Source organism: Citrobacter sp. EC_71, assembly GCF_019584005.1.
Classification (GTDB): domain Bacteria; phylum Pseudomonadota; class Gammaproteobacteria; order Enterobacterales; family Enterobacteriaceae; genus Citrobacter; species Citrobacter werkmanii.
The window spans coordinates 1-115,343 of record NZ_VDAY01000012.1 but is presented as its reverse complement, the minus strand read 5'-3'; the positions used below and the strand labels follow the sequence as shown (position 1 = coordinate 115,343).

General features: G+C 52.9%; 108 protein-coding genes, 1 other RNA gene, 1 pseudogene and 1 other annotated feature (1 of these 111 running past the window's edge). Of the genes and pseudogenes, 41 read left to right on the top strand and 69 right to left on the bottom strand.

Annotation, left to right across the window (positions count from 1 at the left end; genetic code table 11):
- Positions 1-24 carry the end of an acetyl esterase gene (gene aes, locus FHD02_RS14705; protein ID WP_137370918.1) on the top strand. 936 nt of this gene lie to the left of the window's left edge, so only the last 24 of its 960 coding nucleotides appear in the window; its start codon lies beyond the left edge, outside the window; it ends in the stop codon at positions 22-24.
- On the opposite strand, the gene hemH is transcribed toward aes, so the two are convergent.
- The 8 genes from hemH to FHD02_RS14665 all read right to left on the bottom strand — a co-directional run bounded on the left by hemH (position 21) and on the right by FHD02_RS14665 (position 8,188).
- The gene (gene hemH / locus FHD02_RS14700; RefSeq protein ID WP_079225183.1) at positions 21-983 is read right to left on the bottom strand and encodes a ferrochelatase; all 963 of its coding nucleotides are present in this window, start codon (positions 981-983) and stop codon (positions 21-23) included. The two genes, aes and hemH, sit on opposite strands and share 4 nt — an antisense overlap.
- A 181-nt stretch (positions 984-1,164) precedes the next feature.
- Positions 1,165-1,809, bottom strand: a complete 645-nt coding sequence (gene adk / locus FHD02_RS14695; RefSeq protein ID WP_003021773.1) for an adenylate kinase — start codon at positions 1,807-1,809, stop codon at positions 1,165-1,167.
- Between the two features lie 232 nt (positions 1,810-2,041).
- The gene (htpG, locus tag FHD02_RS14690; protein ID WP_137360425.1) at positions 2,042-3,916 is read right to left on the bottom strand and encodes a molecular chaperone HtpG; all 1,875 of its coding nucleotides are present in this window, start codon (positions 3,914-3,916) and stop codon (positions 2,042-2,044) included.
- Between the two features lie 110 nt (positions 3,917-4,026).
- Positions 4,027-4,632 (bottom strand): recombination mediator RecR, encoded by a 606-nt coding sequence (gene recR / locus FHD02_RS14685; protein ID WP_003021767.1) that lies wholly within the window; start codon positions 4,630-4,632, stop codon positions 4,027-4,029.
- Complete coding sequence (locus FHD02_RS14680; RefSeq protein WP_003021764.1) at positions 4,632-4,961, bottom strand: YbaB/EbfC family nucleoid-associated protein; 330 nt, start codon at positions 4,959-4,961, stop codon at positions 4,632-4,634. Before FHD02_RS14680 ends, recR begins: the two co-directional genes overlap by 1 nt.
- Positions 4,962-5,018: 57 nt before the next feature.
- Entirely contained in the window at positions 5,019-6,947 is a 1,929-nt protein-coding gene (gene dnaX / locus FHD02_RS14675) for a DNA polymerase III subunit gamma/tau (RefSeq protein ID WP_137360424.1), read from the bottom strand.
- Positions 5,622-5,686: a sequence feature (DnaX frameshifting element), on the bottom strand. It overlaps the preceding gene by 65 nt.
- Positions 6,948-7,064: 117 nt before the next feature.
- Positions 7,065-7,616: an adenine phosphoribosyltransferase gene (gene apt, locus FHD02_RS14670; RefSeq protein WP_006685676.1), complete on the bottom strand. Its 552-nt coding sequence runs from the start codon at positions 7,614-7,616 to the stop codon at positions 7,065-7,067.
- Positions 7,617-7,810: 194 nt separating this feature from the next.
- Positions 7,811-8,188, bottom strand: coding sequence for a DUF454 family protein (locus FHD02_RS14665; protein ID WP_038638360.1), 378 nt, complete (start codon positions 8,186-8,188; stop codon positions 7,811-7,813).
- A 69-nt stretch (positions 8,189-8,257) separates the two neighbouring features.
- Between FHD02_RS14665 and priC the strand changes: the two genes are divergently transcribed.
- Both priC and rsmS read left to right on the top strand, forming a co-directional pair.
- Positions 8,258-8,785, top strand: coding sequence for a primosomal replication protein N'' (gene priC / locus FHD02_RS14660; protein ID WP_220394022.1), 528 nt, complete (start codon positions 8,258-8,260; stop codon positions 8,783-8,785).
- 14 nt (positions 8,786-8,799) lie between these two features.
- Positions 8,800-8,961 carry a pleiotropic regulatory protein RsmS gene (gene rsmS, locus FHD02_RS14655; protein ID WP_064507026.1) on the top strand — a complete coding sequence of 54 codons (162 nt, stop codon included), beginning with the start codon at positions 8,800-8,802 and terminating at the stop codon, positions 8,959-8,961.
- Between the two features lie 75 nt (positions 8,962-9,036).
- On the opposite strand, the gene mscK is transcribed toward rsmS, so the two are convergent.
- Positions 9,037-12,402, bottom strand: a complete 3,366-nt coding sequence (gene mscK, locus FHD02_RS14650) for a mechanosensitive channel MscK (protein ID WP_137370919.1) — start codon at positions 12,400-12,402, stop codon at positions 9,037-9,039.
- 127 nt (positions 12,403-12,529) lie between these two features.
- Positions 12,530-13,180, bottom strand: a complete 651-nt coding sequence (acrR, locus tag FHD02_RS14645) for a multidrug efflux transporter transcriptional repressor AcrR (RefSeq protein WP_137370920.1) — start codon at positions 13,178-13,180, stop codon at positions 12,530-12,532.
- A gap of 141 nt (positions 13,181-13,321) precedes the next feature.
- Here acrR and acrA point away from each other — a divergent pair, with 141 nt between their 5' ends.
- The 6 genes from acrA to FHD02_RS14615 all read left to right on the top strand — a co-directional run bounded on the left by acrA (position 13,322) and on the right by FHD02_RS14615 (position 20,115).
- Positions 13,322-14,515: a multidrug efflux RND transporter periplasmic adaptor subunit AcrA gene (gene acrA / locus FHD02_RS14640; RefSeq protein WP_038638348.1), complete on the top strand. Its 1,194-nt coding sequence runs from the start codon at positions 13,322-13,324 to the stop codon at positions 14,513-14,515.
- 22 nt (positions 14,516-14,537) lie between these two features.
- Entirely contained in the window at positions 14,538-17,687 is a 3,150-nt protein-coding gene (acrB, locus tag FHD02_RS14635; RefSeq protein WP_038638345.1) for an efflux RND transporter permease AcrB, read from the top strand.
- 487 nt (positions 17,688-18,174) lie between these two features.
- On the top strand, positions 18,175-18,549 hold the full coding sequence (tomB, locus tag FHD02_RS14630; RefSeq protein WP_220394021.1) for an Hha toxicity modulator TomB: 375 nt from the start codon (positions 18,175-18,177) through the stop codon (positions 18,547-18,549).
- 27 nt (positions 18,550-18,576) lie between these two features.
- Entirely contained in the window at positions 18,577-18,795 is a 219-nt protein-coding gene (locus FHD02_RS14625) for an HHA domain-containing protein (protein WP_002892050.1), read from the top strand.
- Between the two features lie 181 nt (positions 18,796-18,976).
- The gene (gene maa, locus FHD02_RS14620; RefSeq protein ID WP_042310052.1) at positions 18,977-19,528 is read left to right on the top strand and encodes a maltose O-acetyltransferase; all 552 of its coding nucleotides are present in this window, start codon (positions 18,977-18,979) and stop codon (positions 19,526-19,528) included.
- A gap of 116 nt (positions 19,529-19,644) precedes the next feature.
- Positions 19,645-20,115, top strand: coding sequence for a YlaC family protein (locus FHD02_RS14615; RefSeq protein WP_042310054.1), 471 nt, complete (start codon positions 19,645-19,647; stop codon positions 20,113-20,115).
- 73 nt (positions 20,116-20,188) lie between these two features.
- Here the strand turns inward: FHD02_RS14615 and ykgO are convergent, their stop codons facing one another.
- Both ykgO and FHD02_RS14605 read right to left on the bottom strand, forming a co-directional pair.
- Positions 20,189-20,329 (bottom strand): type B 50S ribosomal protein L36, encoded by a 141-nt coding sequence (ykgO, locus tag FHD02_RS14610; protein ID WP_005125190.1) that lies wholly within the window; start codon positions 20,327-20,329, stop codon positions 20,189-20,191.
- Between the two features lies 1 nt (position 20,330).
- Entirely contained in the window at positions 20,331-20,591 is a 261-nt protein-coding gene (locus tag FHD02_RS14605; protein ID WP_038638331.1) for a type B 50S ribosomal protein L31, read from the bottom strand.
- A gap of 187 nt (positions 20,592-20,778) precedes the next feature.
- Between FHD02_RS14605 and FHD02_RS14600 the strand changes: the two genes are divergently transcribed.
- The gene (locus FHD02_RS14600) at positions 20,779-22,332 is read left to right on the top strand and encodes an EAL domain-containing protein (RefSeq protein WP_137360421.1); all 1,554 of its coding nucleotides are present in this window, start codon (positions 20,779-20,781) and stop codon (positions 22,330-22,332) included.
- Between the two features lie 51 nt (positions 22,333-22,383).
- Here FHD02_RS14600 and FHD02_RS14595 read toward each other — a convergent pair whose 3' ends face one another.
- Together FHD02_RS14595 and FHD02_RS14590 are read right to left on the bottom strand one after the other, a co-directional pair.
- Complete coding sequence (locus FHD02_RS14595) at positions 22,384-22,737, bottom strand: DUF1428 domain-containing protein (protein WP_042310059.1); 354 nt, start codon at positions 22,735-22,737, stop codon at positions 22,384-22,386.
- A gap of 64 nt (positions 22,738-22,801) precedes the next feature.
- The gene (locus FHD02_RS14590; protein WP_137360420.1) at positions 22,802-23,431 is read right to left on the bottom strand and encodes a YitT family protein; all 630 of its coding nucleotides are present in this window, start codon (positions 23,429-23,431) and stop codon (positions 22,802-22,804) included.
- A gap of 87 nt (positions 23,432-23,518) precedes the next feature.
- Here FHD02_RS14590 and FHD02_RS14585 point away from each other — a divergent pair, with 87 nt between their 5' ends.
- Positions 23,519-24,946, top strand: coding sequence for a PLP-dependent aminotransferase family protein (locus FHD02_RS14585; RefSeq protein WP_137370921.1), 1,428 nt, complete (start codon positions 23,519-23,521; stop codon positions 24,944-24,946).
- Between the two features lie 69 nt (positions 24,947-25,015).
- On the opposite strand, the gene ffs is transcribed toward FHD02_RS14585, so the two are convergent.
- Positions 25,016-25,112: signal recognition particle sRNA small type (gene ffs / locus FHD02_RS14580), an RNA gene on the bottom strand.
- An 84-nt stretch (positions 25,113-25,196) separates the two neighbouring features.
- Between ffs and FHD02_RS14575 the strand changes: the two are divergent.
- Positions 25,197-25,586 (top strand): annotated as a pseudogene (locus FHD02_RS14575) (MGMT family protein).
- Between the two features lie 31 nt (positions 25,587-25,617).
- On the opposite strand, the gene FHD02_RS14570 reads toward FHD02_RS14575, so the two are convergent.
- Positions 25,618-26,187 (bottom strand): YbaY family lipoprotein, encoded by a 570-nt coding sequence (locus FHD02_RS14570; protein WP_042310078.1) that lies wholly within the window; start codon positions 26,185-26,187, stop codon positions 25,618-25,620.
- A gap of 211 nt (positions 26,188-26,398) precedes the next feature.
- Between FHD02_RS14570 and tesB the strand changes: the two genes are divergently transcribed.
- Positions 26,399-27,259 carry an acyl-CoA thioesterase II gene (tesB, locus tag FHD02_RS14565; RefSeq protein WP_042310080.1) on the top strand — a complete coding sequence of 287 codons (861 nt, stop codon included), beginning with the start codon at positions 26,399-26,401 and terminating at the stop codon, positions 27,257-27,259.
- A gap of 72 nt (positions 27,260-27,331) precedes the next feature.
- Here the strand turns inward: tesB and amtB are convergent, their stop codons facing one another.
- The 5 genes from amtB to FHD02_RS14540 all read right to left on the bottom strand — a co-directional run bounded on the left by amtB (position 27,332) and on the right by FHD02_RS14540 (position 33,253).
- Positions 27,332-28,618 carry an ammonium transporter AmtB gene (gene amtB / locus FHD02_RS14560; protein ID WP_042310082.1) on the bottom strand — a complete coding sequence of 429 codons (1,287 nt, stop codon included), beginning with the start codon at positions 28,616-28,618 and terminating at the stop codon, positions 27,332-27,334.
- Between the two features lie 31 nt (positions 28,619-28,649).
- Positions 28,650-28,988 (bottom strand): P-II family nitrogen regulator, encoded by a 339-nt coding sequence (gene glnK, locus FHD02_RS14555; protein ID WP_006685697.1) that lies wholly within the window; start codon positions 28,986-28,988, stop codon positions 28,650-28,652.
- Between the two features lie 218 nt (positions 28,989-29,206).
- Positions 29,207-30,985, bottom strand: coding sequence for a SmdB family multidrug efflux ABC transporter permease/ATP-binding protein (locus tag FHD02_RS14550; protein WP_137360417.1), 1,779 nt, complete (start codon positions 30,983-30,985; stop codon positions 29,207-29,209).
- A complete protein-coding gene (locus tag FHD02_RS14545; RefSeq protein WP_061381564.1) occupies positions 30,978-32,750 on the bottom strand; it encodes a SmdA family multidrug ABC transporter permease/ATP-binding protein in 1,773 nt (590 codons plus the stop codon). The genes FHD02_RS14550 and FHD02_RS14545 overlap by 8 nt, the downstream gene beginning before the upstream one ends.
- A 44-nt stretch (positions 32,751-32,794) precedes the next feature.
- A complete protein-coding gene (locus tag FHD02_RS14540; protein ID WP_170972906.1) occupies positions 32,795-33,253 on the bottom strand; it encodes an Lrp/AsnC family transcriptional regulator in 459 nt (152 codons plus the stop codon).
- 116 nt (positions 33,254-33,369) lie between these two features.
- Between FHD02_RS14540 and FHD02_RS14535 the strand changes: the two genes are divergently transcribed.
- Positions 33,370-34,425 carry a PLP-dependent cysteine synthase family protein gene (locus tag FHD02_RS14535; protein ID WP_220394020.1) on the top strand — a complete coding sequence of 352 codons (1,056 nt, stop codon included), beginning with the start codon at positions 33,370-33,372 and terminating at the stop codon, positions 34,423-34,425.
- A gap of 50 nt (positions 34,426-34,475) precedes the next feature.
- Here FHD02_RS14535 and cof read toward each other — a convergent pair whose 3' ends face one another.
- Positions 34,476-35,294 (bottom strand): HMP-PP phosphatase, encoded by an 819-nt coding sequence (gene cof / locus FHD02_RS14530; RefSeq protein ID WP_137360415.1) that lies wholly within the window; start codon positions 35,292-35,294, stop codon positions 34,476-34,478.
- Positions 35,295-35,394: 100 nt separating this feature from the next.
- Here cof and FHD02_RS14525 point away from each other — a divergent pair, with 100 nt between their 5' ends.
- Positions 35,395-37,095: an SgrR family transcriptional regulator gene (locus FHD02_RS14525; protein ID WP_137370923.1), complete on the top strand. Its 1,701-nt coding sequence runs from the start codon at positions 35,395-35,397 to the stop codon at positions 37,093-37,095.
- A 64-nt stretch (positions 37,096-37,159) separates the two neighbouring features.
- On the top strand, positions 37,160-37,855 hold the full coding sequence (gene queC / locus FHD02_RS14520) for a 7-cyano-7-deazaguanine synthase QueC (protein ID WP_137360413.1): 696 nt from the start codon (positions 37,160-37,162) through the stop codon (positions 37,853-37,855).
- 58 nt (positions 37,856-37,913) lie between these two features.
- On the opposite strand, the gene fadM is transcribed toward queC, so the two are convergent.
- The 9 genes from fadM to bolA all read right to left on the bottom strand — a co-directional run bounded on the left by fadM (position 37,914) and on the right by bolA (position 48,333).
- Positions 37,914-38,312 carry a long-chain acyl-CoA thioesterase FadM gene (gene fadM / locus FHD02_RS14515; protein ID WP_042310094.1) on the bottom strand — a complete coding sequence of 133 codons (399 nt, stop codon included), beginning with the start codon at positions 38,310-38,312 and terminating at the stop codon, positions 37,914-37,916.
- Positions 38,313-38,414: 102 nt separating this feature from the next.
- On the bottom strand, positions 38,415-38,789 hold the full coding sequence (locus FHD02_RS14510) for a helix-hairpin-helix domain-containing protein (RefSeq protein ID WP_042310096.1): 375 nt from the start codon (positions 38,787-38,789) through the stop codon (positions 38,415-38,417).
- Between the two features lie 146 nt (positions 38,790-38,935).
- Positions 38,936-40,810 carry a peptidylprolyl isomerase gene (gene ppiD, locus FHD02_RS14505; protein ID WP_137348996.1) on the bottom strand — a complete coding sequence of 625 codons (1,875 nt, stop codon included), beginning with the start codon at positions 40,808-40,810 and terminating at the stop codon, positions 38,936-38,938.
- A gap of 267 nt (positions 40,811-41,077) precedes the next feature.
- The gene (gene hupB / locus FHD02_RS14500) at positions 41,078-41,350 is read right to left on the bottom strand and encodes a nucleoid-associated protein HU-beta (protein ID WP_003021629.1); all 273 of its coding nucleotides are present in this window, start codon (positions 41,348-41,350) and stop codon (positions 41,078-41,080) included.
- A 209-nt stretch (positions 41,351-41,559) separates the two neighbouring features.
- Entirely contained in the window at positions 41,560-43,914 is a 2,355-nt protein-coding gene (gene lon, locus FHD02_RS14495) for an endopeptidase La (RefSeq protein WP_038638272.1), read from the bottom strand.
- Positions 43,915-44,098: 184 nt separating this feature from the next.
- Positions 44,099-45,373, bottom strand: a complete 1,275-nt coding sequence (clpX, locus tag FHD02_RS14490; protein WP_003831013.1) for an ATP-dependent protease ATP-binding subunit ClpX — start codon at positions 45,371-45,373, stop codon at positions 44,099-44,101.
- A 126-nt stretch (positions 45,374-45,499) separates the two neighbouring features.
- Complete coding sequence (gene clpP / locus FHD02_RS14485) at positions 45,500-46,123, bottom strand: ATP-dependent Clp endopeptidase proteolytic subunit ClpP (protein ID WP_032939995.1); 624 nt, start codon at positions 46,121-46,123, stop codon at positions 45,500-45,502.
- 247 nt (positions 46,124-46,370) lie between these two features.
- Positions 46,371-47,669 carry a trigger factor gene (gene tig, locus FHD02_RS14480; RefSeq protein ID WP_003021622.1) on the bottom strand — a complete coding sequence of 433 codons (1,299 nt, stop codon included), beginning with the start codon at positions 47,667-47,669 and terminating at the stop codon, positions 46,371-46,373.
- Positions 47,670-48,015: 346 nt separating this feature from the next.
- On the bottom strand, positions 48,016-48,333 hold the full coding sequence (bolA, locus tag FHD02_RS14475) for a transcriptional regulator BolA (RefSeq protein ID WP_042310099.1): 318 nt from the start codon (positions 48,331-48,333) through the stop codon (positions 48,016-48,018).
- A gap of 306 nt (positions 48,334-48,639) precedes the next feature.
- Here bolA and FHD02_RS14470 point away from each other — a divergent pair, with 306 nt between their 5' ends.
- The 8 genes from FHD02_RS14470 to FHD02_RS14435 all read left to right on the top strand — a co-directional run bounded on the left by FHD02_RS14470 (position 48,640) and on the right by FHD02_RS14435 (position 57,706).
- Positions 48,640-49,218, top strand: a complete 579-nt coding sequence (locus FHD02_RS14470; protein WP_137360411.1) for a lipoprotein — start codon at positions 48,640-48,642, stop codon at positions 49,216-49,218.
- Positions 49,219-49,262: 44 nt separating this feature from the next.
- Positions 49,263-50,738: a muropeptide MFS transporter AmpG gene (gene ampG / locus FHD02_RS14465; protein WP_220394019.1), complete on the top strand. Its 1,476-nt coding sequence runs from the start codon at positions 49,263-49,265 to the stop codon at positions 50,736-50,738.
- Between the two features lie 652 nt (positions 50,739-51,390).
- Positions 51,391-52,347: a cytochrome o ubiquinol oxidase subunit II gene (gene cyoA, locus FHD02_RS14460; RefSeq protein WP_042310101.1), complete on the top strand. Its 957-nt coding sequence runs from the start codon at positions 51,391-51,393 to the stop codon at positions 52,345-52,347.
- Positions 52,348-52,357: 10 nt separating this feature from the next.
- Entirely contained in the window at positions 52,358-54,349 is a 1,992-nt protein-coding gene (cyoB, locus tag FHD02_RS14455) for a cytochrome o ubiquinol oxidase subunit I (protein ID WP_042310102.1), read from the top strand.
- Positions 54,339-54,953 (top strand): cytochrome o ubiquinol oxidase subunit III, encoded by a 615-nt coding sequence (locus FHD02_RS14450; RefSeq protein WP_003831007.1) that lies wholly within the window; start codon positions 54,339-54,341, stop codon positions 54,951-54,953. Before cyoB ends, FHD02_RS14450 begins: the two co-directional genes overlap by 11 nt.
- Positions 54,953-55,282, top strand: coding sequence for a cytochrome o ubiquinol oxidase subunit IV (locus tag FHD02_RS14445; RefSeq protein WP_003831006.1), 330 nt, complete (start codon positions 54,953-54,955; stop codon positions 55,280-55,282). Before FHD02_RS14450 ends, FHD02_RS14445 begins: the two co-directional genes overlap by 1 nt.
- A gap of 11 nt (positions 55,283-55,293) precedes the next feature.
- A complete protein-coding gene (cyoE, locus tag FHD02_RS14440) occupies positions 55,294-56,184 on the top strand; it encodes a heme o synthase (RefSeq protein WP_003831005.1) in 891 nt (296 codons plus the stop codon).
- A gap of 157 nt (positions 56,185-56,341) precedes the next feature.
- Positions 56,342-57,706, top strand: coding sequence for an MFS transporter (locus tag FHD02_RS14435; RefSeq protein ID WP_220394018.1), 1,365 nt, complete (start codon positions 56,342-56,344; stop codon positions 57,704-57,706).
- A 79-nt stretch (positions 57,707-57,785) separates the two neighbouring features.
- On the opposite strand, the gene FHD02_RS14430 is transcribed toward FHD02_RS14435, so the two are convergent.
- Entirely contained in the window at positions 57,786-58,277 is a 492-nt protein-coding gene (locus FHD02_RS14430) for a YajQ family cyclic di-GMP-binding protein (protein ID WP_220394017.1), read from the bottom strand.
- A gap of 174 nt (positions 58,278-58,451) precedes the next feature.
- Between FHD02_RS14430 and panE the strand changes: the two genes are divergently transcribed.
- Together panE and yajL are read left to right on the top strand one after the other, a co-directional pair.
- Entirely contained in the window at positions 58,452-59,363 is a 912-nt protein-coding gene (gene panE, locus FHD02_RS14425) for a 2-dehydropantoate 2-reductase (RefSeq protein ID WP_038638233.1), read from the top strand.
- Positions 59,326-59,916 carry a protein deglycase YajL gene (gene yajL / locus FHD02_RS14420; protein ID WP_220394016.1) on the top strand — a complete coding sequence of 197 codons (591 nt, stop codon included), beginning with the start codon at positions 59,326-59,328 and terminating at the stop codon, positions 59,914-59,916. Before panE ends, yajL begins: the two co-directional genes overlap by 38 nt.
- A 39-nt stretch (positions 59,917-59,955) precedes the next feature.
- On the opposite strand, the gene FHD02_RS14415 is transcribed toward yajL, so the two are convergent.
- Genes FHD02_RS14415 through FHD02_RS14405 form a run of 3 tightly spaced genes read right to left on the bottom strand, consistent with a single transcriptional unit; the run spans position 59,956 to position 63,639 of the window.
- Complete coding sequence (locus tag FHD02_RS14415) at positions 59,956-60,744, bottom strand: DmsC/YnfH family molybdoenzyme membrane anchor subunit (RefSeq protein ID WP_137360407.1); 789 nt, start codon at positions 60,742-60,744, stop codon at positions 59,956-59,958.
- A 10-nt stretch (positions 60,745-60,754) separates the two neighbouring features.
- A complete protein-coding gene (locus FHD02_RS14410) occupies positions 60,755-61,303 on the bottom strand; it encodes a 4Fe-4S dicluster domain-containing protein (RefSeq protein WP_170972905.1) in 549 nt (182 codons plus the stop codon).
- Positions 61,304-61,305: 2 nt separating this feature from the next.
- On the bottom strand, positions 61,306-63,639 hold the full coding sequence (locus FHD02_RS14405; RefSeq protein ID WP_137360406.1) for a molybdopterin-dependent oxidoreductase: 2,334 nt from the start codon (positions 63,637-63,639) through the stop codon (positions 61,306-61,308).
- A gap of 171 nt (positions 63,640-63,810) precedes the next feature.
- On the opposite strand from FHD02_RS14405, the gene FHD02_RS14400 reads away from it, so the two are divergent.
- Complete coding sequence (locus tag FHD02_RS14400; protein ID WP_137360405.1) at positions 63,811-64,506, top strand: helix-turn-helix domain-containing protein; 696 nt, start codon at positions 63,811-63,813, stop codon at positions 64,504-64,506.
- 36 nt (positions 64,507-64,542) lie between these two features.
- On the opposite strand, the gene thiI is transcribed toward FHD02_RS14400, so the two are convergent.
- Entirely contained in the window at positions 64,543-65,991 is a 1,449-nt protein-coding gene (gene thiI, locus FHD02_RS14395; protein ID WP_137370924.1) for a tRNA uracil 4-sulfurtransferase ThiI, read from the bottom strand.
- A 208-nt stretch (positions 65,992-66,199) separates the two neighbouring features.
- Between thiI and xseB the strand changes: the two genes are divergently transcribed.
- Genes xseB through yajO form a run of 4 tightly spaced genes read left to right on the top strand, consistent with a single transcriptional unit; the run spans position 66,200 to position 70,260 of the window.
- Entirely contained in the window at positions 66,200-66,442 is a 243-nt protein-coding gene (xseB, locus tag FHD02_RS14390) for an exodeoxyribonuclease VII small subunit (RefSeq protein WP_200007735.1), read from the top strand.
- Positions 66,443-67,342 (top strand): (2E,6E)-farnesyl diphosphate synthase, encoded by a 900-nt coding sequence (ispA, locus tag FHD02_RS14385; RefSeq protein ID WP_137349000.1) that lies wholly within the window; start codon positions 66,443-66,445, stop codon positions 67,340-67,342. It begins immediately after the preceding gene.
- A 24-nt stretch (positions 67,343-67,366) separates the two neighbouring features.
- A complete protein-coding gene (dxs, locus tag FHD02_RS14380; RefSeq protein WP_220394015.1) occupies positions 67,367-69,229 on the top strand; it encodes a 1-deoxy-D-xylulose-5-phosphate synthase in 1,863 nt (620 codons plus the stop codon).
- A gap of 56 nt (positions 69,230-69,285) precedes the next feature.
- A complete protein-coding gene (gene yajO, locus FHD02_RS14375) occupies positions 69,286-70,260 on the top strand; it encodes a 1-deoxyxylulose-5-phosphate synthase YajO (protein ID WP_220394014.1) in 975 nt (324 codons plus the stop codon).
- 103 nt (positions 70,261-70,363) lie between these two features.
- Here yajO and pgpA read toward each other — a convergent pair whose 3' ends face one another.
- The 6 genes from pgpA to nrdR form a co-directional block, all read right to left on the bottom strand.
- Positions 70,364-70,882 (bottom strand): phosphatidylglycerophosphatase A, encoded by a 519-nt coding sequence (pgpA, locus tag FHD02_RS14370; protein ID WP_006685732.1) that lies wholly within the window; start codon positions 70,880-70,882, stop codon positions 70,364-70,366.
- The gene (gene thiL, locus FHD02_RS14365; RefSeq protein ID WP_220394013.1) at positions 70,860-71,837 is read right to left on the bottom strand and encodes a thiamine-phosphate kinase; all 978 of its coding nucleotides are present in this window, start codon (positions 71,835-71,837) and stop codon (positions 70,860-70,862) included. Before thiL ends, pgpA begins: the two co-directional genes overlap by 23 nt.
- 75 nt (positions 71,838-71,912) lie before the next feature.
- Positions 71,913-72,332, bottom strand: coding sequence for a transcription antitermination factor NusB (nusB, locus tag FHD02_RS14360; protein WP_000801129.1), 420 nt, complete (start codon positions 72,330-72,332; stop codon positions 71,913-71,915).
- A 19-nt stretch (positions 72,333-72,351) separates the two neighbouring features.
- Positions 72,352-72,822, bottom strand: a complete 471-nt coding sequence (ribE, locus tag FHD02_RS14355; RefSeq protein ID WP_003021575.1) for a 6,7-dimethyl-8-ribityllumazine synthase — start codon at positions 72,820-72,822, stop codon at positions 72,352-72,354.
- A 90-nt stretch (positions 72,823-72,912) separates the two neighbouring features.
- Positions 72,913-74,016 carry a bifunctional diaminohydroxyphosphoribosylaminopyrimidine deaminase/5-amino-6-(5-phosphoribosylamino)uracil reductase RibD gene (gene ribD, locus FHD02_RS14350; protein ID WP_220394012.1) on the bottom strand — a complete coding sequence of 368 codons (1,104 nt, stop codon included), beginning with the start codon at positions 74,014-74,016 and terminating at the stop codon, positions 72,913-72,915.
- A gap of 3 nt (positions 74,017-74,019) precedes the next feature.
- Positions 74,020-74,469, bottom strand: coding sequence for a transcriptional regulator NrdR (nrdR, locus tag FHD02_RS14345; protein ID WP_016152032.1), 450 nt, complete (start codon positions 74,467-74,469; stop codon positions 74,020-74,022).
- A 154-nt stretch (positions 74,470-74,623) separates the two neighbouring features.
- On the opposite strand from nrdR, the gene FHD02_RS14340 reads away from it, so the two are divergent.
- Positions 74,624-75,163 carry a DUF3251 domain-containing protein gene (locus FHD02_RS14340; protein ID WP_042310122.1) on the top strand — a complete coding sequence of 180 codons (540 nt, stop codon included), beginning with the start codon at positions 74,624-74,626 and terminating at the stop codon, positions 75,161-75,163.
- 298 nt (positions 75,164-75,461) lie between these two features.
- Positions 75,462-76,325, top strand: coding sequence for a nucleoside-specific channel-forming protein Tsx (locus FHD02_RS14335; protein ID WP_137360399.1), 864 nt, complete (start codon positions 75,462-75,464; stop codon positions 76,323-76,325).
- A gap of 44 nt (positions 76,326-76,369) precedes the next feature.
- On the opposite strand, the gene FHD02_RS14330 is transcribed toward FHD02_RS14335, so the two are convergent.
- The 7 genes from FHD02_RS14330 to queA all read right to left on the bottom strand — a co-directional run bounded on the left by FHD02_RS14330 (position 76,370) and on the right by queA (position 83,084).
- Positions 76,370-77,062 (bottom strand): YafY family protein, encoded by a 693-nt coding sequence (locus tag FHD02_RS14330; protein ID WP_061381554.1) that lies wholly within the window; start codon positions 77,060-77,062, stop codon positions 76,370-76,372.
- A gap of 23 nt (positions 77,063-77,085) precedes the next feature.
- Positions 77,086-77,451, bottom strand: a complete 366-nt coding sequence (locus FHD02_RS14325; protein ID WP_137360397.1) for a VOC family protein — start codon at positions 77,449-77,451, stop codon at positions 77,086-77,088.
- A 169-nt stretch (positions 77,452-77,620) separates the two neighbouring features.
- Positions 77,621-78,592: a protein translocase subunit SecF gene (gene secF / locus FHD02_RS14320; protein WP_038638190.1), complete on the bottom strand. Its 972-nt coding sequence runs from the start codon at positions 78,590-78,592 to the stop codon at positions 77,621-77,623.
- A 10-nt stretch (positions 78,593-78,602) separates the two neighbouring features.
- A complete protein-coding gene (gene secD / locus FHD02_RS14315; protein WP_137360396.1) occupies positions 78,603-80,450 on the bottom strand; it encodes a protein translocase subunit SecD in 1,848 nt (615 codons plus the stop codon).
- 27 nt (positions 80,451-80,477) lie between these two features.
- The gene (gene yajC / locus FHD02_RS14310; RefSeq protein WP_003021544.1) at positions 80,478-80,810 is read right to left on the bottom strand and encodes a preprotein translocase subunit YajC; all 333 of its coding nucleotides are present in this window, start codon (positions 80,808-80,810) and stop codon (positions 80,478-80,480) included.
- 22 nt (positions 80,811-80,832) lie between these two features.
- The gene (gene tgt, locus FHD02_RS14305) at positions 80,833-81,960 is read right to left on the bottom strand and encodes a tRNA guanosine(34) transglycosylase Tgt (protein ID WP_137360395.1); all 1,128 of its coding nucleotides are present in this window, start codon (positions 81,958-81,960) and stop codon (positions 80,833-80,835) included.
- A 53-nt stretch (positions 81,961-82,013) separates the two neighbouring features.
- On the bottom strand, positions 82,014-83,084 hold the full coding sequence (gene queA, locus FHD02_RS14300; RefSeq protein ID WP_137360394.1) for a tRNA preQ1(34) S-adenosylmethionine ribosyltransferase-isomerase QueA: 1,071 nt from the start codon (positions 83,082-83,084) through the stop codon (positions 82,014-82,016).
- Between the two features lie 90 nt (positions 83,085-83,174).
- Between queA and acpH the strand changes: the two genes are divergently transcribed.
- Together acpH and FHD02_RS14290 are read left to right on the top strand one after the other, a co-directional pair.
- Positions 83,175-83,756: an ACP phosphodiesterase gene (gene acpH / locus FHD02_RS14295; protein ID WP_137360393.1), complete on the top strand. Its 582-nt coding sequence runs from the start codon at positions 83,175-83,177 to the stop codon at positions 83,754-83,756.
- Between the two features lie 168 nt (positions 83,757-83,924).
- A complete protein-coding gene (locus FHD02_RS14290; protein WP_003021524.1) occupies positions 83,925-84,527 on the top strand; it encodes a peroxiredoxin in 603 nt (200 codons plus the stop codon).
- 47 nt (positions 84,528-84,574) lie between these two features.
- Here FHD02_RS14290 and FHD02_RS14285 read toward each other — a convergent pair whose 3' ends face one another.
- From FHD02_RS14285 to FHD02_RS14265, 5 genes are all read right to left on the bottom strand, one after another.
- Positions 84,575-85,972: a DUF3999 domain-containing protein gene (locus tag FHD02_RS14285; protein ID WP_137360392.1), complete on the bottom strand. Its 1,398-nt coding sequence runs from the start codon at positions 85,970-85,972 to the stop codon at positions 84,575-84,577.
- A complete protein-coding gene (locus FHD02_RS14280) occupies positions 85,969-88,626 on the bottom strand; it encodes a DUF2339 domain-containing protein (protein WP_137360391.1) in 2,658 nt (885 codons plus the stop codon). The genes FHD02_RS14285 and FHD02_RS14280 overlap by 4 nt, the downstream gene beginning before the upstream one ends.
- A gap of 136 nt (positions 88,627-88,762) precedes the next feature.
- Positions 88,763-90,631 carry an amidohydrolase gene (locus FHD02_RS14275; RefSeq protein WP_220394011.1) on the bottom strand — a complete coding sequence of 623 codons (1,869 nt, stop codon included), beginning with the start codon at positions 90,629-90,631 and terminating at the stop codon, positions 88,763-88,765.
- A 21-nt stretch (positions 90,632-90,652) separates the two neighbouring features.
- Positions 90,653-91,198 carry an antibiotic biosynthesis monooxygenase gene (locus FHD02_RS14270; RefSeq protein ID WP_079225253.1) on the bottom strand — a complete coding sequence of 182 codons (546 nt, stop codon included), beginning with the start codon at positions 91,196-91,198 and terminating at the stop codon, positions 90,653-90,655.
- Positions 91,199-91,301: 103 nt separating this feature from the next.
- Positions 91,302-91,943 (bottom strand): hydrolase, encoded by a 642-nt coding sequence (locus FHD02_RS14265; protein ID WP_042310138.1) that lies wholly within the window; start codon positions 91,941-91,943, stop codon positions 91,302-91,304.
- A 273-nt stretch (positions 91,944-92,216) separates the two neighbouring features.
- On the opposite strand from FHD02_RS14265, the gene FHD02_RS14260 reads away from it, so the two are divergent.
- The gene (locus FHD02_RS14260) at positions 92,217-93,119 is read left to right on the top strand and encodes a LysR family transcriptional regulator (RefSeq protein ID WP_137370929.1); all 903 of its coding nucleotides are present in this window, start codon (positions 92,217-92,219) and stop codon (positions 93,117-93,119) included.
- On the opposite strand, the gene malZ is transcribed toward FHD02_RS14260, so the two are convergent.
- The 5 genes from malZ to phoB all read right to left on the bottom strand — a co-directional run bounded on the left by malZ (position 93,113) and on the right by phoB (position 100,279).
- Positions 93,113-94,927 (bottom strand): maltodextrin glucosidase, encoded by a 1,815-nt coding sequence (gene malZ / locus FHD02_RS14255; protein WP_137370930.1) that lies wholly within the window; start codon positions 94,925-94,927, stop codon positions 93,113-93,115. The genes FHD02_RS14260 and malZ overlap by 7 nt on opposite strands.
- 139 nt (positions 94,928-95,066) lie before the next feature.
- Positions 95,067-96,440: a proline-specific permease ProY gene (gene proY / locus FHD02_RS14250; RefSeq protein ID WP_137360386.1), complete on the bottom strand. Its 1,374-nt coding sequence runs from the start codon at positions 96,438-96,440 to the stop codon at positions 95,067-95,069.
- 79 nt (positions 96,441-96,519) lie between these two features.
- Positions 96,520-97,839, bottom strand: a complete 1,320-nt coding sequence (gene brnQ / locus FHD02_RS14245) for a branched-chain amino acid transporter carrier protein BrnQ (RefSeq protein WP_038638153.1) — start codon at positions 97,837-97,839, stop codon at positions 96,520-96,522.
- A 404-nt stretch (positions 97,840-98,243) separates the two neighbouring features.
- Positions 98,244-99,539 carry a phosphate regulon sensor histidine kinase PhoR gene (gene phoR, locus FHD02_RS14240; RefSeq protein WP_137360384.1) on the bottom strand — a complete coding sequence of 432 codons (1,296 nt, stop codon included), beginning with the start codon at positions 99,537-99,539 and terminating at the stop codon, positions 98,244-98,246.
- A gap of 50 nt (positions 99,540-99,589) precedes the next feature.
- The gene (gene phoB / locus FHD02_RS14235) at positions 99,590-100,279 is read right to left on the bottom strand and encodes a phosphate response regulator transcription factor PhoB (protein WP_003021496.1); all 690 of its coding nucleotides are present in this window, start codon (positions 100,277-100,279) and stop codon (positions 99,590-99,592) included.
- A gap of 190 nt (positions 100,280-100,469) precedes the next feature.
- Here phoB and sbcD point away from each other — a divergent pair, with 190 nt between their 5' ends.
- The 3 genes from sbcD (at position 100,470) to araJ (ending at position 106,158) form a co-directional block, all read left to right on the top strand.
- Positions 100,470-101,672 carry an exonuclease subunit SbcD gene (sbcD, locus tag FHD02_RS14230; protein ID WP_137398237.1) on the top strand — a complete coding sequence of 401 codons (1,203 nt, stop codon included), beginning with the start codon at positions 100,470-100,472 and terminating at the stop codon, positions 101,670-101,672.
- Positions 101,669-104,815 (top strand): exonuclease subunit SbcC, encoded by a 3,147-nt coding sequence (sbcC, locus tag FHD02_RS14225; protein ID WP_220394010.1) that lies wholly within the window; start codon positions 101,669-101,671, stop codon positions 104,813-104,815. Before sbcD ends, sbcC begins: the two co-directional genes overlap by 4 nt.
- A 173-nt stretch (positions 104,816-104,988) precedes the next feature.
- Complete coding sequence (gene araJ, locus FHD02_RS14220) at positions 104,989-106,158, top strand: MFS transporter AraJ (protein ID WP_220394031.1); 1,170 nt, start codon at positions 104,989-104,991, stop codon at positions 106,156-106,158.
- Positions 106,159-106,164: 6 nt separating this feature from the next.
- On the opposite strand, the gene mak is transcribed toward araJ, so the two are convergent.
- Positions 106,165-107,073: a fructokinase gene (gene mak / locus FHD02_RS14215; RefSeq protein ID WP_220394009.1), complete on the bottom strand. Its 909-nt coding sequence runs from the start codon at positions 107,071-107,073 to the stop codon at positions 106,165-106,167.
- 91 nt (positions 107,074-107,164) lie between these two features.
- On the opposite strand from mak, the gene rdgC reads away from it, so the two are divergent.
- Entirely contained in the window at positions 107,165-108,076 is a 912-nt protein-coding gene (gene rdgC, locus FHD02_RS14210; protein ID WP_003021479.1) for a recombination-associated protein RdgC, read from the top strand.
- A gap of 50 nt (positions 108,077-108,126) precedes the next feature.
- On the opposite strand, the gene ppnP is transcribed toward rdgC, so the two are convergent.
- The 5 genes from ppnP to FHD02_RS14185 form a co-directional block, all read right to left on the bottom strand.
- A complete protein-coding gene (ppnP, locus tag FHD02_RS14205; RefSeq protein ID WP_038638136.1) occupies positions 108,127-108,411 on the bottom strand; it encodes a pyrimidine/purine nucleoside phosphorylase in 285 nt (94 codons plus the stop codon).
- 71 nt (positions 108,412-108,482) lie between these two features.
- A complete protein-coding gene (locus tag FHD02_RS14200; protein ID WP_165408397.1) occupies positions 108,483-109,160 on the bottom strand; it encodes an AroM family protein in 678 nt (225 codons plus the stop codon).
- 247 nt (positions 109,161-109,407) lie between these two features.
- Positions 109,408-109,599 carry a protein YaiA gene (gene yaiA / locus FHD02_RS14195; RefSeq protein WP_042310190.1) on the bottom strand — a complete coding sequence of 64 codons (192 nt, stop codon included), beginning with the start codon at positions 109,597-109,599 and terminating at the stop codon, positions 109,408-109,410.
- Positions 109,600-109,625: 26 nt separating this feature from the next.
- Complete coding sequence (aroL, locus tag FHD02_RS14190) at positions 109,626-110,171, bottom strand: shikimate kinase AroL (RefSeq protein ID WP_220394008.1); 546 nt, start codon at positions 110,169-110,171, stop codon at positions 109,626-109,628.
- Between the two features lie 185 nt (positions 110,172-110,356).
- Positions 110,357-110,812 carry a YaiI/YqxD family protein gene (locus tag FHD02_RS14185; RefSeq protein ID WP_220394007.1) on the bottom strand — a complete coding sequence of 152 codons (456 nt, stop codon included), beginning with the start codon at positions 110,810-110,812 and terminating at the stop codon, positions 110,357-110,359.
- Between the two features lie 148 nt (positions 110,813-110,960).
- Here FHD02_RS14185 and proC point away from each other — a divergent pair, with 148 nt between their 5' ends.
- Complete coding sequence (proC, locus tag FHD02_RS14180) at positions 110,961-111,770, top strand: pyrroline-5-carboxylate reductase (protein WP_038638118.1); 810 nt, start codon at positions 110,961-110,963, stop codon at positions 111,768-111,770.
- A gap of 17 nt (positions 111,771-111,787) precedes the next feature.
- Here the strand turns inward: proC and adrA are convergent, their stop codons facing one another.
- The 4 genes from adrA to FHD02_RS14160 all read right to left on the bottom strand — a co-directional run bounded on the left by adrA (position 111,788) and on the right by FHD02_RS14160 (position 115,174).
- Positions 111,788-112,903 carry a diguanylate cyclase AdrA gene (gene adrA, locus FHD02_RS14175; RefSeq protein ID WP_220394006.1) on the bottom strand — a complete coding sequence of 372 codons (1,116 nt, stop codon included), beginning with the start codon at positions 112,901-112,903 and terminating at the stop codon, positions 111,788-111,790.
- A gap of 91 nt (positions 112,904-112,994) precedes the next feature.
- Positions 112,995-113,315: a phosphate starvation-inducible protein PsiF gene (gene psiF, locus FHD02_RS14170; RefSeq protein WP_038638114.1), complete on the bottom strand. Its 321-nt coding sequence runs from the start codon at positions 113,313-113,315 to the stop codon at positions 112,995-112,997.
- A 98-nt stretch (positions 113,316-113,413) separates the two neighbouring features.
- Positions 113,414-114,829, bottom strand: a complete 1,416-nt coding sequence (gene phoA / locus FHD02_RS14165) for an alkaline phosphatase (RefSeq protein WP_137370931.1) — start codon at positions 114,827-114,829, stop codon at positions 113,414-113,416.
- A gap of 102 nt (positions 114,830-114,931) precedes the next feature.
- The gene (locus FHD02_RS14160; RefSeq protein ID WP_137360376.1) at positions 114,932-115,174 is read right to left on the bottom strand and encodes a sigma-S stabilization anti-adapter protein IraP; all 243 of its coding nucleotides are present in this window, start codon (positions 115,172-115,174) and stop codon (positions 114,932-114,934) included.
- Positions 115,175-115,343: the final 169 nt, after the last annotated feature.

Genomic DNA, 115,343 nt, shown 5'->3' with positions numbered 1-115,343 from the left:
CGTTACTTCAAAGCACAACTTTAACGATAGGCAGCGGTCAGTTTGACCATCATTTCAATATGTTCCGGTGTGGCATTCAGCGCCGGAATATACTCATATTGCTGGCCGCCAGCCTCGAGGAAAATCTCCCGGTTTTGCACCGCGATCTCTTCCAGCGTTTCAAGGCAATCTGCCGCAAAGCCCGGACACATAACCTGGATATGTCGGGTCCCTTTCTCCGCCAGCATTTTTAACGTTTCGTCGGTATACGGCGTCAGCCACGGTTCGCGACCAAAACGCGACTGGAAGGTCATCATCACTTTTTCCGGCGGCAGGCCAAGCGCAGAGACCAGCTCACGTGTCGTATCGCGACAGCGCTGAGGGTAGTCATCGCCTTCGTCGGCGTAACGTTGTGGAATCCCATGGTAGGAGAGCAGCAGTAAATCGGGTTCGCCGTGTTTGGCGAAGGAGTCACGGGCACTTTTTGCCAGCGCGTCAATATAGGCACTGTCATCGGCGTAATCACGAATAAAAGAGACGCCGGGAATACTGCGTTTACGCGCCAGGATACGCGCGAGTTCATCCCACACCGCCGCCACCGTCGAACAGGAATATTGCGGGTACAGCGGTAACACGACAATGTGTTCAACGCCACTTGCCAACAGTTCGTCGACTGCGCACTCAAGCGAAGGCGAGCCGTAGCTCATGCCCAACGCAACAGGCGTATTGGGCAGGCGTTGTGCCAGCGCCTGCTGTTGTGCCTTGCTGTAGACCATCAGCGGCGAACCGTCTTCCATCCAGATTGACTGGTACAGCTTTGCCACGCGTGGCGCACGCAGCGGCAGGATCACCCCACGCAGCAACGGCCACCACAGCAGGCGGGAAGTATCGACTACACGTTGATCGCTTAAAAACTGGCGCAGGTAGCGTTTAACAGCTTCAGGAGTGGGGGCATCGGGAGTGCCGAGGTTTGCCAGCAGGATACCGGTTTTCGTCTGACGCATTACCGCCTCTTATCGATTCAAATTGTTGATAATTGTAGCGGAAAAGTGATGAAGAAGAACTAATTGCTGCGAGAGGTAAGACATGAATTTGCCTGATGGCGCTGCGCTTATCTGGCCTACAAAAAAATCATAGGCCGGATAAGGTGTTTACACCGCCATCCGGCATTGACTGCGCTAAAACTTAACCGAGGATTTTTTCCAGCGCTGCGCGCACGTCAGCCACGGCCTGAGTGCCGTCTACTTTCGCGTATTTGGTGTTACCCGCCTGCGCTTCTTTAGAGTAGTAGCCGATCAGCGGCGCGGTCATCTGATGGTATTCCACCAGGCGCTTACGCACCGTCTCTTCCTGATCGTCTTTACGGGTAGTCAGTTCTTCGCCAGTCACGTCGTCTTTACCTTCAACCTTAGGCGGGTTGAATTTGATGTGGTAAACGCGGCCAGAAGCAGCGTGTACGCGACGGCCCACGATACGGTCAACGATCAGCTCGTCAGGTACGTCAAACTCCAGAACGTAGTCCACGTTGATACCTGCTTCTTTCATGGCGTCAGCCTGCGGAATAGTACGCGGGAAGCCATCCAGCAGGAAACCATTACGGCAGTCTTCCTGAGCAATACGCTCTTTTACCAGCGCGATCACCAGCTCATCAGTCACCAGCTTACCGGCGTCCATGATGTCTTTCGCTTGTTTGCCCAGCTCGGAGCCAGATTTCACGGCGGCACGCAGCATATCACCGGTGGAGATTTGCGGAATACCATACTTCTCCATGATGAACTGAGCCTGAGTTCCTTTACCCGCGCCCGGAGCGCCAAGCAGAATGATACGCATTACGAAAATCCCCTTAAAGGTTGTCGATATTTTTTAAAAAGCGCTAAACGATACCACCATCACGCAATTGGCTCAAGGAAGACGCCCGACGCTGAAACGGTTAATGGAGGGAAAATTGAAAATAAGGAGTGAAATTGCCGGATGGCGGTGTAAACACCTCATCCGGCCTACAATATCTTTTTAATCGTAGGCCGGATAAGCGTTAGCGCCATCCGGCATTAGATGATGACGATCAGGACACCAGCAGCTGGTTCATACGACGGATGAACTGGTTAGGATCTTCCAGCGTGCCGCGTTCGGCGAAGAGAGCCTGATCCAGCAGCAGTTCAACCCACTCTTTAAACTGCGTTTCGTCCTGGGTATCCGCCGTGCGTTTTACCAGCACGTGGTCCGGGTTAAGTTCAAAGATATATTTCACGTCCGGTACGGCCTGACCCGCAGCAGCGAACAGTTTCGCCATCTGGGTGCTCATTTCGTCCGCATCGGTGGTGACGATGGTCGGCGTGTCAGTCAGACGGTGGGTCAGACGCACTTCTTTGACGCGATCGCCCAGCAGGGTTTTCACGCGTTCAACGAACGGTGTCAGCGCTTTTTCCGCTTCTTTCGCGCTCTCGTCCACTTCATCCGCCAGTTTATCGATGGACTCGTCGGCTTTCGCAACGGACTGGAACGGCTTGCCGTCGAACTCGGTCAGGTAGTTCATCATCCACTCATCAATGCGATCAGAAAGCAGCAGGACTTCAATGCCTTTCTTACGCAGCAGTTCCAGGTGCGGGCTGCTCTTCGCCGCCGCGTAGCTGTCTGCAGTGATGTAGTAGATTTTCTCCTGCCCTTCTTTCATGCGGGAGATATAGTCTTCCAGCGACACGGTCTGTGCGGAGGAGTCTGTGTGCGTAGACGCGAAGCGCATCAGCTTAGCGATAGTTTCCTGATTGGCGTGGTCTTCCGCCGGACCTTCTTTCAGCACCAGGCCGAACTGTTTCCAGAAGGTCTGGTATTTTTCGGCGTCATCTTTCGCCAGTTTTTCCAGCATCTGCAACACGCGTTTGGTCAGCGCGCTGCGCAGGTTACGGGTGACGGTGCTGTCCTGCAGGATCTCGCGGGAAACGTTCAGCGGTAAATCGTTGGAATCTATCAGACCGCGCACAAAGCGCAGATAGTTCGGCATAAACTGCTCGGCGTCGTCCATGATGAACACTCGCTGAACGTACAGTTTCAGACCATGCTTGTGATCGCGGTTCCACATATCCCACGGCGCCTGCGACGGAATGTACAGCAGGCTGGTGTACTCCTGCTTACCTTCCACACGGTTGTGGCTCCAGGTCAGCGGGTCAGTAAAGTCGTGGGCGATATGCTTGTAAAATTCGTTGTACTCGTCGTCTTTGATTTCCGACTTGTTACGCGTCCACAGCGCCTGCGCCTTGTTGATCTTTTCCCAGGAAACCACGGTCTCGCCGTCTTTCTCTTCGGATTTTTCGATCTCTACCGGCAGCGCGATATGGTCGGAATATTTGCTGATGATGGAACGTACACGCCAGTCATCCAGGAACTCGTCTTCACCTTCGCGCAGATGCAAAGTGATTTCGGTGCCGCGATCGTCTTTGGTGATATCGGCAACGGTGTACTCGCCTTCGCCCGCAGATTCCCAGAACACGCCGTTCTCAGGCTTGTCGCCCGCCGCGCGGGTACGTACGGTCACTTTATCAGCCACGATAAACGCCGAGTAGAAGCCAACCCCGAACTGACCGATCAACTGGCTGTCTTTCGCCTGATCGGAGCCCATGGATTCGAGGAAAGATTTGGTACCGGATTTCGCAATGGTCCCCAGATGATCGATGACGTCATCACGGTTCATCCCCACGCCGTTATCAGCAATGGTCAACGTACGCTTATCTTTATCGAAGGAAACACGCACGCGCAGTTCACCGTCACCCTCGTACAGATCCGGGTTAGACAGTGCACGGAAACGCAGCTTGTCTGCTGCATCTGAGGCGTTAGAGATAAGCTCACGCAGGAAGATTTCTTTATTGGAATACAGAGAATGGATCATCAGGTGCAGAAGCTGTTTTACTTCTGACTGAAAACCACGAGTTTCTTGTCCTTTCATGTAGATCTACCTCAACAATGCCATTTTCAATGGTAAAAACACGTTGAGGGTGAAATGGGGACAAGCGGGAAAGATTTCAAGCGGAAGCCGCCGTCGCGGCCTCCGTTTGTTCAGAATTTAATCTTGTGACGCCCGGCCAGAGAGTGCGACAGCGTGGTGCCGTCGACCATTTCCAGCTCGCCGCCGACCGGTACGCCATGGGCGATACGGCTGGCTTCAACGCCATACTGCATGCAAAGCTCAGCAATATAGTTGGCGGTCGCCTCTCCTTCGACCGTGGGATTGGTCGCGAGGATCAGTTCGTTGATTTGCTCAGACGCCAGTCGCTGTTCGAGACGATCCAGCCCGATATCATCAGGGCCAATACCGTCCAGCGGTGACAGGTGCCCCATCAGCACGAAGTAACGTCCAGAAAATTGGCCGGTTTGCTCAATGGCATAGATGTCCGCCGGACTCTCCACCACGCAAATCTGACCATTTTCCTGACGACGCGGGTTCGAACAGATGTTACAGACGTCCTGCTCTGTGAAGGTGCGGCAATCGGCACAGTGGCCGATTTCCGACATCGCCTTCGTTAACGCCTGCGCCAGACGCATCCCGCCGCTGCGATCGCGCTGAAGTAGCGTGAACGCCATGCGCTGCGCAGACTTCGGGCCAACGCCCGGCAGACAGCGCAGTGCTTCCATAAGCTGAGTTAACAGCGGGCTGGTTTGCATCAGAACGGCATCTTAAAGCCAGGCGGCAGCTGCATTCCGGAAGAAACAGAAGCCATCTTCTCTTTCTGCGTCTCTTCAATGCGACGCGCCGCGTCGTTGAATGCCGCAGCAACCAGGTCTTCCAGCATCTCTTTGTCGTCTTCCAGCAGGCTTGGATCGATCTCCACGCGACGGCAGTTGTGCGCGCCGTTGATAGTCACTTTTACCAGACCCGCACCAGATTCGCCGGTCACTTCCAGCTTGGCGACTTCTTCCTGCATCTGCTGCATTTTTTCCTGCATCTGCTGGGCCTGTTTCATCAGGTTACCCAGACCGCCTTTACCAAACATAGGCTTCTCTCTCAATCACGTTAAGGGATGACGACCGTCCAACCATCAGGCTGACGATCAAATGGGGCGAATACTCTCTTCGTCCAGGTCTGCATCGAAAAAACGACGCAACGTCTGAATGTTATTATCCGCAATAATCGACTCACGCGCCTGCGCGAGTTTCTCTTCATAAATGGCCTGACGCCACTCCAGCGGCGTGCGCACCGCTGGATTATCATCTTCAACGATGGTCAATTCAACCGTTGACCCCGTTAAGGTACTCAATGCTTCGGCCAGTTTTTGCTGCGCGCCGCTGGAATTAAGGTGCCGTTGTGTGGAACGCAGGTGCAGGCAAACCACGTTGCCATACTCTTCTTTCCAGGCATTCAGCGCCACCTGCTCCACCAGTTTAGGCAGCGAAAGCTGGCTCACCTGAGCAGCCCAGGGATCACGCTCAATGGCTTCTGCCGCCAGTTTTGCCGCCAGTTCCGGCGTTTTTTCATGCTCAAGCGCTTTTTTCAGCGCTTTCGGCGTGGCAACGACTTCTTTGACTTCGGCTACGGGATTGGTCGTTTTCCAGCGATACGCTTCCTTCTTCGCTGGCGCTTTTTCCAGCGCAGAAACTGCAGGGCGCGCCTGAACGCGTTCCGACACCGAAGCCAGTCTTTCCAGCGCAGCATTATTCACCGGCCGCGCGCGGGAAGCGGCTGCCGGTTCACTCTTTTTTGGTTTGGATGCTCCCTGAGCGCGTTGCAGCTGGCTGCGCGCCGCCAGCACCTGGCTGGTGGCATCAGAGAGCGGCACATTCTGTTGCTGCTGCGCTGGCGCAGGCTGCTGTGATATCTGCGTCGGGGTCATCACCGCAGTGGGCGCGACGGGGGCAAACGACTGGCGTGGGACTTCAGGCTCCGGCAGCGGCATGCGCGGATGAAAAGCCAGCGCACGCAGTAGCGTCATTTCGACACCCATTCGTCTGTCCGGCGCATACGGCAGTTCTTTGCGCCCAATTAACAGGGTTTGATAGTAAAGCTGTATATCGGTTGGCGGCACGATTCGCGCCAGTTCGCGCATACGCTGTTCAATGGCGGCCATATCGCTGCCGAGCGCAGCGGGCGAAAGTTGTACCATAGCAATGCGATGCAGCAAAGCCGACATCTCAACCAGCAGCGCTTCCCATTCAATACCCCGTGCGGCGGCATCGTTCACCAACGTCATAACGCGTTCGCCGTCAGCCGCGACAACCGCTTCAACAAGCGAGAGTGCCTGGTCATCGTCCAATGTGCCGAGCATGGTGCTCACTGCGTCGGTCGACACCTGACCATCGCCGCTGGCAATCGCCTGATCGGTCAGACTCAGCGCATCGCGCAGGCTGCCGTCCGCGGCGCGGGCCAGCAGTTGCAAGGCGCGTGGCTCATGGGCGATATGCTCTTCTTTGAGGATATGCTCAAGCTGATGGCGAATCTGTTCAACATCCAACGCTTTAAGATGGAATTGCAGACAGCGCGACAGGATAGTCACCGGCAGCTTCTGCGGATCGGTGGTCGCCAGCAGGAATTTAACGTGCGCAGGTGGCTCTTCGAGCGTTTTCAGTAAGGCGTTAAAGCTGTGGCGCGACAGCATGTGCACTTCGTCGATCAAATAGACCTTGAAGCGACCGCGTGCGGGCGCGTACTGAACGTTATCCAGCAGATCGCGGGTGTCTTCGACTTTGGTGCGTGAGGCGGCATCGATTTCAATCAGATCGACAAAACGCCCCTGCTCGATTTCACGGCAGTTATCGCACACGCCGCACGGCGTGGCGGTGATGCCGGTTTCACAGTTTAGTCCCTTCGCCAGCAAACGGGCGATAGAGGTTTTCCCGACGCCACGGGTGCCGGAAAACAGATAAGCATGATGAATACGCCCTAACGACAAGCCGTTCGCCAGTGCCGTCAGCACATGTTCCTGGCCGACGACGTCAGCAAAGGTTTGGGGGCGCCATTTTCGGGCTAAGACCTGATAACTCATTGGCAGGCTCTGAAAGGCTGGAGGGTGGATTCACAGGAGAATAATGCTAACACAACCTCGCAGCGACGGCGAGGTTGTGTGTCTCGGTATTACTTCAGCCGAGATGAGATAGCCGACTTAGTGGCCCGGGAACGGAACCAGGCTATAACAGGTCAGCCCCTGTTTTTCCAGGCGCTGTTCGCCGCCCAGGTCAAACAGGTTAATGATAAAAGCAGCATCGGTCACTTCGCCACCCAGACGGCGGATCAGTTTCACGGTGGCTTCAATCGTGCCGCCGGTTGCCAGCAGGTCGTCCACAACCAGTACCTTATCGCCCGGTTTGATGGCATCAACGTGGATTTCCAGCTGATCGGTGCCGTATTCCAGCTCATAGCTCTCGGCGATCACTTCACGCGGAAGCTTACGGGGTTTACGTACCGGAACAAAGCCGACGCCCAGACCCAATGCTACCGGCGCGCCAAACAGGAAGCCACGCGCTTCGGTGCCAACCACTTTAGTGATACCCGCATTTTTGTAGCGTTCAACCAGCAATTCAATGCTGAGGGCGTAGGCTTTCGGGTCTTCCAGTAAGCTGGTGACATCGCGAAAAAGAATGCCCGGTTTCGGGTAGTCGTGGATGCTTTTGATGCTATTTTTGAGAAACTCAAGCTGCTGTGCAGTCGCGGTCATAAGTTTGTGCCTGATTAATTCGGTATTACTTCACGGCGCACTATACACTTCATCCTCGACGTGTCTTGAATGATTTTGTGTCTATATTAAGGGCCAGGGTTACATTTGCTTAACCTTTGACCACCTGCGCCTGTGCTCGAAAACGGTCGAATTTACTGGCTGTGAGCGACAATTGCAACAGCGATTATTGCGCTTTATTGCTTTTGTTGTTTTTCATCAATCACCGGGATCCGCCACATAAAAATCAGTAAACAGGCGAGAATAACCAGCAGCAGGCCGCGTACCCACATCATATTGACCAGCCACAGTGAAATACCAAACGTAATCAATATCAGCAAAATAGCGCGCGGCTTTGCTCCCGGCGGCATCGCACGGTGTTTTTGCCAATGGCGCAGATACCCGCCGAACCACGAACGATACAGCAGCCAGTCGTGAAAACGCGGCGATGAGCGGGCAAAACACCAGGCAGCCAGCAGGATAAACGGCGTCGTGGGCAATAGCGGCAATACAACGCCCAGCGTTCCTAATACTACCGCTAGCCAGCCAATGATGATTAGAATAATGCGTTGCATAATATGAGTACTTAACACAGAGAATCGCTACTTTAGCATAACAGTTCTCATTTTCATCGGAGTGTTGTCGTGAAAACCGTCATGCTGCTACAGACGCTCGAAAACCAGCTTAACCGCCTGCGCCAGCGTTGTGCCCCGTTGGCGCATCATACAACGCTGAGCGCCCGCTTTGACAGGCATCTGTTTCACACTCGCAGCACGTTGCTGCAGGCGTGTCTGGATGAAGCAGAAGATAATCTCACGGCCCTACGCCGCGCGGTGGATCAGCAACAACTCCCCCAAATTAGCTGGCTTGCGGAACACCTTGCTTCACAGTTAGAGGCGATTTCACGCGAAACAGCCAGTTGGTCGCTCAGAGAGTGGGACTGCGCCTCTCCCGGTCTGGCGCGTTGGCAGCGCAAGCGGGTTCAACACCAGGAATTTGAACGCCGGCTGGTTGAAATGACGCGTGAACGCAAAGAGCGCCTGGCTCAGGCTACTGGCTTTGAAGAACAGCAAAAGCTGCATCGTGAAGTAGAAGCATTCGAAGCGCGACTCGCGCGCTGTCGTCATGCACTGGCAAGAATAGAAAATGTGCTGGCGCGTTTAACCCGCTAATCCCCGGAGAATTTATGTCATTAGAGAACGCCCCGGACGAGGTCAAACTGGCCGTCGACCTGATTGTTTTACTTGAGGAAAATCAGGTTGCGCCTGAGACCGTGCTGAAGGCGCTAGAGATTATTAAACGGGATTACGAAAGGAAGCAGCTCTCTTCTTCTAAAAAAGCGCTATAGCTGAAATGCCTGATAGCGTTGCACTTATCAGGCCTACGAATGAATGAAAGCTCGCAGGCCTGATGATTTTTTCTATTAACCTACCGAAGGCGTCGGATCGTCACCCTTGATGATGTCACGCTTAACCTCGGTCACAGTGTCCCCTTTCGCATTATGCAGGTGCACTTCGAGCTGGTTAAAGGCGATATCAATGTCATTTTCACGGCACAAACGATCGACCGCACGGTTAAGTTCGTCAACCGTATGGCTACGATCGCGCAGTTCACGCACGTATAAACGCAGCTCATGATCCAAGGTGCTGGCGCCGAAGGCGGTAAAGAACACCGCTGGTTCCGGATCGTGCATTACTTTCGGGTGTTCCATCGCAGCCTGCAACAGCACTTTCTTCACTTTCTCCAGATCCGAACCGTAGGCCACGCCAATGCGGATCACCAGACGCGTAGTGGTATCGGAAAGCGACCAGTTGATCAAACGCTCCGTCACAAAGGCTTTGTTCGGGATGATCACCTCTTTGCGATCAAAGTCGGTAATGGTGGTGGCACGAATACGGATCTTGCTGACCGTTCCCGAGAATGTTCCGATAGTCACGGTATCGCCGATGCGTACCGGGCGCTCAAACAGAATAATCAGACCGGAAACAAAGTTACCGAAAATCTCCTGCAAACCAAAACCAAGACCAACCGACAAAGCTGCGGCCAGCCACTGTAGTTTATCCCACGAGACGCCGAGCGATCCGAAGACCGTCATCGCACCGATGGCGATGATCGCATAGTTAAGAATGGTGGTGATCGCATACGACGCCCCCTGGCGCATCTTCAGTCGCGAGAGCACCAATACTTCCAACAGGCCGGGTAAGTTACGGATCAGCGCCCACGCGACCATTGACGCAATAATCGCAAACAGCAGGCTGCCCATGGTGACGCTTTTCACCACTGCGGCCCCCGCTTCTGTCGCGTTATAATGCCAGAGCGTAATGCTGTCGAGGTAACTGAACACGGTGATCAGATCGGACCAAATTGCCCAGAACAGAACACCAAACAGGGCAACCATCACCAGCATGGTGATACGCAAGGTTTGCTGGTTAACCTGCTCCAGCGCAATGGTCGGTTCTTCTTGCGGTTCCGCGCCTTCCGCCCCTTCTTTCACCAGGTTCTGACGACGCGCTAACGCACGACGCCAGGCGATACGCCGCGCCGCTACGCTCAACCCGCGAAGTACCGTCTGATACAACAGGTTCCAGACAATAACCAGATAAACCGTTTCAATCCAGCGCCCCGACAAGCGCAGCGTGGTATAGAAATACCCTGTCGCCGTCAGCACCATCAATGCGATAGGGATAATAGACAGCACGGTAATGGTGACCAGACGCAGACCATGCGACTCTTTGTCACGCCAGCTTTCACGGCACATTGGCCATACCAGGAAGGCGATCAGCAACAGGTTGAGGAAAATGACGGACTGACCAAGCACATCGTCCATCAGATTGAGCGGTGACAGTTCAGCAACAACCGACCAGAAGTTAAGCGGTAACAACGCCAGGCTAATACGCACAATCTGACGACGCCAGTGGCTGGTTTGCTTTGCAGGCATGCCAAAATGGCGTATCGCCACGCCATCTTTTTCCAGCACCTTCCAGCACAGACCAAACACCAGCCAGAAGACGGTCATCTTCTTACTGAACGCCCACAGCAGGTCGCTGATATTCAGCTGCATGGTAAGCAGAATCAGACCCACGGCGAGGATAATCAGACAGGCCGGCAGCGCTCTGATGAGATCGATCAGTATCGCTTTTGGCGTATTGAGCTGACTGTCATTACGCAGGTTGCCTACCGCAGCGGCTAATTTCGCCTGATATTCTTTCAGCCATTTCAAACGCCAGCGGATTAACCCGGCGATGAGCAGCAGCGGCAACCCTGCGAGGAAGGCAATAAATACCGCTGGCCAGGCTTTTTCCCAGTTCACCGTGATTTTCATCGACTTAAACTGGTCTTTCAGCGTTTGCGGGAAGGCTTTGATCCAGTCCCAGTCCATTGGGCGGTTACTGTTAACCCAAAAAATTTGCTGGGTGAGGATCCCTTTCAGGTTTTTCGACACGCTCATCAACTGCTGCTGGTTGATTTGCAGGTTAATCGCCATCATCAACTGGTTACCCAGTTGCTTATTCAACTGATCCAACAGCTCCCGGCGCATATCCACGACCTGCAGCAGGGCATCATGAACTTCACCGTTGACTTCGCTGCTGTGCCCTTCTTCCAGTTTGGCGACAAACGCATCATTCTGGAACAGGGCGTCACGTTGCTGATTGACCTCGAACTGCTCCAGACGCAAATCGGCGATCCGGTTAGTCATATCGGCAAGCTCATCTGCCGACGGCAGCGTTTGTTGCTGCTGGTACAGAATACGTGACAGCAGCAGACTGCCTTTCAGGACAGCGATCTGCTCTTTAATATTGCGTTCGGATTGCAGCGCGCGATCGAGCCAGTTTTTGACCTTAATGTTTTGCTGCATCAGGTTATTGCCGTTTTCGGTCGCGGCGATTAGACGCTGGCTAAGCTGATGGTTGACGTCCAGTTCCTGCTTCACTAACGGATTAGACTGAATACGCTCAGCTTCGTCAGGCGATACCGCTTCCTGCGCCGTCTTTTCGGTTAACGTCAGTCGTTTGCTGTTTACCGCTTCTTGCAGGAGCTGGAGCTGGTGTTCAAGACGATTGCTGTTTGCCGTCACGTAATCGCGTTGTTTTTGCAAGGTGTCCTGCAAAATCGTATTACCTTCAAGGCTTTTACGTTGTTGATCGATCTGCGCGTTCAAGAGCGCCTGCTGTGCCTGCAGCAGGACCTGCTGGCTGGGGCGCAACGCCGCCTCACCCACGTTATTACCATCAAGCCGATTGCGGATTTGCTGCATTTGCTGCGACGCGGTGTACATCGCATTTTGCACGCGCTCTGGCTGAGTCTGCAGTGATACCAGTTGGCTGTTATAAGCGGCCAAATCGTTTTGCGCGCTTTGCAGGTCATCCAATACCTGCGCCACGCGCGACTCCAGCTGGCGTAAGGAGAGCGTACTCAGCGTTTTTCGCGTTTCATCGTCATTATCAACATCGCTGAGCGAATTTAGCGCATCCGTCGCCTGACGCATTTTCTCCGGCGCCTCGGCAACTTTCTGCCGAAGCTGTACGGTCTCATCTTTCACTCGATCGATTTTATCCAGCGTGGCGATGGTATCGGTCAGATCCTGCTGAACCAGCTTATCCTGCGCGGAGAGATCTTTTTGTTTATTCAGCGCGTCCAGTTGGCTCTGAATATCCGCTTTCGTCGGCAGATCTCCACTCTGTTGCGCCCGTGCAAATGCTGACGACTGGCAAGAAAGCAATAGAATGAAGAAAAGAAAGGTAATAGCAATAAGATGCTGTGAACGTTTATAGAGCTGCAACATAGTCATGAGAATGAACGTTTCTGAACCGGAAAAGTGACCGGAAATAGTCAAGCGGCAAGAATATCACGGCTGTGAGCGGCAGAATAGCAGCAGGCAAAACGACCAGGATAATTCCTGGTTCAGACCGCAAAAGTTAGCAGGATTTCGCCACATTAACCCGCAGGCTTGGGCAGAGAAGACACATCTCCAACAGCACTGCGACGTATTCACGCGCTTCTTTTTTCAGATCAAAAGATTCAGGGGCAAATAACCAGTTCTCTATAATTCCGGTAACATAGCTACGCAGCAGCACCGCCACGCGCCGCGTGTTCAGATTTTCCGGCAGCATGTTGGCATTCATGCAGTGCCGCAATGTTTGTTCGATACGGTCGTAATTCTCAATACACAGACTGCGTTGAGCTAGCTGAACAGCGGCCATTTCCCCGACAAATTCGCATTTGTGGAATATAATTTCCAACAACAAACGTCGACGTTCTTCTGTCACGGTAGCTTCAAGAACGTAAATTAAAATTTCTCTTAATACTGATAGTGGATCGTCGGGGAATTTTGCTTGATACTCAGTCTCTAACTCATCAATGTTAGGTTTTGCTAGCTCCCAAATTTCACTGAATAAATCCGATTTGTTTTTGAAATGCCAATAGATTGCGCCGCGCGTGACACCAGCGGCTTTTGCGATCTCCGCAAGCGAGGTGGATGATACCCCTTGTTGCGAAAACAAACGCAGAGCAACATCGAGAATGTGCTGTCGTGTTTCCTGTGCTTGTTGTTTGGTTTTTCGTGCCATAGGTCAGTGAATTTACAGGTGTTAGATTTACATACATTTGTGAATGTATGTACCATAGCACGACGATAATATAAACGCAGCAATGGGTTTATGGGCTTTAAGCCATTGATCAATTTGAAATCGGACACTCGAGGTTTACATATGAACAAAAACAGAGGGTTAACGCCTCTGGCAGTCGTTCTGATGCTCTCAGGCAGCTTAGCGCTAACAGGATGTGACGACAAACAGGCCCAACAAGGGGGCCAGCAGATGCCAGAGGTTGGAGTTGTTACGCTCAAAACTGAACCTCTACAGATAACAACCGAACTCCCGGGTCGCACCAGTGCGTATCGCATTGCTGAAGTTCGTCCTCAGGTTAGCGGCATCATCCTGAAACGTAATTTCACGGAAGGTGGTGACATCGAAGCGGGTGTATCTCTCTATCAGATTGATCCTGCGACTTATCAGGCCGCTTATGAGAGCGCAAAAGGCGATCTGGCCAAAGCACAAGCCGCAGCAAATATCGCTCAACTGACGGTTAAACGTTATCAGAAACTGTTGGGTACTAAGTACATCAGTCAACAGGATTACGATAGCGCGCTGGCAGACGCACAGCAGGCGAACGCCGCCGTCGTCGCCGCGAAAGCCGCAGTAGAAACTGCACGCATCAATCTGGCCTATACCAAAGTGACGTCGCCGATCAGTGGCCGCATTGGTAAGTCATCCGTTACGGAAGGTGCTCTGGTGCAAAACGGTCAGGCGACCGCACTGGCTACCGTTCAGCAGTTGGACCCTATCTATGTGGACGTGACGCAGTCAAGTAACGACTTCCTGCGCCTGAAACAAGAGTTGGCCAACGGCACGCTGAAGCAAGAGAACGGTAAAGCGAAAGTCGAGCTGGTGACCAATGACGGCATTAAGTTCCCGCAGGCCGGTACGCTGGAATTTTCCGATGTTACGGTAGATCAAACCACCGGTTCGATTACGTTACGCGCAATCTTCCCTAACCCGGATCACACCTTACTGCCGGGAATGTTCGTCCGTGCTCGTCTGGAAGAAGGGACTAACCCAACTGCATTACTGGTTCCGCAGCAAGGCGTTACCCGCACACCGCGTGGTGATGCCAGTGCCTTGGTTATCGGTGCAGATAACAAAGTTGAAATGCGTCAAATTGTCGCCGCACAAGCGATTGGCGATAAATGGTTAGTCACTGATGGACTTAAGCCGGGCGACCGCGTGATTGTCACTGGGTTGCAAAAAGTACGTCCTGGCGCGCAGGTAAAAGCCCAGGAGATTACCGCGGATAATAACCAGCAAGCCGCAAGCGGTAGCCAACCTGAACAGTCCAAGTCTTAACTTAAACAGGAGCCGTTAAGACATGCCTAATTTCTTTATCGATCGCCCAATATTTGCGTGGGTGATCGCCATTATCATCATGTTGGCAGGGGGGCTCGCGATCCTCAAATTGCCGGTAGCGCAATATCCGACTATTGCACCGCCAGCAGTGACGATCTCCGCGACCTACCCTGGCGCTGATGCCAAAACAGTACAGGATACTGTTACGCAGGTTATCGAACAGAATATGAACGGTATCGATAACCTGATGTACATGTCCTCAAACAGTGACTCCACGGGTACCGTGCAGATCACCCTAACCTTCCAGTCTGGTACTGATGCGGACATTGCGCAGGTACAGGTGCAGAACAAACTGCAGCTGGCTATGCCGTTACTGCCGCAGGAAGTACAGCAGCAAGGGGTTAGCGTTGAGAAGTCATCCAGCAGCTTCCTGATGGTCGTCGGTGTTATCAACACCAATGGCACCATGACGCAGGAGGATATTTCCGACTACGTTGGCGCCAACATGAAGGATGCCATTAGCCGTACTTCAGGCGTGGGCGACGTTCAGCTGTTCGGTTCGCAGTACGCAATGCGTATCTGGATGGATCCGAACAAACTGAACAATTTCCAGCTGACACCGGTTGATGTCATCAACGCAATCAAAGCGCAAAACGCCCAGGTTGCAGCCGGTCAGTTAGGTGGTACGCCGCCGGTGAAAGGCCAGCAGCTTAACGCGTCGATCATCGCGCAGACCCGTCTGACCTCCGCCGATGAGTTCAGCAAAATTCTGCTGAAAGTAAATCAGGATGGTTCCCAGGTTCGTTTGCGTGACGTGGCGAAAGTAGAGCTGGGCGGCGAGAACTACGACATCATTGCGAAGTTCAACGGTAAACCGGCATCCGGTCTGGGTATCAAGCTGGCGACAGGCGCTAACGCCCTGGACACGGCAAATGCTATCCGCGACGAACTGAAGAAGATGGAACCGTTCTTCCCGTCAGGTCTGAAGATCGTTTACCCATATGACACCACACCGTTCGTGAAAATCTCTATTCACGAAGTGGTGAAAACGCTGGCGGAAGCAATCATCCTCGTATTCCTGGTCATGTATCTGTTCCTGCAGAACTTCCGCGCGACGTTGATTCCGACTATCGCCGTACCGGTGGTGCTGTTGGGTACTTTTGCCGTCCTTGCGATTTTCGGCTTCTCGATAAACACCCTGACGATGTTCGGGATGGTGCTCGCCATCGGCCTGTTGGTGGATGACGCCATCGTGGTGGTCGAGAACGTTGAACGTGTTATGGCGGAAGAAGGACTACCGCCGAAGGAAGCGACACGTAAATCAATGGGCCAGATTCAGGGCGCGCTGGTGGGTATCGCGATGGTGCTGTCAGCGGTATTTATCCCGATGGCATTCTTCGGGGGATCTACCGGTGCAATTTACCGTCAGTTCTCCATCACCATTGTTTCCGCGATGGCGTTGTCAGTACTGGTGGCATTGATTCTGACCCCTGCTCTGTGTGCGACCATGCTCAAACCGATTGCTAAAGGCGATCACGGAGAAGGTAAAAAAGGCTTCTTCGGCTGGTTTAACCGCATGTTCGATAAGAGCACGCACCATTACACCGACAGCGTGGGCGGTATTCTGCGCAGTACCGGTCGTTATCTGGCGCTGTATCTGATCATCGTCGTGGGCATGGCCTATCTGTTCGTTCGTCTGCCAAGTTCGTTCCTGCCAGATGAAGACCAGGGGGTATTCCTGTCCATGGCTCAGCTGCCAGCGGGTGCAACGCAAGAGCGTACCCAGAAGGTGCTGGACGAAATGACGGATTACTATCTGACGAAAGAAAAAGCGAACGTTGAATCGGTATTCGCCGTTAACGGCTTCGGTTTTGCGGGTCGTGGTCAGAACACCGGTATCGCGTTCGTCTCGCTGAAAGACTGGAGTGAACGCCCAGGTAAAGAGAATAAAGTTGAGGCGATTACCGAGCGTGCGATGGGCGCATTCTCGCAGATTAAAGATGCAATGGTCTTTGCCTTTAACCTGCCAGCCATTGTGGAGTTAGGTACCGCCACCGGTTTTGACTTCCAGTTGATTGACCAGGCAGGTTTGGGCCATGAAAAACTGACCCAGGCACGTAACCAGCTGTTTGGTGAAGTTGCGAAACATCCTGATCTGTTAGTCGGCGTACGTCCTAACGGTCTGGAAGATACGCCGCAGTTCAAGATCGATATCGATCAGGAAAAAGCGCAGGCTCTGGGTGTTTCCATTAGTGATATTAATACAACGCTGGGTGCAGCATGGGGCGGAAGCTACGTGAATGACTTCATCGACCGTGGTCGTGTGAAGAAAGTTTACGTCATGTCTGAAGCGAAATACCGTATGTTACCGGAAGATATTGGCAACTGGTACGTCCGCGGCAGCGATGGACAGATGGTCCCATTCTCCGCCTTCTCTACCTCACGTTGGGAATATGGTTCACCGCGTCTGGAACGCTATAACGGTCTGCCTTCCATGGAGATCTTAGGCCAGGCCGCACCGGGTAAAAGTACCGGTGAAGCGATGGCAATGATGGAGCAACTGGCCAGCAAACTGCCATCCGGTATCGGTTATGACTGGACAGGTATGTCCTATCAGGAACGACTGTCTGGCAACCAGGCCCCTGCTCTGTATGCCATTTCACTGATCGTCGTCTTCCTGTGCCTGGCGGCATTGTACGAGAGCTGGTCTATTCCGTTCTCCGTAATGCTAGTGGTACCGTTGGGGGTTATAGGCGCATTGCTGGCGGCAACGTTCCGTGGCCTGACTAACGACGTTTACTTCCAGGTAGGCCTGCTCACAACCATTGGGTTGTCGGCGAAGAACGCGATACTTATCGTCGAATTCGCCAAGGACTTGATGGATAAAGAGGGCAAAGGACTGATTGAGGCAACGCTGGACGCGGTCCGCATGCGTTTACGTCCGATCCTCATGACGTCACTGGCTTTTATTCTGGGCGTAATGCCGCTGGTAATCAGTTCCGGCGCAGGTTCCGGCGCGCAGAACGCCGTTGGTACTGGCGTAATGGGCGGGATGGTGACGGCAACCGTGTTGGCTATCTTCTTTGTTCCGGTGTTCTTTGTGGTGGTACGCCGCCGCTTTAGCCGCAAAAATGAAGATATTGAGCATAGCCACTCAGTCGATCATCATTGATACCTCTCTAAAGATAAGGCCGCGCAAGCGGCCTTTTTTCTGGAAAAATCATAAAATCCACTTATTGCGATTCTGTTTATTTGCTCCAGCTTAAATAAGCGATATAATCCCTGTAGCCTTAAAGGCTATTCTTAAAAAGTGTTGAGAGTTCTTATTTACGTTAATAAATATTAAGATTATTCCTAGCTATCGGTCGATCTTGTCGGTTGTTGCCTGTTGTTGCTATAGCTAATCAAGATAACCCGATGATTGCCCGAAGAATAAAGAATTTGTCCGATTTCGAATAACTGCATTTATCTGTTAAAATGTAAAAATGACGCTACATCATAATTTTGCATAATTGTAATTTTTCGTGATATGACGATGAAATCTTTTTTAGAGTAGATTATAGTTAAATCATCAGGAGTCGCGGGCAAGTTCCAGGTAGTTTGTTGTATCCATCCCGAAGGTGTTCGGTTAGTTTAAGCCACGAAGAAGGGGATGCGTTATGGATGAATACTCACCCAAAAGACATGATATCGCGCAGCTTAAATTTCTCTGCGAAACTCTGTATCATGACTGTCTTGCAAACCTTGAACAAAGTCACCATGGCTGGGTTAACGACCCTACCTCTGCAACCAGCTTACAGCTCAATGAACTGATAGAGCATATTGCAACCTTCGCACTTAATTATAAAATTAAGTACAATGAGGACAATAAGCTGATTGCGCAGATAGATGAATACCTGGATGACACTTTTATGTTGTTCAGCAGTTATGGTATTAATACGCAGGATCTGCAGAAATGGCGGAAATCAGGTAATCGACTGTTTCGCTGTTTTGTCAATGCCACCAGGGCTAATCCTGTTAGTTTGTCTTGTTAAAAATTATTACAATCATAGGTAAGAGTTATGTCTGATAAACCATTAACTAAAACAGATTATTTGATGCGGCTGCGACGCTGCCAGACAATTGACACGCTTGAGCGCGTTATTGAAAAAAATAAATATGAATTGTCCGACAACGAACTGGCTGTATTTTACTCAGCAGCGGATCACCGCCTTGCTGAATTGACCATGAATAAGCTCTACGACAAGATTCCAACTTCCGTTTGGAAATTCATTCGCTAATTGTTCTCAAGGTTAAGTCAGGTATAGCGGTACATTTGTCTGACTGACCATTTTCGCACTTACAATGATTATTTAATTCAAATCACGTGACAACGATCACAGTGAAGTAACGGGAACGTTCCCCTTATTTGCATTGCGTTTTACTGTGCTGAAATGTTCATCAGTACACAGGGAATTCGTAATGAGTAAAGAAAAGCAGAAAATGATCGCCGGTGAACTCTATCGCCCGGCAGATGAAACGTTGCGCGACGACCGACTACGCGCTCGTCAGTTGACCCATCGCTACAATCTCACTGCGCCAGACGCAAAAAGTGAGCGTCAGGCCATCCTGCATGATCTGTTGGGTCAAAGCGAGGGCGCGTATATTGAACCCTCTTTCCGCTGTGATTACGGTTATAACATCTACCTCGGTAAAGAATTTTACGCCAACTTCGACTGCGTCATGCTTGATGTCTGTCCAATCCATATTGGCGATAACTGCATGCTGGCACCCGGCGTCCATATCTACACAGCCACGCATCCGCTTGATGCGACCGAACGCAACAGCGGTCTGGAGCTGGGAAAACCCGTCACTATTGGCAACAACGTCTGGATAGGCGGACGTGCAGTAATAAATCCAGGCGTAACGCTCGGAGATAATGTCGTTGTAGCATCTGGCGCGGTGGTGACGAAAAGCGTTCCGGCAAACAGCGTAGTCGGCGGTAATCCCGCGAGGATCATCAAAACACTGTGATCTTAAATGTAACTGTTATGCTAAATTGTGGTTAATCTGTTACTTTCTTCAGAAGGTGTCCCCTTTTAAAATAGGGCGATCCCTCCTGAATTTTGCAGATATCACGAAGGCAAGAGATGACAGAAATACAGCGCCTGCTTACCGAAACAATCGACGACTTAAATATTCGCGAGAAGCGCGACAACAAACCGCGCTTTAGCATCAGCTTTATTCGCAAACATCCGGGGCTGTTTATCGGTATGTATGTGGCGTGGTTTGCTACGCTGGCGGTAATGCTACAGTCAGAAACGCTGGTCGATTCGGTATGGCTGCTGGTAGTACTGTTTGTCATACTTAACGGCTTTTTCTTTTTCGACGTGGCGCCGCGCTATCGCTATGAAGACATCGACGTCCTGGATTTCAGAGTTTGCTATAACGGTGAATGGTACAACACGCGTTTTGTTCCATCCTCACTGATCGACTCTATTTTGCACTCCCCTTCAGTTGATAGCGAACATAAAGCACAGTTGCAAAAGATGATTTCACGTAAAGGCGAACTCTCGTTCTACGATGTGTTTACGCTCACCCGCCCGCAGGCCAGCCAGTAATTTCGCCGTTACCATAAAAAAGTGCGTCCCTGTAAAGGAAACGCACTTTAATCCCTGAATGCTGGCAATGAAACTAACGTCTTTTTTTACGACCCTGTACCGCTTTAAATCGCGGATTCGTTTTACAGATAACATACAAGCGCCCTTTGCGTTTCACTATCTGGCAGTCAGGGTGCCGCTGTTTTGCGCTGCGAAGCGAATTGAGTACCTGCATTTTAACCTCGCTTAGCACCAATAAAATGACCAAAACGTTTCTGGAAGCGCGCTGCGCTACCTTCGTTATCAAAGGTCTTTTGTTTTCCGGTGTAGTATGGATGTGACTTAGAGGAGATATCGAGGGTCACATACGGGTACGTTTTCCCCTCGAACTCAATCTCACGTTCGGTTTTGATGGTCGAACCGACCTTAAAATATTCATTGGCACTGGTATCGTGAAACACCACGGTACGATAAAAAGGATGGATATCCGGTTTCATGGCAACCTCAATTGTTACGTTATAACATAACCATTAAAATACACCACTCTTGTTTAAATCACAACCTGATTTACGCTACGGACAAACAAACGGGATGATAAGTGGCCCTAAATATATGATGCCAATCGAATAGCTTTTTCGGCTTTCAGATATACTTTCCTTACGCTGTGTTAATAAGGATATCATTGTGACAACACGACATCTGATAAGCCTGGTAACCGGGGTGCTGTTTCTTTCTATTCTCGCGCCCGTAGGTTTAAGCTTGTGGCTGGCACATCGTCAGGTCGAAACAAAATTTATCGATGAACTCGATATGTTCTCAACACGAGCCGCATTGCGCACGGAACGCGTCGGCGAGCAGGCCAGGAAAGCATTACGCCACATAGAATCCTTTCAGGGGGTGCCTTGTAGTGACGAGCATCTGCTGGAAATGCGTCGCTTGTCATATAGCTATCGCTATATTCAGGAAGTGCTGTATCTCAAAGATAATGTTCCACAATGTTCTTCTCTGGAAAAAAGCAGCCAGGCTGCCGCATTTCCACCGGCAATGAAAGTCACGCCGGATGGATATCGCGCATGGCTTACTACGCAAAATGATTTGGGCATCAAGCGTTTTATGGCAGCTTTAGGTAGCGAGCATTATGTTGTAATGGTCGATCCGGGCTCCTTTATTGACGTCATCCCGTTTGGCTCATGGCCGATAGAAGTCACAATCATTGGCACCGCGCGCAACGTGGTGGTTGCCAGTAGCGCCGCGCTGCCATCAGACGTTTTGCAACACGTGAAACAAGAACATTCGATCACTCATTTTCAGAAAGGTAGCAGTATTTTTAATGCTCGCCCCTTCCCCGAACTGGGCATCACGATCGTCACCTGGGCATCTACCCTACCATTACAGAAAACCTGGCACCGACAGGCCCTGATCTGGGTCCCGGCAGGGATTATCATCGGCCTGCTTACCGCCGCCTTTATTCTGCGCATTTTGCGCCGCTTACAGTCCCCCCATCACCAGTTGCAGGATGCCATCCAGAATCGGGATATCAAGGTCCATTACCAGCCGATTATCTCACTCACAACGGGAAAAGTGGTCGGGGCAGAAGCGCTGGCCCGTTGGCAGCAGGCCGATGGGAGCTATTTGTCGCCCGAAATTTTTGTCGCGATGGCGCAGGAGACCGGACTGACAAAACCCCTCACGCGTTTGATAATTGAAAGCGTGTTTGACGATTTAGGAAAATGGCTGCGTCAACATCCGGATCAGCATATCTCCATTAACCTTGAGTCAGCCGATCTGGCTTCTGAAACGCTTCCCGCTCTGTTAGGCCAGAAGGTAAAACACTGGCAGCTTAAGCCAGCGCAAATCGCGCTGGAACTGACCGAACGCGAGTTTGCCGATCCGAAAAACAGCGCGCCGTTTATTGCTAAATATCGTCAGGCGGGACACTCGATATACATCGATGACTTTGGGACCGGCTATTCCAGCCTGAGCTATTTACAGGATCTGGATGTGGACATCCTGAAGATAGATAAATCCTTTGTTGATGCCCTGGAGTACAACAACGTGACGCCGCATATCATTGAGATTGCCAAAACGCTGAAGCTGGAAATGGTGGCAGAAGGTATCGAAACTGAAAATCAGGAAGCCTGGCTACGACAACATGGCGTGCAGTATGGTCAGGGCTGGCTTTACAGTAAGGCACTGCCAAAAGCGGAATTTATTCTGTGGGCTGAAAAACGGCTTTAACAGGGCTGTTGATGTTGAGATGGCTGGCGGCACGCCGCACAGCCAGTCACATCACTCGTCCATAATGGGCGCAAATCCACCGTAGATCATTCGCTTGCCATCAAATGGCATAGATTCACCGAATTCCTTCATACGGGGATCGGACATCATCTTCTGATTCGCCGCATCGCGGACCTCTTTGGATGGGTATTCAATCCAGCTGAATACCACCTCTTCATGATCCTGCGCTTTCACTGCCATGCGAAAATCGGTCAATTTGCCGTCGGGGACATCATCAGCCCAGCACTCCACCACGCGTAATGCGCCGAACTCCTTGAAAAGCGGAGCTGCTTTTGCCGCCATCGCAATGTACGCCTCCTTATTTTCAGCGGGTACGGCAACCACAAAACCATCAACATACTTCATGAGAAAAACCTCCGAAGTTTACTGCGCGGCAAGCCGATTCTGACCGCGTCAGTCGAGGTTAAGTTTAGTCGCCAGCGGACGATCGTGCCCCAGACTCACTCCTGACACGAATGCGCGACTGTGGCTGGTGGCGAAACCACGGCAGGCAAATCTGAATTAACGGCCCAATAGCCAGCGCATACAATACCGTGCCAACCCCCACGGTTCCCCCCAACAGCCAACCGATAAGCAACACGGACACTTCAATAGCGGTGCGAATGCGTCGTACTGGCCATCCGGTACGTGCGTGAATACCGGTCATCAGACCGTCCCGTGGGCCCGCGCCAAAACCAGCGCCAATGTATAAACTGGTGGCTAATGCATTCAGTATCACCGCCGTCACCAGCAGGCCGCTGCGCGCCAGCAGGGATTCAAATCCCGGGATCACCACCAGCGCGGCATCTGCAGCCAGCCCAATCATAATGACATTGCTCAGGGTGCCAAATCCGGGACGCTGGCGTAGCGGTATCCACGCCAGCAGCACCAACACGCCTACGACAATAATCACCACGCCGATATTCATCGACAGTAAATTGGCCACGCCCAGGTGAAATACGTTCCACGGATCGGCCCCTAAATCGGCACGAACAAACATGGCTGTCGACACACCGTACAGCGCCAGACCGATATACAGCTGAAGTAAACGACGCAGCATGCTTTTTCCCTCTCACTCTCAGATAGCTTTCATCTTCCCCGTAATTGGCACTATGATTAATGTCCAGTTTTCAAAAAGTGGACTGCTATGTCATCTCGCCGTTATGGAAGTCAGTCTTTGCAGCGCCTGCTCGGCCACTGGCAGGAAAGCCCTTCGCGAACGCCCCTCTGGCGACAGTTGGCAGAAGCGCTACGTCTATTGATTCTCGATGGTCGTCTGGCGCTGGATAGCCGCTTGCCTGGCGAGCGTGAACTCGCTGCCGTTCTGGAAGTGAGCCGAACCACCGTTGCCAGTGCTATGGCGCAACTGCGTGAGGAAGGCTATCTGGAGAGCCGTCATGGGAGCGGTTCACGGGTTATTCTGCCGGAACACATTCGCCACGTGCCAACGCGAACCAGCGCTGGCACTGCGCTTGATTTGTCCACGGCAGCGCTCAGTGCCGGTCCCGAAATTCATCAGGCTTATCAGCAAGCGTTGTTCGCGATGCCGCAGCATCTGCTGAGTTCCGGGTATCTGCCGCAGGGGCTGGCAGCTTTACGTGAATCCATCGCCTGGCATTATTGCGAGCGCGGACTCCCCACGCAGCCCGATGAAATAATGGTGGTGAATGGCGCGGTCAGCGGTCTGGCGCTGATCCTGCGTTTGCTGACAGGTCCTGGCGATCGCGTCGTCGTTGATCACCCCACGTATCCGCTGGCGATTGCCGCTATTCAGGGCGCATCTTGTCGGCCTGTTGGCGTGTCGCTACCCGAGCAGGGTTGGGATACGGCCGGTCTGGTCGCCACCATCGCGCAAACGGCGCCCAGAATGGCCTACCTGATGCCAGACTTTCATAACCCGACCGGGCGCTGCATGGACGCCGCAACCCGCCAGGTTATCGCAGATATTGCCGAAAGAACGCGTACCACGTTGGTAGTCGATGAGACGATGGTGAACCTGTGGTACGACGCCCCGCCACCACCGCCGCTTGCCGCGTTCAATCGCGATGCCCCAATCATTTTACTGGGTTCGGCAGGGAAAAGCTTTTGGGGAGGATTACGTTTGGGTTGGATTCGGACTTCGTCACGAACAATTGCCGCCCTGGTACAAACCCGCGACACCTTCGATTTGGGCTCTCCGGTACTTGAACAACTCGCCACCCGTTGGTTGTTGGATAACGCTGAGCGCTTTCTGCCTGACAGAAGACGGTTGCTGACATCGCAGCGCGATCTGTGTTCCAGTCTGATGTATACACATTTCCCGGAATGGCAGTTTACCCAACCACAAGGAGGACTCTCTTTCTGGGTCGAACTGCCCGATACGCTGGCGACGCTCTTTGCTGCACGCGCCGAAAGCGCGGGGATTCAGTTAGGAACCGGTACGCGCTTCGGCCTCGATGGCGCATTCGATCGTTTTTTGCGCATGCCCTTCACATTGCCGGATGATACAGCACGCGCCGCCTTCAGGGTGTTGCAACCCATTTGGGATAACCTGCGTTTGCAGGCCAGCAGCGGGAAAATGCGCAAAATAATTTAATTTTGCCCTGGCATCACACCAGGCGGGAGCAATACGAAGAAATTGCCGGACGGCAGAATTGGGTGGGGGCCCTGCCAGCTACATCCCGGCACACACGTCATCTGCCTTGGCTGCTTCCTTCCGGACCTGACCTGGTAAACAGAGTAGTGTTGCGGGAGAACCAACAGAGCCCCCATTGAGAGCGTTGTTAACCAACGCGCAGGCGCATTATCACTGCTGCACCCTGTAAATGCAACCCATCCAGCATCGGATGCTGTTTTCTTGCGCAATGCGGCTTCACTCACTCGCCATTCAGGATTATGCTGAAGGATTAGCGCAGGAATAAATGATGGATATACAAGACACTTTCCCCCAACGCGTCTGGCAAATTGTCGCGTCAATCCCCGAAGGATTCGTCACCACCTATGGCGATGTCGCCAGACTTGCCGGATCGCCGCGCGCTGCGCGCCAGGTAGGCGGCGTGCTTAAGCGTCTCCCCGAAGGTAGTTCCCTGCCCTGGCATCGGGTCGTCAATCGCCACGGTGCTATTTCACTGACGGGCCCCGATCTGCAACGACAACGTCAGGCGTTGCTGGCAGAAGGCATTGTCGTTTCCGGCAGCGGGCAAATCGATTTACAGCGCTATCGCTGGGTGTACTAACCCTCTCCTCATGGAGAGGGTTACGACTGCCTTAATACTGCGTGGGAGCAGGAACGGCAGAAGACGGGGTCACCTGGGTTGGTGAGGTCGAAGGCACCGTGGTGGTTGCGCCGCCGCCAGCATTAAGCGGGACTGCGGTCTGCTGCACGGGAACCAAAGTCAGGTCGGCTTTCGTCCCGCCCTGATTGATAACCGTCTGAACGGTATCGGTAATAAAGACCAGTTTGCCATTCACCGTAATTGCGGCACTCAGCAGAATACGCGCGTTGGGCTGAATATCTGCCGGGTTAAACGGTAATACGAAGCTGAATGGCGCTTGCTTACCTTCAGTACGCACCGCTTTTTGCGACAGCACTTTTGACGGCGCATCGGCCAGCGACGCATCCGACAGCGTGACGGTCAGCACCGCATCCGGTGGCAGAGCCACTTTCTGGCGGATCCATACCGTACCAGAGACATTGGGCTGTTGAATTTTAGACTGTGTGTCAGAAATTGACGTATTAGGGCTTGGCGCAGGTGTCTGAATATCTGCACTTTTATCGGCGCAGGCTGCCAGAGAGACTGCAACCGCTAAACCACTTACCATGTGCACGAGTTTCATTAAATTCTCCTTATCATCTATGCACCAGCGAGAACTTTCCTCGCCAGAAGAGTGGTTAACAAAAACATAACGTGATTAAGTGTGGCACAAGACAGCTGTTTTTGCCTGTAATAGGCCCGTAATTCAGACAATTGCACCCATCGGACCACTTTCAAAATTGCGTTATACTCTGCCTACCTCGCGCGACATCGATATCACCTGGAGAGCACGTATGAGTCTGGCACTGAAAAATTTGCTGACATTGTTAAATCTGGAAAAAATAGAAGAAGGACTCTTTCGCGGCCAAAGTGAAGACTTAGGATTACGTCAGGTTTTTGGCGGACAGGTTGTCGGTCAGGCGCTATATGCCGCGAAAGAAACCGTCCCGGAAGAACGTCTGGTGCACTCCTTTCACAGCTACTTTTTACGCCCCGGCGATAGCCAAAAACCCATCATTTATGATGTAGAAGTCCTGCGTGATGGTAACAGCTTCAGCGCACGCCGCGTTGCCGCAATCCAAAACGGTAAACCCATTTTTTATATGACAGCCTCTTTTCAGGCACCGGAAGACGGATTTGAACATCAGAAAACCATGCCGGATGCGCCGGGTCCCGATGAGTTGAAGTCAGAAACGGAAATTGCCCGCTCAGTGGCGCATTTGCTACCGCCGCTGTTGAAAGAAAAATTTATCAACGATCGCCCATTGGAAGTACGTCCGGTAGAGTTTCATAACCCCTTAAAAGGTCACGTCGCTCCTCCGACCCGTCAGGTATGGATCCGCGCCAACGGTCAGCTGCAAGACGATCTGCGCGTCCATCAGTATCTGCTGGGTTATGCCTCTGACCTGAACTTCCTGCCCGTCGCGTTGCAACCGTACGGGATTGGTTTCCTGGAAAAAGGGATTCAGATCGCCACCATTGACCACTCAATGTGGTTCCATCGTCCGTTCAATATCAATGAATGGCTGCTGTATAACGTCGAAAGTACTTCCGCCTCCGGTGCACGGGGCTTTGTGCGCGGAGAATTTTATACCCAGGATGGCGTGCTGGTCGCTTCTACCGTACAGGAAGGGGTAATGCGTAATCGCAATTGATGCCTTATCCGGCCTACAGACTACATCGTTGTAGGCCGGATAAACATTAGTGCCATCCGGCATATTGAGAAATCAGGCGTTGTAGGCGTTCTCGCCGTGACTGTTCACATCCAGACCTTCGCGTTCCTGCTCTTCTGGTACGCGCAGACCCACCGTCATATCCGCCAGCTTATAACCAATGAAGGCCACCACGCCGGACCAGACGATGGTAATCGCCACGCTTTCCAGTTGCACCAGTAACTGATGCCCCATGGTCACGCCCTCAGCAAACCCCACGCCTCCCAGAGAGCTGGCGGCAAAAACCCCGGTCAGGATGCAGCCGACAATGCCACATACGCCGTGAACACCAAACACATCACACGGATCGTCCACGCGCAGAAAACGCTTCAACATCGTCACCCCCCACAGGCCCGCCAGACCGGCTACCACGCCAATAATCAACGCCCCGCCGACACCGATATAGCCACAGGCAGGCGTTACGCCAACCAGACCCGCAACGGCCCCAGAACAGGCCCCCAGCAGAGACGGTTTACCGCGCAGCGCCCATTCCCCGAAGATCCACCCGAGGATGGCGGCAGCGGTGGCGACCACGGTATTGACGAAAGCCAGTGCAGCGATTTCATTCGCCATGCCCGCAGAACCGGCATTAAAGCCGAACCAGCCAATGTAGAGAATGGCGGTGCCGGTGAAGACCATCGGTAGGTTATGCGGTTTAAAGGCTTCTTTACCAAAACCAACGCGTTTGCCAATCAGATAAGCACCCACCAGACCGGCAATCGCCGCGTTGATATGTACAACCGTCCCGCCGGCAAAATCCAGTGCACCGTGAGAAGCCAGCAAACCGCCGCCCCAGACCATATGGGCTATTGGGATGTAAGACAGCGTTAACCACACCACCACAAAAATCAGTACCGCCGAGAAGCGAATACGCTCAGCCAGCGCCCCAACGATAAGCCCAACGGTGATACAGGCGAAAGAGCCCTGAAAAGCAACGTGAATGTACTGGTAGAAGCTCCCCGTGACCGCCGTCAACGCGATGTTCTTCAGCAATACCCAGTTGAAGTTGCCGAAGAAATTATTCCCTTCGCCAAAGGCCAGTGAGTAGCCATAAACCACCCATAAAATACAGACCAGGGCAAATGTCACCGTCACCTGAGTCAGCATCGACAACACGTTCTTACCGCGAATCAAACCGCCGTAAAACAGCGCAATGCCAGGAATGGTCATAAACAGCACCAGCGCGGTACAGATCATCATAAAAGCGTTATCCGCTTTGTCCGCGACCGCCGGTGCCGCCATCGCCAGTCCCGGCAACAGCGCCAGTGAAGCAATACCTGTTTTCATCGTTGCTATCTTCATTTTTTGGTTTCCTATCACTGTGTGCCAGACGTTACAGTGCGGCTTCGTCAGTTTCGCCGGTACGAATACGAATCACGCGTTGCAGCTCGGCGACAAAGATTTTGCCGTCGCCAATTTTTCCGGTGTAGGCCGCCTTGCTGATGACATCGATCACTTCATCCAGTTGGTCATCGGCAATCGCCACATCAATCTTCACCTTGGGCAAAAAATTGACGCTATATTCAGCCCCACGGTACAGCTCGGCATGACCTTTCTGTCGGCCAAACCCCTTCACTTCGGTGACGGTCAGCCCCTGAATACCAATAGACGACAAGGCTTCGCGGACGTCTTCCAGTTTGAACGGTTTGATTACCACGGTAACCAGCTTCATAGATCCCCTCCAGTCAGAATTCAGTAGTGGCTGCAGATACACCAGATGAATACTGCAAGGGGTGTGCCAGGAATGAAAATGGCAGGATGGTTCGGGCTAACCGAGGGGTGTTGGGGAAGAAAAAGAAAAAACGCACTATAACGGTGCATAGTGCGTTACATTTTTGCACCAGATTGTTGATTGCCGTCCGGCCTACGATACCGGGTTGGTCTCAGCTATCAGGCAATAATGGAATCCTCTTGCGTACTGGCTGCCAGCTCCTCGCCCGCCAGCTGCAGTTGATACATCTGCCAGTAACGGCCTTGTGCCGCCAGTAATTGCTGGTGCGTACCTCGCTCAACCGCCTGTCCACGGTGCAGCACCAGAATGGTGTCCGCATCGACAATCGTCGATAAGCGATGCGCAATCACCACCAGCGTGGTGTGTTCACGCACCGCCGCCAGCGCTTGCTGAATCGCCTGTTCCGTGCCGGAGTCAATACTGGCCGTGGCTTCGTCGAGGATCAGTACCTGCGGCGTTTCAACCAACACTCGCGCCAGCGCCAGCAGCTGTTTTTGCCCAACGGAGAGATTATTGCCCTGCTCGCCCAGCCGGGTATGAATCCCCTCGCTCAGGCCGCGCGCCAGCTCCGCCAGTTGCACGGTCTCCAGCGCCTGCCATACCCGCTCTTCTGAGATATCGCGGCCCAGCGTGACATTTGCCAGGAAGGTATCCGCCATCACCACCGGATCCTGCTGCACCATCGCGATGCCCTGGCGTAATACACCATGGCTCAGCGAAGACAGCGGTCTCCCATCAAGGCGGATTTCCCCCTGCGTCAGCGGGTAGTACCCCATCAGCAGGCTGGCCAGCGTACTTTTGCCGCTGCCGGTGTGCCCGACCAGGGCCACAAAGCTACGCGAAGGCACGGACAGACTGATGTTTTGCAGCACCAGATTGTCGTCACGATAGGCAAATGAAACGTTATCTACCTCGATATCCCCGTTCTTTAGCGGCTGGTCATCGTCACCATAGCGTTGACGTGGCCCATCCATCAATTCGAACACACGTTCACCGGCGACAACCGCCTGCTGCAGCATTGACTGCTGGGTTGTCAGCTCGATAAGCGGCTCGTTCAACCGCCCGAGATAGCTAATAAACGCATACAGCACACCAACCTCGATGGAGCTGCCAGAGGTAAAGCTGAACAGCATCAATAAACCGCAGAGGATCAGCGCCGAGAAAAGGCTAAGCAGCGGACGCAGCAAAAAGCCATCCAGGCGCAGGGTCTGCATCCGCGCCATATAGTGCGAACGGCTGGCCTCGCCCATTCTTTCGCCAAATCGCGCCTGCTGGCGGAACTGCTGGATAACACTCATGCCGTTGATGACTTCGTTAAACCCATCGTTAATATCCGCCAGATAAGCGCGCACCCGGCGCACAATCGGGGTGCTGTAACGTTGATAAATCACCATCACCACCAGCACCGCCGGGAAAATGATCATCGCGACCAGCGCCATGCGCCACTCCAGGCTGAACATCGCCACCAGCATCGCGCCGATCAAGGCCGCACTGCGCAGAACCGTTGCCACAACCGTCACATACAGGTCACGAATCACTTCCGTGTCATTGGTCACACGTGAGATAAGCTGCCCGACGGGCTGAGTATCAAAGGCGCTGAGCGGCTGGCGCAGCGCAGCGTCCATGACATCAGTGCGCAACTGTTGCACCACGCCAACCGCCGCCTGATTAAATAACAGTGACTGCGCATAATGCAGACCCGCCGCCAGCAGTTGCAATCCCACATACGCCGCAACCAGCCCGGCGACCATCGCCAGCGGCAGGTTGTTTTTCGCCACCATGTTATCGATAAAATAGCTAATCAGCAGCGGGCCGCTGACTTCCGCCGCAGCCGCCACCCACAGCATGACTACCGCAATCGCCAGCGGTTTTCGCCATGGCGAACCGTACTTCAGCAGCCTTTTCAGGGTCGGCCATAGTTGCCCAAAACTACGCATTAGCCGCCTCCCCGTTTATCTCTGGCGCATCGGACAGCGCCGCTTCCAGCTGCTGATAACGGTACATATCGCGATACCAGCCAGGCTGCTGCACTAACGATTCATGTTCACCGCGCTGAGCGATATGCCCATGCTGCATCACGATAATCTCGCTGGCTTCCGTCAAAGCCGATAAACGGTGAGCGCTGATAATCACGGTTCTGCCTTCGCCCCACTGGCGCAGGTTATGCAGGATCTGATGCTCGGTACGACCATCTACTGCCGACAGCGCATCATCCAGAATCAGAATTTCAGCGTTCAACAGCAGCGCACGGGCAATAGAGATTCGCTGTTTTTGCCCACCGGACAGCATCACCCCGCGTTCACCCACCTCGGTGTCATAGCCCTGAGGAAGACGTAAAATATCCTCATGAACGCTGGCAAGGCGCGCCACATGTTCGATCTCTTCCTGCGTGGCCTGCGGGCGTCCTAAGGCGATGTTATTGGCGACGGTATCTGAAAACAGGAATGGCGTCTGGCTAACCACCGCCAGTCGGCTGCGCCAGCTATCCAGCTGTAAGCGCGTTAACGGGATATCATGAAAGCGCACATCGCCCTGGGTGATATCAAAATGACGCTGGATCAGCGACAGCACCGTACTTTTTCCCGCGCCAGTCGGACCACAGATGCCCAGCATCTGTCCAGGTTTAAGCTGGAAATTCACATTTTCCAGCGCCGGGTGGGTGGTTTGTGGGTAGCAAAACTCGCGAATCGCCACCGCCAGCTCGCCGCGTCCTTCCGGCACCGGTTCAGTACCGTCATCCACCACCGGCGCTTCAGCCAGCATGGCGCGAATTCGGCTATACGCGGCGCTGCCACGTTCGACGATGTTAAACATCCAGGCCAGCGCCAGCATCGGCCAAATCATTAGTCCGAGATACATCATAAAGCTGGTCAGTTGGCCGAGCGTCAGCGAACCGTGCACCACCATCCAGCTTCCCCCGGCAATCGCCAGCAAGTTAGCCATCCCAATGGCGATATAAATCGTGGGATCAAAGCGGGCGTCAATACGTGCCACCCGCAGGTTTTTCTTACCGGTATCTTCAGCATCTGCGGCAAATAATGCCGACTGCCGATCCTCCAGCCCAAAAGCCTTGATCATACGAATACTGGTCAGGCTTTCCTGAGTACGATCGTTGAGGCTGGAAAACGCCGCCTGCGCCAGCTTAAAACGGTGATGGAGTCGATCACCGTAACGTTTGATCATCAACGCCATCACCGGCATCGGCAGCAGCGCAATGAGCGTCAGTTGCCAGCTTATCTGCGTTGACATCACGATCAGCACCGCACACCCCATTACCAGCGAATCCACCAGCGTCAGCACGCCTTCGCCAGCGGCAAACACCACTCGATCGACATCGTTGGTGGCACGCGCCATCAGATCGCCCGTACGGTGACGCAGATAAAATTCTGGATGCTGGCGACTCAACTGACGGTAATAATCTTCCCGCAGCTCAACCGCCAGCTGGTAGGATGCGCCAAACAGCAGCACGCGCCAGACATAACGCAGCAAATAAACCACCACGGCAATCAGGGCAATTGTCCCCACCCACATCAGCAGCCGTTCGGTGGTGAAGCGTTGAGTCGTCACGCCATCCACAATGATCCCGACCACTTTCGGCGGAATAAGCTGAAGGATAGCGATGATGATAAGCAAGGCCACTGCCCCGAGGTAGCGACGCCACTCCCGGCGGAAGTACCAGCTTAATTGAGCAAATAATCGCACGCGTTATGTCCTGACAAGATTTCCGGCAATGAGCGCCGGAAGAATTATTCAATCGGTAGAGCAGTTGTGTATTTAATCTGTTCCATCGCAAAGCTGGAGGTAACATCAGACAGGCCCGGCACGCTGTTCACCAGGCGCTTATAAAATTCATCGTAGCTTTTCATATCGGCGACCTGGACCCGCATCAGGTAGTCATACTCCCCTGCCATACGCCAGAATCCCAGAACTTCCGGCATTCCGGTGACTTCGGTGACAAAGCGGCAATACCATTCGCTGCTGTGGTGCTGAGTTTTGATCAACACAAACGCGGTTAAGCCCAGCCCCAGTTTTTCGGGATCCAGCAGGGCGACTCGCCCCAGCAGGATACCATCATCTTCAAGCCGTTTGAGGCGTTTCCAGCAAGGGGTGGTCGTCAGATTAACGGCATCTGCTAACGCCTGCAAAGAAAGGGTGCAGTCTTTTTGCAGTAAGCCGAGCAGCTTACGGTCAATTTTGTCTAACATATCCACTCCACAGAGAAGAATTTTCTCCTTACATTCTATTTTAAAGGCTAAATGGCAACAATTTTTTCCGTGCTTTTCGCTATTCTGGGCACAAAATGACAAATGGATATCTTTTAATGATGAATAGCTCCTGGGTTAAAAACGCCATCAATGAAATCAACGCGGATTATCAGCGTTCTGCGGATACGCATCTCATTCGTCTGTCGCTCCCGGCGTTTCCGGGCATTCAGCTCTATTTAAAAGATGAGAGCACACATCCGACCGGGAGCCTGAAACATCGTCTGGCGCGCTCACTGTTTCTGTATGGACTGTGCAATGGCTGGATCAAAGAAGGCACCACCATCATCGAGTCATCATCCGGCTCAACGGCGGTCTCCGAAGCTTATTTCGCCCGTCTGTTAGGCTTACCGTTTATCGCCGTTATGCCTTCGTGTACTGCGAAACGTAAAATTGAACAGATTGAGTTTTACGGTGGGCGCTGTCATTTCGTGGAAAGCGCCTGCGAAATTTATGCGGCTTCTGAACAATTGGCTCGTGAGCTGAACGGCCATTATATGGATCAGTTCACTTACGCAGAGCGTGCCACCGACTGGCGTGGTAACAACAATATTGCCGACAGTATCTTTCGTCAGATGCAATGCGAGCCCAATCCCGTTCCCCGGCATATCGTAATGAGCGCCGGAACCGGCGGCACCTCGGCAACCATTGGCCGCTATATTCGTTGTCAGGGCTACGATACTCATTTGATGGTGGTGGATCCGGAAAACTCGGTCTTTCTGCCCTTCTGGCAAAATCGCGATGCAACATTACGCAGCCCGGTAGGTAGCAAAATCGAAGGTATCGGTCGCCCACGCGTAGAACCGTCTTTTATTCCTGATGTGGTCGATGAAATGCTGCGCGTGCCGGATGCCGCAAGCGTGGCTACCGCGCACTGGCTGGAAACACAGCTGGGCCGTAAAGTTGGTGCCTCAACCGGTACCAACATGTGGGGAGCATTACAACTTGCCGCCCGTATGCGCGACGCAGGAGAAACGGGATCGCTGGTGACGCTGCTGTGCGACAGCGGCGAACGTTATCTGGAAACCTATTACAACCCGCAGTGGGTCGACACGCACATCGGTGATTTAACGCCGTGGAAAGCGGAGCTGGCTCAACTCCTGAATACCCACTAATCAGACAAAAAAAAGCCAGACGCGAAGTCTGGCTTGCTGGAAGGGATCTCTCATTCGGGGGAATAAGGTAGATGCGGATTGTCCAGCCAATGCGTCAAAAAGTGTGATACTGCCTGATTGCGGCAATGCCCAATCACCGATAGATGAGGCAGTTCAGCAATCAGTTGCGGCATCGCGTTACCCATAATCAGGCCGCGCCCTACGCTGCCTAACATTTCGCGATCGTTCATGGCATCGCCAAACGCCATACACTCAGCCATTGAATAACCTAAGTGGTTGCTTAATACCGCCAGCGCAGAACCTTTATTACAACCCAGCGGCAGTACCTCGAGGCAATCAACTGCGGAGAAACAGAGATTCGCCTGCTCACCCAGCGCCTCATTGAGTTGAATACGCAGACGGATCAGCGAGTCATGATCGCCGCAGAAACAGATCTTCGTGACCTGGTGGGCGGGAATACGTTTCACATCCACGATCTGATAGCGAAATCCGCTATACACATGTGCCTGAAGCAGCGCTGGAATTTCTTGTCCGGTGAACCAACCGTTGTCATTAAAGACATGCATGCTGGCCGTGGTGTCCCACTTCTGGTGCAACACAGTATCTGCAACATTCGGATCCAGATCCTGGCGGTGCAACACATCGCCCTCGATCGTGTGAATACGCGTACCGTTACCGGTGATCAAAAAGGCGTCCAGCGAAATGGAACCCAGGATATGGCGCATCTCCAGCACATGACGACCGGTGGCAAATGTCAGAGTGATATCACGTTCACGCAGGCGCGCCAGCGTTGAAAGCGTTTCATCACCTAAATGGTGATTCGGCATCAAAAGGGTGCCATCCATATCAAATGCAGCCAGACGAGCCATCTCTTTCTCCACACTGTGAGGCGGTTAACTTGTGATTCAGTATCACCTGAGATATACGGAAGTAATAGTGAATAGATAAAATTAATTGTTCCGGGTTTATATGCGACTATTGAACCGACTAAATCAATACCAACGCCTGTGGCAACCGTCGAACGGCGAACCACAGTCTGTGACCGTGGGCGAACTGGCTGAACGCTGTTTTTGCAGCGAGCGCCACGTGCGAACCCTGTTAAAACAAGCGCAGGATGCAGGCTGGCTGGAGTGGCACGCCCAGTCAGGGCGGGGTAAACGCGGGCAGCTATGTTTTTTGGTTACGCCAGAATCGCTACGTAATACCATGATGGAGCAGGCGCTACAAAAGGGGGAACAGCTTAACGTGCTGGAGCTGGCCCAACTGGCGCCGGGTGAATTAAGAGCCCTGCTACAGCCATTTATGGGCGGTCAGTGGCAAAACGACACGCCAACCCTGCGTATCCCCTATTACCGTCAACTTGACCCTTTGCACCCCGGATTTCTCCCTGGCCGCGCAGAGCAACATCTCGCCGGGCAGGTATTTTCTGGCCTGACCCGGTTTGACACGCATACGCAACGCCCCTGCGGTGATTTAGCTCACCACTGGAATATCTCCGCCGACGGCCTGCGTTGGGATTTCTATATTCGCTCCACCCTGTACTGGCATAACGGCGATGCCGTCAGCAGCACGCAGTTACATCAACAACTGTTGAGGCTACTTGAGCTGCCCGCGCTGAATAAGCTGTTTATCAGCGTAAAGCGCATTGAGGTGACGCATCCCCAGTGTCTGACCTTTATTCTGCATCGTCCCGACTTCTGGCTGGCGCACCGTCTGGCAAGCTACAGCAGTCACCTGGCGCATCCTGAGCACCCGTTTGTGGGTACCGGCCCGTTCCGGTTGACGCTGTTTACCCCTGAGCTGGTGCGTATCGAGAGTCACGATCACTACCACCTGAGTCATCCACTCCTGAAAGCGATTGAATACTGGATAACTCCGCAACTCTTCTCCCAGGATTTGGGCACCAGCTGTCGCCATCCGGTGCAAATTGCGATTGGTAAACCTGAAGAATTGCCCATGCTCAGCCAGGTGAGCAGCGGAATAAGCCTCGGTTTTTGCTATCTCACGCTCAGAAAAAGCGCACGCCTGAATACCCTGCAGGCCCGCCGACTGGTCAATATTATCCACCGTTCTTCCCTGCTACAAACGCTTGAGGTAGATGAAAATCTGATAACCCCGAGCAATGCGCTGCTGCCTGGATGGACGATCCCGCAATGGGATGAACTGGACGAGGTAGCGCTACCGGAAAAACTGACGCTGGCATATCACCTGCCGGTTGAACTACATGCCATGGCTGAACAGCTTCGCCAGGCGCTGGCGCTACTCGGCTGTGAATTAACGCTTATATTTCATAATGCAAAAAACTGGGACGGTAATCATCCTTTAGCGCAGGCCGACCTGATGATGGGTGACAGGCTGATTGGCGAAGCGCCTGAATATACCCTCGAACAGTGGTTACGCTGCGATCAACTCTGGTCACATGTCTTGAATGCCCCTGAATACACACATTTGCAGACCACTCTGGATGCCCTTCAAGTCCAGGCCAATGAAGATGATCGTCACGCAGCGTTACAGCAAGTGTTCGCCACGCTGATGCATGATGCCACGCTGACTCCGCTGTTCAATTATCACTATCGTATTAGTGCGCCACCGGGCGTGAACGGCGTGCGTCTGAATCCTCGCGGCTGGTTTGAGTTCACCGAAGCCTGGTTACCGCCCCCTTCAGCATGAAGAAGCTGGTGGACACCACGTCCAGGCGCTACCATATGGGTTTCGTTATTTGTCAGGAAAAGCCATGAAACGTGCCGTTGTTGTATTCAGTGGAGGTCAGGACTCCACGACCTGTCTGGCGCAAGCGCTACATCAGTATGATGAAGTGCACTGCGTGACCTTTGATTATGGTCAGCGTCATCGCGCTGAGATTGATGTCGCACGTGATCTGGCCTTTAAACTCGGCGCGCGTGCACACAAAGTGCTTGATGTCACGCTACTTAGCGAACTGGCCGTCAGCAGCCTGACCCGCGATAACATTCCGGTGCCGGATTACGAACCGGATGCGAACGGCATTCCCAATACCTTTGTGCCCGGGCGCAATATTCTGTTTTTAACGCTGGCAGCAATTTACGCGTACCAGGTGCAGGCAGAGGCGGTCATTACTGGCGTTTGCGAAACAGATTTCTCTGGATACCCGGACTGTCGCGATGAGTTCGTTAAAGCCTTGAACCATGCCGTGAGTCTGGGGATGGCGAAAGATATTCGCTTTGAAACCCCACTGATGTGGATCGACAAAGCCGAAACCTGGGCACTGGCCGATTACTGGGGCAAGCTGGACCTGGTGCGCGAAGAAACGCTGACCTGCTATAACGGCATCAAAGGTGACGGTTGTGGTCACTGCGCGGCCTGTAATCTGCGCGCTAACGGTCTGAACCATTATCTGGCGGACAAACCGGCGGTAATGGCAGCGATGAAGCAGAAAACCGGGTTAAAATAATGAGTTGAGCGATGCCGGATGGCGCTTTGCTTATCCGGCCTACAAGCACTCGCAGCCACTACTTCACCATCAGCTCCAGTTTTTCACGCAACTCCCCTTCCAGCGGTAGTGCTTTTTGCGTTTTCAAATCAATACAGACGAAGGTTATCAACGCATCTGCCACCACCTGTCCTTCCGGCTCCAGGGTGATAGTCTGGTTCAACACGCCGCTTTTGCCATTTAACTGCTGCACCTGACTGGTAATAGTCAGCAGGTCGCTCAGCACCGCCGGGCGACGGTAGTTGATATTAATATTCACAACCACAAAAGCGATGTTGTGAGCGGTCATCCACTGAAAACTGTCGCTGTTTTCCAGTCCATCCCAGCGTGCTTCTTCCAGAAACTCAAGATAACGAGCATTGTTGACGTGCTGATAGACATCAAGATGAAAACCACGAACTTTGATTTGTGTTTGCATAGCGCAGGAACCTTACGTTTTTATAGGAATATATTCAGGGTAGTGAGGCCATAACTGGTATGACCTCTCTAGTGTGGCAAATATTGGCCACTGCGCAAGTTATTAAAGTGTTAAAACTGCCAAATTACGCTCTACCAAAGAACTGCCCATCCCCGGCACCTGCTTTAAATCATCGACCGTTTTAAATGGCCCATACTCCTCACGATAGCTGACAATCGCCTGGGCTTTTTTCAGTCCGACCCCATTCATCACTCGCGCTAAATCCTCCGCAGAAGCGCTATTGATGCTTACCCTGGTGCCTTCATCATCGCTTGCTTTAGCGGGTTGCGTAGCCTTGCTTTGCGCCGCCCCTGAGGCATCCGCTTTGGTTTGAGTCGCGTGGCTTTTGGCAACAGGCTCTGCAGCCAATGCGCTTTGGGCCATACCGGCGCAGGTCAATGAAAGGGTGATAAGCAGGGCTTTGATTCCATGTTTCATACTGTTTTCTCCGTGTTTGTTAACAGTGGAATCACGATAGCGAGGTGCAGAACAGCAGACAAACGGCAAATATCAGAAATGGAAAAGGCCGCGAAAGCGGCCTTTGGTTAATACAACTTTTTGCAATTTTTTGCGAGCTGCCTCGGTTATTGCTGCTGTTCCAGCGCGTCACCGATTTTAATTTTTGCGGCTTTACGCAGATTGCTCATCAGCGCTTCAAAGGTAATTTGCGCGTTGTTCTGAGTAATCCCCTGAACCATCGCTTTCTTCTGCGCTTCAGGCATAGAACCCGCTTTCACTTCGTCCAGCGCAAGCAGAACAACGTTGCCCTGCATATCGTTCGCCACGCCGTAACTCGGTTTGTCTTTTGCTGGCAGGCTCAGACCAAAGGCTGCCTGGCTCAGAGGATCCTGACCCGTGCGGCTCAGTGTTTTCGCCTCACCAAAGCTCAGACCTGCTGCTTTCATCGCTTCATCGCCTTTACCGGCTTTCAGGTCTGCCAGCAGTTTATCGGCATCCAGCTTAGCCTGTTGCTCTGCTTTATTGTGCTTAACAAGCGCAGTAACCTGCTCTTTCACTTCAGCCAGTGGCTTAACGGCTTCGGCTTTGTGCTCTGCAATACGCAGCACAAATGCGCGATCGCCATCCACGGTAATGATGTCCGAGTTACTGCCAGGCGTACCGTTCTCGCCAACCAGACCACCATTGAAAATGATGTCAGCGACCGGTTTGAAGTTCAGCTCTTCCGGCAGGCTGTCACGGCTAAACCAGCCCGTTTCAACCGCTTTCATACCAGCAGCTTGCTCCGCACCCGCCAGAGATTCGTTATCGTTGCTGGCTGCATCGCTCACTTTCTGCTGCAGCGCATAGTACGCATCCAGCGCTTTTTCCTGCTTCACTTTCGCCGCAATGTCGTCACGGGCTTCGCTCAGCGGTTTAACCTGCGCAGGCTGTACGTCATCAAGACGCGCAACGAGGAAACCAACAGAAGATTTAATCACACCGGACAGCTGGCCTTTGTCTTTCAGGCCGGCATTTTTCAGCTCATCCGGAGTGGTGGAATCTTCCAGCCAGCCCATATCGCCACCTTTACGGGCAGAGATGATGTCGGCTGATTTTTCTTTCGCCAGCGCAGCGAAATCAGCGCCTTTGCTCAGCTCATCCAGTACCGCTTTGGCTTCATCTTCCGTTTTAGTCTGAATGATGCTGTAGCGGTTACGCTGCGGCTGAGTGAACTGGTCCTGATGCTGGTCATAGTAAGACTGAATATCAGCATCGCTGGCCGTCTCCTGCAGTGCAGCAGCGTCCAGCTTGATGTAGCTCACGCGGAACTGTTCCGGCGTCATAAAGTTGTTTTTATTCTGCTCGTAGTAGCTGGCAACTTCCTGCTCGGTAACGGATTGCTTCGCGGCAAGCGCGTTAACGTCAATGGTCGCCTCGCGAACGATACGCTGCTGTGCGACCAGCGCCGCCAGCTCGTCGGTTTCGCCTTTCAGCATGAAGTCCGTACCGGCAACGCCGTTGATCAACTGCTGAGTAGTGAGCTGATTACGTAATGCCTGGGCGTACTGGTCGGCGGTCATTCCCATTTGATTCACAATCGCGTTGTAGCGGTTGTTATCAAATTTGCCGTCCACCTGGAAAGCAGGCGTGGCGAAAATAGCCTGTTTAATCTGATCGTCGCTGATATTGAGCTTCAGCTCGCGGGAGTACTGATCCAGCAGCGCTTCGTCTACAAGACGATTCAGCACCTGCTGACGCAGCGTTTTCATATAGCCTTCATTCGCCGCCAGCTCAGAGTATTGATCGCCCAACTGCTGCTGCATGCGGTTACGTTCGCTATTGAACGCATTCTCGAATTGCCCGCGGCTGATCTCCTGGCCATTCACTTTGGCGGCGTAATTGTTGCCCCCGCCAATCAGGTAACCACTCACGCCGGTCAAAATGAACGACACGATAATGATACCGAAAATAATCTTGAGCACGAGACTGTTAGCAGCCGTGCGTAAGCTGTCCATCATGGTGTAACCACACTCCGCTGTAGATGACTATACGCGTTATCCTTCAAGCCGCCTGCGCGTTGTTACAACCACGGCGGCAAGGATGTTGAGTATATATGCTTCACGCAGCATAGCGTTTCCTGAACGCTGCGCACAAAGGTCTATTGTGACAAGAAAATGGGGCAATTGTCAGCCCACAACGCGTAGAAAGTACCGGAATCACAAATAAAAAAGGCACATCAGTTGATGCGCCCTTGTACTTCGTCACGTCCCCAAAGGGGAAATCACTTAGTTTACCGCGTCTTTCAGTGCTTTACCTGCACGGAAGCCCGGTACTTTAGCCGCGGCGATGGTGATCTCTTTACCTGTTTGCGGGTTGCGACCAGTACGGGCAGCACGCTCTTTAACGGCAAAAGTACCAAAACCTACCAGCGCTACGTCATCACCTTCCTTCAGGGATTCGGTAACAGAAGCAATAATTGCATCTAACGCACGTCCAGCCGCAGCTTTAGAGATATCAGCCCCTGCAGCAATTTTGTCGATCAGTTGAGATTTATTCACTCTTCTCTTCCTCTTTTATAATTTATATCGCACCTGAATCCTTCAAAGTGCGACCGCGCAGCAGTTATATCAGGCCTGCCATGCCCTTACAACACCCGTTAATGATGGCAAGCCTAATCCGTCATCTAAATTAGCTATACAAAAAAAGGCTGGCAAGTCCGAAATGGTCTGCCAGCCCTGTTTTTATTAGTGCTCTTTGCGCGAGGTCACTATTTTGCGGTCACAACCTGCATTCCAGACGGTTCATTTTGCAACGCAAGAGTCAAAACCTCCTCGATGCGTTTCACCGGATGGATGTCCAGATCGGCAATCACGTTGTCCGGAATCTCTTCCAGGTCACGTTTGTTTTCATCTGGAATTAAGACCGTCTTAATGCCGCCACGGTGCGCCGCCAGCAGTTTTTCTTTCAAACCACCGATTGGCAGAACCTGACCACGCAGGGTGATCTCGCCGGTCATCGCCACATCGGCGCGTACCGGGTTACCGGTCAGACAAGAAACCAGCGCGGTACACATGGCAATACCGGCACTCGGGCCGTCTTTCGGCGTCGCCCCTTCAGGTACGTGAACGTGGATGTCGCGTTTTTCGTAGAAATCCGGGTTGATACCCAGTTTTTCCGCACGCGCACGCACCACGGTCAGCGCCGCCTGAATGGACTCCTGCATCACTTCACCCAATGAACCGGTGTAGGTCAGCTTGCCTTTACCCGGTACGCAGGCGGTTTCGATGGTCAGCAAATCGCCGCCCACTTCCGTCCACGCCAGACCGGTCACCTGACCAACGCGGTTTTCGTTGTCCGCGCGACCATAGTCAAAGCGCTGTACGCCCAGGTAGTCGTGCAGGTTGTCGCCATTGATCACAATATGTTTCAGTGATTTGTCGAGCAGCAACTGCTTCACCGCTTTACGGCACAGCTTGGAGATTTCGCGCTCCAGACTACGCACGCCAGCTTCACGGGTGTAGTAACGAATAATGCCCACAATGGCGCTATCGTCGACCGTCAACTCGCCTTTTTTCAGCGCGTTACGCTCAATCTGTTTCGGCAACAGGTGACGTTTAGCAATGTTCAGCTTCTCGTCTTCGGTGTAACCGGACAGTCGGATCACTTCCATACGATCCAGCAACGGCGCCGGAATATTCATGGAGTTCGAGGTCGCAACAAACATTACGTCGCTGAGATCGTAATCCACTTCCAGGTAGTGATCGCTGAACGCCACGTTCTGCTCTGGATCCAGCACCTCAAGCAGTGCGGAAGCCGGATCGCCTCGCATGTCGGAAGACATTTTGTCGATCTCATCGAGCAGGAACAGCGGGTTTTTCACGCCCACTTTGGCCATTTTCTGGATCAGTTTACCCGGCATTGAACCAATATAGGTCCGGCGGTGACCGCGAATTTCAGCCTCATCACGCACGCCGCCCAGCGCCATACGGATGTATTTACGTCCGGTCGCTTTGGCGATGGACTGCCCCAGAGAAGTTTTACCTACCCCCGGCGGCCCAACCAGACACAGGATTGGCCCCTTGATTTTGTTCACACGGCTTTGAACCGCGAGATACTCAAGGATACGGTCTTTGACGCGTTCCAGACCGTAATGGTCAGTATCGAGGATTTCCTGCGCCTGACGCAGGTCTTTTTTGACCTTGCTACGCGCATTCCACGGTACCTGTACCATCCAGTCGATGTAGCCACGCACTACGGTCGCTTCCGCCGACATCGGAGACATCATTTTCAGCTTCTGCAGTTCTGCTTCCGCTTTCTCTTTTGCCTCTTTCGGCATTTTCGCCGCGTCGATTTTACGTTTCAGCGCTTCGTTTTCGTCCGGCGCGTCGTCCATCTCGCCGAGTTCTTTCTGAATGGCTTTCATCTGCTCGTTCAGATAGTACTCTCGCTGGGATTTTTCCATCTGCTTCTTCACGCGGTTGCGAATGCGTTTCTCAACCTGCAGCAGATCGATTTCGGATTCCATCATCGCCATCAGATATTCCAGACGTTCGTTAACGTCGGACATCTCCAGCACGGACTGCTTGTCAGCCAGCTTCAGCGGCATGTGTGCAGCGATGGTGTCCGCCAGACGCGCAGGATCGTCAATGCTGTTCAGCGACGTCAGCACTTCTGGTGGGATTTTCTTGTTCAGCTTGATATAGCCTTCGAACTGGCTGATAGCGGTACGCACCAGCACTTCCTGTTCGCGCTCATCAATGGCTGGCGAGTCAAGGTACTCCGCTTTCGCAGAGAAATGCTCGCCGTTGTCAGACAGCGCAGAAATACGCGCGCGCTGTAACCCCTCGACCAGCACTTTTACGGTGCCGTCAGGCAGTTTCAGCATCTGCAAAATAGAGGCCACGGTCCCGACGGTGAAAAGATCGTTTACACCCGGCTCATCCGTTGACGCTTCTTTCTGTGCGACCAGCATGATTTTTTTATCATGGTCCATAGCCGCTTCCAGACAACGGATAGATTTTTCCCGCCCTACAAATAAGGGTATGACCATGTGCGGATAAACCACCACATCGCGCAACGGCAATACGGGGATTTCAATGCGTTCAGAACGCTCAGGATTCATAGAGCTCTCTCTTAGTTTAGTGTCCGCCAGGTAATCAGGTGGTACGACTGTGCTTCACACCACCTTTAACATGTATGTCAGTATATGGGGATGTTTCCCACACATTCAACGCCATGTTTACGGAAAAATAAAAGGGGAGATAAAATCCCCCCTTTTTAATTAAATGTCTGTATGAATTGATGAATTATTCGCCAGATGCCTGCTGTGCTTCCGGCTTACCGTAAATCAGCAATGGCTTGCTCTGACCGCCAATCACCGACTCATCGATCACCACTTTTTCGACGTCTTCCATAGAAGGCAGATCGTACATGGTGTCGAGCAGCGCGGCTTCAACGATAGAACGCAGACCACGGGCACCGGTTTTACGCGCCATCGCTTTCTTGGCGATAGCATCCAGCGCTTCCTCACGGAACTCCAGATCGACACCTTCAAGGTTGAACAGCGCCTGGTACTGCTTGGTCAGGGCGTTTTTCGGCTCTTTCAGGATCTGGATCAGCGCTTCTTCACTCAGTTCGCTCAGCGTTGCCACCACCGGCAGACGACCGATGAACTCAGGGATCAGACCAAATTTGATCAGATCTTCCGGCTCCACCTGCGACAGCAACTCACCTTCGCTGGCTTTATCAGACTGCGCTTTTACCGTCGCGCCAAAACCAATGCCTGAGCCGGTTTCAACACGGTTAGCAATCACTTTGTCCAGACCAGCGAACGCGCCGCCGCAGATAAACAGGATCTTAGAGGTATCAACCTGCAAGAACTCCTGCTGCGGATGTTTACGCCCGCCCTGTGGCGGAACGGCCGCCACGGTGCCTTCAATCAGCTTCAGCAGGGCCTGCTGTACGCCTTCGCCGGAAACATCGCGGGTAATGGACGGGTTGTCAGACTTACGAGAAATCTTGTCGATTTCATCGATATAGACGATCCCGCGCTGCGCTTTCTGCACGTCGTAGTCGCACTTCTGCAGCAGCTTCTGAATAATATTTTCAACATCTTCACCCACATAACCGGCTTCGGTCAGCGTGGTGGCATCGGCCATGGTGAACGGAACGTCCAGCAGGCGCGCCAGCGTTTCCGCCAGCAGCGTTTTACCGGAACCCGTCGGGCCAATTAGCAGGATGTTACTTTTGCCCAACTCGACGCCATTGCTGGTGTCGCCGTTGCGCAGACGTTTGTAATGGTTGTATACCGCGACCGCCAACACTTTCTTCGCCTGTTCCTGACCGATAACGTAATCGTCCAGGTGATTGCGAATTTCATGTGGCGTCGGCAGCGCACTGCGTTCACGGTGCGGTGCTACTTCCTTAATCTCTTCGCGAATGATGTCGTTACACAAATCGACACATTCGTCGCAGATATACACGGATGGACCGGCAATCAGCTTCCGCACTTCATGCTGGCTTTTGCCGCAAAAAGAGCAGTACAACAATTTGCCCGAGCCATCTTTGCGTTTATCTGTCATGGGTCAAAACCTCTTCTTTGTTCTTTGTGCCGCACACGACGACGCAAATGCCATTCTCAGGCGCAAGACGCTAGTCAGCGTTGTGCCGCTCCAGGTAATTATAGCGGCACACCTGCGCACTGGGCATTAATTACGATGGGTCAAAATCGAGTCGACCAGACCGTACTCTACCGCTTCAGAAGCGGAGAGGAAGCGATCGCGCTCGGTATCACGTTCAATCTGCTCAAGAGATTGACCCGTATGATGCGCCATAAGTTCGTTCATGCGCCCTTTTACCTTCAGGATTTCGCGGGCATGAATTTCAATATCCGTTGCCTGGCCCTGGTAACCGCCCAGAGGCTGATGGATCATGACGCGAGAGTTAGGCAGGCAAAAACGTTTGCCTTTTGCCCCGGCAGTCAGCAGGAACGCGCCCATTGAGGCCGCCTGGCCCATACAAATGGTGCTAACGTCCGGCTTAATAAACTGCATGGTGTCATAGATAGACATCCCGGCAGTGATCACCCCACCAGGGGAGTTGATGTACAGGTAGATATCTTTTTCCGGGTTTTCTGCTTCCAGGAACAGCATCTGCGCCACAATCAGGTTAGCCATATGATCTTCGACCTGGCCAGTCATAAAAATGACGCGTTCCTTAAGTAGACGAGAATAGATATCAAAAGAGCGCTCACCACGTGAGGTCTGTTCAATGACCATCGGCACCAGCGCCATATGGGGTGCAAAGTTATCTCGTTCGCCGCTGTATGACATTTCCGTCTCCTGGATAAAATTTGAAAAAACCTGCTGTGCTGATTGTAACCTTATGGACGGATTATCAGCTAGTCCCTCAGTAATGGGTACGACATCGCCATAATTCAAGCATAACAATCTTTTGTTGTAACGCTAACACTGAAACGCTGTTTTCGCACTCTTCCCATGCAAAATGCGTGACAAAAAAAAACCCGCCACCAAAAGGTGACGGGCTTGCGTACGAAATTCGTGCTACAAAAGCGACGAATTACGCCTGCTGGTTCATCAGCTCGTTGAAGGAAGTGGCTTTTTCAGTCACTTTCGCTTTCGCCAGAACGGCTTCAACAGCTTGTTCTTCCAGAGCGACGTTACGCATGTTGTCCATCAGCTCTTTGTTTTTGCTGTAGAACTCAACAACTTCTTTCGGATCTTCGTAAGCAGAAGCCATCTCTTCGATCAGGCCTTTAACGCGATCTTCGTCAGCTTTCAGCTCGTTGGTGCGAATAACTTCGCCCAGCAGCAGACCTACAACTACGCGACGCTTAGCCTGTTCTTCGAACAGTTCACGCGGCAGTTCCAGAGCTTGTTTTTCGTTACCGCCAAAACGCTGCGCAGCCTGACGACGCAGAACGTCGATTTCGCTGTCGATCAGCGCAGCCGGTACGTCGATGTCGTTAGCTTTTACCAGACCTTCGATCGCCTGAGACTTAACGCGGTTACGCACTGCGCCTTTCAGCTCGCGTTCCATGTTTTTACGTACTTCAGCGCGCAGACCAGCTACGGAACCATCTTCAACGCCGAAACGCTTGATGAATTCTTCAGTCAGTTCCGGCAGTTCGCGTTCTTCAACTTTCTTCAGGTTGATAACGAACTTAGCGGCTTTACCTTTCAGGTTTTCAGCGTGGTACTCTTCCGGGAAGGTCACGTCGATAGTGAACTCTTCGCCAGCTTTGTGGCCTTTAACGCCTTCTTCAAAGCCCGGGATCATACGACCCTGGCCCATCGCCAGTACGAAGTCAGACGCTTTGCCGCCTTCGAACTCTTCGCCGTCTACAGAACCGGTGAAGTCGATGGTTACACGATCTTCTGCATCAGCAGCGCCGTCTTTGTCTTTCCAGGTAGCCTGCTGCTTACGCAGGGTGTCCAGCATTACATCAACGTCAGCGTCGGTGACTTCAACAACCGGTTTTTCAACTTCGATTGCTTCCAGGCCAGTCAGCTCAACTTCCGGGTAAACTTCGAACTCTACCGCGTAAGTAAAATCTTCACCCAGCTTGTATTCACCCGGAACGTAGTTCGGTGCGCCAGCCGGATTGATTTTTTCTTTGATGATCGCGTCAACGAAGTTGCGGCTCATCAGGTCGCCCAGTACGTCCTGACGCACGGAAGCGCCATAACGCTGAGCAACAACATTCATCGGTACTTTTCCTTTGCGGAAACCGTCAATACGCACTTTCTTCGCTACGTTGACCAGCTCGCTTTTCACAGCGGTCTCGATGCTGTCAGCAGCGATTGTAATCGTTACACGGCGGCCAAGGCCTTGAGTGGTTTCAACTGAAACTTGCATCTTGTTACCTCAAAAAATCACAGTGCTCGGTCAACTCTTCTCCGCAAGCACAGGTTGTTGGCTTCGCGGAACTGGGATGTTCTCATAAGCAATCACATTCCCTGTCGTCAGAATCATCCCGAAGACATTCCGAAAAATAAGACGCGCATTATAGCGGCATCACTTTTATGAGTCGAGAACGGTTATCGCGCGTTGCTGCGGCTTTTTTCACAATTCCCGGCTAATTTTTGTCTGAATACTGTACGACAGCCCCAGAATTCAGACAAAACAAAACGGCCCGCAGGCCGTTTTCACATATTCTGTAGCAACATACTGGAAAAGCGTCGGTTGTTGCAAATCCGTTTTTCTACGCGATGCTCCCGGCTCCACGACAAGGAGGCGACGCAAAGATCGTGTCCTGCAACGCTTCCCACTCCTTAATGGTATAGGTATGCAGGGCTAACGCATGTACGGTAGTGGAGAGTTCCGCCGTTAACGTGCCGTAAATCATCCGATGACGATTAAGAAAACGTTCACCTGTAAAGCGATCGCTAACCAGCACAACCTTAAAGTGGCTTTCAGAACCAGCCGGGACATTGTGACGATAGCTTTCATCCACAACTTCGAGGAATACGGGTTCGAACGCTGCCCTTAATTTTTCTTCTATTTGCTCACGAATCATCATGAAATTTTTCCTCCGACAACGCTGAGATGTCACCCATCCCTTTAAATACTAGCCGCTTTTACCGTTTTCATTACACCTTAGCAACAAAAAATTAGCGCTTATCTGATTTTCTCAGCCAAATGGATGAAGTTCACTAAATCCTCACTTCGATTTATGGCAAAAAGTCCGTTTATGGTCTTCATAAAGTCATAAAACGGACAACACAATGAATTTACATGCGTTACCCACTTCCCCTCATCGTTGGCGATGTTATGATGGCGGGAATTTTCTCTAACCACACAATTTAGATTCGCTGAGAGCCCTGGCATGTTTAAAAAAATCCTCTTCCCGTTAGTTGCAATGTTTATGTTGGCAGGATGCGCAACGCCGCCAACCACCATTGAAGTCTCCCCCAAAATCACCCTGCCGCAGCAGGATCCGAGCCTGATGGGCGTGACCGTGAGTATCAACGGCGCCGACCAGCGTCAGGATCAGGCGCTGGCAAAAGTCACCCGCGACAACCAGCAGGTTACCCTGACCGCTTCTCGCGATCTGCGTTTCCTGCTGCAAGAAGTGCTGGAAAAACAGATGACCGCGCGTGGTTATATGATTGGTCCGAACGGTGCAGTAAACCTGCAAATCATCGTTAGCCAGCTGTATGCGGACGTGTCTCAGGGTAGCGTGCGTTACAACATCGCCACCAAAGCAGACATCGCCATTATCGCGACCGCCGCTAACGGTAATAAGATGACCAAAAACTACCGCGCAAGCTACTCTGTTGAAGGCGCGCTGCAGGCCTCCAACAAAAATATTGCTGATGCCGTTAACAGCGTCCTGACCGACACCATCGCTGATATGTCTCAGGACACCAGCGTTCACGATTTCATCAAGCAGAACGCTCGTTAATTTCTGCCCTTATGGCCCGGCGTTCGTCGGGCCTATAGAAGCCCATGTCCAGTCATTACTTACGTATTTTTCAGCAACCACGTTCAGCTATCCTGCTCATTTTGGGGTTCGCCTCCGGATTACCGCTCGCACTGACATCCGGTACGCTCCAGGCGTGGATGACGGTCGAGAATATCGATCTTAAAACCATCGGTTTCTTTTCTCTGGTTGGCCAGGCCTACGTATTTAAGTTCCTCTGGTCTCCATTGATGGACCGCTATACACCGCCGTTTTTGGGCCGACGTCGCGGTTGGCTACTGGCGACCCAGGTACTGCTATTGATTTCTATCGCCGCGATGGGCTTTCTGGAGCCGGGTACGCAGCTACGCTGGATGGCCGCGCTGGCGGTGGTGATCGCGTTTTGTTCGGCATCGCAGGATATCGTCTTTGACGCCTGGAAAACCGACGTATTGCCCACCGAAGAGCGTGGTGCAGGTGCAGCAATCAGCGTGCTTGGTTACCGTTTAGGGATGCTGGTTTCCGGTGGGCTGGCCCTGTGGATGGCCGACCGCTGGCTCGGCTGGCAGGGAATGTATTGGCTGATGGCGGCGCTGCTGATCCCTTGCATCATCGCGACCCTATTAGCGCCAGAACCGACAGATGCTATTCCGGTGCCTAAATCGCTGGAACAGGCAGTTGCGGCTCCGCTGCGAGACTTTTTTGGCCGGAACAATGCCTGGCTGATTCTGCTCCTGATCGTGCTGTATAAACTCGGTGATGCCTTCGCGATGAGTCTGACCACCACTTTTTTAATCCGCGGAGTTGGATTTGATGCGGGTGAAGTCGGCGTGGTGAATAAAACGCTGGGGCTGCTGGCAACCATCGTTGGCGCGCTGTACGGCGGGATCCTGATGCAGCGTCTCTCGCTGTTCCGCGCATTGTTGATTTTCGGTATTCTGCAAGGGGCATCAAACGCAGGTTACTGGCTGCTGTCCGTCACTGACAAACACATGTTCAGTATGGCCGCCGCCGTTTTCTTTGAAAACCTGTGTGGCGGGATGGGCACCGCGGCGTTTGTCGCCTTATTAATGACGCTATGCAATAAGTCCTTCTCAGCGACTCAGTTCGCCCTGCTCTCCGCGCTTTCAGCGGTTGGCCGCGTGTACGTAGGTCCGGTAGCGGGTTGGTTTGTCGAAGCGCACGGGTGGCCAACGTTTTATCTGTTCTCCGTGTTTGCCGCACTGCCCGGACTCCTGCTGCTGCTGGTTTGCCGTCAGACGCTGGAACATAGCTGGCAAAATGAAAGCTTTATTCCGCGCACGGAATTTCGTGGCGCGTACGGTCTGGCATTAATGACGCTGGTCGCGGGCTGCTGTTTGCTGGCAGTTTGGTTATTGTTGCTGACCCTGAATGCACTGGACTACACCAATTTCTCCTTCCTGCCGGAACTGCTTGAAGTCTCGGTGGTAGTCGCGGTCTGCGGAGTGGTATTCGGCGGATTGCTGGATTATCTGGCATTGCGCAAAACCCATCTGGCGTGATGTTGCATATTTATGCTCTAAATAATTCGAGTTACGGGACAAAAGGCGTGAGCGTTTTGAACAGCGCTTGCGCTGGCCCCGTAGGGGAGAGGCCGAGAGGCCGAATCACGCGGCGACGCAGCAAATCCCCAGGAGCTTACATAAGTAAGTGACTGGGGTGAGCGAGGAAAGCCAACACACCCGTAGCTTGAAGTATGACGAGCATATTTTGCCGTTGTAATCACCCTGCGTAATTATAACGGCTAAATAAACAACAACTGATAAAAATATTATTTGTTATTTTGTGCGCCATAGAATTTGGAAATTATTGACGCTTTTTATACATGCTATTTTCCTTACTCGATTCAGCCATGAAAAATTTATTGTTTGTTCTTAAATTGTCTTTTTATTGATAATTAATTGTTAATTAATTGTTTTATTTTCGTATTGGTTATACCAATTGCCCTCTGCATGTCCCTCGCCCGCCTGCTTTCGTTATAACGTGATGTTGCAACAGGTTCTTAAAGCCAACCCGACATATATTGCAACATATGTGACACGCTCAGCAGAACCCAGTAACACAGATCCAATGATGTTTACAGTAATGTAACCTTCCCGTAAAATGACCTCACACTTTAAACGCCACCCGGTCCCGTGGAATTGAGGTCGTTAAATGAGACTCAGGAAATACAATAAAAGTTTGGGATGGTTGTCATTAATTGCAGGCACTGCGTTACTCAGTGGCTGTAATTCTGCGCTGCTTGACCCTAAAGGACAGATTGGACTGGAACAACGTTCATTGATACTGACGGCATTTGGCCTGATGTTGATCGTCGTTATTCCTGCCATCTTGATGGCTGTTGGTTTTGCCTGGAAGTATCGTGCAAGCAATAAAGATGCGAAGTACAGCCCGAACTGGTCACACTCCAATAAAGTGGAAGCTGTGGTCTGGACGGTGCCGATCTTAATCATCATTTTCCTTGCTGTGCTGACCTGGAAAACCACCCACGCTCTTGAGCCAAGCAAACCGCTGGCGCATGACGAGAAGCCCATTACCATCGAAGTGGTTTCCATGGACTGGAAATGGTTCTTCATCTATCCGGAACAGGGTATCGCTACCGTGAATGAAATCGCCTTCCCGGCGAATACTCCGGTCGAATTCAAAGTGACGTCCAACTCCGTGATGAACTCCTTCTTTATCCCGCGTCTGGGTAGCCAGATTTATGCCATGGCCGGTATGCAGACTCGACTGCATCTGATCGCCAACGAAGTCGGTACTTATGATGGTATCTCCGCAAGCTATAGCGGACCAGGCTTCTCCGGTATGAAATTCAAGGCTATTGCAACAAAGGACCGCGCCGAATTCGACCAATGGGTTGCTAAAGCTAAACAGTCTCCGAACACCATGAACGACATGGCAGCGTTCGAAAAAGTGGCTGTGCCAAGCGAATACAACCAGGTGGAATACTTCTCCAACGTGAAACCTGATTTGTTTAAAGATGTTATTAACAAATTTATGGCTCACGGTAAGAGCATGGACATGACCCAACCAGAAGGTGAGCACAGCGCACACGAAGGTATGGAAGGCATGGACATGAGCCACGCGGAATCCGCCAACTCAAGGGGTTGAGAAGAATACGATGTTCGGAAAATTGACACTTGATGCAGTTCCGTTCCATGAACCAATCGTCATGGTTACGATCGCTGCCATTATCATCGGTGGTGCGGCCTTACTCGGCCTTATCACTTACTTCGGTAAGTGGACCTACCTGTGGAAAGAGTGGCTGACTTCGGTTGACCACAAACGCCTTGGCATCATGTATGTCATCGTCGCAATCGTGATGTTGATTCGTGGCTTTGCCGATGCCGTCATGATGCGTAGTCAGCAAGCGCTGGCTTCTGCAGGTGAAGCGGGTTTCCTGCCACCTCACCACTACGACCAGATCTTCACGGCTCACGGCGTGATTATGATCTTCTTCGTGGCAATGCCATTTGTTATCGGTCTGATGAACCTCGTGGTTCCACTGCAGATTGGCGCACGTGACGTTGCATTCCCGTTCCTGAACAACCTGAGCTTCTGGTTCACCGTTGTTGGCGTAATCCTGGTTAACCTGTCTCTGGGCGTCGGTGAATTCGCGCAGACCGGTTGGCTGGCGTATCCGCCTCTTTCGGGGATAGAGTACAGTCCAAGCGTCGGGGTCGATTATTGGATATGGGCCGTCCAGTTGTCCGGTATTGGTACAACCCTGACCGGTATCAACTTCTTTGTGACCATCATTAAGATGCGTGCGCCAGGAATGACCATGTTCAAGATGCCGGTATTTAGCTGGGCATCTCTGTGCGCTAACATCCTGATTATCGCTTCGTTCCCAATTCTGACGGTTACCGTCGCGTTGCTGACCCTGGATCGCTATCTGGGCACCCATTTCTTTACCAACGATATGGGCGGCAACATGATGATGTACATCAACCTGATTTGGGCCTGGGGCCATCCGGAAGTGTACATTCTGATCCTGCCAGTATTCGGGGTATTCTCCGAAGTCGCAGCAACCTTCTCGCGTAAGCGTCTGTTTGGTTACACCTCGCTGGTGTGGGCAACCGTGTGTATTACCGTTCTGTCGTTCATTGTTTGGCTGCACCACTTCTTCACCATGGGTGCCGGCGCAAACGTAAACGCCTTCTTCGGTATTACCACCATGATTATCGCCATCCCGACCGGGGTGAAGATCTTCAACTGGCTGTTCACCATGTATCAGGGCCGTATCGTATTCCACTCAGCAATGCTGTGGACGATTGGCTTTATCGTCACCTTCTCAGTCGGCGGCATGACCGGCGTACTGCTGGCGGTGCCGGGTGCGGACTTCGTACTGCACAACAGCCTGTTCCTGATTGCGCACTTCCATAACGTTATCATCGGCGGCGTGGTATTTGGTTGCTTCGCGGGTATGACCTACTGGTGGCCAAAAGCGTTTGGCTTCACGTTGAACGAAACCTGGGGTAAACGCGCATTCTGGTTCTGGATCATCGGCTTCTTCGTGGCATTTATGCCGCTGTACGTGCTGGGCTTTATGGGTATGACCCGTCGCCTCAGCCAGCAGATTGACCCACAGTTCCATCCGATGCTGGTTGTTGCCGCCTGTGGCGCCGCGCTGATTGCACTGGGTATCCTGTGCCAGTTCATTCAGATGTACGTGTCTATTCGCGACCGCGAGCAGAACCGTGACCTGACCGGTGACCCATGGGGTGGTCGTACGCTGGAGTGGGCAACCTCTTCCCCGCCTCCGTTCTATAACTTTGCCGTTGTGCCGCACGTTCACGAGCGTGATGCCTTCTGGGAAATGAAAGAAAAAGGTGAAGCGTACAAGCAGCCTGCGCACTATGAAGAGATTCATATGCCGAAGAACAGCGGTGCCGGTATCGTCATTACCGCCTTCGCAACACTGTTTGGTTTCGCCATGATCTGGCATATCTGGTGGCTGGCGATTGCAAGCTTCGCAGGCATGATCATTAGCTGGATTGTGAAAAGCTTTGATGAAGACGTGGATTACTACGTGCCGGTCCCGGAAGTCGAAAAACTGGAAAACCAGCATTTCGATGAGATTACTAAGGCAGGGCTGAAAAATGGCAACTGATACTTTAACGCACGCGACTGCCCACGCGCACGAACACGGGCACCACGATGCAGGCCAGACCAAGATCTTCGGATTCTGGGTCTACCTGATGAGCGACTGCATTCTGTTCTCAATTCTGTTTGCAACCTATGCCGTTCTGGTGAACGGCACCGCAGGTGGCCCGACAGGTAAGGACATTTTTGAACTGCCGTTCGTTCTGGTTGAAACATTCCTGCTGTTATTTAGCTCCATTACTTACGGCATGGCGGCGATCGCCATGTATAAGAACAACAAGAGCCAGGTCATCTCCTGGCTGGCGTTGACTTTCTTGTTCGGTGCCGGATTCATCGGGATGGAACTCTATGAATTCCATCACCTGATTGTTAACGGTATGGGCCCGGATCGCAGCGGCTTCCTGTCTGCGTTCTTCGCGCTGGTCGGCACGCACGGTCTGCACGTCACCTCCGGTCTTATCTGGATGGCGGTGCTGATGGTGCAAGTTGCCCGTCGCGGCCTGACCAGTACTAACCGTACCCGCATCATGTGCCTGAGCCTGTTCTGGCACTTCCTGGATGTGGTGTGGATCTGTGTGTTCACTGTTGTTTATCTGATGGGGGCGATGTAATGAGTCATTCTAACGAGAGCGGCGGCGCATCCCATGGCAGCGTAAAAACCTACATGACAGGTTTTATCCTGTCGATCATCCTGACGGTCATTCCGTTCTGGATGGTAATGACAGGTTCTGCCTCTCCGGCCGTCATTCTGGGAACTATTCTGGCAATGGCAGTGGTACAGATTCTGGTGCACCTGGTGTGCTTCTTGCACATGAATAGCAAATCTGATGAAGGTTGGAACATGACGGCCTTTGTCTTTACTGTGCTAATCATCGCCATCCTGGTTGTGGGCTCCATCTGGATTATGTGGAACCTTAACTACAACATGATGATGCACTAAGAGCGGCGATTATGATGTTTAAGCAATACCTGCAAGTTACGAAACCAGGCATCATCTTTGGCAACCTGATCTCGGTGATTGGGGGGTTCCTGCTGGCCTCGAAAGGCAGCATCGACTATCCCCTGTTTATCTACACGCTGGTTGGGGTGTCACTGGTTGTGGCGTCGGGTTGTGTATTTAACAACTATATCGACAGGGATATCGACAGGAAGATGGAGAGGACCAAAAACCGCGTGCTGGTTAAAGGTCTGATTTCTCCTGCCGTCTCGCTGGTATACGCCACCTTGCTGGGTATTGCTGGCTTTATGCTGCTGTGGTTTGGCGCCAACCCTCTGGCCTGCTGGCTGGGGGTGATGGGCTTCGTGGTATATGTGGGCGTCTATAGCCTGTATATGAAGCGCCATTCCGTTTACGGGACGCTGATTGGCTCACTCTCCGGTGCTGCGCCGCCGGTGATTGGCTACTGCGCCGTAACCGGTGAGTTCGATAGCGGTGCGCTGATTCTGCTGGCTATTTTCAGCCTGTGGCAAATGCCGCACTCTTACGCGATTGCGATTTTCCGCTTTAAGGATTATCAGGCTGCCAATATCCCGGTACTGCCAGTGGTAAAAGGCATTTCGGTCGCGAAGAACCATATCACGCTGTATATCGTGGCATTTGCTATCGCCACGCTGATGCTAACTCTGGGCGGCTATGCAGGTTATAAATACCTGATTGTTGCTGCGGCGGTGAGCGTCTGGTGGTTGGGCATGGCGCTGCGCGGTTATAAAGTGGAAGATGACAGAGTCTGGGCGCGCAAGCTGTTCGGCTTCTCCATCATCGCCATTACCGCACTTTCCGTGATGATGTCCGTCGACTTTATGGTGCCAAACTCGCAGAACCTGCTGACTTACGTTTGGTAAGAATCTGCTTATATGAAAAGGGTGCTCTGGCACCCTTTTTTATTTGTTGTTTTGCATTCCCCCTCTTCTCACACTCACAACATTTGTTAATGAAGCGCATATTTACCCGGCCCTCTTCCCGCTTTACACTAGGCGCGAAATTAATACAGAGGTGGGAATGAACGATTACAAAATGACGCCCGGTGAGTTGCGCGCCACCTGGGGTTTAGGGACCGTATTTTCGTTGCGCATGCTTGGCATGTTTATGGTCCTGCCGGTTCTGACCACGTATGGTATGGCACTACAGGGTGCCAGCGAAGCATTGATCGGACTTGCTATCGGTATTTATGGCCTGGCGCAAGCCATCTTCCAGATCCCCTTTGGTCTGCTTTCAGACCGCATCGGCCGTAAGCCGCTTATTGTCGGCGGACTGGCGGTATTTGTTGTCGGTAGCGTGATTGCCGCCCTCTCAGATTCAATCTGGGGAATTATTCTCGGTCGGGCCCTCCAGGGCTCTGGCGCGATTGCCGCCGCCGTAATGGCGCTGCTGTCCGACTTAACCCGCGAGCAAAACCGAACCAAAGCAATGGCGTTTATTGGCGTCAGCTTTGGTATCACCTTCGCCATTGCGATGGTACTGGGGCCGATCGTTACCCACACGCTGGGGCTACACGCGCTGTTCTGGATGATCGCGGGCCTTGCGACAACAGGTATCGTGCTGACTATTTGGGTCGTTCCCAATAGCACGACCCACGTACTGAACCGCGAATCAGGCATGGTTAAAGGCAGCTTCAGCAAAGTGCTGGCGGAACCAAAACTGCTGAAGCTCAACTTCGGCATCATGTGTCTGCACATTTTACTGATGTCCACTTTCGTCGCCTTGCCAGGTCAGTTGGCAAAAGCGGGCTTCCCCGCCGCCGAACACTGGAAAATTTATCTGGTGACGATGCTGCTGTCCTTTGTTTCCGTGGTGCCGTTCATCATTTACGCCGAAGTGAAACGCCGGATGAAACGCGTGTTCCTCGCCTGCGTGTTACTGATTCTTGTCGCCGAAATTGTATTGTGGAGCGCAAACATTCGTTTTTGGGGGCTGATTGCGGGCGTGCAGATATTCTTCCTCGCCTTCAACCTGATGGAAGCCCTACTCCCCTCGCTTATCAGTAAAGAATCTCCGGCGGGCTATAAAGGTACGGCGATGGGCGTTTACTCCACCAGCCAGTTTCTTGGCGTGGCAATTGGCGGCTCGCTGGGCGGTTGGGTAGTCGACATGTTTGATGGTCAGGCGGTATTCCTGGCCGGCGCGCTTCTGGCGGCAGTGTGGTTGTTGGTGGCCAGCACAATGAAAGAACCGCCGTACGTTAGCAGCCTGCGCGTGGAAATCCCACCGGAGATTGCCGCGGATGACACCCTGAAGCAGCGTCTTCTGGCTAAAGAAGGGATAAGCGAAGTATTAATTGTGGCGCAAGAGCATTCGGCTTACGTAAAAATCGACAGCAAAGTGACCAATCGATTCGAAGTTGAGCAGGCGATAAGTCAGGCGTGAAGATTGCAGGATGGCGACGTCTTATCCGGCCTACAAATAGCGTGTACTACCTGTAGGCCGGATAAGCGGGCATTACGACTTAATCGCGGAAGTTCTTAAACTGGAACGGCTGGCCGAGGTCGCCCCCACGAACCAACGCCATGACGGATTGCAGATCGTCACGTGCTTTACCGGTTACACGGATTTCTTCACCCTGAATCTGCGCCTGCACCTTCAGTTTGCTGTCTTTAATCAGCTTAACGATTTTCTTTTGCACCGCGCTTTCGATGCCCTGCTTCAGCTTCGCTTCCACAAACCAGGTTTTACCGCTGTGCACGAAGGTTTCCGGTACGTCCAGCGATGTGCCTTCAATACCGCGTTTCAGTAGCTTGGCACGCAAAATATCCAGCAGTTGATTGACCTGGAAATCAGACTCGCTCAGCACCTTAATCGTCTTATTTGACTCATTCAGCTCAAAATTCGCTTCAACGCCACGAAAATCAAAGCGTGACTCTACTTCGCGGCTGGCGTTATCCACCGCGTTACGGGCTTCCTGAAGATCAACTTCAGAGACAATATCGAAAGATGGCATCTTTTCCTCTCCCTTCATTTTTGATGCGAAGCATAATACCTGCAAAGTTACCCAACAGACAGCGCTATACTAGGCTGTATCCTTTAATTGTACGCGGAACTGTTACCTGCGAACAATAAAGGGGTACGGCCGATATGGATTAACACCTGGTGCTGTTGCAGGTGAGGAGGAAGAATGAAAATTACCGTACTGGGATGTGGAGCGTTAGGACAGCTGTGGCTTACCACGCTGTGCAAACATGGACATGAGGTGCAAGGGTGGCTACGCGTACCACAGCCCTACTGCAGCGTGAACCTGATCGACACGGATGGATCAGTTTTTAATGAATCCCTGACGGCAAACGACCCCGACTTTTTGGCAAAAAGCGACCTGTTACTGGTTACACTTAAAGCCTGGCAGGTTTCTGATGCGGTAAAAGGTCTGGCCGCAATTCTGCCTGAAACTACCCCCATTTTGCTGATTCACAACGGCATGGGGACGATTGAAGAGCTGCAAAACATTAAACAGCCTCTGCTGATGGGCACCACCACCCACGCGGCACGTCGCGACGGAAATGTCATCATTCATGTCGCTCAGGGCACAACGCGCATCGGTCCGGCGCGTGAGCAGGACGGTGATTTCAGCTATCTGGCTGAAACACTGCAAGAAGTACTACCGGATGTCGCCTGGCATAATAATATTCGCGCCGAACTGTGGCGCAAACTGGCCGTAAACTGCGTCATTAATCCGCTGACGGCGCTCTGGGACTGCCCAAACGGCGAACTGCGTCAGCATCCGGAAAAAATAGCGCTAATCTGTGAGGAAGTAGCAGCGGTTATTGAACGCGAAGGCCACCACACATCAGCGGATGATTTACGCTATTATGTCGAGCAAGTCATTGACAGTACGGCAGAAAATATCTCATCAATGCTGCAGGATATTCGTGCCATGCGCCATACAGAGATCGACTATATTACCGGTTACCTGTTAAAACGCGCCCGCGCGCACGGCATCGCCGTCCCGGAAAATGCCCACCTGTTTGAAATGGTAAAGAGAAAGGAAAGTGAGTATGAGCGCTCAAGCACTGGTTTGTCTCGCCCCTGGTAGTGAAGAGACCGAAGCAGTCACCACTATCGATCTGCTGGTTCGCGGCGGAATTAAGGTCACTACAGCAAGCGTCGCCAGCGATGGCGGCCTGACGATTGTGTGCTCACGCGGAGTGAAACTGCTGGCTGACGCACCGTTGGTTGAAGTTGCTGACGGCGATTTCGACATCATCGTATTGCCTGGCGGCATTAAAGGCGCGGAGTGTTTTCGCGACAGCCCTCTGCTTATCGAAACCGTGAAGCAGTTTCATCGTTCCGGACGTATTGTCGCAGCCATTTGCGCCGCTGCCGCCATCGTACTTGTCCCACACGATATCTTCCCCATCGGAAATATGACGGGTTTCCCGGCGTTGAAGGACAAAATCCCCGCAGAACAATGGCAAGACAAGCGTGTCGTGTGGGATCCGCGCGTCAACCTGTTAACCAGCCAGGGTCCGGGAACATCGATTGATTTTGGTTTAAAAATCATTGACCTACTGGTGAGCCGCGAAAAGGCTTATGAAGTGGCGTCACAGCTGGTAATTGCGGCGGGAATTTATAACTACTACGAGTAAGAATGATTGCCGGATGGTTTCAACCATCCGGTAAAATATTTAAAACCAAGGCACTCCGCTCATAACGTTGCTATAAAACAACATTCTTCCCGCCAGTTCCCCCGTCGCCATTAATACGACCCATAACCAACTCTGTTGGCCGTATTTCAGACGCGATATTCCCCACACAGCAACGCAGATACTGGCAAATAGCTGCCACCATAGCAGAGGACTTGACGCATCAGCGCCAGGCACATGATAGCGAAACCACAACCCGCCTGCCGTCAACACGATTCCAATGATGATCCCTGCATTACACACCGTTGAAGAGGATTTATGCCAATAGCCACCCGCCACCGCCACACTCATAAAACCCAGCAATACTGCCGTTGCCAGGAAGCCAAGCGGCGTAGCTATGGTATGCCAAAGCGAGTGCAGCGCCATTTGGTAATACACCTGAGACGTCACAAAAATTGACACCAGGCCAACAAGCGCAGTCACACCACCCAGAAGATTCGCCCCTGGATGCCCAAGCTTGAGCCAACATAACACTAACCAGCAAAATATCACGGCATTCAATACTATAAATGCCACTACTTCCCGACTCAGCCAAGATATTCCCAACCCTGCCATTGAACGGTATGCGCCTGTAGGTGTTCCCAGGTGTGCAAGGGATGCCAAAGAACCCAGCACAGTGATGACCCAAAATAGCAGCGCAAGCCGACGATATTGTTCAGCATTAAATTTCAGCGTGCCAAAATTCTGACACAACGTTAGTGCCAGGACACCGCCAATCCCCCATTGAGCAAAGACCGTAAAAAAGACTAATGGCAATTCATAGTGTTCCATTTCTCTCTCCTCAGTCCCGTGGCGCAATAATTACAATATTGGGCTTACTGATGTTGTGATCGGGTAAGTTGTAGCGCTTCTCTAGCACAGTCCATTGGGTGGTATGCTCTTTGCGGAGATCTTCTATCTCACCAAATCGCAAAACCCCCGCAGGGCAAGATTCAACACAGCGTGGTTGCAAACCTTCATCCAGGCGTTCCGCACACAGATTACATTTACTGGTTTTCCCCTCTTCCGCATCGTAAACCGGCGCGCTCCAGGGGCAAGCCATAATACACATCCGGCAACCGATACAACGTTCGTGATCCTGTACAACAATCCCGTCAGCTCGTTTGGTATAAGTCCCGGCCGGGCACACTTTCATGCACTGAGGATCATCGCAATGGTTACACGACATGCTGATAAACGCTTGAGTATTAGGTTCATCCGTATTGCGCTCGCGCACTCGGCGCCATAACACACCAAGCGGCGTCATATTTTCTGACTTGCAAGCCATGCTGCAGGTTTTACAGCCATAGCAGTTTTGCATATCAATAAGAAATCCATACTGTTTCGTCATGATTATGCCTCCCTTCTCACGTCAACCAACGTGCTGTTACAACAGTGTCCATTACCCAACAGCTCTACCTGATCGTTGGTGACATGGCTGCTACTTCCTCCCTGTTGCTCCCACCAGCCATTATCCAGGCTTACAACTCCCCGTTTTATATGCGTTGTTACGTCGGCAATAGCCCTGTGCTCTCCACGATGATTGAAGACCACGACCCATTCCCCGGCCTGGATCTGACGATTATGAGCATCTTCAGGGTGGATCATAACGTTTGGACGATTACGCTGAACCTCAAGGATCCATTCATTCATACCGTGGCTCGAATGTACGCTACGTGCCAGTTTGCGCTGTACCGCCATTAACGGATAATGACTTGCCAGTTCAGGTGAACCTTTCACTGACTCTTTCACCTGTTTCCAGGTTACCACCGGCAGGAAGTCTTTTTTTGCCCACTCCTCAATATAGAAATGTGCCTTTCCGGTTGAAGTACAAAACTGCCCATCCTTAAAGGGAATCCAGTCTTCTTTAACGGGGCATACCGGCCCTTTTTTAAGCATCTCACGGGTGATGCCTGACCCCTTGAGGCAAGCATCAATGTAATGTTCAATAGGCTGGTTAAAAACTTCACCAAATCCAAAACGCTCGGCCAGGCGCGCAAAAATCCAGTAATCAGGTTTAGCTTCTCCCGGGGGCTCCACCGCTTTTTCCATCAACTGTACATAATGGCTACGGACCCCCGCCATTAAACTGACATCTTCAAAAATGGTCGTCACGGGAAGTACCAGATCGGCATACAGTGCAGACGAACTCATCAGGTTGTCCGCCACCACCACAAATGGCACTTTTTTAAAGGCTTCTCGGACCTGATTTGTATTCGGCAACTGCGTCATCGCCCCCAGCGTCATGTTCCACCAGAATTTAATCGGATGTGGTTTTTCGTGAACGATCCAGTCTCCAATTTTGGAAATGGGGATCGATGGGATTTTGGCAGCATTTGGCGCGGGGGGGATAATGGGCGAAAATTTCGCCATCTGCCTGACCCCGCCCGCATCACAGACCCCTGCACCAGGCTTACCGATATTGCCGGTTATCAGCGCCAGATAGAATTGGCTGGCGGCAACGTAAGTGCCAAACTCAGTTCTCTGCGCACCAGACATATTCTGAATAATCATCGCAGGTTGCGTGGAAGCATAGTCTCGTGCCAGGCGTAACACCGTTTGCGCTGGCACATCCGTTTCCTGCTCAACTTTCTGTGTCGTCCAGGGCTTCGCCTGCGCCCAAACGTTATCCAGTACGGTAGTAAAATCACTCCCGTTGGGCAGTTCATCATTTAGCAATGCAGGAAGAACGCCCGGCACATCATGTCGCTTCACGCTTTGTGTCAGAGTATCAAACACCAGATAACTGTCTGCATCATGCGGATCGGCTCGCATTAGTTTCTGCTTAGCATCCACCAAATAAACTGCGCCGGTATGTTTTCGCAGAAAATTTGCATCATAGCGCTTCTCCTGCATAATGATGTTGATCATCCCTAGCGCCAGCGCGATATCCGTTCCCGGCACAATAGGCACCCACTCATCCGCTTTTGCTGCGGTTTCGTTAAACCGGGGATCGATTACCACCATTCGCGCTCCGTTACGCTGCGCATTTGAATAATCTTTGAAGTAAGCATGCATCGTAATGGCCGGGTTGTTCCCCCAGCAAAGGATATAGCGACTTTCCTTTATTGTGTCGCGGGTATCAGCATACCGTAAGCCCACCATTGGCATCATCGCAGCAGTGACGGCTGCGCAGCATAACGAACCAACATGTTTTGTCGATCCGCCAAGATAATCAAAAAATGCCTTCCCCATATCATTTTTGATAGAGTCCATATTCCCTGAAGCTGCTGTTAGCAACAGGCCTTTATTGCCATCGGTAGCGATCGTTTCTCTGATTTTCTTTTCAATAAGCTCAAGCGCGGCATCCCAAGAAATCGGCTTAAATTTTCCTTCACCTTTTTCTCCCGTACGCAGCAAGGGTTGCGTCAGTCGTAGCGGGTGATACACCCATTTCGTTCGGCTAATCCCTCGTAAACAACATTTCACGTTAAAGCCTTTTGTCGCTTCAATTTTCATCAAACGATCTTTCCAGACATATGCCGTCAGGTTGCAATGCAAACATTCCATTGCACAGGTCGAACGAAATGTCTGGTAATCCGATTGCTGCAGACGAAACCGAGGCAGCGGTGCGCCATTGACCTGACGCAACCCTAGAAAGGTTGGACCTAATGAAGCCAGCCCCACCACACCTAGCCCTTTTAACAGGGTTCTTCTTTTTAAACGTATATTGCTCAAAGCATCCATGATCTTCCCTCCAATAAAGTTCATCATTAGTGAACTAAAATTCACCAATAATTAACTTGAGGTGAGTCATGATCTAATCATTTAGAGGTAACGATCTTTTTGAACTATGAAAGCAGCACTGCTTTCTGAACTCAATGATATAATCGAGAAGTATTTAATAAGAGAACGCATATGACTGAAACATCACAAGGGATTAATTCGGTTGATATAGCCGTCAGCATTTTGACATTTGTCGCCAGTCAGAATGGTCAAGCGAGGGCAATCGATATCGCTACTGGGTGTGGTTTGTCGAAAAGCCGTTTACATAAATATCTTATCTCACTTTGTCGCACCGGCATGCTATGCCAAAACGAAAAAGGGCTTTACTGCCTGGGAGCAACCACACTACAACTGACTGGAGGCCAAACCGGCGCACGCGACGCAATTGACGAGCTCAATACTATGCTGGTCACTTTTCGCGATACCTTTAACCACTCCACCGGGGTCGTCGTTGCTTCTGAAAATGGATTAATACTCAAACACTACAATCGCAGCTTTCGAAACGTCGATATCGATTTTCTGCCCAATACGCAGGTTCCACTTCATGCCAGTGCTGCTGGGCAAATTTTTATGAGCTTTTCTGATTATCAGGCGAAAAATCTGGCGCAGAAACAGTTGATTAGACAAATAATATCGCAGGGATACGCCGTGCGTTACAACCCAACTCAGGGGATCCCTGGAGCGCAATCTATCGCTTGTCCGCTTCAGAATAGTAAAGGTGAGCTCATTGCAATTGCTGTAACAATGGGTTTTTTTAGTGCCGAAGCCATTCCGCAAATTGCCAACCAACTGGTCAACAGCATAGCATCACTTCAGCCACAAGATTAGCGAAGCCCCGGCGCATAAAGCCGGGGCAGGCCTCAATTACGGGCGGTACACCTTCACGTTTTCAAAGCCCTGCTCGCGCAGATACAGCGCCTGCAGGCGGCTCATCACCCCGCGTTCACACCACAGCAGCCAGGTTTTACTCTGGTCCAAATCACCGAATTTAGTGCTCAGTTTATAGAACGGCAGAGAAACCACGTCCACACCGTCAACTTTCAGCGGTTTGTCATCCTGTTCATCCACAGAACGGATATCCAGAATCACGTCGTTTGAGCCGAAACCACTCACGGTTTCCACTTCCACCACGGTCTGCTGAGTCTGCTGGGCGATATCGCGAATATCGATATTGTTCGCTTCTTCGACCACTTTATCGAGGATAGAGAAATCGAAGTTTTCTTCTTCGGCCTCAATCTTCGCTTTAATCGCCTTCACCGTTGGGCTTTTTGAAATAACGCCGCAGTATTCCGGCATGGTACGCGCAAAGTCCTCGGTACCAATTTCACGCGCCAGGTTGATGATGTGCTCTTTATCATGGGAGATAAGCGGGCGCAGGATCAGGGTATCCGAAACGTTATCAATCAGGCGCAGGTTGGTCAGCGTCTGGCTGGACACCTGGCCCAACGCTTCACCGGTTACCAGTGCCTGTACGCCGTAGCGCTCAGCGACTTTCGACGCCGCACGTACCATCATACGTTTAAGGACCACGCCCATCTGACCGTCGTCGACTTTCTCCAGGATCTCGCCCACCACCGGCTCAAAGTTGATCGCGACAAAACGCACGCGATGCGAGCTACCGTAGCGGTTCCACAGATAATGCGCCACCTGACGAACGCCGATTTCATGCGCGGCGCCGCCGAGGTTAAAGAAGCAATAGTGTACGCGGCAGCCGCGACGCATCAGCATGTAGCTGGATACGCCGGAGTCGAAACCACCGGAGATCAGCGACAGGACGTCTTCCTGCGTACCAATCGGGAAACCGCCAATACCTTCATAGCGGCCTTTAACCAGCAGCAGACGATCATTTTCGATTTCAAGATTTACCGTAACATCCGGTTTCGTCAGCTTCACGCGCGCGGATTCAATATGCTGGTTCAACCCGCCGCCAACATAACGTTCCACCTCAATGGAGCTAAACTCATGCTTACCGCGACGCTTAACGCGTACGCAGAAGGTTTTTCCTTCCAGTTGATCGCGATACTGCACCAGCGCTTTCTCGAAAATATCGTGCATGTCGGTAAACGGCACGTCTTCTACTTCGAGAATATGGTGGATCCCCGGAATACGGGTCAACGCGTCGCGAATATCCAGACGCTGGCTTTCATCTTTAGCGCGAACCTCAACGTGATCCCAGTGACGGACAACGGCAAGGTCTTCATCGTAGTGCTTTAAAACGTTACGAATGTTCCCTGTCAGAATTTTTATAAAGCGCAAACGCACAGATTGGCTTTTGATGGTGATTTCTGGGAACAATTTAATGATAAACTTCATGGCGGCAATGGTTCTTTGGCAAGTCTGAACGACTTGTAATGGGAAAAAATACAGCAGCCCATACCCTGCGGCTGCATCCAGGCGCGCAAGTATACCACCATCATGGTCATCCTGTGCACATCGCCTTACCATTGCGCGTTATTTGCTTATCAGTGCGAGTCCGTTACCATAGTCTTGTGCTGCCAATACAGAGAGTCAGACATTCATTATGCCGAAGAAAAATGAAGCGCCAGCCAGTTTTGAAACAGCGCTGAGCGAGCTGGAACAGATTGTTACCCGCCTGGAAAGCGGCGACCTGCCGCTGGAAGACGCGCTGAACGAATTCGAACGTGGCGTACAGCTGGCGCGTCAGGGACAGGTCAAATTGCAACAGGCTGAACAGCGCGTACAAATCCTGCTGTCAGACACCGAAGACGCCGCCCTTACGCCTTTTACACCGGATAATGAGTAAATGGATTTTACGCAGCAGCTACAGGCTTGCGTTGAGCAGGCCAACCAGGCACTGAGCCGTTTTATCGCGCCACTGCCCTTTCAGAACACTCCCGTGGTCGAAACCATGCAATATGGCGCATTATTAGGCGGTAAACGTCTGCGCCCATTCCTGGTGTATGCGACCGGTCAGATGTTTGGCGTCAGCCTGAGTACGCTTGATGCTCCCGCTGCCGCCGTCGAGTGCATCCATGCCTATTCGCTGATGCATGATGATTTACCCGCGATGGACGACGATGACCTGCGCCGCGGTCTGCCAACCTGCCACGTAAAATTTGGCGAGGCAAACGCGATCCTGGCCGGAGATGCGCTGCAAACGCTGGCGTTTTCCATTATCAGCGACGCGCCCATGCCAGAAGTCACCGACCGGGACCGCATCGCGATGATCTCTGAACTGGCCCAGGCCAGCGGTATCGCCGGTATGTGCGGTGGCCAGGCGCTGGATCTGGAAGCGGAAGGTCAGCAGGTTGCGCTGGATGCGCTGGAGCGTATTCACCGCCATAAAACCGGGGCGTTGATTCGCGCCGCCGTGCGTCTGGGGGCATTAAGCGCAGGCGATAAAGGGCGAGAATGCCTGCCAATTCTCGACAAATACGCAGAAAGCATCGGTCTGGCCTTCCAGGTTCAAGATGACATACTGGATGTGGTAGGCGATACTGCAACATTGGGTAAACGTCAGGGTGCTGACCAGCAGCTTGGCAAAAGTACCTATCCTGCACTTCTGGGTCTTGAGCAAGCCCGGAATAAAGCCCGGGATTTAATCGAGGATGCCCGCCAGTCGCTAAATTTGCTGGCCGCGCAGTCACTCGATACCTCGGCACTGGAAGCGCTAGCGGACTACATAATCCAGCGTGATAAATAAACCAACATATCCCATGAGCTTGCGATGAGTTTTGATATAGCCAAATACCCGACCCTGGCGCTGGTCGACTCCACCCAGGAGTTACGCCTACTGCCAAAAGAGAGCCTGCCAAAGCTTTGCGACGAACTGCGCCGCTATTTGCTCGACAGCGTGAGCCGTTCCAGCGGGCACTTCGCCTCCGGTCTGGGCACGGTGGAACTTACCGTCGCGCTGCACTACGTCTACAACACCCCGTTTGACCAGTTAATCTGGGATGTGGGGCATCAGGCTTATCCGCACAAAATTCTGACCGGTCGCCGCGATAAAATTGGCACTATCCGTCAGAAAGGCGGCCTGCACCCGTTCCCGTGGCGCGGAGAGAGCGAGTATGACGTACTGAGCGTTGGGCATTCCTCAACCTCCATCAGCGCTGGCATCGGTATTGCGGTTGCCGCCGAGAAAGAAGGCAAAGAACGCCGTACCGTTTGCGTGATTGGCGACGGCGCTATCACCGCCGGGATGGCGTTTGAAGCGATGAACCATGCGGGTGATATTAAGCCCGATATGCTGGTTATCCTCAACGACAACGAAATGTCGATTTCAGAGAACGTCGGCGCGCTAAACAATCACCTGGCGCAACTGCTCTCTGGCAAACTCTACTCCTCGCTGCGCGAAGGCGGGAAGAAAGTCTTCTCCGGCGTACCGCCGATTAAAGAACTGCTCAAACGTACCGAAGAACACATTAAAGGCATGGTGGTGCCGGGCACGCTGTTTGAAGAGCTGGGCTTTAACTATATCGGCCCGGTGGACGGGCACGACGTGCTGGGACTTATCACCACGCTGAAGAACATGCGCGATCTTAAAGGTCCACAGTTCCTGCACATCATGACCAAAAAAGGTCGTGGCTATGAGCCAGCGGAAAAAGACCCGATCACATTCCACGCCGTACCTAAATTCGATCCATCCAGCGGCTGTCTGCCGAAAAGCAGCGGCGGCCTGCCGAGCTATTCAAAAATTTTCGGGGACTGGTTGTGTGAGACCGCAGCGAAAGACAATAAGCTGATGGCGATCACCCCGGCGATGCGCGAAGGCTCCGGTATGGTGGAATTCTCACGTAAGTTCCCGGACCGCTACTTCGATGTGGCGATTGCCGAGCAGCACGCAGTGACCTTTGCAGCAGGTCTGGCGATTGGCGGCTACAAGCCGGTCGTGGCTATTTACTCTACCTTCCTGCAACGCGCCTACGATCAGGTGCTGCATGATGTGGCCATCCAGAAACTGCCGGTCCTGTTCGCCGTTGACCGGGCAGGAATTGTTGGCGCAGATGGGCAAACCCACCAGGGGGCGTTCGATCTCTCCTTCCTGCGCTGCATCCCGGAAATGGTCATCATGGCCCCGAGTGATGAAAACGAATGCCGCCAGATGCTGTTTACCGGCTATCACTACAACAATGGCCCATCGGTCGTGCGCTATCCACGCGGTAACGCGGTGGGCGTTGAGCTGACCCCGCTGGAAAAACTGCCAATCGGTAAAGGTCTCGTCAAGCGCCACGGTGAGAAACTGGCGATTCTTAACTTTGGCACCCTGATGCCGGAAGCGGCTCAGGTCGCGGAATCGCTGAACGCCACGCTGGTCGACATGCGCTTCGTGAAACCGCTGGATGAAACGCTGATCCTGGAAATGGCGGCCCAACACGACGTGCTGGTTACCATTGAAGAGAATGCCATTATGGGCGGCGCAGGCAGTGGCGTAAACGAAGTACTGATGGCCCATCGTAAGCCCGTTCCGGTGCTGAATATTGGCCTGCCTGACTTCTTCATCCCGCAAGGCACTCAGGATGAGGCTCGCGCCGATCTGGGTCTTGATGCCGCTGGCATTGAGGCTAAAATCAAGGCCTGGCTGGCATAATCCCCTCCCCGCTCCTGCTATGCTTAATGAATAACACGCTAAGCAGGAGCGAATTAATGCAATACAACACCTTAGGAAAAACCGACCTTCGGGTCTCCCGCCTTTGCCTGGGCTGCATGACGTTTGGCGAGCCCAATCGCGGCAATCACGCCTGGACGCTACCTGAAGAGAGCAGCCGCCCGATAATCAAACGCGCCCTTGAGGGCGGCATTAACTTTTTCGATACCGCCAACAGCTATTCCGCGGGCAGCAGTGAAGAAATTGTCGGTCGTGCGCTGCGTGATTTCACCCGCCGCGAAGATGTCGTGGTCGCGACCAAGGTTTTTCACCAGGTGGATGATTTAGCGGAAGGATTATCCCGTGCACAAATCCTAAGGTCGATCGACGACAGCCTCAGACGCCTGGGCATGGACTATGTGGACATCCTGCAAATTCACCGTTGGGATTACAACACGCCAATCGAAGAAACGCTGGAAGCCCTCAACGACGTAGTAAAAGCCGGTAAAGCTCGCTATATCGGTGCCTCGTCAATGCACGCTTCGCAGTTTGCTCAGGCGCTGGCCCTACAGAAGCAACACGGCTGGGCGCAGTTCGTCAGCATGCAGGATCACTACAACCTGATCTACCGCGAAGAAGAACGCGAAATGCTGCCGCTCTGCTATCAGGAAGGTGTCGCGGTGATCCCGTGGAGTCCGCTGGCGCGTGGTCGCCTGACCCGCCCGTGGGGAGAAACGACCGCACGTCTGGTTTCTGATGAAGTCGGTAAAAATTTATATAACGAGAGCGATGAAAACGACGCGCAAATTGCCGCACGGCTGGCTGGCGTCAGCGAAGAGCTGGGCGTCACGCGGGCGCAGGTCGCGCTGGCATGGCTGCTGAGCAAACCGGGGGTGGCAGCGCCGATTATCGGCACATCGCGCGAGGAACAGCTGGATGAGTTGCTTAATGCGGTGGATTTAACGCTGAAGCCGGAACACATTGCCGAACTGGAAACACCGTACAAACAGCATCCGGTGGTGGGGTTTAAATAATCTGCCATTGCCCGATGGCGCTGCGCTTATCGGGCCTACGAAATCGACATATTGTTGGGACGTAGGCCGGATAAGGCGTTTACGCCGCCATCCGGCAAACCCTTTAAATGATGCCTACCGGCCAGTGATGACCGATAAAATATAAAATTCCGGCAGAGAGTATCCCGGCGACAATATCGTCGATCATGATCCCAGTTCCACCATGCACATTGCGATCGAACCAACGGATCGGCCACGGTTTCCACATATCCAGAATACGGAAAATCACAAATCCGGCGGCAACCCACTGCCAGTCGAGGGTCGGTAGCGCCATCAGGGTTATCCACATCCCAACAAACTCGTCCCAGACAATGCTGCCATGATCGTGCACGCCCATGTCTTTCGCCGTTTGATGACACAGGTAAACGCCGATACAGATCGACAGCATGACCACCAGCGAATACAGCTGCCATGGCAGAAACGTCATTAAATACCAAAAAGGGATCGCCGCCAGCGATCCCATGGTACCAGGAATAATGGGACTCAACCCGCTACCAAAACCGGTGGCTAACAGGTGCCACGGATTGCGCATACTCAGGCGGCTTTTGGCGACATCTTTTTTAAGGCGCGGCAAAATGGTCATATCCTTTCCAGTCGAACGTGACGGGTTTTCCATCGCGCGTAAAATGAACGCCTTCCACATCCGCACTCATCTGCCCGATGCAGGTAAACGAGGTCCCGAGGTGCGCCAGCGCAACGTCCAGCGCGCCACGGTTGATTTCCGGTACGGTAAAGCATAACTCATAATCTTCACCACCCGAGAGCGCCCAGCGCAGCGCCTGTTCCGGCTCAACATGTTGGGCGAACGCCGCGGAATAAGGCAGCGCGTCGACGTTAACCCGTGCGCCGCAGCCGCTGGCATTGACGATATGCCCCAGATCGGAAATCAGGCCGTCGGAGAGATCGATAGCCGCACTGGCCAGATCGCGCAGGGCTTGTCCCTGTAAAATACGCGGGGTTGGGCGCAGGTGGCGTTGCAGCAGATACTCCGCGTCTTTTGGATCAGTCACCTGCAAGCGGTCCTGCAAAATCGCCAGCCCCGCCGCACTGTCGCCCGGCGTGCCGGTCACATAAATCCAGTCGCCCGGTTTTGCCCCGGAACGTTTTAAGGCACGCCCAACGGGAACGTAGCCATGAATACCCAACGTCATCGACAGCGGTCCACGCGTGGTATCACCGCCAATCAGCTGCATATCGTAGTAATTAAGGAGTTCAAACAGGCCATCGCTGAAAGCTTCAAGCCAGGCTTCATCAACGTCAGGTAACGTCAGTGCCAGCGTCAACCACGCAGGATCGGCACCCATCGCCGCCAGATCGCTCAAATTCACCGCCAGGGCTTTCCTGGCCAGATCGGTAGGATCAATGTCGGGGAGGAAGTGGTTGCCTGCCACCAGCGTATCGGTACTGATCGCCAATGTCTGTTTTTCAGGGATGTTCAGGAGTGCGCAATCGTCGCCAATACCGGTTTCGACATCAAGACGAGACGTTCTTACGCGATCAAAATAACGGGCAATCAGGGAAAATTCGCCGCATGCCATACGTTATGCCTCAGCAGAAAAAAAGAAAAAGCCGGGGACAGCGGAAACACGTTCCACTCTCCGCCGGCCTCGGGATTACTTTTTGTTGGGGCGAATCACAGGTGCTGCTTTATCCAGTACGCCGTTAACGAATTTATGGCTGTCTTCGGCACCGAAGGTTTTCGCCAGTTCAATCGCTTCGTTGATGGCCACTTTGTACGGCACATCACTACGCTTAGACAGTTCAAACAGCGCAATACGCAGTACGGCTTTTTCTACCTGTCCCAGCTCTTCCAGCAGACGAGACAGGTAAGGCTTCATTAATCCATCCAGGTACGCGCTGTTAGTCGCCACCCCGGACAGCAGTTCACGGAAATACAGAACGTCGACATCTTTAACGTCCTGTTCCGCCAGGAACTGGTATTCAACATCAGCGATGTCGTTCTGGGACAACTGCCAGGAGTAGAGCGCCTGGACGGCACACTCACGGGCGCGGCGACGAGCAGCAGGTTTCACGGATTTCCCCTTACAAAAATCAGGCCTTAATGGCTTTCAATACATTAATCATTTCAAGCGCAGTCAGTGCAGCTTCTGCGCCTTTGTTGCCGGCTTTCGTGCCAGCACGTTCGATGGCTTGTTCAATACTTTCGGTGGTCAGAACACCGAAGGCTACCGGAATGCCACTGTCCTGAGCGACATGCGCCAGGCCATTGCTTGCACCGCCAGCCACATATTCGAAGTGCGCGGTACCACCACGGATCACTGTACCGAGCGCAATCACCGCATCGTATTTACCGGTTTTCGCCAGTGCGTCAGCCGCCAGCGGCAGCTCATATGCGCCTGGAACCCAAACGACGGTAATGTTTTCATCTTTAACCTGGCCAATACGTTTCAGGGCGTCGATCGCACCTTCCAGCAGGCTATCATTGATAAAGTTGTTGAAACGCGCAATGGTGATGGCGACGCGAGCGTCCGGAGTAGCAACGTTAGCTTCAATAATGTTCATATTCTTCCTTCGGGTTCGATTTATGGCCCCGTAAGGGGGGCGGATTTTATCATAATATTCTGGGCGCTGCTTCCTCTAATTCAGAAAGCCTCACGCAGTGGTTAAATGCAGGCAAACGTCCGGGCCCACCTGGCGTATCTCGTTGAATTTGAAATGGGGGGCGTCGGCCAGTTTCTCAAGCCCTGGCAGCACACATAATCCTCGCGCATCACTGCCTAACAGTTTAGGCGCAACATACACGATTAGCTCATCCACCAAACCGGCCTGTAATAACGCGCCCGCAAGCGTTGGGCCAGCTTCCACCCAAATACTGTTAATTTGCTGTTTGCCCAGTTGCATCATCAGCACGACCAAATCCAGATGCCCGTTATGTTCCGGTATCTTAATACTGCGAACTGACTCCGGCCAACTGCGGGTATCGTCTTTCGCTCGGATAATCCAGGTTTCTCCCGGCTGTTGCACAATACAGTGCTCCGGCGTGACCTGATTCTGGCTATCAAGGACAATGCGGATCGGCTGGCGCAGATTTTCCTGCGGGTAACTCGCCTGAGTTGACTCCCCAAGCTCCGACCAGCGCACGGTAAGCTGAGGATCGTCGGCCAGTACCGTCGCGCTGCTGGTTAAAATGGCATGGCTTTGCGCGCGCAGCCGTTGCACATCGCGGCGCGCCTGCGGCGATGTGATCCACTGGCTTTCCCCGCTGGCCATCGCCGTACGACCATCGAGCGATGCGCCAAGCTTAAGCTGCAGATATGGGAAACCTGTACGCATGCGCTTGAGAAAGCCTTTATTAAGCTGCTCAACCTCGCTCATCATCAAGCCGTGGCTAACGTCAATGCCCGCCTGCTGCAAGCGATAGAGGCCACGACCTGCTACCTGCGGATTGGGATCCTGCATCGCGGCAACAACGCGTGCTACGCCCGCCGCAATCAACGCATCGCAGCACGGCGGCGTACGCCCATGATGACTGCAGGGCTCAAGCGTCACGTAGGCGGTTGCCCCTTGCGCTTTTTCTCCGGCCATGCGCAGGGCATGGACTTCGGCATGCGGCTCGCCCGCGCGGTGATGATATCCTTCACCGACGATCTCCCCATCCTTAACAATCACGCATCCGACGTTGGGATTTGGGTGAGTAGTGAAACGTCCGCGCGCAGCAAGCTTCAGCGCGCGCGCCATGTACAATTCATCCTGCATGGCTTAGTCCTGTAGGCGAGCAATCTCTTCGCCAAATTCTTTGATATCTTCAAAACTGCGGTAAACCGACGCAAAGCGGATGTAAGCGACTTTATCGAGCTTTTTCAGCTGCTCCATAACCAGGTTGCCGATCATCTTACTCGGCACCTCACGCTCGCCAGTCGCTCGCAGTTGTGATTTGATATGGTTTAACGCCATTTCGACGTCATCTGAGCTGACCGGACGTTTCTCCAGCGCTCTGAGCATGCCGCTGCGCAGCTTATCTTCATTAAAGGGTTCACGCACATCGTTGCTCTTCACAACGCGCGGCATGACAAGTTCAGCCACTTCAAAAGTGGTGAAACGTTCGTTACAGACCAGACACTGCCGACGGCGGCGTACTGAGGAGCCCTCGCCTACAAGACGAGAGTCAATTACCTTAGTGTCTACGGCGAAACAGAATGGGCAATGCATACGGCGTCCTGTACCTCAGTGGTTAACAGCAATCTATTTTACCCTGAACTGGCGTGACAACAAAGGCGCAGCGCTTTTGAGACAAAGGATCGATGCCTTCGTGCTCTGTGCACACTACCATTATGCTATCGCGACAATGAAGGAAGTAATCACAATGACAAGACGTTACCTAAGAATTCTCCTGGTGGGAAGCCTCTTTAGTCTTAGTGCCTGCGCGCAGCAAAGCGAAGTACGCCAGATGCATCAAAGCGTAAGCACGCTAAATAAAGAGATGACGCAGCTTAATCAGGAAACGGTAAAAATTACGCAACAAAATATGTTGAATGCTAAGTCGACCAGTGGCGCCTATCTATTGCCGGGCTCCAAAACCCCGGCCCGGCTGGAGAGCCAGATCGGCACGTTACGTATGTCTTTGGTGAATATTGCGCCGAACGCCGATGGCACACGGTTAACGCTGCGTATTCAGGGCGAGTCCAATACGCCCTTGCCCGCCTTTAGCGCCACCGTAGAGTACGGTCAAATTCAGGGCACCACGGAGAATTATCAGGAAGTGAACGTTCAAAACCAACTGGTCAACGCCCCGGCAAGTATTCTTGCCCCCAGCGACGTAGACATTCCGTTGCAGATAACTGGTCTCTCCCCCGACCAGTTAGGATTTGTTCGCATCCACGACGTCCAGCCTGTTAGCCAATAAACTTTTTTGCGGAACGTTTTGTGCGTTCCGCAACATCACTCCGCTCCATTTTGTTACTCCCCTGACATAACCAATATTTCTGTTAAAACTTGGCAACATTCATGGGAGTCAGTACAATTCGCCGCCTAAAGTACGCAAACGTGAACGCAATCGATTACGTAAATGATAGAACTGTGAAACAAGACATATTTTTGTGAACAATGATTTTTATAATAGGCTCCGAAGAATTACGAAATATTTAGAAACGCAATTTGCGCATTTTTCACTCCCGAAAGGGATTTCAAACAGTGGCATACATATGAAAAAAACATTACTTGCAGCCGGTGCAGTGCTGGCGCTCTCCTCGTCTTTTACTGCCAACGCAGCAGAAAATGACAAACCGCAATATCTGTCCGACTGGTGGCACCAAAGCGTCAACGTGGTGGGCAGCTACCACACCCGTTTCTCCCCGAAACTGAACAACGACGTGTATCTGGAATACGAAGCGTTTGCCAAAAAAGACTGGTTCGACTTCTATGGCTACATCGATATCCCGAAAACCTTCGACTGGGGTAACGGCAACGATAAAGGTATCTGGTCTGACGGTTCCCCGCTGTTTATGGAAATCGAACCACGTTTCTCCATCGACAAGCTGACCGGTGCTGACCTGAGCTTTGGACCGTTCAAAGAATGGTACTTCGCCAACAACTACATCTACGATATGGGTGACAACAAAGCCAGCCGCCAGAGCACCTGGTATATGGGTCTGGGTACCGATATCGACACCGGTCTGCCGATGGGTCTGTCCCTGAACGTGTATGCTAAATACCAGTGGCAGAACTATGGCGCATCCAACGAAAACGAGTGGGATGGTTACCGTTTCAAAGTGAAATACTTTGTGCCGATCACCCAGGTTTGGGGCGGTCAGTTGACCTACATCGGCTTCACCAACTTCGACTGGGGCTCAGATTTGGGTGATGATCCGAACCGCACCAGCAACTCTATCGCTTCCAGCCACGTGCTGGCGCTGAACTACGATCACTGGCACTACTCCGTAGTCGCGCGTTATTTCCATAACGGCGGCCAGTGGAAAGGTGGGGATACCCTGAACTGGAATGATGGCGACTTCACCGCGAAATCAACCGGTTGGGGTGGTTACCTGGTTGTAGGTTACAACTTCTAATCCCGACATTTATCGCAGACAAGCCAGCTTAACCGCTGGCTTTTTTACGGCTGGTCTTCACAGCGTACTTTACGTAAAAAGTCACTTAGCGAGCGATCCGCCGATTCGCGAAAGTGCCTGTCGAGCGGCGTGATCTTCAGACAGCGATCAACGCGAAAGCAGCGATAATCGTCACGCTTCTCGCACCAGGCAACCAGTAACCAGTGCTCGCCCCAGAAAAATAATCCCAGTGGCTGAACGTCACGCCAGGAGAGATTCCCGGACTCGTCGCGATAATGCAGCGCCAGTACTTGTTGCGCCGAAACCGCGCGATGTATGAGATCGAAGGCACTGCGTGAATGTGGCTGATTACCAAAATCTGGCGCAAAAATCCGCGTTTGCTCGGCCCTGCGGCGACTCTCTGGCGGCAATATCGCCAGCACTTTTTCCTGCGCCGACTCCAGTGCCTGTGAAAGTGAATCCCCGCCCCATGTTTTCAGCAACCGAATCGCGACCATCAATGCTTCTGATTCGTGATGCGTTAACATCAACGGTGGCAGATCAAACCCGGCCATTAAGCGGTATCCGCTGCCCACTTCGCCTTCAATGGGCACACCGGATAAAGAGAGATCGCGGATATCGCGATAAATCGTCCGTTCAGAAACTTCAAGACGTTCTGCCAGCAGCGCCGCCGTTGTCACTCGTCTGCCCCGCAGGATTTGTACGATCTGAAACAAGCGGTCGGCGCGTCGGGTCATTTTAATCCTCAGTCCTGAAAATATTACGCGGGTTGATGTAAACCAACACGATTGCCTTCACTGTCAGTAAATAGCGCAATCGTACCAATGTCCTGCCCCAGTTCGAGCGGGCCAAACACGCATTGACCACCAGCTGTGGCAACACGTTCAAGCGTGGCAGCCAAATTGTCCGTATGCAGATAAATAATAGCGCCCTGCGCTGAAGGCGAAATACCGTCAAATTTAGCCAGCGCCCCGCCGGGAGCAGGATCCTTATGCGGGAATACGGCCAACTCAGCGCTGTCCATATTCTCCCGACGCAAAGAAACCTGCATCACTGGCTCATAAAAAGCGATGGCGCGATCCATTTGTACCACGGGGATTTCAAACCAGTTAATTACGTTGTTCATACTTCCTCCTGCCTGTGTGGGTAATCTCAGAAGGACTATAAGACAGGGCTACTGACAGCATACTGTCAGTAGTGTGACGACAGAAAAAGATAATGGCCTACCGTTAAATCACAGGCAAAAAAAATCCCGACCTTGCGATCGGGATTCCACTATCTTCACTCTTAATGGGTTAAGGCAGAATTGACGGCTGATCCGCCCCTTCTTTCTCGACCTTCTGCTGCAGCATGTGCTCACGCTTCATACCCAGCTTCAGCGCCAGCGCCGATGCTACGTAGATAGAAGACGCAGTACCGATGGAAACACCGATAAGCATGGTCAGCGAGAAGCCTTCCAGTACCGGACCACCGAACAGGAACAGCATCAGAATAACCATCAACGTCGTACCGGAGGTAATCAACGTACGGTGCAGCGTCTGAGTCAATGACACGTTAAAGATTTCGTAAGGCGTACCGCGACGAATTTTGCGGAAGTTTTCACGAATACGGTCAGAGACTACGATACTATCGTTCAGCGAGTAACCGATTACCGACATCAGCGATGCGACGATAGTCAGGTCAATCTCGATATGGAACAACGACAGGATCCCAAGTGTGATGATTACGTCGTGCGCCAGCGCGATAACTACCCCTGCCGCCAGTCGCCACTCAAAGCGGAAACCGACATACACCAGGATGGAGATCAGCGCCGCCATCAGCGCCATCGCACCGGTTTGCGCCAGGTCTGCGCCTACACTCGGCCCCACGAATTCAATTCGCTTCACCGCAGCGTTTTGGTTGGTGGATTCGTTAATCACACTCAACACTTTGCTACCCAGCACCTGACCGCCGTCAGCGCCTTCAGTTGGCGGCATACGCACCATAATGTCGTGGCTGCTGCCGAAGTTCTGCAGCAGCGGGTCAACAAAGCCCGCTTTCTCCAGCGCATCGCGCATCACGTCCATTTCCGCTGGTTTTTCCAGCGTGATTTCAATGACCGTACCACCGGTGAAATCGAGACCCCAGTTAAAGCCGCGCACGCCCATAATCACGATGGCCGCGATCAGCAGAAAACCTGAAATGCCGAAAGCCCAGTAGTCCCAGCGCATAAAGTCCCAGACTTTACGGCCGTGGTTCAATTGTTCAACAGTATATTCCTGTGCCACTTCGCACTCCTCAGATTGACAGCTTTTTGACGCGCTTGCCGCCATACAACAGGTTTACGATGGCACGTGTACCGACAATTGCGGTAAACATCGACGTCGCTACCCCAATACCGGTAGTAATCGCGAACCCTTTAATTGCCCCAGTGCCGACTGCGTACAGGATAATGACCTTAATCAGCGTCGTAATGTTCGCATCGAAGATGGAGCTAAATGCGCCCGCATAACCTTCATTGATGGCCTGCTGCACCGAACGACCGTTACTCAACTCTTCTTTGATACGTTCGTTGATCAGTACGTTAGCATCGACCGCGACGGCAAGGGTTAAGACGATCCCCGCAATCCCCGGCATACTCAGCGTGGCTCCCGGCAACAGTGACATAATGCCGACAATCAGCACCAGGTTAGCGATCAGCGCGCTGGTCGCAATCAGACCGAACTTCTTATAGAAGAAGATCATGAACAGGATAGAAACCACCAGACCGGCCAGACAGGCTTCCAGACCCTGTTTGATGTTCTGCATACCCAGGGTTGGGCCGATGGTACGTTCTTCAACAATCTGAATCGGCGCGATTAGCGCACCGGCACGTAACAGCAGAGAAAGCTGACGCGCTTCGTTCGGGTTGTTGATACCGGTGATACGGAAGCTGTTACCCAGGCGAGACTGGATGTTGGCGATGTTAATCACCTCCTCCTGTTTCACCAGCACGGCGCGACCGTTGGCATCTTTCTTACCGCTGTCTTTGTACTCCACAAACAAGGTCGCCATCGGCTTACCGATGTTGTCCTTGGTGAAGTTGGACATGATGTTACCACCCGCGCTATCCAGCGAGATGTTAACCTGCGGCTGATTGTATTCGTCCTGGCTGGAGGTGGAGTCGGTGATATGGTCACCGGTCAGGATCACGCGTTTGTACAGCACAACCGGCTGACCTTCGCGAGTCTGTTTCACTTCCGAATCACCCGGTACACGCCCGGATGCCGCAGCAGACTGGTCAACGTTGGTATTTACCAGACGGAATTCCAGCGTCGCGGTTGCGCCCAAAATTTCTTTCGCACGCGCGGTATCCTGGATACCCGGCAGTTCGACGACAATACGGTCAGCGCCCTGACGTTGTACCACCGGCTCAGCAACACCCAACTGGTTCACACGATTACGCAGAATATTGATGTTCTGCTGTACCGCATATTCACGGGCTTCGCTCAGGCGCGCATCGGTCATCACCGCACGCAGAGCATTACTGCCCTGGCTGGAAATAACCAGATCCTGGTGACGCTTGCTCAGATAAGAGATAGCTTCATCACGGGCGCTGCTGTCACGGAAGGTGATGCTCAGGCCGTAGTTATCTTCTTTACGAACGGTAGTATAAGGAATGCCTTTTTCACGCAGATCGCTGCGCAGGCTATCGATATTTTGTTCCTGCAACTTACTCAGCGCGGTGTCCATATCCACTTCCATCAGGAAGTGAACGCCGCCACGCAGGTCAAGACCGAGTTTCATCGGTTCTGCGTGAATGGCTGCCAGCCAGCGCGGTGTTGCCGGAGCAAGGTTAAGCGCCACGACGTATTGATCGCCCAGCACGCCCATCAGTACTTCACGTGCGCGCAGTTGGGTATCAGTGGAGTCGAAGCGCGCAAGAATAGCACCCTCTTCCAGAGCCACAGACTTAGGTGTGATTTTATCTTCTTGTAACGTTTTCTGGACCTGGATCAGCGTTTGCTCACTGGCGGCGGCACCGCGCACGCCAGTGATTTGAACAGCCGGATCCTCACCATACAGGTTGGGAAGTGCGTAAAGCAGGCCGACGACAATGACGACGACCAGCATAATGTACTTCCACAAAGGATAACGGTTTAACACGGCAGTTCCCTTTGGGAAAACAATAAATTACAGCGCCTTCATGGTGCCTTTCGGCAGAACGGCAGCTACGAAATCACGTTTAATAACCACTTCAGTGGTGTCGTTCAGCGCGATAGCGATGTAGCCAGATTCTGCTACTTTGGTCACGCGACCCACCAGACCACCGTTGGTCAGGACTTCATCGCCTTTCGCAATGGAGTTCATCAGGTTCTTGTGTTCTTTGGTACGCTTTTGCTGTGGGCGCAGGATCATGAAGTAGAAAATCAGACCAAACACCACCAGCATCAGAATCAGAGACATCGGGCTGCCCTGCGCCGGAGCACCTGTTGCCGCTACCGCATCAGAAATAAAAAAGCTCATTCAAATTCCCTCATTATTAAAATTAATCAACGTTCACAGGTGGAACTGGTCGACCCTGACGTTGGTAAAAATCGGTCACGAAGCTCTCTAATTTACCCTCTTCAATAGCCTTGCGTAAACCCGCCATCAAACGCTGGTAGTAGCGAAGGTTATGAATCGTGTTGAGACGCGCGCCCAATATTTCGTTGCAACGGTCGAGATGATGCAAGTAAGCGCGCGAATAATTGCGACAGGTGTAGCAATCACACTCAGCATCGAGCGGACTGGTGTCGCTTTTATATTTCGCGTTACGAATTTTTACCACGCCGTCAGTCACAAACAAATGACCATTACGGGCATTTCGCGTTGGCATCACGCAGTCAAACATATCGATACCACGACGCACACCTTCAACCAGATCTTCTGGTTTGCCGACGCCCATCAGGTAACGCGGTTTATCTGCCGGAATCTGTGGGCAAACATGCTCCAGAATGCGGTGCATATCTTCCTTCGGCTCACCGACAGCCAAACCGCCGACAGCGTAGCCATCAAAGCCGATATCTACCAGACCTTTGACGGAGATATCACGTAAATCTTCGTAAACGCTGCCCTGAATGATGCCAAAAAGCGCATTTTTGTTGCCGAGACTGTCAAAACGGTCGCGACTGCGCTTCGCCCAACGCAGAGACATCTCCATTGAGCGTTTAGCATAGTCCCAGTCGGCCGGGTACGGTGTACATTCGTCGAAGATCATCACGATATCGGAACCGAGATCGTATTGAATCTCCATTGACTTCTCAGGATCGAGGAAAATCGGATCGCCGTTGATCGGGTTGCGGAAATGCACGCCCTGCTCGGTAATCTTGCGGATATCGCCCAGACTGAAAACCTGGAAGCCGCCGGAATCGGTAAGGATTGGCCCTTTCCACTGCATGAAATCGTGCAGATCGCCGTGCAGCTTCATGATTTCCTGACCCGGGCGTAGCCACAGGTGGAAAGTGTTGCCGAGGATGATCTGCGCGCCGGTAGCTTCAACTTCTTCCGGCGTCATGCCTTTTACGGTGCCGTAAGTACCGACCGGCATAAATGCAGGCGTTTCCACTACGCCACGATCAAAAACCAGGCGGCCGCGACGCGCGCGACCGTCTGTGGTGTCCAGTTCAAATTTCATCTTAACTCCTGCGTCAGAAAAACAGTCCGACGTTAAATACTCATGCCGGAAATTTATTCCCCGACACGCTCAGAAATAGCCTGCGGATTGTACGTGATAAACATCGCATCTCCGTAACTAAAAAAGCGATATTCCGCTTTTACCGCTTCATGATAGGCGTGCATGGTGTTTTTATAACCAGCAAACGCAGAAACCAGCATGATCAGCGTCGATTCCGGCAGGTGGAAGTTGGTGACCAGGGCATCAATCACCTGGTATTTATAGCCTGGATAAATAAATATCTGCGTATCGCCGAAGAACGGCGCAATGAGATCATTTTTGGCAGCCTGCGCCGCGCTTTCCAGTGAGCGAACGGACGTTGTGCCCACGGCTATCACGCGGTTGCCACGCGCTTTCGCCGCCAGCACCGCGTCCACCACATTCTGCGGCACTTCCGCATATTCAGAGTGCATAATGTGGTCTTCGATGGTGTCTACGCGCACCGGCTGGAAGGTACCCGCGCCGACGTGCAACGTAACGAACGCCATTTCAATGCCTTTATCGCGCAGTTTCGCCAGCAGCGGCTCGTCAAAGTGCAGCCCCGCGGTCGGCGCAGCGACGGCACCCGGTTTTTCACTATACACGGTCTGGTACAGCTCGCGGTCGGCGTCTTCGTCCGGGCGGTCAATATACGGCGGCAACGGCATATGGCCGATGGCGTTGAGGATATCAAGCACGCTGCGTTCGTCGTCAAACGCCACTTCAAACAGCGCGTCGTGACGGGCGACCATCGTCGCTTTGATACTTTCATCGTCGCCCAATAGCAGCTCGGCACCCGGCTTCGGCGCTTTCGAGGCGCGAATATGTGCCAGAATACGTTTATCATCCAGCATGCGTTCGACCAGCACTTCAATCTTGCCGCCACTGGCTTTACGGCCAAACAGACGCGCAGGAATAACGCGGGTATTGTTAAAGACCAGCAAATCGCCAGGGTTGAGCTTATCGAGCAAATCGGTGAAAGTGCCGTGCGTCAGCGCGCCCGTCGGCCCGTCCAAAGACAGCAAGCGGCAGCTACTGCGCTCAGCTTGCGGATAGTGGGCAATCAGGGATTCGGGTAGTTCAAAGGTGAAATCGGTAACGCGCATGACACTGACTCAGACTAAAATAAGAGGCGGGTAGTCTAGTGCCGGGGCGTTCTCCCTGCAACCTTTACCCCTCTGGATAAACGTTTAACTATGAATTTTCTTGCACATTTGCATCTCGCTCATCTTGCCGACAGCTCGCTTTCCGGCAATCTGCTGGCCGATTTTGTCCGGGGTAATCCGGAAACGCTTTTTTCGCCTGAGGTGGTGGAAGGCATCTTCATGCACCGTCGTATCGACGTGATGACCGATAACCTGCCGCAAGTGCGTGAAGCCAAAGAGTGGTTTCGTAGCGAAACGCGCCGCGTCGCGCCAATTACGCTGGACGTGATGTGGGATCACTTTCTGTCGCGCAACTGGTCGGAAATCTCCCCAGATTTCCCATTAGCGGAATTTGTGCGCTATGCCCGCACCCAGGTGACCACGATTTTGCCGGAATCGCCGCCGCGCTTTATTAACTTAAACAACTATATGTGGTCAGAAAAATGGCTTGAGCGCTATCGTGACATGGATTTTATCCAGAACGTCCTGAACGGCATGGCCAGCCGCCGTCCGCGTCTCGATGCCCTGCGCGACTCATGGTATGACCTGGATACGCATTATGATGCGTTAGAAGAGCGTTTCTGGCAGTTTTATCCGCAAATGATGGAACAGGCGCGACATAAAACCCTTTGATGGTAACCCGCATAACGCGCCGGATAAGCAGTAGCGCTCATCCAGCAACAGATTGATAGACAAAACCTGTCTCATTGATTGCCAGCGCCTCTTTGTCTTATTCTCAAACACTCTCTATACTGGCCCGCGTTGCGTTCCAAAAAACCCTTAACATTGCAGGAGAATTATATGGTACTGGTAACTCGTCAGGCTCCGGATTTCACAGCAGCTGCGGTACTGGGTAGCGGTGAGATCGTTGAAAACTTCAACTTCAAACAGCATACCAACGGTAAAACCACCGTTCTGTTCTTCTGGCCGATGGACTTCACCTTCGTTTGCCCGTCTGAACTGATCGCATTCGACAAACGTTACGAAGAATTCCAGAAGCGCGGCGTTGAAGTTGTTGGCGTTTCTTTCGACTCAGAATTTGTCCACAACGCATGGCGTAACACCCCTGTCGACAAAGGCGGCATCGGTGCGGTGAAATACGCAATGGTTGCTGACATCAAACGCGAAATCCAGAAAGCCTACGGCATCGAGCACCCGGAAGCGGGCGTTGCTCTGCGTGGTTCTTTCCTGATCGACGCTAACGGCGTTGTTCGTCACCAGGTGGTTAACGATCTGCCGCTGGGTCGTAACATCGACGAAATGCTGCGTATGGTTGACGCGCTGCAGTTCCACGAAGAGCACGGCGACGTTTGCCCGGCACAGTGGGAAAAAGGAAAAGAAGGTATGAACGCGTCTCCAGACGGCGTGGCAAAATACCTGACCGAGAACGTTTCCAGCCTGTAATTGGCATGAATCGTAAGAGGCCCGCAACGCGGGCCTTTTTTATTGGTTTATGTCGGATTACCCTTTTTCACTTCACGCCAGATTCGCCACGCCATCAGCCCCAGGACGGCGACGCCAAGAATTAACGCCCCCCATACCAACAGCGTTTTCCACTGGCTTTGTTGCTCAGCGACTGAGGTTGCCGTCAGCCGCCCCTCACCGCCCAGAGTAACTGGTTCATCCTCCAAAGCCTGCGGCATTTTGTCAGGATCGTTGTGCTTACGTAACGCCTCCGGGATCAGCATCGCCAGACTGACGCTCGCGGGTTCCGCCGCTTTGTTCCCCCATGCCAGGATAAACGGGCTTTGGCCTTGTGCGTTAAAAATCACTTTATAGCTGTCGCGCTCCCCTCTCAGTACGGGTAAAGTGTCAGGCAAACGCGCCTGAAGCGTCGTCATCCGGACCGCCTCAACTAACTCACCGGAGAGCGGAATATTATCCGAATACTGATTTTCCAGATTGTAGAGAACCGTTCGGGTTAAAGGCTGCCAGGCGTCTTTTTCTGCTTTGCGCCATTCAAGTTCAACCGGCAATACGCCTTCGTTATCCAGTGAAATCTTTAATGAGGTCAACGGTTGCGGCCTGGACCAGCGCCAAATCGCCTGGTTTTCGGCAATTTTCTCCGCTTCAGCATCCATCGAAACAGGCCGGGTAAGCGGAGGCTCCTCACGGGTTATCGCACTCACTCCGGTCAGATTTAACGCAGGACTTTGCGAATCAAGAATCAGCAACAGCCAGGGGATACCATCAGCAGACATGCGCAAATCATCGACGCCTAAGGTGTCCATTTTCAACCGGTCGTCGCTATGCGTCAGATCCATCAGCGGCGCATTTCCTGTCATCAACCTCCAGTCACGCAAATCACGGCTGTAATAGAGCGATGCCGTTCCCTGCCAGTTTTTCGCAGGCGCATCCCAGTTCAAACGCAACTGGGACAGCAATGGCGTCTCTTTGACATCGTCTGGCAAGGCAATTAAATAACTCTGCCCGATAGATTGCAGGTTTTCACTTTCGAAGCGAATTTCAATGCCATTTTTAGCACGAAGCAGGACCGCAGGTCTTTCATCATCGTGCTTTGGCGTCACCGGTTGTGCCGTAGAATCAAACGGAAAAAGGCGCAGAGGAATCGTTCTGGGGGACGTTGCCTGCGCTTTTTCTGCCAGTAGCGTGAAAGGCACCACATCGCCCTGGCGGTTGAACACTCTGATATCACGTAAGTCCGGCCAGACCGCCTCGTGGTATACTTCTAATGGCAGAGGGAGGCTATACCATTGCTCTGAACCCGGCGTTAAGAGCTTCACGCCCTTCGCGTAGTCTGCTGGCGCATCCGTAGCCGTATTACTGCCCCACGCCGCGCTGGTTGCTCCTAACAGAGCACTCCAGAGAACCGCTTTAATCCATTTCATTTTTCTTCTCCAGCTTTGGGCGGTAAAGGTGAAAAATACCCGATAATCAGCACCAGAATGGCGACGCCGATAAACGCGACCGCGCGCGCCAGGCCGCCGCCTCCCGCGCTGTCCACCAGCATCAGTTTAATTATGACTATCCCCAGCAAAACGGCTCCACACAACCATTCCTGCCGCGAGCGACGCCGGGTTGCCTGCAGCATCACCACCAATGCCGCCAGCATCCAGAACAGAGCAAAACAGGTTTGAATCAGCCGCGAATCCCACAGGGCGTGTACATTCCACGCAACTTCGCCATACCAGGACAATGCGCGCAGTAGCAGGCCATTAAGCCACCAAAAACCGAGCGCCATCAGCGCCACAACCGGCCATGGGCGGCACACCGAAAGCTGCACCGGGAAATAGCGTTCAGACACGCGATAAAACACAACCAACCCTAGCAGGGCAAAAGCTGCGCCCTCTTCCAGCGGGTTGAGCAACGGCAGATATGTCTGACGATAAACCACGCCATCCTGTAAATTCGTCAGCACGAGCAGACCGACCAGTACCAACGCAACAGGAACCATCGCCTGAACAGAATATAAGGCCGGCCAGATACGAAATGGCCAGAGCCTGCGCTGAACAGCTTGATAAACCAGGAAAATCAGCAATCCGCCAGCCGCCATCATCAGGCCGCTTCCCCACGCGTCTCGCCCCCACGGTAGCGCCTGGGCGAACCAGAACAGCTCAACCGCCAGCGCCAGTACAATCATCCAGAAGAACGACAAATGTGCCAGCCGGGAAAGCGTTGGCGGTAATATCGGTGCGTCACGCCAGAGCAGCGCCACTGCAACAAATAGCGCCGCACACCAGGCAAGATTCGGCCAGCCCGCGGCAAAAATCTGCTGCAAAGAGATCTGATACATCAGCATCACCAGCATCGTCGGCCACAACAGCCATTTACTGGCATCCAGCTCCCACCATGCCAGGCGACCAGCAATCGTTCGCCAGCCCCAGACCGATACCGCCATTAATGCCAACACGCCAGAAAGCACCCACCGCTCCTGCTTCAGGATGAGCTGCGAAACTGCAACGAGTGCAATAATCCAGAAAAGCAAACCGCCAGCGAGTAGCCCCCAACTGCCCTGTATCCGAATGTTGCGCCATAGCCATGCGGCAGCCAGCCAACTGAGGCTAAGCACGGCAAATATCAGCATCACTGAGAGCGCAGTTATGCCGTTCGCCAGCGCCCATAGCGCGCTGCCCACGGCCAACACGAGCAGCGCCGTACCGCTATAACTCATGCGTCGTTGCTGCTGTTGGATACCCAGCCAGAGGATCCCAAGTCCCTCCAGCGACCAGGCCATCGCCGTCCAACGGGCTGAAAGCGCCAGCGGGATAGCCAGGGTGGTAAATACGCCGCCAAGCGCCAGGGCGGACAATACCAGCGGTCTTCCCAGAGAAGATGAGCGCCGCAACGCAAGCGTCGCCAACACCAGATAGAAACCACCGTAGCCCAGCGCGCTGAGCGCCGGACCATATGCCATATGCCGGGTAATGGCATACTGCATGCCAAAACCTACCAGCGGAGGGGCAAACAGCAGCACGCCATCAATAATCTGTTTGCCTTTTTCCTGCGCCCGAAGGGACAGCGCCACGCTCAGCACGCCAAAAATAATGGTGTTGGCGATCAGGAACAGTTGGCAGCTCAGATAATACTCAGGTCGATAGTCCTCCAGCCCCCACAAACCGCCAACGCCAAAGGTAAACAACAGGCCGAGCAGATTCAGCTCCCGCCAGTGCTGCCAGATGCTAATCGCGAGAATACCGACCGAGAGCAGAAGATAGAAAGAGAAGAGCGCGACATGACTGCCGCCGCCGGAGGAAAGCAGCAGCGGCGCGAGATAGCCGCCAAGGCTGGCCAGCATCGCCAGGCTGAGTGCCTTTTGCAAAATAGCCAGACCCACGCTCGCCGCGCAAATCGCCACCAGCAGCGCAAATGCCAGCGTCATTGGCAGCATTTGCCACAGCCGGAACGCGCCAAAGACGGTGAGATAGAGTGCTCCCGTGGCCCCGCCCTGTAAGATCAGCGCATAGACCTGTTGCTTATGCCGCAACCGCCAGCCCAGCGCCAACAGGACAATAGCAAACAGCGCGGTCGCCACCAGGCGCAGCTCAAGCGGCAACAGAGAATGTTCGACGGTGTAACGCAGCAGGAAAGAAAGTCCCAGGAACAGGAGCAATATACCGAGCTTTGCCAACGGATTGCCCTGCATAAACCAGCGCACCAGCGATGACATCACCCCGCCAAAAGCAGAAGGTCGCTCGACGCTGGGCGTGGAAATTACCGCTTTATCCGGCGTCTGCTGTGAAGACCACGGGCTAACGGGTTCAAGGGTCGGCTCAGTGTCTGGTTCCGGCGCCACGTTGCTAATCGCAGCCGTTTTCGCATCGACAGGAACACTCTTTGTTGCAGCCGTTGGCGCATCGGCGATGGCCTGTACCACAGACTCCGGCGCCACCCCGCGCAGCTCAAGTTCCTCTACACGACGGCGCAAGACCGCCAGCTCAGAACGTACCGCCGCACTGCGTCTGTATGCCACGATAGCGAGACCAGGAACCACTACCAACGCAAAGAATAAAACAATGCAGCCAAGGGTTAGCAGCTCATCCATGTTTCCACCTTCACTGTGTAAAGACAGACCAGAATGACACAAATTGTTGCAGCTGTGCCATATCTGTTAACACTATGACCCGCTTTTCAGAAAATACAATCAGCCCCTGCGTTTGGCCAGGGGCTGTGAGGAGGGATTAAAACGCGAAGCAGGAACACCCCAGCGCGCCCCAGAAAGCCCGATCATCTGACACCGGAATCCCCGACTTACGCGCGATATCATGCTGATGACCGTGTACGCCGCAGCTGCCGCAGCACTGGTGCATCTGTACCATTGCGCCAATTTTCGCCGCAGCAGGCGGCGCTGAGCGATAGTGCCCCGGCACCTTCACCACCGGCGACCAGTCGGGCACAACCGGAATGGCAGGCGGTGCCAGCGGGGTGAAATGACCGGCTGCGTACACGACTTTACCATCGACAATAGTCATCACCGACTCGATGCCTTTGATCTCTTCTTCCGGCACGCTGAAATAGTCTTTAGACAGCACCACCAGGTCGGCCAGTTGATCTTTCTCGATGCGCCCTTTCTTTCCCTGCTCGCTGGAGAACCATGCGCTGCCCGCCGTCCACAATTCCAGCGCCACGTCGCGCGGCAGACGATTGTTATCATCGTACATCGCCATTCCGCCAACGGTGCGGCCCGAAACCAGCCAGTAGAGTGCGGTCCACGGGTTATAACTGGCCACGCGGGTGGCGTCAGTCCCCAGCCCTACCGGAACATCAGCCGCCAGCATTTTCGCCACCGGCGGCGTATGTTTGACCGCGTCTTTGCCATAGCGGTCGACAAAATATTCACCCTGGAACGCCATACGGTGCTGAACCGCTATCCCGCCGCCCAGCGCTTTTACGCGCTCGATATTGCGTTCAGTAATCGTTTCGGCGTGATCGAAGAACCAGTGCAGACCATTGAACGGGATATCGCGATTTACCTTCTCAAACACATCCAGCATGCGGCTGATGGATTCATCATAGGTGGCATGCAGACGGAATGGCCAGCGGTGCTCCACCAGGTGGCGAACCACGCGCTCCAGCTCATCTTCCATACCTTCCGGCAGATCCGGGCGTGGTTGCAGGAAGTCTTCAAAATCAGCGGCCGAGAAGACCAGCATTTCCCCAGCCCCATTAGCACGGTAGAAGTCGGTGCCCTGTCCAGGCTTGAGCATATCGGTCCAGCGTTCAAAGTCCTCCAATTCCTGCTTCGGACGCTGAGTAAACAAGTTGTAGGCGATGCGCACCGTCATCTGCTTGTTGGCGTGCAACTGCTCAATGATCTCATAATCTTCCGGGTAGTTCTGGAAGCCGCCGCCCGCATCGATAGCGCTGGTCAGTCCCAGGCGATTCAGCTCACGCATAAACTGGCGGGTCGAATTGACCTGCATTTCCAGCGGCAGCTTTGGCCCTTTCGCCAGCGTCGAATATAGGATCATAGCGTTGGGTTTGGCGATCAGCATTCCGGTCGGGTTGCCGTTGCTATCACGCACAATCTCACCACCTGCCGGATCCGGCGTCGCTTTGGTGTAGCCCACGGCTTTCAATGCCGCGCGATTCAGCAACGCTCTGTCGTACAGATGCAGAACAAATACCGGCGTATCTGGCGCGGCTTCATTCAGTTCTTCCAGAGTTGGCATGCGCCGTTCGGCAAACTGGAATTCGCTCCAGCCCCCCACCACGCGCACCCATTGCGGCGACGGCGTTCTGTCAGCCTGCTCTTTGAGCATGCGTAGGGCATCCGCCAGCGACGGTACGCCTTCCCAACGCAATTCCAGGTTGTAATTCAGACCACCGCGAATCAGATGCAGGTGTGAATCATTTAAGCCGGGGATCACCGTATGTCCTTGCAGATCGACAATTTGCGTCCCTTCGGCGGCCAAGCTCATGATCCGATCGTGGTTACCGGTCGCCAGGATCTTCCCGTTGGCGATAGCTACCGCCTCGACCTGTGGGCTTTGTCTGTCGAGAGTATGAATTTTTCCGTGAGTGAGAATCAGTGTGGCAGTTTGCGACATAACAATCTCCTGAGAAACCGGTCAGGCTTTTTTCAGCCATCCGGCAAACAGACGGGTTACGATGGGCATCCAGAACCAGACCACCAGCGCAACCACACACGCATCATTGATAAGATGCAGGAGTAACGAGCCCTTCATTGCAGGCAGCACAATGCCGGTCAACCACGGCACCAGGTTAGTGCTGGGAAAAATCACCAGCAGAGTTATCAGGAACTGTTTCCAGCGCCTGGGCTGGCGTACATGGGGTGCGGGCGGCGTAAACCAGAACGCCGCTTCGGTACGAATTTCGGTTTTATCACCTTCCGCCAGCAGCGGAGCTATCTCTTCCACCAGCACACGGCGCGTATCGGACTGGGTCCAGTTGTACAGATGCTCCAGCGTGTCGAAGCGGATAATAATGTTCCACAGATTCTCGCCATCCGCAGGGCGAATCACATTAGCCCCGAGATGACCGGGAAACTCGGCCGCCACCGGCATGATTTTCCCCAGCCATTGCTCATACCGCTGCGCCTGCTCAGGCTGCAGGGTATGGGTAATCACCAACGTCACATGTTTGTTCTGCGCCATGAAGGATTCCTTGCTAAAGGAGAATGGCGGGATAGCCCGCCATCAATATCAATACACGAGATCTATAACGATGCATTCAGGCAGCATGAAGGATGAAGTGTATTCAGGCTTTACGTTCCGGCGCGCCATGCACCATGGTATAAGCATAATCCACGCCCATACCATAGGCGCCGCTATGCTCGCGTACCAAATCCATTACGGCGTCGTAGGTTTCTTTGCGGGACCAGTCACGCTGGTACTCAAGAAGAACCTGTTGCCAGGTTACGGGGACTGCGCCCGCCTGCACCATCCGGTCGATGGAACGCTCGTGGGCATCCACAGACGTGCCGCCGGAAGTATCGGTCACCACATACACTTCATAACCCGCTTCCAGTGCCATCAACGCCGGGAAAGTCAGGCAGACTTCGGTCCACAGCGCGGAGATAATCAATTTCTTGCGTCCGGCCGCTTCCACGGCTTTCACAAACGCCGCATCTTCCCAGGAGTTCATAGACGTGCGTTCAATAGGTTTCACATCAGGGTGAACCGCTAACAATTCCGGCCAGATATAGCCGCTAAAACTTTTTGTTTCCACAGAGGTATATATCACCGGAACATTAAATATCTTGCCGGCTTTCGCTAATGCCACGGTATTATTTTTCAAAGTCTGGCGATCAATATTTGCCACACCAAATGACATTTGCGGCTGATGATCAATAAAAATCAGCGTAGAGTTTTGAGGATCAATCAGTTCCCGAATAGACATAACACACCTTCTTAATCAATAAGTTAAAAGGCAACGGTCTGTATCTGCCGTCAGCAGCAGGATCCTGAATCAGAAAGCTTGTTGAGTATAGCGGGAAATTTCTAACGAGTTATTAAAGAAAACTTACCATCCTGTGAAACTATTAATTCTGTGTTGCGATATATCCTAAACAACATCAAAAAAATGCGCATGACTCATCTAATTTATTCACTGGCATTGTTTTTCTTCATTCGGTACAACAGAAGGGTTTATTTTTCAGGATATTTTCTGCTTATGCGCATCAATCTGGATGTTTTGTTAATCCTCGACGCACTCGACAAACAGGGTTCATTTGCCGCAGCAGCCGAATCGCTGTTTAAAACCCCTGCGGCACTCAGCTATATGATTCAGAAGCTGGAAAGCGATTTGAATATCGAGTTGCTTGACCGCTCCGGGCATCGGGCGAAATTTACCGACACCGGGCTGATGATGCTGGAAAAGGGACGTTTGCTGCTGAGTGCGGCCAAAGATCTCGAAAAGCAGGCGGTACAGCTGAGTTCAGGCTGGGAAAAAGAGCTGGCGATTGCGCTGGACGACTCTTTTCCTTTCGCCGCGCTCCTGCCCATTATTGATGAATTTCACGCGCTGAATAAGCAAACCCGTCTGAGTTTCACCCACCATACGCTGGCGGGATCCTGGGAGGAGCTGACCCATAATGGCGCAGACATCATTCTGGGGGCGATTAATGAACCGCCAACGTCAGCCGCCTGGTCCTACAAAATGCTCGGCACGCTGGATAATGTATTTGTCGTCGCGCCCGAACATCCGCTGGCCGCCGCGCCGGATGGCCTGACAAACGAACAGCTGTGCCTGCATCGGGCCATTGTTATCAGCGACAGCGCCCGCTTTTGCCATCCGCTACAAACCAACCTGATGGAGGAGCAGGCGCAGATTCGTGTGGATGACTTCCACAGTAAAGTGATGTTATTGCGAGCTGGCATGGGCTGCGGGTTTCTCCCCCACCACATTGCCAGCCCGTGGCTTGCCACAGGCGAACTTGTGGAAAAAAGGGTCATCTCATTTCGCCAAAAAGATGTGGCCTATATGGCATGGCGCAACAGCCGCGATGGGCTGGCGCAGCGCTGGTGGCGAGAAACGCTGCTGGCAAGCCCGGAGATTGCGCGCTTGTATCAATGACCCATCCACACCGAGGCGGAGATAGCCGGCAGCGTCAGGATATCGTCAGCGAGCAGGCCGTTACCCTCTTTGTGCAGCCATTGACTGACGCGCAGCAATGGCGAGACTGGCAGGACCACTTCGCAGGCGTGGCCACGGTTAATCGCCACCAGCACGCGCTGGCGGTTGAGTACCCGCACAAACACCACCACGTTATCCTCGGCGTAAATCACCTGACAACCGCCATGGCGTAACGCCTGGCTTTGATGGCGTAATTTAGCCAACCGCTGATACAGCGCCAGCAAGGTAGTGTCCTGTTTTTCAGCTTGCCACGGGAACGGTTTACGACAGAACGGATCGTTATCACCGTCCAGACCCACCTCGTCACCATAATAAATACACGGCACGCCTGGCCAGGTAAACAGCCACACCACCGCCAGCGGTAAACGCGCCACGTCTTTGCCAAGCAACGATTTAAAACGGGCGGTATCGTGGCTGTCGAGTTGATTGAACATCCGCAGTTGCTGCTGATGCGACAGACCCGCGCGGTAGTTATCCATCCACGCCATACAGGTTTGGGCATCAATAGATTGCGGGTCGTAGGAGATATCCGTATTGGCCAGAAATCCCCAGATGGGGAAAGTAAAACCGCGATAGTTCATGGCGGCATCTTCTGCATCCGCCTGCAACCACTGGCGCGCATCACCAAAATGTTCACCCACAACATACGCTTCAGGCTGAGTTTCTTTTGCCGCCTGCGTAATCCCCGCCACATGGTGCAGGTTGTTGCGCGCCCCGCCGCCTTCTCCCAGCATATGCACGACATCAAGACGCCAGCCGTCCATACTCCACGGCGCTTTCAGCCAGTGACGAACGATACTGTCTTCCCCACGATAAATCTCATTGACCAGGCTTTGCGAACAAAAATCCAGCTTGGGTAGGCTGGCATAGCCCAGCCAGTCAAGCGCCAGACCGTCGGCAGAGAAATGATACCAGTCACGCCAGGGGGAATCCGGGTTGTAACACGCCCCATCCGTCCCACGGTTATGCCGATCAAACCAGGGGTGTGAATCGCCGCTATGATTAAAGACACCGTCCAGAATCAGACGCATGCCCTGCTGTTGCGTGTTGTGGCGCAAGCGCAGCAGCGCGTTGTCGCCGCCAAACTGTGGATCAACATGACGGTAATCTTCGGTATCGTATTTATGCACGCTCGGCGCGGTAAACACCGGGTTCAGATACAGCGCCGTAACCCCTAACGTTTTCAGATACGGCAGCTTTTCGCTGATGCCGTCCAAATCGCCGCCATAAAATGTCGATCCTCCGGCCTGAGCGGTCAGCGGTTCATCCCACTCGCGACGCACGATGTCATGCCCGGCTGCGTGGTGATAATAGACGTTTGGAGCCGACTCACGCGACTGGCTGCGGGCAAAGCGGTCCGGGAAAATCTGATAGAAAATCTGGTCAGCTACCCACTGCGGACCGTTATCCGGCACATCAACAGCAAACTGCTCCAGACGCGCAGGCGGAAAACGACTGAATCCCTGCGGGGTAAACCACAGCTGACGATCGGGCCACAATAATTTAAAGCTATAGCGCCGACGAGGTTGGCCGCTGGCAAGATCGATCGCCGCCCGCCACGCGGTTACGCCCGGCTGCGGCTGGCTGCGCAGCTTGTGCATACCCAGCGAAATTTCTTCGTTATCGTTTTCTGCACGTAGCGTCACCCGCTGAGGTGGATTTTCCCCCGCCAGCCATAATGTAATCGTCAGTTGATCTTTGTTTTGCTTAACAAATGGGGCAACCGGAAGGTGCCAGGCGTTCAACATCACGTATCCCCTTTGATGAAAATGAAGCCACCTTGCCATAGCAAAGAGCAGGATCACTCATCATCTTAACGTTTATTAGGGGAGGAGTTCGGGGGAGGAGAAAATTGCCGGGCGACGCAACGCGTTACCCGGCAAAAAATTACTGTACTTCAGCCAGTTGACGCTCGCGGCGGCGTTTAAATACCCAGCCCACCAGCAGCAGGGCAATCCACGCGAAACCAACGTACAGTGAAATGCGGGTATCCGGATGGTAGCCGATAAGCGCGATGATAAAGACGAGGAAAATCAGGCCAACAACGGTCGTTGTCACCCCCCCAGGTACTTTAAATTTCAGCGCCTTGACCTCTTCCGGCGGCAGACGACGGCGGAAGGCAATCTGCGACAGCAGGATCATAATCCACACCCATACCGTGGCGAAGGTCGCCAGTGAGGCGATCACCAGGAAAACGTTTTCCGGCATAATGTAGTTAAGATAAACCGCAAACAGCAGCGCGATAGTCATCACCATCACCGTGACCCACGGCACGCCACGGCGCGAGGTCTTAGCGAACATTTTCGGTGCGCTCCCCTGCTCTGCCATACCGTGCAGCATACGCCCCACGCCGAAGACGTCAGAGTTGATAGCCGACAGCGATGCGGTCAGTACGACAAAGTTGAGGATCCCGGCGGCAAAGGTAATGCCCATATGCTGGAACGTCAGGACGAACGGACTCCCGTCGGTGCCAACCTGGTTCCACGGGTAGATAGACATAATGACAAACAGCGTCCCCACGTAAAACACAAGGATACGCATCGGTACGGAATTGATAGCGCGCGGAATAGATTTTTCCGGGTCTTTCGCTTCTCCTGCGGTAATCCCGATAATCTCAATACCACCGTAGGCGAACATCACCATTTGTAGCGACATCACCATGCCGAGCCAGCCGTTGCTGAAGAAACCGCCGTTGCTCCACAGGTTATGGATACCGGTAGGTTGTCCGCCGTTGCCAATACCCCAAATGATGATGCCGAACCCGGCGACAATCATGATGATAATGGTGGCAACTTTAAAGAACGAGAACCAGAACTCCAGCTCGCCAAACACCTTCACGCTCATCAGGTTGATGGCGCAAATAATCAGCACCACGCTGAGGACCCAAATCCAGTGCGGAACGGCAGGGAACCAGACCCCCATGTAAATGCCGAAGGCAGTGACGTCGGCAATGGCGACAATCAGGATTTCAAAACAGTAGGTCCAGCCGGTTATGTAACCCGCCAACGGCCCGAGGTTTTCCTGCGCGTAGCGCGAGAAAGAGCTGGCAGCCGGGTTATGAACGGACATTTCGCCCAGCGCGCGCATGATGATATATGCCGCAACGCCGCCGATAATATAGGCCAGCAATACGCTCGGCCCCGCCATTTTGATCGCGTCGGCTGAGCCGTAAAACAGCCCGGTACCAATTGCCGAACCTAATGCCATAAAGCGAATGTGCCGGGTGCTCAGCCCACGCTTTAGCTTGTTATTACTTTCCATCGATTCCTAACCTGTTAACACAATAAAAAAACCACGGGGCCATATTAATAGCCCCGTGGTTAAAACTTATTGTCAGTGATTAGTGCGCGCTGGAGGTCACTTGTCGACCCGCGGCGCGATCCCAGATAATTGCCAGGATCACCATCACGACTGTTGGCATCAACCACGCCAGCCCTTGTTCCGCCAGCGGTAAACGCTGGGTCCAGGCCGGTAACACGTCGCCAATTGCAGAAGCTTTAATGCCATCAAGGATACCAAAAATCAGGCTGATAAACATCGCAGGTGCAATGACGCGGGAAGAATTATGCCACCATGAGCGGGTAAAACTTAATACAACCAGTGCGATACATGGCGGATAGATAGCCGTCAGCACCGGAATAGAGATCTGAATCAGATGGCTCAGCCCCAGGTTAGAGACCACCATCGAGAAACCGCCGAGGATAAATACCAGCGTACGATAAGACAGAGGAACGTACTGGGCAAAGAACTCTGCGCACGCACAGGTCAGGCCAACCGCAGTCACCAGACAGGCGATGAAAATCAGCGCCGCCAGCAGGAAGCTTCCTGCGCCACCAAAGGTGTGCTGAACATACGCATGCAGAATCGCCGCGCCGTTAGCTGACTGATCGACCAGAATCGCACTATCGGAACCCAGACGGAACAACGCAAGGTACAGCAGCGTTAAGCCCACACCCGCCATCAAACCTGCCCAAACGGTGTAACGGGTCAGCAGACGCGACTCGGTAACGCCACGCGAGCGGGCGGCGTTAACGATAACAATACCAAACACCATCGCGCCCAGCGTATCCATGGTCAGATAGCCATTTACGAAACCATTCGAAAATGCTGCGGTTTGATAGGCTTCCATCGCATTGCTGATCGGGCCTGCCGGCCAGACAATCGCGGCGACAGACAGTACTACCAGCGCGAGAATTTTCAGCGGAGCAAGGAAGTTGCCGACGGTATCCAGCAGTTTGCCCGGATACAGCGACACCAGAATAACAATCGCAAAATAGACCACGCTGTAGATGAACAGCGGCAGCGCGGAATCACCGGTCAGCGGCGCAATCCCGACTTCGAAAGAGACCGTTGCGGTACGCGGCGTCGCAAACAATGGACCAACCGCCAGATAGCAAACGGTAGCCAGCAGCAACCCAGCAACCTTACCGATAGGCGTACTCAGGCTGTCCACACCGCCACCGACTTTCGCCAGCGCGACAACGGTAAGTACCGGCAAACCAACGGCGGTAATCAAAAAGCCAAAAGCCGCAGTCCAGACGTGTTCGCCTGCCTGCAAACCAACCATTGGGGGGAAGATGATGTTACCTGCACCAACGAACAGTGCAAATGTCATAAATCCCAAAGCGATAATATCGCGCGATTTTAACTGATGGGTCATAAAGTCTTACAGCCTGTGGATGTGGTGTTGAAAACAATAAATTTTTGCCTTTCCCTGGGGGACAATACAGCGGCATTTTTACTCAATTCCAGCGGGAAACACTCCCGACCTGGCGCGGCGAAGAATAGTTTTTCGATTTACCGCGTAAATGCAGTCGGTATGACAGCATCTGGAGCGCAATTTAAACGCTTATAACGTTTTAAAGCAAGGTGGGATCCAAAAACCAGAACAATATAGCGATATGAAAATTCGAGTCAGCACAAAACACCATTTCATGGAAAAAGGTATGGATAATAGTTCGAACAAAAAACAATCAAACGTCGCAAAATTCAGGATGTAACTATTGACCACATAAAAAAACCAGCTCGCGCTGGCTTTTGGAAAGATTATCTTACGAATACGGGTTAATCGTTACTTTTGGTCATTAAACGTTCCGGGATGACGAAACTAAATCGCGTCCCTTTGCCCGGCATACTTTCGATATTCAGGCGGCTATCGTGATGTTGCAAAGCATGTTTCACGATAGCCAGACCCAGTCCACTCCCGCCCGTTTGTCGGGATCGCGCTTTGTCCACACGATAGAAGCGTTCGGTCAAACGAGGAATATGCTCCGCAGCAATACCTGGCCCATTGTCCTCGACGCTAAATTCCGCCCCGGTGGCAATATGCTGCCAGCGCACGGTGATGTGCGTACCCGCGGGGGTATGATTCACCGCGTTATACACAAGATTCGAAATAGCGCTACGCAGTTGATCCTCATTTCCACGCACGCTCAGGCGGCTATCAATATCAAAAGTAAACGTATGATTATTCTGACTCAGCGTTTGCGCCTCGTGTTCAACCACGCGCAGCATCATCGGCACGTCCACCTTCTCATTGAGCAGCAGCGCTGGCGCGGCCTCTATTTTCGACAGCGTCAGCAACTGCTTCACCAGCCCTTCCATGCGGTACGTTTGCTCACGCATGGTATGCAGCGCTTTTTCGCGCGTCGTTCCTTCCAGTGGATGCTCCTGCATCATTTCCAGGTAACCTTGTAGCACCGTCAGCGGCGTACGCAACTCATGGCTGGCGTTGGCAAAAAAGTTACGCCGCGAACCTTCCAGTTGGTGCATCTGGGTAACATCGCGCGCGACCATCAGCAATTGCTTATCGGTATAGGGCATCACGCGAATTTCCAGATGCCGCCCGGTATTGAGCACCAGATTGATTGGCCGACTAAAATCACGCGTTTTCAGATATTGCGTGAATTCCGGGTAGCGCAGCAGGTTAAGAATATTTTGCCCGCTATCGTCCGGCCAGCGCAGTCCCAGAACCTGCTGGGCCAGGCCGTTACACCAGAAAATGCCGCCCTCTTCAGTCGTCAACACCACCGCATCGGGTAGCGATTCCGCCCCACTGCGAAAACGTTTAATCAGATTACCCAGTTCCCGGCGGCGCTTTTTGTTGCGCAGCTGCATTTGGTGCAGCCCGTACAGCAACGGCTCCCAACTTCCGCGCCCCGGCGGCGGAGTCATGCTTCTGTCGACCCATAACCACCAGGACAAGCGTAATAAATTCCAGAAATGCCAGACAAGCAGGCCGGTTACCGACGCCAGCAAAAACCAGGGCAGATAACCAAAAAAAGCGCTAAGGATAAACGCCGGAATGCAGCAGAGGATCAGCTCCAGTACCAGCCTTTTCCATGACAATCGTTCTAGCAAACGTCTTACTCCATTAACAGCCTAATCCATCAGGCCTATATTCATGTCAGTCAGAAGCGGGTCGAAAAACGATATCCCGTCCCACGAACCGTCTGCACCATACGATCGTGTCCACTGTGCTCCAGCGCTTTACGCAAGCGGCGGATATGCACATCCACTGTCCGGTCTTCCACGTACACATTGGTACCCCAGACATGATTGAGTAATTGCTCACGACTATAGACGCGTTCAGGGTGGGTCATAAAGAAGTGCAACAGTTTGAATTCTGTCGGCCCCATATCCAATGGATCCTCGCCGGTCATCACGCGATGCGAGGTTGGGTCAAGGCTCAGCCCCTGCATCTCAATAACCTCTTCCACCGCCATAGGGGAAATACGACGCAGAACCGCTTTAATACGCGCCACCAGCTCCTTGGGAGAAAACGGCTTAGTAATATAATCATCCGCACCCGTTTCCAGACCCCGGACGCGATCTTCCTCTTCTCCCCTTGCCGTCAGCATCATGACGGGAATATCCCGCGTCATCGCTTCGCGCTTGAGATGTTTAATAAACTGTAGGCCCGAGCCGCCGGGTAGCATCCAGTCAAGCAGGACGAGATCCGGCCAGGGTTCATTGAGTTGGTTCACAGCACTGTCATAGTCTTCGGCTTCTACGGGTTGAAAACCATTTTGCTCGAGCACGAAGCAGACCATTTCACGAATTGGAGCTTCATCTTCTACGACCAGAATACGTCTCGCCATGATTTGCCCTGTTTATAATTAAATCGTTTGCCATCAATACGGTGCCATTATGCGTCAGTTTTATGACAGATTTATGAAAAGATAGTCCAGGTTTAACGCAGCCCCGCGAATTATGACAGCCCTAAAACAAGATATTACCGTCCTTGCAGGGTTATAATCCCCGCCACTGTTTTATCGTCATGGAACTCTTATGCGCATCCTTCACACGTCTGACTGGCATCTGGGCCAAAATTTCTACAGCAAGAGCCGTGCCGCTGAACACCAGGCCTTTCTCGACTGGCTGCTGGAAACGGCACAATCCCAGCAGGTGGATGCCATTATTGTGGCGGGCGATATTTTCGATACCGGCTCACCGCCAAGCTATGCCCGTGAGCTGTATAACCGTTTTGTCGTTAATCTGCAGCAAACCGGCTGTCATCTGGTGGTGCTGGCAGGTAACCATGACTCCGTCGCCACGCTCAACGAATCCCGCGATATTCTGGCGTTTCTCAACACCACAGTGATCGCCAGCGCAGGCCATACGCCGCAGGTACTGTCGCAACGCGACGGCACGCCGGGTGCGATCCTGTGTCCGGTTCCTTTTTTACGCCCGCGCGACATCATTACCAGCCAGGCAGGGCTGACCGGACAAGAGAAACAGCAGCATTTGCTATCAGCTATTACCGACTATTATCAGCAGCAATATCAGGACGCCTGTACGCTGCGTGGCAACCAAAATCTACCCATCATTGCGACCGGGCATCTGACCACCGTTGGCGCCAGTAAAAGTGACGCCGTACGTGACATTTATATTGGTACGCTGGACGCCTTTCCGGCGCAAAACTTTCCACCAGCCGATTACATCGCGCTGGGACATATTCACCGGGCGCAGGTTATCGGCGGGACCGAGCATATTCGCTACTGCGGTTCACCAATTGCGCTCAGTTTTGACGAGTGCGGCAAAAGCAAATGCGTCCATCTGGTGAGTTTCGAAAACGGCAAGCTGAGCGCTGTTGAGCACCTCACCGTACCGGTCACCCAGCCGCTGGCGGTGCTGAAAGGTGATTTAGCCGCGATAACCGCCCAACTTGAACAGTGGCGCGGTATGCAGCAGGAACCGCCAGTCTGGTTAGATATCGAAATCACCACCGATGACTATCTGCACAACATGCAGCGTAAGATTCAGGCATTAACCGAAGATTTACCGGTAGAGGTGTTATTGGTGCGCCGTAGCCGGGAACAGCGGGAACGTATTATGGCGAATGAACGACGTGAAACGCTAAGCGAGCTGAGCGTGACGGACGTTTTTGACCGCCGCCTGGCGCTGGAAGAACTCGAAGAACCGCAACGCGAGCGCCTGAATCAGCTGTTTAGCACCACCTTACACACGCTTGCCGGGGAGACCGAAGCATGAAAATTCTCAGCCTGCGTTTGAAAAACCTCAATTCTCTGAAAGGAGAATGGAAAATCGATTTCACGGCTGAGCCCTTTGCCAGCAATGGGCTGTTCGCCATCACGGGTCCAACGGGCGCGGGAAAAACCACCCTGCTGGACGCCATTTGTCTCGCGCTGTATCACGAAACGCCGCGGCTCAATACCGTGTCGCAGTCGCAAAACGATCTGATGACCCGCGACACCGCCGAGTGTCTGGCCGAGGTCGAGTTCGAGGTCCGGGGCGAAGCCTATCGCGCATTCTGGAGCCAGAACCGCGCGCGCAATCAGCCTGAAGGCAATCTACAGGCTCCACGCGTAGAACTTGCCCGCTGCGCCGACGGTAAAATTCTTGCCGATAAAGTCAAAGACAAGCTGGAAATGACCGCCGAACTTACCGGGCTGGATTACGGTCGTTTCACCCGTTCGATGCTGCTGTCTCAGGGGCAATTTGCCGCATTTCTCAATGCCAAACCGAAAGAGCGTGCCGAACTGCTGGAAGAGCTGACGGGGACTGAGATCTACGGCCAAATTTCCGCTATGGTGTTTGAAAAACATAAAGCAGCGCGTACGGAGCTGGAAAAACTGCAAGCGCAGGCCAGCGGCGTGACTCTGCTCGCTGCGGAGCAGGTGCAGTCCCTGACAGAGAGTTTGCAGGTACTTACTGACGAGGAAAAACAATACCTTGCCAGCCAGCAGACTCAGCAACAGCATCTCAACTGGCTCATGCGGCAAAATGAGCTACAGGCAGAAATCAACCGTCACCAACAGGCGTTACAGGCCGCTAAACAAGCGCAGGAAGACGCACAGCCACAGCTGGCGGCGCTGAGTCTGGCGCAACCGGCCAGAGCGTTACGCCCACACTGGGAGCGAATCCAGGAACAAACGGCTACGATAGCGCGTACGCGGCAGAAGATTCAGGAAGTGAATGCTCGCTTACAAAGCAGCTTAGCGCTGCGCGGGCGCATCCGTCAGCAGGCGCACACGCAATCGACCGCGATACTCGCCGAACAACAGACGTTAATCGACTGGCTGAACGAACATGACCGCTTCCGCTCGTGGGGCAGCGAACTGGCTGGATGGAAGGCCCTGCTGGCGCAACAGTCCGACGCTAACGTCCAGCTACGCCAGTGGCAGCAATTACGGGAAAACGACACGCGTAAACTGGATGCGTTGGCGCTTCCCACGCTGACTCTTTCGCCGCAGGAAGTGACAGAAGCGCTGGCGCAACATGTGCAGCGCCGTCCGTTACGCCAGCGTCTGAGCAATCTGCACGGGCAAATCGCCCCGAAGCAAAAGCAGCTGGCGCAGTTACGCGCCACGCTTGTGCAGCGTCAGCAAGAGCTGGCTCAGCGCAACGCGGTACTTGCCGAAAAACGTCAGCGCTATAAAGATAAAAATCAGCAACTTGCCGATGTGAGGATCATTTGCGAGCAGGAAGTCCGCATCAAAGATCTGGAAAGCCATCGGGCATTACTGGAATCCGGCAAACCTTGTCCGCTTTGTGGCTCTACTACACATCCGGCTATCGAGCGTTACCAGACGCTTGAGCTGAGCGTAAATCAGGCACGACGTGAAGCGCTGGAAAAAGAGGTCAAAACGCTGGCCGATGAGGGTTCAACCCTGCGCGGTCAGCTTGAGGCAATAACCCAGCAACTTCAGCGGGATGAACGAGAAGCACAGACGCTTTCTCAGGAGGAGCAAGCACTTACTCAAGAGTGGCTGACTGTTACCGCCAGCCTCAACGTATCGCTACAACCGCAGGATGACATTGCCCCGTGGCTTGCCGCCCAGGAAGAACACGAACAACAGCTTCACCAGTTAAGCTTGCGTCATACCCTGCAGGCGCAAATCACGGCGCATACCGAGCAGATTACCCAGCTCCAGCAGCAAATTGACCAGCGCCAGGCGGCGTTAACCGCCGAGCTGGCCCGCCATGGACTGTCCCTTCCTGCTGCAGATGACGCTAATTCGTGGCTGAGCGAGCGGGCGAGAGAAGCGCAAATGTGGCAGCAGCGCCAGAACGAACTCACCGAGTTACAGGCGCAGATAGCTCAGCTCACGCCGTTGCTGGAAACGCTGCCTGAGAGCGATACACTTTCTACAGGTACTGAGAGTCTGTCGCTGGAAAACTGGCGACAGGTCCATGACGATTGCCTGTCTTTACAGGGCCAGTGGCAAACCTTGCAACAGCAGGAGACGCAGGACGTACAGCGCGCCGCAGAAATTCAGGCACAGTTTGATGCCGCATTGCAGGCCAGCATCTTTGCCGATCGTGACGCCTTTGTTGCCGCCCTGCTGGATGAAGAGACCTTTAGCCGTCTGGAGCAGTTAAAACAATCGCTGGAAAACCAGCAACAGCAGGCACAAACGCTGCTTAATCAGGCTCAGCAGGCGCTGGCGAGCCATCACCAGCAGTTGCCAACCGGGGTGGATCTCACGCTCACAACCCAACATCTTCGCGACGCGCTGGCGCAGCTCACCCAGCAGCTACGGGAAAATACCACTCGCCAGGGTGAAATTCGCCAGCAGCTCAAACAGGATGCTGAACATCGTCAGCAGCAACAGGCGCTGATGCAGGAGATTGAAAAGGTCACGCAGCAGGTTGATGACTGGGGCTATCTGAATGCGTTGATCGGCTCGAAAGAGGGAGATAAATTCCGCAAGTTTGCCCAGGGGCTGACGCTGGATAACCTGGTGTGGCTTGCCAACAACCAACTCACTCGTCTGCATGGTCGCTATCTGTTACAGCGTAAGGCCAGCGAAGCGCTGGAGCTGGAAGTGGTTGATACCTGGCAGGCCGATGCCGTGCGCGACACGCGTACGCTTTCCGGCGGCGAGAGTTTCCTCGTGAGTCTGGCGCTGGCGCTGGCGTTATCCGATCTGGTCAGCCACAAAACGCGAATTGACTCTCTGTTCCTCGATGAAGGTTTCGGCACGCTGGACAGCGAAACGCTGGATACCGCGCTGGACGCGCTCGATGCGCTGAACGCCACCGGCAAAACCATTGGAGTGATCAGCCACGTTGAAGCGATGAAAGAACGTATTCCGGTGCAGATCAAGGTTAAAAAAATCAACGGTCTGGGGTACAGCAAACTCGACAAAATATTTGCAGTTGATGCCTGATAGCTTCACAGGCCGGATCGGCGCCATCCGGCACGAATATGTAGCACAATATTGCATACTCAAAGACGGATATGAAATGGCATTCCACTTCGCTTATCCGCAAGCTATCTCTGTTGGCGGCGAACGTTCGCCGCTATGACGCACATCCGGCGTCTTTCTTGTTGGCAGGTGGTATGAAAAAAGTCATTTTCTCTTTAGCCCTGGGGACATTTGGGCTGGGCATGGCAGAGTTCGGCATCATGGGAGTACTCACCGAGCTGGCGCGGGACGTGGGCATTTCTATCCCGGCCGCGGGTCATATGATTTCGTTTTACGCCTTTGGCGTGGTGCTGGGCGCGCCGATTATTGCGCTCTTTTCCAGCCGCTTTTCGTTAAAACATATTCTGCTGTTTTTGGTCACGCTATGCGTGATTGGCAATGCCATCTTCACCCTCTCCTCCTCGTATTTTATGCTGGCGGTGGGCAGGCTGGTTTCCGGCTTCCCGCACGGCGCATTTTTTGGCGTTGGGGCAATTATTCTGTCGAAACTGGCACGACCAGGAAAAGTCACCGCCGCCGTCGCGGGCATGGTTTCAGGGATGACCGTTGCCAATCTGATTGGCATTCCCGTCGGTACCTGGCTGAGCCAGGAATTTAGCTGGCGCTATACGTTCCTGCTGATTGCCGTCTTTAATATCGCCGTTATTGTCTCGATAGCTTTTTGGGTGCCCAACATCAGCGATGAAGCGAAAGGGAATCTGCGCGAACAATTTCACTTTTTGAAAAGCCCCGCCCCGTGGCTGATCTTTTCCGCCACCATGTTTGGCAACGCCGGGGTTTTCGCCTGGTTCAGCTACGTTAAGCCGTACATGATGTACATCTCCGGTTTTTCCGAAACGCTGATGACCTTCATCATGATGCTGGTGGGATTGGGGATGGTATTAGGGAATCTGTTGAGCGGTCGGCTATCTGGCCGCTATACGCCGCTGCGCATTGCGGTAATAACCGACTTCATCATTGTGCTGGTTCTGCTGCTGCTTTTTGTCTTTGGCGGTATCAAAGCCGCATCGCTGACCTTCGCCTTTATTTGCTGCGCGGGCCTGTTTGCTCTGTCGGCACCGCTGCAAATTTTGCTGCTGCAAAATGCTAAAGGAGGTGAGCTACTGGGCGCGGCAGGCGGGCAAATTGCCTTTAACCTCGGTAGCGCAATTGGCGCCTGGTGCGGCGGTATGATGCTGACGCTGGGCTTTGCCTACAACTATGTGACGCTGCCGGCTGCGCTGCTGTCTTTCTCCGCCATGTCATCGCTGCTGATTTACGGTTACCTGAAGCGCGGCGTGCAACAAGTTGCACCCGCGACGTAAAACAGATTACGCCTGCGGCCACAGCCAGGCCGCACCGCGTACACCGCTGGAATCCCCGTGTAGCGCCTTGCGTAGAGGCGTTTCGCATTCGCCGCCAAAGACAAACTGCTTCATCAATGTTGGAACGTTTTGATATAGCCTATCGACATTACTCATTCCCCCACCCAGTACAATGACGTCCGGATCGAGAATATTCACCACATGTGCCAGTGATTTCGCCAGACGACGCTCATAGCGGCTCAACGCCTGCTCCGCAAGAGCATCCTGCGCAGAAACAAGGCTGATAATTTCATTGCCTTTGAGCTGCTTACCGCTCAGACGCTGGTAGTCGGTGGCAAAGCCGGTCCCGGAAATGAAGGTTTCAATGCAGCCTTGCTTGCCGCAATAGCAGGGTACTTCCCGGCGATAACGCAGCTCATCTTCGTCCATCCACGGCAGCGGATTATGCCCCCACTCGCCCGCGGTACCGTTGCCACCCGTGTGCGCCCGACCATTCAGCGCTACACCCGCGCCGCATCCGGTGCCAATAATTACCGCAAACACGGTTTGCGCCCCTGCCGCTGCGCCATCCACCGCTTCAGAAACCGCCAGACAATTGGCATCATTCGCCAGGCGCACTTCACGGTTCAAACGCATACTGAAGTCTTTATCAAAGGGTTGCCCGTTAAGCCAGGTCGAGTTGGCATTCTTTACCACCCCGGTGTAAGGCGAGATTGAACCTGGAATGCCCATTCCCACGGTTCCCGTCTGCCCGGTGGCGTTTTCCGCCATCTCCACCAGCGTGGCGATGGTTTCTATCGTTTGCCGATAATCATCACGCGGCGTGGGTAGGCGATGGCGAAAAAGCTGTTCGCCCGCATCGCCAAGCGCAATAACTTCCGTTTTCGTACCGCCCAAATCGATACCTATACGCACTGTTTGCTCCTCTTCCCGATTAACAATGCAAGCATAGCGACAATTCGCTATCATGCCCGCTGGATTTAACGACAAGGCCGTGGAAATTATCATGCTGTGGTTCAAAAATTTAATGGTTTACCGTCTTAGCCGCGATGTTTCTTTGCGTGCCGAAGAGATGGAAAAACAGCTGGCATCAATGACGTTCACTCCCTGCGGTAGCCAGGATATGGCAAAAATGGGCTGGGTTCCGCCGATGGGATCGCACAGCGATGCATTAACGCATACCGCCAATGGCCAAATTATTATCTGTGCCCGCAAAGAAGAAAAAATTCTGCCGTCGCCGGTTATCAAACAGGCGCTGGAAGCCAAAATATTCAAACTGGAAGCTGAGCAAGGTCGTAAGCTTAAGAAGACCGAAAAAGACTCGCTGAAAGATGAAGTTCTGCACTCATTGCTGCCGCGCGCTTTTAGCCGCTTCAGCCAAACGATGATGTGGATCGACACCGTTAACGATCTGATCATGGTTGATTGTGCGAGCGCGAAGAAAGCGGAAGATACGCTGGCGCTGCTGCGTAAGAGCCTCGGCTCGCTGCCGGTCGTTCCGCTGACGATGGAAAACCCGATTGAGCTGACGCTGACCGAATGGGTTCGCTCCGGTACAACGGCACAGGGCTTCCAGTTGCTGGATGAAGCCGAACTGAAAGCGATCCTTGAAGACGGCGGCGTGATCCGCGCGAAAAAACAGGATCTGGTCTGCGACGAAATCGCCGTACATATCGAAGCGGGCAAACTGGTCACCAAGCTGGCGCTCGACTGGCAGCAGCGCATTCAGTTCGTGATGTGCGACGACGGCTCGATTAAGCGTCTGAAGTTTAGCGACGAGTTGCGCGATCAAAACGAAGATATCGACCGCGAGGACTACGCTCAGCGTTTTGATGCCGATTTCATCCTGATGACGGGGGAACTGGCGGCGCTGATTAAAAGTCTGGTGGAAGGATTAGGCGGCGAAGCACAACGTTAAACCGTGTTTACCGAATGGCGGCTCAATGTCGCCATTCGTCATTTTTACGCTTACAGGTAGCGACAAAGATAGGATGTTGGCTCTGCCACCTGCAGATGAAACTCGCTACTGCCTGGTACGTTAAACACGTCCCCTGCGGCATAGACTTTCCACTCAGTTTCCCCCGGCAACAGCACGTTAAGTGCGCCGCTGACGACAGTCATCTCTTCAGGCGCCGCAGTACCAAAGGTGTATTCACCTTCGGCCATCACGCCAACACTGGCACGGCCAGTACTGCTGCTGGTAAAACCGATGGATTTTACTTTGCCGGAAAAGTATTCATTACTTTGAAGCATACAACTGGCCCTATCTTGTGATTAAGTTAACAACCAATATAGGGGGCTGGCGTTCCACCTGTCACGCAAAATTACGCGAGCAATTCCGAAGCCAGTCGGGCGATCAGCACATTGGACAGCAGAACCGGGACATCCAGCGATTTTTGCAGTAAATCGCGATGACGTTGATTAAAGCCCAGACAATCCAGCATGATCACATCTGCACCTTGCTCAAGCAATTCTTTACCGGCATCAATCAGTTGTTGTTCGGAACCGTGAATCGGATTCGCCACGGCATACACTGGCGGCGTTTGTAACACCTGCCATTTTTGCGTCTGGGCTTTGAGCAATTCCGTGACGGGGACAATAACCCCAACCTGATGCCCTTCCACAATCGAGGCGACCAGCGGAGGAATGATACGTAAAGGTTCCAGCAGCATACTCTTGCGGGCGGTCAGGCGGGCAATTGAGGCCGTACTCATCAGCAGGATCACGTCAAAGCCCTTATTGTCGAGCACTTCAACAATACCCTGCAGTGAGCGTTCCACTTTCTGGCGCGAAACATGGGCAAGCTGATGGTCGCTGAGCAGCGTTAAGAGCGGCTCGTCACCGGGAGAGACCCCGTACTCGGCCATCACATCCTCTCGCCGCATCTGTCCCAGCAGACTGTGGTGAGTAATGTGCTGCTCATCAATATATTCCGTCAGGAGCGGTAACACCTCACTCATCGGCACCACGCCAATCGTGAGGATAGCCAACGACGTACCCATTTTTTGCTCCACCGTCTTCTTACTTTGCTGTGAATTCCCGAATCATTGCCGGGCGCTGACCTGTGCTACAAACGCTCAAAAGCGTAGCAGCAGATCGGCGGTCTATTTTGTAAAGATTCCAAATCATTCCAGTACTGTATTGTTATTGTTTAATTTTCGATTTTTACTGTATATGGCGATATTTAAAAAAATGTGATGTACGCCCGTTCTGGGCCTTTTCAGACACCTGCCCGGGCGGTATCCGACATCAGGTTTTGTCGGGATCCTCATAGCGCTTTTTAGCATCCATGGCTTCCTGAGCGGAAGGATGCTCACTGATCAACGAATTCGGTTCCGGGTGATCGGCGCGAAGTTGATACCAGGTTACCGTCTGGCCTGGCGTCCCCTTTTCAACCGTTACAATGGTCGCCTGACGCGGATAAGGTGGTTTTGTCGGCATAGCTCTTCCTTTTGTCTGAATGAGCTTTAAGTATAGACACCACCCTGTAACCGTGGCGCTGCCTGCGACAGTATCCCAAGAATGTCGTCCACCACCTGCGAAGGCGGATTGGTCGCATCAATAATATAATGCGCGGCCTCACGGTACAGAACATCGCGCTGGGCAAGCACTTCCTCTACTTCTTCGGTCAACGGCTTGCCGGTTAAGGTTGGGCGCAACCCCTCTTCAGGTGTGGCCTCCAGGCGATCTACCAGTACCGATACTGGCGCGCTTAAATAGATAACCACGCCGTGGCTACGCATGTAGTGACGATTAAATTCGGTCAGAATGATACCGCCACCGGTCGCGACAACCGTTGTCGGAGCCGTGACGGCCTGCAGAGCGGCCGTTTCCTGGGCACGAAACCCTTTCCATCCTTCTCTTTCGACAATTTCCGCCACGGTCATCTGTACGTGCGATTGCAACCAGCGATCGGTATCAATAAACTGGTAATCGATAGCTTTCGCCAGCGCCATACCGGTTGTCGTTTTACCACACCCCCGGGGGCCAACAAGAAAAAGAGGTTGCGTCATCACAGAATTTCCCCAGAGAGCCGCCGACAAGCGGGATCTGATGCTATTAAAGATATAATCATATCATCAAACTAGTACACCACCAAAACGTAAAGAAAAAATTACAGAAAGAGTGATGTCGTCAATTAAACCCTACTATAACAAGAATTCACAGGGATGAAAGTGTAAAAAATAAATTACAGGTGTTATTTTCTGCGCTGAACTTCCAGCCACCACTTATCCAGCTCAACCGCAAAATGCTGCCGGTCGCGGGGAGAAAGGCTATCTGGTCCCCCGGTCTGGATGCCGCTGGCACGTATCGTATCCATAAAATCACGCATCATCAGACGTTCGCGGATCGTCGCTTCGGTATAACGTTCGCCGCGTGGATTAAGCGCTGCTGCCCCTTTTTCAATGGCTTCAGCAGCCAGTGGAATATCCGCCGTTATCACTAAATCACCGGCGCTACATTGTCGCACAATCTCGTTATCAGCGACGTCAAACCCGGCGGGAACGCGTAATGTACGAATAAAACGCGAAGACGGGACGCGCAAACTCTGGTTCGCCACCAGAATAAGCGGCATCTGCATGCGCTCAGAGGCGCGGTATAAAATTTCTTTAATCACGTTCGGACACGCGTCGGCATCCACCCATATTGTCATAATCTCTCCCCACTCGTGTGTAATCGCGCATTGTCTCGTGCTTTTACTTGCAGGCAAAGTGCTGTTTCTCCTTCTGCACATATTCATTCCGCGCTAAGCTTAGCTTTCCCAGGTAAAACAATGAATATCACGCATAGGGAGTGACAAGATGGACAAAAAAATTGGTTTTATCGGCTGCGGTAATATGGGCAAAGCAATTCTTGGCGGCATGATCGCCAGCGGCCAGGTTCTCCCGGGACAAATCTGGGTCTATACCCCTTCCCCTGATAAGGTCGCTGCGTTGCACGACCAGTACGGTATTAATGCAGCGCAGTCTGCGCAAGAAGTTGCCCAAATCGCCGACATTGTTTTTGGGGCCGTAAAACCAGGCATCATGATTAAGGTGCTGAGTGAAATCACCTCCAGCCTGAACAAAGACTCTCTGGTTGTCTCGATTGCCGCTGGCGTTACCCTCGATCAGCTCGCCCGCGCACTGGGTCATGACCGCAAAATCATTCGCGCAATGCCAAATACCCCGTCACTGGTTAATGCCGGAATGACCTCCGTCACGCCGAACGCCTTAGTAACGCCGGAAGATACGGCCGACGTACTGAATATCTTCCGCTGCTTTGGCGAAGCCGAAGTGATTGCAGAATCGATGATTCACCCGGTGGTCGGCGTCAGCGGTTCTGCACCGGCCTATGTCTTTATGTTTATCGAAGCGATGGCGGATGCTGCCGTTCAGGGGGGGATGCCCCGTGCGCAGGCTTATAAATTCGCAGCGCAAGCGGTAATGGGCTCGGCAAAAATGGTGTTGGAAACGGGTAAACATCCAGGGGAACTGAAGGATATGGTGTGCTCGCCAGGCGGAACCACTATCGAAGCGGTGCGTGTCCTGGAAGAACGTGGTTTCCGTTCATCAGTGATTGAAGCGATGGTTAAGTGCATGGAACAGTCAGAAAAACTCAGCCGATCCTGAGTTAATATCACCGGACGTCAGGCCGCCGCTTCAGTGCGGTTACGTCCGGAATTCTTTGCTTTGTAAAGCGCCATATCTGCGGATTTTAACCATTCCCGATAATGCTCAGTTTCAGAAGTCAGCGGCGCTACGCCAACGCTAATACGCAAGGCAACCTGCGGAGCGCAGGATAAACGCAACTGACTAAGTCGTTCATGCACGCGCGACATGGCCGCAATTGCGCTGGTTGCCGGCGTGCCGCACATAATCACCGCAAACTCATCACCACCAAAGCGCCCGATCATATCGCTGCCGCGTAAAGTCATCTGCAGCTGACGGGTCAGCGCGACAATGGCCTCATCCCCGACGTCATGACCCCAGGTATCATTGATGCTCTTAAAATGGTCGATATCAATAATAAGCAACGTGGCGTCACGCTGGTAGCGGCGGCAATTATCAAATTCATTACGTAGCAACAGCTCCCAGTGACGTCGGTTATAAACGCCGGTCATCCCATCTCGCGTACTCATCACCTGTAAGCGGCGTTTATGTTCCGCCAGCTTGATGACCGTCTGATAGCTGACCCAGGCAAACAGCAGCGGATATATCACCAGTACCGGCAGTGATAACACCACGCTCAGTTGACCGCTGCTAACAGCGACGGGAATATCGGTTAACTGTAACGTCACCAGACATGACACCGCCATCAACACGACGCCCGCGAGGAATACTCGCATTCCCCCAGCGCCCATCAGGTTGATGCAAGTAATCATGAGCAGCGCCGTCGACGGCAACAGGTTTGCCCCCATAATTCCCAGCCACATCCCGGCGAGGATGGCATCGGCTTTTAAATTGGTAAATTCACTATGCAGAGGATCGTCTGCTTTACTTGCCAACTGCCAGGCCAGATGTGGCCAGACGAATGCCCATCCCACCAGCAACAGCCACCAGCCTCCGGTAATGGGCTGGGAAACTAATACCGACGCGATAGGGAAAAACATTCCCCCCAATCCCACCGCTCGCGGCAGCCTGATCCGTCGGGCAAATCGCAGACCGGAACGTTGGTGGTCGTTTTGATGAAGTGATATAAACGCTTCATCCGCGACGACCTTCTTTTGGAAAAAGTTTTCATCATTCATCGTATTTGGGAACATTCTGAAACAAATTTCCCAAATTATAGGTAGGGGTCTGCTGGCGGGAGTATGAAATTTCGGGTGAGCGTTTTTACCTGCTCACCCGTAAGTGCTACGCAGCTTTTTTCAGGCAAGCGCTCATAAACTTGTTACGATCATCGCCTTTCAGTGACTGCTCCGTCGCCTTGACGTTGCATTCACGCATCTTCTGCTGCTGTGGGGTTAAACTCTTTTCCTCAGGCGCAGATTTGCTGTTTTTCAGGCAATCACTCATATACGTCTTTCGCGCATCCCCTTTTAAAGCCTGCGCCGTTGCCTGCTGATTGCAGGTGGTCATACGCTGTTGTTGCGGGGTTAACGTCTTCTCGGCAGCACCGACGGTAGTTAAAAAAACCAGTCCAAAGAGCAGCGTCATTAATAATGTAATTTTCATAGCACCATCCTTTTCTGAACGACGACACACAGGTAAGTTTGGCTGCTAACAATAAAAATACCACCCGGCGGCAAAACTATTGTCACCGGGGGGCAGGGTTACTTCAGACCTAACGCCGCTTTCATAGTGTAAAACAGGTCAGTTTGATCGGTCAGGCCGACTACATTCGCCGCATGCGGGCCATAAGCGGCGATGCGCAACTGGCTACCGGTGTGCTCCTGAGATTCCTCTTCAGAATTGCCGTAGCTGATGACCATCACCGCGCCATCTTTGGTGTTCAACGCCTGAGTCAGACCAGGCGCTTTGGTATCAGGTGCGACAATCTGGCTGGCATGTGCGTGGTCAGCGGTTACCACCACCAGGGTGTTGCCATCTTGCTTCGCAAAGGCAAGCGCACGCTGCACCGCTTCGTCCAGATCAACCGTTTCGCCAATCTGTCCACACGGGTTGGCGGCGTGATCCTGTTTATCGATGGATGCTCCTTCCACTTGCAGGAAGAAACCTTTCTCATTTTTGCTTAATAGCTCAATCGCTTTATCCGTCATCTGCGCCAGCGTCGGCACGGTGTCATCACGCTTTGGATTTGGCGTACAGGTCACCACCGGTTTATCCAGATTGCCATGATAGGACGCTTTCGGACCTTCCCAGCGCACCGGCATATTGCCGTCGGAGAACAGACCCAGCAACGGCTTATCCTGGTTAGCTTCGGTAATTGCTGCCAGCGTCTCGGCATCACTTACTATCTGATAACCGCGCGCCTGGGCTTGTTCACGCAACGTTTTACCCTGCCACTCCCCTGCCGCAGCGGTTTCAGCAAACGTTTTTGCCCCACCGCCCAACGTGACGTCAGGTCGGGCATTCAGCAACTGTTCTGTAATTGACCCTTTGCCGCCTTTTTCCAGCGCATTGGTTGGGCATTTTTCATGGGTCACGCCTGGACCATAGCACTTACGTGAAGTCACATGCGCAACCAGCGCCGCTGGGGTAGCATCCTGCAATTCAGCGGTAGAAACGTTGCCCGTCGCCAGACCTGCCGCTTTTGCCATTTCCAAAATTGTTGCATGATCTTTTTCATGGATATCAACGCCCAGGGCACCATTATAAGTTTTAACCCCGGTGGTCCATGCCGTCGCTGAGGCCGCAGAGTCCGTCACATAATCCGGCTTGCCCGTTTTCTTATTTAACGCATAGTGCGTGTATTGCCCGGTCAACGGTAAAGCATCAATACCTTTAAAAAAACCGCCCGCGCCTTCGGCATAATTTCGTGCGGCCGTTATTTCTGAATCACCCATGCCATCGCCAATCAATAAAATTATATTTTTAGCAGGCTTATCGTTCAGAGATTCACGCAGCGCTGCCGTTTGATCGGCTGACAATCGGCGGGCACCGCCTGGCGTGGTGATATCACCCTGAGCGGCACGATTATCCATAACCGCTACGGTAGATGTTTCTGCATTAATAATCGGGGTAAACAGCAAAGGTAACAGGGCAATCGCGAGTGCGCTTTGTTTCACTTTATTTTCTCCATGTATAAATACGGTAAAATTAAAACAAAGCGACTATAAGTATTTGATGTGACACTTTTATGATAATTTGTGGGCGCACCCTCGGATTACTCAAAACGCTTTTGGCACGCTCTCGCCAGCGTTATGGAGGGTCGTCATAAACGTTGGCACACGGTTTACGCCTGCCAGAGCACCTTCAATTTGACGCAGCACTATTTGCCGCTCGCTCCACGCCATATTGCGCAGCATTTCGGTGATGACCTGCTCTAACGTTTCGACCTGCGCCGCCAGGTTTTGTGACTCTTCTTCTTTTTGGGCGAGCTTAAGCAACAACTCAGTGACGAGATTTTTCATTTGCGTATTCCCTTAACAAAATATAAGCCACGTTAACATTAAGGCTCACTACTGCCTAAATAGCTGCGCGGAATAGTAGATCACTGAAAGGGAACTCAGCCCGGATTGTGCGATCTGATCAATCGCCAAACCAACCAAAATCACCAACCGGACTGAGCGATGCCGATCA

Excerpts from the sequence above, each read along its gene's own strand:
- FHD02_RS14410 (WP_170972905.1), bottom strand. The coding sequence starts at position 61,303 with ATGACGAAACAGTATGGATTTCTTATTGATATGCAAAACTGCTATGGC.
- tig (WP_003021622.1), bottom strand. The coding sequence starts at position 47,669 with ATGCAAGTTTCAGTTGAAACCACTCAAGGCCTTGGCCGCCGTGTAACG.
- fadM (WP_042310094.1), bottom strand. The coding sequence starts at position 38,312 with ATGCAAACACAAATCAAAGTTCGTGGTTTTCATCTTGATGTCTATCAG.
- FHD02_RS14160 (WP_137360376.1), bottom strand. The coding sequence starts at position 115,174 with ATGAAAAATCTCGTCACTGAGTTGTTGCTTAAGCTCGCCCAAAAAGAA.
- araJ (WP_220394031.1), top strand. The coding sequence starts at position 104,989 with ATGAAAAAAGTCATTTTCTCTTTAGCCCTGGGGACATTTGGGCTGGGC.
- ykgO (WP_005125190.1), bottom strand. The coding sequence starts at position 20,329 with ATGCAGGTACTCAATTCGCTTCGCAGCGCAAAACAGCGGCACCCTGAC.
- FHD02_RS14270 (WP_079225253.1), bottom strand. The coding sequence starts at position 91,198 with ATGGCGCAGAACAAACATGTGACGTTGGTGATTACCCATACCCTGCAG.
- FHD02_RS14510 (WP_042310096.1), bottom strand. The coding sequence starts at position 38,789 with ATGAAACATGGAATCAAAGCCCTGCTTATCACCCTTTCATTGACCTGC.
- FHD02_RS14605 (WP_038638331.1), bottom strand. The coding sequence starts at position 20,591 with ATGAAACCGGATATCCATCCTTTTTATCGTACCGTGGTGTTTCACGAT.
- FHD02_RS14450 (WP_003831007.1), top strand. The coding sequence starts at position 54,339 with ATGGCAACTGATACTTTAACGCACGCGACTGCCCACGCGCACGAACAC.
- thiI (WP_137370924.1), bottom strand. The coding sequence starts at position 65,991 with ATGAAGTTTATCATTAAATTGTTCCCAGAAATCACCATCAAAAGCCAA.
- maa (WP_042310052.1), top strand. The coding sequence starts at position 18,977 with ATGAGTAAAGAAAAGCAGAAAATGATCGCCGGTGAACTCTATCGCCCG.
- FHD02_RS14535 (WP_220394020.1), top strand. The coding sequence starts at position 33,370 with ATGATGAATAGCTCCTGGGTTAAAAACGCCATCAATGAAATCAACGCG.
- queA (WP_137360394.1), bottom strand. The coding sequence starts at position 83,084 with ATGCGCGTTACCGATTTCACCTTTGAACTACCCGAATCCCTGATTGCC.
- thiL (WP_220394013.1), bottom strand. The coding sequence starts at position 71,837 with ATGGCATGCGGCGAATTTTCCCTGATTGCCCGTTATTTTGATCGCGTA.
- FHD02_RS14680 (WP_003021764.1), bottom strand. The coding sequence starts at position 4,961 with ATGTTTGGTAAAGGCGGTCTGGGTAACCTGATGAAACAGGCCCAGCAG.
- ribE (WP_003021575.1), bottom strand. The coding sequence starts at position 72,822 with ATGAACATTATTGAAGCTAACGTTGCTACTCCGGACGCTCGCGTCGCC.
- tomB (WP_220394021.1), top strand. The coding sequence starts at position 18,175 with ATGGATGAATACTCACCCAAAAGACATGATATCGCGCAGCTTAAATTT.
- lon (WP_038638272.1), bottom strand. The coding sequence starts at position 43,914 with ATGAATCCTGAGCGTTCTGAACGCATTGAAATCCCCGTATTGCCGTTG.
- queC (WP_137360413.1), top strand. The coding sequence starts at position 37,160 with ATGAAACGTGCCGTTGTTGTATTCAGTGGAGGTCAGGACTCCACGACC.
- aroL (WP_220394008.1), bottom strand. The coding sequence starts at position 110,171 with ATGACGCAACCTCTTTTTCTTGTTGGCCCCCGGGGGTGTGGTAAAACG.
- FHD02_RS14625 (WP_002892050.1), top strand. The coding sequence starts at position 18,577 with ATGTCTGATAAACCATTAACTAAAACAGATTATTTGATGCGGCTGCGA.
- FHD02_RS14405 (WP_137360406.1), bottom strand. The coding sequence starts at position 63,639 with ATGGATGCTTTGAGCAATATACGTTTAAAAAGAAGAACCCTGTTAAAA.
- glnK (WP_006685697.1), bottom strand. The coding sequence starts at position 28,988 with ATGAAGCTGGTTACCGTGGTAATCAAACCGTTCAAACTGGAAGACGTC.
- FHD02_RS14265 (WP_042310138.1), bottom strand. The coding sequence starts at position 91,943 with ATGTCTATTCGGGAACTGATTGATCCTCAAAACTCTACGCTGATTTTT.
- yajL (WP_220394016.1), top strand. The coding sequence starts at position 59,326 with ATGAGCGCTCAAGCACTGGTTTGTCTCGCCCCTGGTAGTGAAGAGACC.
- adrA (WP_220394006.1), bottom strand. The coding sequence starts at position 112,903 with ATGTTCCCAAATACGATGAATGATGAAAACTTTTTCCAAAAGAAGGTC.
- FHD02_RS14525 (WP_137370923.1), top strand. The coding sequence starts at position 35,395 with ATGCGACTATTGAACCGACTAAATCAATACCAACGCCTGTGGCAACCG.
- cyoA (WP_042310101.1), top strand. The coding sequence starts at position 51,391 with ATGAGACTCAGGAAATACAATAAAAGTTTGGGATGGTTGTCATTAATT.
- mscK (WP_137370919.1), bottom strand. The coding sequence starts at position 12,402 with ATGACTATGTTGCAGCTCTATAAACGTTCACAGCATCTTATTGCTATT.
- FHD02_RS14185 (WP_220394007.1), bottom strand. The coding sequence starts at position 110,812 with ATGACAATATGGGTGGATGCCGACGCGTGTCCGAACGTGATTAAAGAA.
- ppnP (WP_038638136.1), bottom strand. The coding sequence starts at position 108,411 with ATGCTTCAAAGTAATGAATACTTTTCCGGCAAAGTAAAATCCATCGGT.
- acrA (WP_038638348.1), top strand. The coding sequence starts at position 13,322 with ATGAACAAAAACAGAGGGTTAACGCCTCTGGCAGTCGTTCTGATGCTC.
- apt (WP_006685676.1), bottom strand. The coding sequence starts at position 7,616 with ATGACCGCGACTGCACAGCAGCTTGAGTTTCTCAAAAATAGCATCAAA.
- malZ (WP_137370930.1), bottom strand. The coding sequence starts at position 94,927 with ATGTTGAACGCCTGGCACCTTCCGGTTGCCCCATTTGTTAAGCAAAAC.
- dnaX (WP_137360424.1), bottom strand. The coding sequence starts at position 6,947 with ATGAGTTATCAGGTCTTAGCCCGAAAATGGCGCCCCCAAACCTTTGCT.
- FHD02_RS14290 (WP_003021524.1), top strand. The coding sequence starts at position 83,925 with ATGGTACTGGTAACTCGTCAGGCTCCGGATTTCACAGCAGCTGCGGTA.
- FHD02_RS14585 (WP_137370921.1), top strand. The coding sequence starts at position 23,519 with ATGTCATCTCGCCGTTATGGAAGTCAGTCTTTGCAGCGCCTGCTCGGC.
- dxs (WP_220394015.1), top strand. The coding sequence starts at position 67,367 with ATGAGTTTTGATATAGCCAAATACCCGACCCTGGCGCTGGTCGACTCC.
- FHD02_RS14280 (WP_137360391.1), bottom strand. The coding sequence starts at position 88,626 with ATGGATGAGCTGCTAACCCTTGGCTGCATTGTTTTATTCTTTGCGTTG.
- FHD02_RS14285 (WP_137360392.1), bottom strand. The coding sequence starts at position 85,972 with ATGAAATGGATTAAAGCGGTTCTCTGGAGTGCTCTGTTAGGAGCAACC.
- clpP (WP_032939995.1), bottom strand. The coding sequence starts at position 46,123 with ATGTCATACAGCGGCGAACGAGATAACTTTGCACCCCATATGGCGCTG.
- brnQ (WP_038638153.1), bottom strand. The coding sequence starts at position 97,839 with ATGACCCATCAGTTAAAATCGCGCGATATTATCGCTTTGGGATTTATG.
- FHD02_RS14260 (WP_137370929.1), top strand. The coding sequence starts at position 92,217 with ATGCGCATCAATCTGGATGTTTTGTTAATCCTCGACGCACTCGACAAA.
- ribD (WP_220394012.1), bottom strand. The coding sequence starts at position 74,016 with ATGCAGGATGAATTGTACATGGCGCGCGCGCTGAAGCTTGCTGCGCGC.
- sbcD (WP_137398237.1), top strand. The coding sequence starts at position 100,470 with ATGCGCATCCTTCACACGTCTGACTGGCATCTGGGCCAAAATTTCTAC.
- htpG (WP_137360425.1), bottom strand. The coding sequence starts at position 3,916 with ATGAAAGGACAAGAAACTCGTGGTTTTCAGTCAGAAGTAAAACAGCTT.
- sbcC (WP_220394010.1), top strand. The coding sequence starts at position 101,669 with ATGAAAATTCTCAGCCTGCGTTTGAAAAACCTCAATTCTCTGAAAGGA.
- FHD02_RS14470 (WP_137360411.1), top strand. The coding sequence starts at position 48,640 with ATGTTTAAAAAAATCCTCTTCCCGTTAGTTGCAATGTTTATGTTGGCA.
- FHD02_RS14540 (WP_170972906.1), bottom strand. The coding sequence starts at position 33,253 with ATGTTAGACAAAATTGACCGTAAGCTGCTCGGCTTACTGCAAAAAGAC.
- rdgC (WP_003021479.1), top strand. The coding sequence starts at position 107,165 with ATGCTGTGGTTCAAAAATTTAATGGTTTACCGTCTTAGCCGCGATGTT.
- FHD02_RS14335 (WP_137360399.1), top strand. The coding sequence starts at position 75,462 with ATGAAAAAAACATTACTTGCAGCCGGTGCAGTGCTGGCGCTCTCCTCG.
- ppiD (WP_137348996.1), bottom strand. The coding sequence starts at position 40,810 with ATGATGGACAGCTTACGCACGGCTGCTAACAGTCTCGTGCTCAAGATT.
- ispA (WP_137349000.1), top strand. The coding sequence starts at position 66,443 with ATGGATTTTACGCAGCAGCTACAGGCTTGCGTTGAGCAGGCCAACCAG.
- FHD02_RS14665 (WP_038638360.1), bottom strand. The coding sequence starts at position 8,188 with ATGCAACGCATTATTCTAATCATCATTGGCTGGCTAGCGGTAGTATTA.
- ampG (WP_220394019.1), top strand. The coding sequence starts at position 49,263 with ATGTCCAGTCATTACTTACGTATTTTTCAGCAACCACGTTCAGCTATC.
- FHD02_RS14415 (WP_137360407.1), bottom strand. The coding sequence starts at position 60,744 with ATGGAACACTATGAATTGCCATTAGTCTTTTTTACGGTCTTTGCTCAA.
- FHD02_RS14570 (WP_042310078.1), bottom strand. The coding sequence starts at position 26,187 with ATGAAACTCGTGCACATGGTAAGTGGTTTAGCGGTTGCAGTCTCTCTG.
- FHD02_RS14430 (WP_220394017.1), bottom strand. The coding sequence starts at position 58,277 with ATGCCATCTTTCGATATTGTCTCTGAAGTTGATCTTCAGGAAGCCCGT.
- yajO (WP_220394014.1), top strand. The coding sequence starts at position 69,286 with ATGCAATACAACACCTTAGGAAAAACCGACCTTCGGGTCTCCCGCCTT.
- FHD02_RS14595 (WP_042310059.1), bottom strand. The coding sequence starts at position 22,737 with ATGAAGTATGTTGATGGTTTTGTGGTTGCCGTACCCGCTGAAAATAAG.
- yaiA (WP_042310190.1), bottom strand. The coding sequence starts at position 109,599 with ATGCCGACAAAACCACCTTATCCGCGTCAGGCGACCATTGTAACGGTT.
- FHD02_RS14590 (WP_137360420.1), bottom strand. The coding sequence starts at position 23,431 with ATGCTGCGTCGTTTACTTCAGCTGTATATCGGTCTGGCGCTGTACGGT.
- amtB (WP_042310082.1), bottom strand. The coding sequence starts at position 28,618 with ATGAAGATAGCAACGATGAAAACAGGTATTGCTTCACTGGCGCTGTTG.
- tesB (WP_042310080.1), top strand. The coding sequence starts at position 26,399 with ATGAGTCTGGCACTGAAAAATTTGCTGACATTGTTAAATCTGGAAAAA.
- phoB (WP_003021496.1), bottom strand. The coding sequence starts at position 100,279 with ATGGCGAGACGTATTCTGGTCGTAGAAGATGAAGCTCCAATTCGTGAA.
- acrR (WP_137370920.1), bottom strand. The coding sequence starts at position 13,180 with ATGGCACGAAAAACCAAACAACAAGCACAGGAAACACGACAGCACATT.
- FHD02_RS14340 (WP_042310122.1), top strand. The coding sequence starts at position 74,624 with ATGACAAGACGTTACCTAAGAATTCTCCTGGTGGGAAGCCTCTTTAGT.
- psiF (WP_038638114.1), bottom strand. The coding sequence starts at position 113,315 with ATGAAAATTACATTATTAATGACGCTGCTCTTTGGACTGGTTTTTTTA.
- bolA (WP_042310099.1), bottom strand. The coding sequence starts at position 48,333 with ATGATGATTCGTGAGCAAATAGAAGAAAAATTAAGGGCAGCGTTCGAA.
- nrdR (WP_016152032.1), bottom strand. The coding sequence starts at position 74,469 with ATGCATTGCCCATTCTGTTTCGCCGTAGACACTAAGGTAATTGACTCT.
- hemH (WP_079225183.1), bottom strand. The coding sequence starts at position 983 with ATGCGTCAGACGAAAACCGGTATCCTGCTGGCAAACCTCGGCACTCCC.
- tgt (WP_137360395.1), bottom strand. The coding sequence starts at position 81,960 with ATGAAATTTGAACTGGACACCACAGACGGTCGCGCGCGTCGCGGCCGC.
- adk (WP_003021773.1), bottom strand. The coding sequence starts at position 1,809 with ATGCGTATCATTCTGCTTGGCGCTCCGGGCGCGGGTAAAGGAACTCAG.
- rsmS (WP_064507026.1), top strand. The coding sequence starts at position 8,800 with ATGTCATTAGAGAACGCCCCGGACGAGGTCAAACTGGCCGTCGACCTG.
- panE (WP_038638233.1), top strand. The coding sequence starts at position 58,452 with ATGAAAATTACCGTACTGGGATGTGGAGCGTTAGGACAGCTGTGGCTT.
- FHD02_RS14400 (WP_137360405.1), top strand. The coding sequence starts at position 63,811 with ATGACTGAAACATCACAAGGGATTAATTCGGTTGATATAGCCGTCAGC.
- acpH (WP_137360393.1), top strand. The coding sequence starts at position 83,175 with ATGAATTTTCTTGCACATTTGCATCTCGCTCATCTTGCCGACAGCTCG.
- acrB (WP_038638345.1), top strand. The coding sequence starts at position 14,538 with ATGCCTAATTTCTTTATCGATCGCCCAATATTTGCGTGGGTGATCGCC.
- FHD02_RS14325 (WP_137360397.1), bottom strand. The coding sequence starts at position 77,451 with ATGAACAACGTAATTAACTGGTTTGAAATCCCCGTGGTACAAATGGAT.
- cyoE (WP_003831005.1), top strand. The coding sequence starts at position 55,294 with ATGATGTTTAAGCAATACCTGCAAGTTACGAAACCAGGCATCATCTTT.
- FHD02_RS14275 (WP_220394011.1), bottom strand. The coding sequence starts at position 90,631 with ATGTCGCAAACTGCCACACTGATTCTCACTCACGGAAAAATTCATACT.
- recR (WP_003021767.1), bottom strand. The coding sequence starts at position 4,632 with ATGCAAACCAGCCCGCTGTTAACTCAGCTTATGGAAGCACTGCGCTGT.
- FHD02_RS14330 (WP_061381554.1), bottom strand. The coding sequence starts at position 77,062 with ATGACCCGACGCGCCGACCGCTTGTTTCAGATCGTACAAATCCTGCGG.
- cof (WP_137360415.1), bottom strand. The coding sequence starts at position 35,294 with ATGGCTCGTCTGGCTGCATTTGATATGGATGGCACCCTTTTGATGCCG.
- FHD02_RS14435 (WP_220394018.1), top strand. The coding sequence starts at position 56,342 with ATGAACGATTACAAAATGACGCCCGGTGAGTTGCGCGCCACCTGGGGT.
- FHD02_RS14200 (WP_165408397.1), bottom strand. The coding sequence starts at position 109,160 with ATGGGTACGTCGTTGGCTATCCTCACGATTGGCGTGGTGCCGATGAGT.
- proC (WP_038638118.1), top strand. The coding sequence starts at position 110,961 with ATGGACAAAAAAATTGGTTTTATCGGCTGCGGTAATATGGGCAAAGCA.
- xseB (WP_200007735.1), top strand. The coding sequence starts at position 66,200 with ATGCCGAAGAAAAATGAAGCGCCAGCCAGTTTTGAAACAGCGCTGAGC.
- FHD02_RS14615 (WP_042310054.1), top strand. The coding sequence starts at position 19,645 with ATGACAGAAATACAGCGCCTGCTTACCGAAACAATCGACGACTTAAAT.
- clpX (WP_003831013.1), bottom strand. The coding sequence starts at position 45,373 with ATGACAGATAAACGCAAAGATGGCTCGGGCAAATTGTTGTACTGCTCT.
- yajC (WP_003021544.1), bottom strand. The coding sequence starts at position 80,810 with ATGAGCTTTTTTATTTCTGATGCGGTAGCGGCAACAGGTGCTCCGGCG.
- proY (WP_137360386.1), bottom strand. The coding sequence starts at position 96,440 with ATGGAAAGTAATAACAAGCTAAAGCGTGGGCTGAGCACCCGGCACATT.
- pgpA (WP_006685732.1), bottom strand. The coding sequence starts at position 70,882 with ATGACCATTTTGCCGCGCCTTAAAAAAGATGTCGCCAAAAGCCGCCTG.
- FHD02_RS14445 (WP_003831006.1), top strand. The coding sequence starts at position 54,953 with ATGAGTCATTCTAACGAGAGCGGCGGCGCATCCCATGGCAGCGTAAAA.
- FHD02_RS14550 (WP_137360417.1), bottom strand. The coding sequence starts at position 30,985 with ATGCGTAGTTTTGGGCAACTATGGCCGACCCTGAAAAGGCTGCTGAAG.
- cyoB (WP_042310102.1), top strand. The coding sequence starts at position 52,358 with ATGTTCGGAAAATTGACACTTGATGCAGTTCCGTTCCATGAACCAATC.